Consider the following 115,343-nt stretch of genomic DNA (forward strand, 5'->3'; position numbering starts at 1 on the left):
CTGACAATTGGTAAAAATTTTCGGCGGATTCACATAGTGTACTGTGTCGCCATGTGAACAATATAACGCTTCATCTTATAATAGCTGAGCTTCATTAATTGTCATAGGAATTTTTCCTGTAGAACTGTAAACCACTTTATAAAAATAATTTAATCTCATGAATTAAATTACAAAACCGACCTCTTTATGATTTGTATGGCAGCATTGTTTATCCTTCTTTCTACAACTAAAAAGTGTAGTTAACTCCAAAGCCAGACTCAAACTCTATGTGATTTTTTGACATGGGGCTTTTATACTGATTCTCGGATAAATAATTAACTCTATAAGTTGTATAAATACTCCAATGCTTATTCAGCTCATAATCAACAGCCAAACTCGCATAAGGATACACACTAGAACCCAAACTATAGCTTGCAATCCCACTACGCTTAGCTTCCAAGGAATTTACAGCAAAATAATATTGATTATATTTTAAGCTGTTCCATTGTAAGCCAAACTCAGGATACAAACTCCAAAGTCCTGTTTCCCATGCTGCAATATAAGATACATTCGCAATTGCACCATGGCTTCTAGAAAGAACATCGTGTGCAGCACTCAATTTCAATGCACCATAATCAGAGGTATACATATAACTTCCACCCACCAAAACAGACCATTTACGTTGATCGAGCAGAGCTAAAGGTCCACTCGGACGATACATAGTGCCGTCATAATAAGCATAAAGTCTGAGCAAGTTATTCATATCACGATATAAATTTAACCCTGCTTGATCGCCTGCTGCATAAAAAAACTGACCATCATAAAAAGCCGTTGGTAATATACTACTTTCTATTTCCTTTCCTTTATAACTTTGTAAGTCCAAAGATAAATTAACACCAATACTCGGTTTCACTTCTTCAGTTTCTGCGTAGGTTCGCGCAGTTAAAAAAGTAAAAAATAGTAAAGATGCTTTTAAAGGAAACTTCATTAATCTATTTAAACTCGATTTAAAGATTCAGTCTTTCTTTGAAAATGGCAATAAGCAGTCATTTTACCTGATCCTAACAACATTGCCTTAACAATAGCGCATTAAGCATTCACAACTTACTTAAAATAAAAATCGGCCGTGACACTTAACTTAATACGACTTACTGAGTAGGACACCATTTTTTATACTCTTATTTGTGTTTTAGCAACGCTTAAATAGTATCTTTATCAATAAATTCACATTTATGAAACAAATAGCGTTTTTATACACTCTTCAATAAGCACCCAGACAATAAAAAAGCATCTTGATGCAAGCATGAAAAAGCAAAGAATTGTCTGCCATGTAGTTCAATCTTCAACAAAACATGCTATCCAAAACTATACAATTTACGGATTATTTAGCATGAATTTTAATTTTATTTTAATAAATGTTTCTATACTAGAGTGTCAATTGGTACAATGACGCCCCAAAGTTGCTTTGGACCCAACAATGAATCTCAACGTGTTCTAAAAATACCTATTTTCAATAGAGACAATGCTAGCAGCATATTAAATATTAATTTTGTTTAAATTTAATGCATTTGCTCTATACAGGTTTTATTGTGGTGATATTTTCATGACGTTTTTTCAACAAAATTCCAGTTCAAATATTGATTGGCACGTTATTTGTGACTTTGATGGCACAATCAGCCAAAAAGATACCACTGACACATTGCTTAATCAATTTGCTCATCCTGACTGGGAAAAAATTGAGCAACAATGGGAACAAGGTCTAATTGGTTCAAAGCAATGTATGCAACAACAAATTGCATTACTCAACATGACCAAACAACAACTTTTCGAGTGCTTAGATCAAATTGAAATTGATACTGGCTTTATCAAGCTCGTGCGCCTTTTAGAAAGGCAAAAAGTGAATCTTAGTGTAGTGAGTGATGGTCTTGATCTGGTTATTCAATACATTTTAGAAAAAAACCAGCTTGATCATCTGCCTATTATTGCAAATCATTTAGATCATCTTACTGCCAATCATTGGCAATTAAGTTTTCCTTATAGTGATAATGTCTGCAGCAGTCAAAGTGGCACATGCAAGTGTAAAATTGCGAAATTAAACAGACAAGAGAAAATTATTTTAATCGGCGATGGGCGATCAGATTTTTGTTTAGCTGAGCGTGCTGATTATGTGTTTGCAAAAAAAAGCCTCATTGAGCACTGTACGAGCAAAAAAATTCATCACCACCCCTTTGATGAGTTTTCACAAATAATTGAACCACTTTTTGCCTTATTGAATAGCTCCTCTGAAGCCTTCGAAGCAACTGAACTCTGGGTAAATAGTTAATGAGTGATCATTCATTTTTTCTTCCTGGTCAACGTACCGGTATTTTATTAATTCATGGCTTGACGGGTACACCAAATGAAATGCGCGGTATTGCACGTTCATTTCATCAAGCTGGATATAGCGTATATGGCGTACAACTTGCTGGACACTGTGGTGATATCAATGATCTGATCGCAACGCGTTGGGAAGATTGGTTCGCAACAGTGTATCAAGCTGCAAATCAATTAAAACAACACGTTGATGAAATTTTTGTTGCAGGTTTATCAATGGGTGCTCTACTCGCCCTAGAATATGCAGCGCGTTTTCCTGTTTCAGGCGTTCTTTGCTATAGTCCAACTTTTAAATATGATGGCTGGAGCATACCTCGCTGGTCACAACTAATTGGTCCTTGGGTATTACCTCCGATTTATCATTTTAAGTTATTTTCTCAACGTACTTTTGATGAAGCTGAACCTTTCGGCATTCAAAATGAAGCATTACGAGCGCGTATTGTTCATGCAATGCAAAATGAGGACAGCTCAGAGGCGGGTTTACCGGGTAATCCTTGGCATTCACTTTACCAACTACAACGCCTTTCGCGTCAAGTTAAAAAAGATTTACCCAATATTAGCGCACCATGTCTTTGTCTACATGCTTATGAAGATGATGTCGCAAGTCGCAAAAATAGCCAAATTATCTATGATCGTGTTGCTGGCCCTAAACATTTGGTTTGGTTATATAATAGTTATCATATGATTACTATTGATAATGACCGTAAACAAGTGATTCAAGAAAGCCTAGATTTTGTAGCAAAATATAGCCTCGACAAGCCCCAACTCAGCCAACCTGAAGTACAACATACTCCGTGTGCGACATAAGGACAAAATATGAGCCCTGTAGTATTTTTCGTTTGGTTTTTAACAATCTTAATTGACACAATTGGTCAATTAGCATTTAAAGCCGCCGCAGCACAACACAAAGACAGTGATGGCTTTAATTATTGGCAAATGCTACTTAAACAACCTTGGTTATGGGCAGGTATTTTTTGCTATATTTTTGAATTTGTCATTTGGCTAGCCTTCTTATCATTAGTTCCACTTTCAGAAGGTGTCATGCTTGGTAGTATTAACATTGTTGTTATTATGATTGCGGGTCGATTATTTTTTAATGAGAAACTTACACGCAATCGCCTCATTGGTGTTGTGTTAATTACACTTGGTGTAACCATTGTTGGAATAGGTGGATCATGAGAGCTTTTTATATTATTGGATTTCTGATCCTAACCGCTTTTGACACCTTAACTCAACTTAGCTTTAAGTTTGCCTCTATTCACGCCATGCCTATGACTATGGATGTAGATTGGCTTATTCGTGTCTTTAGCCATCCTTGGATTTATGGTGCTTTTATCGGTTATATTGGTGCTTTTTTTACTTGGATGACATTACTCAAACATGCACCTATTGGACCAGCTTTCGCTGCTGCCCACATGGAACTCATTACCATTAGTATCTTATCAATTTGGATTTTCCATGAACCAATGACTTTAGCCAAAGCATTTGGTGCGATCTTTATTTTACTTGGTGTCATCTTTTTGGCTAAAGATGAATCTGAACAAGATCCAACTCAAGTCGTGAAATCTCCCCACCCTTAACTTAATTTAAATACTAAATCTTTAACTCATTATTTTACTTACAAAAAAAGCCTCTAATTGAGGCTTTTTTCGTGCAATTAAATTATTGCGCAGCAGCTTGAGCAGCAGCAACTTCTTCAGCGAAGCTCATTTCTGCTTTTTTCTCAATACCTTCACCAACTTCGAAACGAACGAAGTCAGCTACAGTTGTACCAGCAGCTTTAAGTGCATCAGCAACTTTCTTCTCGTTGTCAATTACGTACATTTGACGTTCAAGAACAACTTCATTGAGATATTTCTCAACAGAACCAGTAACCATTTTCTCAACGATATTCGCAGGTTTACCTGATTCGATTGCTTTAGCTTCTGCAATTTCTTTCTCTTTTGCGATAAGATCAGCAGGAACTTTTTCAGCAGTAACAGCAATTGGGTTGAACGCAGCAACATGCATTGCAACGCCTTTACCAGTTTCTGCATCACCAGCATAAGCAACAACAACACCAATACGTAAACCGTGTTTGTAGATTGCTAAGTTATCAGCTTCTACAATTTTTGCACGACGTACTTGGATGTTTTCACCGATTTTTTGAACAAGAGCAATACGCGCTTCTTCAACAGTGCTACCGTCTTCTAATTTAAGTTCAGCAATTTTAGCAGCATCAATTTCATTTGCAGCTAATGCAGCAGCAGCAACTTTGTTAGAGAAGTTAGCAAAGTTTTCGTCTTTTGCAACAAAGTCAGTTTGGCAGTTTACTTCAACCAAAATTGCTTTGTTACCGTCTTGAACGATTGTGATTGCACCATCAGCTGCAATGTTACCTGCTTTTTTAGCAGCTTTTGCTTGACCTGATTTACGAAGGTTATCAATCGCAAGTTCAATATCACCACCAGCTTCTGTCAATGCTTTTTTGCATTCCATCATTGCTAGGCCAGTACGATCACGTAATTCTTTTACCATGCTTGCAGTAATTGCAGTCATGTTATTCTCCTAAATACGGTAGAAAATCAATCTGTTCAACAAAAACGGCCCGAAGTGTAACCCTGGGCCGTTTTTGCTCAATCGACGCTCAATTTTATCATTATCATATCGGGTAATAATGACAAAGATACGTCAAAGACGCATTAAGCCTCTGGAGCTTCTTTAGCAGCTTCGTCGCCTTTTGCTTGCGCATTAGCTTGAGTCTGAGCATATTCTTTACCAGCAATAATCGCATCAGCCATAGAAGAAGCATACAAAGTTACTGCACGAATCGCATCGTCATTACCAGGAATAACATAATCTACGTCATCTGGATTCGAGTTAGTATCAACGATACCAATTACAGGAATACCAAGATTTTTCGCTTCTTTAATTGCGATTGCTTCGTGGTCAACGTCGATCACGAATAATGCGTCAGGTAAACCACCCATGTTTTTAACGCCGCCTAAGCCACGCTCAAGTTTTTCCATCTCACGAGTACGTTCTAATGCTTCACGTTTAGTAAGTTTAGCAAAAGTACCGTCAGTAGATTGAGTTTGAAGGTCTTTTAAACGGTTGATAGATTGGCGAAGTGTTTTCCAGTTCGTCAACATACCACCTAACCAGCGGTGATCAACATATGGTTGACCAGCACGTTGAGCTTGTTCACGGATGATGTTAGAAGCAGCGCGTTTAGTACCAACGAATAAAACTTTATTCTTTTTGCTTGCTAAATTGTTTACAAAGTTCAAAGCATCGTTTAACGCAGGAACTGTGTGCTCAAGGTTAATGATATGAATTTTGTTGCGTGCACCAAAAATGTATTGGCGCATTTTTGGGTTCCAGAAGCGTGTTTGGTGACCAAAGTGCGCGCCTGCTTGAAGAAGGTCGCGCATACTTACGTTGTAATCTGCCATTTTCTTTACCTTAAAGTTTGGGTTAGGCCTCCATATGTCCGCATTCTCCACCTTTACAGGCACCCAGAGTAATGTGTCGACATATGTGCGGATTTTTCCAATTTAACGTTTTATCTCAAGAAATTTAATCTTGAAAAGCATTTGATAAATTGGGCGGCTATTTATACCATAGTCACATACAAATTTCCAAAAGTTTTTAAAGATCATGAACAGTACTTATCAAGCTCCCCGTCGTTTAATTAAAACCCAAGATGAAATTGAAAAAATGCGCATCGCGGGACGACTGGCTGCTGAGATTCTGGATATGATCAAACCGCACGTCAAAGCAGGTGTTAGCACACTCGAATTAGATCGCATTTGTCATGATTATATTGTTAATGTACAAAATGCCATTCCTGCTTGCTTAGGCTATGGTGCTGCTCCTGGTCGTCCAGCATTCCAACACACTATTTGTACCTCAGTGAATCATGTGGTTTGTCATGGTATTCCCTCAGAAGCAAAAATTTTAAAAAATGGCGATATTTTAAACATCGATGTCACTGTAATTAAAGATGGTTATCATGGTGACACAAACATGATGTATGTGATTGGTGAGGGCTCTGTGCTCGCTAATCGTTTATGCCATGTTGCACAAGAAGCAATGTACCGCGGTATTGCCACAGTAAAGCCAGGCTCAACGATTGGTGACATTGGCCATGCTATTCAAAAATATGTTGAATCTGAACGGTTTAGTGTAGTGCGTGAATATTGTGGTCATGGGATTGGTACCGTATTTCATGATGAACCTCAAGTTCTACACTACGGCCAATCTAACAGTGGCATGATTTTAGAAGAAGGGATGACCTTTACAATTGAACCGATGGTCAATGCTGGTGTATGGCAAACTCGCCTGATGGGTGATAAATGGACTGTAGTCACTAAAGACCATAAACTTTCTGCCCAGTATGAGCACACGCTTGTAGTTACAGCCACTGGTGTGGAAATTCTGACTGCTCGCCCTGATGAAGATCTATCTCGCTTCAACTAGTCGCACATTATATGTAATAGTGGACAAGTATCTATGCAATATTATGCATAGATACTTGTTACATATAACAACAAGAAAATTATAAAAAAAAAGAATCTTTTCAAATAATCGGTATTTTTCACATATAGAAAAATAAAGATAAGAAACTACACCAAGCTCATATCAATCTATTGCTTAAACTTTCATAAAAAATTGAATAATAATAAAAGAGTTATTGCTATAACATACATTTAAAGTCATCTTAAAGTGTATAAAAACTTCAAATAAGAATAGATATTTTCTAATAAAAACAATCTATTAAATAAAAAAACAAGATAAAAAGGATCACCTTACGATGGATATTAAAATTAGTGTACTTACGCTCTGTATGTTTACATTTCCAATCATCAGCCATGCACAAACATCTACAGCCTCAACTAAAAGTTTTAAACGGTTTTCTGTTTCTGCAGGTTGGCTTCATGCAATGCCTCAAGGATCTGCAAACCCTTTTAATAATCACACAGCAGTAGCTGAAAATACAAAATCCACTGTAGGGAGTGTGAGTAAAGATGCTGTACTTAATGCAGCAGTCAAAGACTCCAACCCTTTGCTTTATAATTTAATCTCATTTTACCCAGGACAAAATCTACCTGCAACTATATCAGGTACTGCAACCATTAATGGATTATCAAGCTGGCAATCTCCTGCCACAGGTCTTGAAGCTGATTCAGTAGATACACTTGGATTAATGATGAATTATTATATAAATGATCATTGGTCTGTAGAACTCAAGGCGGGAATTCCACCTACGGTTGATTTAAAAGGTAAAGGTACTGTTTATGCACCATTACGTGGGAGTAATGAACCTGGTTTATCTCTTTTTTCGACAGACATTCCACTCGGAACAAGCATTGACTTAAATCAGGATATTCACGTATCTGACCTAAGCCAAGGCTCCAAAGCCGCCTCAGTACGCGCTTGGTTACCTGCATTAGAACTTCATTATCAATTTGGTCGATCTGGGGTAAATAAATTTCGCCCTTATATTGGTGCTGGAGTCCTGTTTGGTTATTTTGACAATGTTAAACTCAATCCAGATCTTAATTCAGATTTGGTCCTTGCAGCCCACCGCATACAAAATATATTAGACAATAAAGCAGGTGCCGGATTAGACGGTAAAGTATCCTCTGCTTCGCCACAAGTTAAAGTGAAAGCAACTTATACCTATGCACCTATTGTCACACTAGGAGCAACTTATGATTTTACTGATAAATGGTTTGCAGTTGGTTCCGTTTCTTATGCGCAAATGAATACCCAAGCTAAAATAACAGTAATTGACAACAATACTGGCAACTCACTCATTCGCTCAAACACCAAAGTGGATATTGACCCAATTATTAGCTATGTTGGTATAGGCTACCGTTTCTAAAACAACAAGGTGTTGATAGATATATCAACACCTTTAAATAAAATAATCTTTAGTAAAAGGAAATATGCTTAATATCTAATTGATAAAACGATATTTCCTATCGCCATCAGGTACAGTTCAATCTACAATGATCTAGTTCATCTATCAATGGATTGATTATGTCTACCGCTCGTTCATTCACCCAACCAATGATCTATATGCTGATTGGAAGCGCTTTTATATTAGCGCTTTCCTTAGGCATACGTCATGCTTTCGGGCTATATCTAGTTCCCATGAGCCACGAATTTGGTTGGGGACATCAAGTATTCAGCTTAGCTATTGCCATGCAAAATCTCATTTGGGGAGCAGTTCAGCCCATTACAGGTGCTTTTGCAGACAAATATGGAAGTAAAATTGTTGTTGCTGTAGGTGGTGTACTTTATTGTATTGGTCTAATACTCATGGCCATGAGTTCTACAAGCACCCTACTCAATCTTAGTGCTGGTTTAATCATTGGATTAGCCTTATCAGCAACATCCTTTTCAGTGCTTCTTTCTGCTGTAGGCAGAGCAGTCCCCCCTGAGAAAAGGGGTATGGCAATGGGGATAGCAAGTGCTGCTGGCTCATTTGGTCAGTTTATTATGCTACCCACCACCTTATTATTTTTAAAACATTTTGGCTGGTCAGCATCACTTCTTATTAGTGCCATTTTAGTTGCACTCGTTGTACCTTTAGCTTGGTTATTAAAGGCACCCATATATCAGGCTCCATCCAATCACGTAGCCAATATCGAAACTCTAAGCTTTAAACAAGTTTTACAAAAAGTAAAACAGCATAAACCATTTTGGTTCTTAGCTATGGGATTCTTAGTTTGTGGTTTTCAGGTGGTATTTCTAGGCGTTCATTTGCCAGGTTATCTCATTGATCATGGCTTTTCCGCAACAACAGGCACTGTCTTTCTAGCCCTTATTGGCCTATTTAATATTGTGGGTACTTATACTGCGGGCTGGTTAGGAGATAAATACCCCAAACCAAAATTACTCATGTGGCTGTATGCTATACGTGGCTTTAGTATTATTGCTTTTCTTGCACTTCCACTTAGTTTATTTACGATTTATAGCTTTGGGATTATTATGGGATTACTTTGGTTATCAACAGTTCCCCTCACCAATGGCATAGTCGCCCAAATGTTTGGGGTAAAATACTTAACCATGCTTAGTGGTTTAGTCTTCTTTACTCATCAAATCGGTTCGTTTTTTGGAGGTTGGCTAGGTGGCCTCAATCATGATTTAATGGGTAATTATAACTATATTTGGATCGTCTCTATTGTCTTAAGTTTCTTTGCTGTCTTTATGCATTCATTCGTCACAGAGGAAACCGTTATTCATGATTAATTCTAGTTTGATGTCAAAAATTTTACTCATTCTTGTTATTACTGGATTATTCATACTCGCCCTAAGCCTTTGGCTGACTACACCTGATTTATTTATCTATTTTAATCAAGCTTTTTGTGCTCATTAATTTGAGCACTCCCCCCTTATAAAAAGCCCCCTATATATTCACGTTTTTTAATATACTAAGACCCTGCATCCATATTCGCTTTCTGTAAATAGTTTCATCGATAGTAAACACAAGATATACATAACTAAGAAAAATAACCAACATTACTAATATTACAGTTTATATTTTTTAACTTATTCTTAAACAGTTTTAATATTTTCATCAAAAATCATTTGGACTGCACTTAGAGCATAAACAACATTCACTGCTGTAAGAATTAGGGAATGCAGTCCAATTAAAACAAGCCAAGCAATTTAAATATAAAGCTTACATTATAAATCTGACATGGAGTCACAGAATGAAAAAAATCATTTATGGCCTATTACTATCTATCAATACACTACCGCTACTTGCACATGCTGCATCACCCTATTTTAGTTATAAAGAAGGTGATGGTTTTAAACGTTTTTCAGTTTCAGCTGGTTGGCTACATGCTGCCCCACAAGGAAATGCTAACCCACTAAACAACCGCACAGCAGCTCAGAATGGCACTTACAAGGTAGGAGATGTACAAATAGATGCTGTCACCTCCAGTATTGCCCAAACAGCACAAGGAGATGCAGCAAAAAAGAAATTAATGGATACCGTTAATCTAGGCACGCAGATAGGATTAATTAAAAATAATACCCTAACAGAACAAATGAGTGGTTCAGCAACAATCAATAGTCTAGAAAATTGGACCAGTCCCAATACTGGCCTAGAAGCAGACTCCGTTGATACCTTGGGGCTCTTATTTAATTATTATTTTACAGATCATTGGTCAGTTGAAGTCAAGGCAGGAGTCCCACCTACAGTGGATATAAAAGGTCAGGGACAAGTCTCTGCACCGCTTTCAGGAATTGCACGACCTAAAGGCGAACTCCCTCCTGGCTTCATCAATAACATTGCTAACGAATTAATTAACAATATTGGTGATATTCCCTTAGATACTCAAATACCAATCACCAATTTAGCTCAGGGTAGTACAGCAGCAACGGCAAGAGCATGGTTACCTGCAGCTGAAATTCAATATCAGTTCGGACGATCTGGCATTAATAAATTTCGACCTTATATTGGCGCAGGTCTTATTTATGGGCATTTTGACAAAATAAAATTAAATTCGGGCATAGAAAACGATTTAGTTTCTGCAGGTCATCGCATTCAAAATATTCTGGATAATAAAGCTGGTGCAGCATTGGATGGCAAAATATCTACTGCCGATCCGCGAGTTAAGGTTGAAGCCAGTGACACCTATGCACCCATTGTTACTCTAGGTGCAACCTATGATTTTAATACCAACTGGTATGCAGTAGGTTCAATTTCATATGCCAAAATGAATACGGATATCAAAATTTCTGTTACTGATAATCATACAGGTAAAGATTTAATTAACGCCTCAACTAAGTTAGATATAGATCCAGTCATTACCTACATGGGTATAGGCTATCGGTTTTAAATATCATTTATTATCTAAAATAAAACCATAAGAAAATGGCCTATCATTTAACTCAATACATGTCATGATGTATAGGAAAATGCTAGGCCACTTGAACTAAGACTTAAAACATCTCAGGTATAAATTAGAATAAACGATTCATACCATTTAATGTTGCTACGCGATATGCTTCTGCCATAGTTGGATAGTTAAAAGTTGTCTCAACAAAATACATAATTGAGTTTTTAGGGCTCTTCATCACTGCTTGCCCAATATGAATAATCTCAGCAGCGTTATTACCAAAGCAGTGAATACCTAAAATTTCTAAAGTATCACGGTGGAATAAAATCTTTAACTCACCTACTGTATCACCAGTAATCTGTGCACGAGCCAAATGACGGAAAGAAGATTGCCCAACTTCATAAGGTATTTTTTCTTCAGTCAATTGTTGTTCAGTTTTACCAATGGAGGAAATTTCTGGAATAGTATAAATACCTGTTGGAATATCTGTAACTGGTTTAACATTTTTTTCACCGCTACTCATATTCGTTCCAGCACAACGACCTTGGTCATACGCAGCTGAAGCTAATGAAGGCCAACCAATGACATCCCCCGCAGCATAAATATTCTCAACTTCGGTTTGATACTGTTCATTTACAGTAAGCTGTCCACGGCTGTTAGGCGTAATACCAACGTTATCTAATCCCAAACCATCTGTATTACCAGAACGGCCATTGCACCATAAAATCGCATCAGCTTTAATTTTTTTACCACTTTGCATATACAACACCACATGATCATCACTTGTTTCTAAATGATCTATTTGTTCATTGTGGCGTATTAACACACCTTGTTCACGCAAGTGATAAGACAAAGCATCTGAAATTTCGTCATCCAAATAACTTAATAATTTAGGTTGAGTGTTAATTAAATCAACTTTCATTCCTAAACCAATAAAGATAGAAGCATACTCACATCCAATAACACCAGCACCATAAATAATGACTTTGTGTACAGAATAATCAAGATCTAGAATTTTGTCTGAATCAAATACACGTGGATGTTCAAAATCAAGCCCTTGTGGGTGATATGGACGACTTCCTGTTGCAATCACAATTTGTTTACAAATAATAGATTCTTTCAAGCCATCATCACTGAAGACTAAAACTGTATTTTTATCTTGAATATAAGCACGGCCATGAAATACATCAATATTGTTGCGATCGTAAAAGCGACTATGTGTATCTACTTGCTGTTGGATAACCTTGTGTGCATTACGCAACACCTGCTTCATTGTGAATTGTTTCCATTCACCAACCTTTTGAAACATTGGGTCACGTTGGTAACGAATAATACTCGATACCGTTTGACGTAAGGCTTTACTTGGAATGGTACCAACATGAGTACAGTTACCACCAAGCTGATCACGTTGGTCAATAATCGCAACTCGTTTTCCAGATTTAGCCAGCTTCATTGCCGCGCCTTCACCCGCTGGACCTGAACCAAGTACAACGACGTCATACTTCAGGAAATTCCCAGCAACGATATCTTTTTTACGAGGCATTAAAAGCTCCTTTAAAAACTAAATTTTTTTTACGAAATTGTTAGATATTATGACCTAAACTATTCCGTTTTACTGTATTTCTGTTGCATATATTAAGTGATAACAACATTTAGTAAATGAATAGTTAAACTATCCTATCATATTACAATTTCGTTATAATGACGGGTAGACCCCTCTCACCGTCAAAAACAGTGGAACATATATATGTCTGAAAGCCGTAAACCAGAACAGGGTGTTAAACTTCGAGGTGCTGAAAAAGTTGCACGCATACCTGTAAAAGTGATCCCTACGGTCGAAGCTGCTCGCAAACCTGATTGGATTCGTGTCAAGATGTCTGCCCCAGAAGAAGTGCAGCGCATCAAAACCACTCTACGCGCACAAAAACTACATACGGTGTGTGAAGAGGCTGCTTGTCCAAACCTACCTGAGTGCTTTGGTGGAGGTACAGCCACCTTCATGATCATGGGAGATATTTGTACGCGTCGCTGCCCTTTCTGTGATGTTGCACATGGCCGTCCCAATGCACTCGATGCAGATGAACCGCGCCATATGGCTGAAACAATTGCCAATCTTGGTCTTAAGTATGCGGTAATCACCTCTGTTGACCGAGATGATTTACGTGATGGTGGTGCACAACATTTCGTTGATTGTATCCAAGAAACACGCAAACTCAGCCCTAAAACTTTACTTGAAATCTTAGTTCCAGATTTTCGCGGTCGTATGGACATTGCCTTACGCATCATGACTGAATGCCCACCAGATGTCTTTAATCACAATATTGAAACTGTGCCACGTTTGTACAAAGCAATGCGTCCAGGTTCTGATTATCAGCATTCTTTAACACTCTTGAAAATGTTTAAAGAATATTGCCCTGATATTCCAACCAAATGCGGTTTGATGGTTGGTATTGGTGAAACTGAAGAAGAAGTACTGGCACTACTGGACGATCTAAAAGCGCATGATGTTGACTATGTCACTATTGGTCAATATTTACAGCCATCAAAACAACATGCCCCAATCGATCGCTTTGTTACCCCAGAAGAATTTGAACGTTATACAGCACACGGGCAAAAGCTTGGTTTCAAAAATATCTGGGCAGCACCAATGGTTCGTTCAAGTTATTTTGCAGATCGTCAATACTATGGAGAACCTGTTCCTGATGTCCGTCGTAAAGTCGATCCTGCTAAGAAAATAGCTGTGCAAGTAATTGAAGCCTAAATACCCTCGCTTTAGCTCAAAAGCCTCTGTCCTATCAGGGGCTTTTTTCTTTTATAACTACGGATAAATAATGACATTAGCATTTGGTCACATTGGTATTTTGATTTTCTACTGCTAAATTACAAGTGATCTCTTTTAATCAAGCTCATATTTTACTGATATAAATAAAGCAATTGGAGTAGTACATGTCGCAACAAGATTATGAAAATGGCCTAAAAGTACGTACCGAAGTTATGGGGGCAGAGTTTGTACAACGCGCTCAAAAAAATACTGTTGATTTTACTCAGCCACTACAAGACTGGATCAATGAACATGCTTGGGGATCTACTTGGCAACGTGAAGGCGTACTGCCACGTAAATATCGCTCTCTCATCACACTCGCCTTTCTCACAGCACAGAAAAGTCCAACTGAGTTAAAAGGCCATGTACGTGGTGCACTCAACAATGGTGCTAGTGTTGAGGAAATTCAGGAAGTTCTACTGCATAGTCTCCCATACTGCGGTGCTCCAGCAGCACAAGAAGCTTTTCGTGCTGCATTAGAAGTCATTCAAGAATACCAAGCGCAATAAGTCACTATACAAAACTCTCCCAAGTATAGTGTTTAAACTATACTTGGCCGCCCTCAAACAGATTAAAAAACAAGCAAACAATAATTCTGAATTTTTCTTTAAAAAAGATATATATCCCAAAAAATATTTATCTTTATATAAATTAACTTAAACATTGCTTAAACAATGAACTGACCAGTTTACAATTTTGTCATTTTTTACCCTATTAGAGTATTTACTCCTATTTTTTATATGATATTTTGTAAAAAGAAGTAAATTAAGACTAAAATACTCAACTCAATTTATTTTCATACTCACACGCCGTTTGGCGATTCATTTTATTATTTTAGGGAAGCATTAAAATGAAATTAAAAAAGTTAACAACAGCGATATTGTTATCAACTTTACCTACTGCTGGCGCTTTTGCCGCAGCAATGGATCGCTCAGGCCAATCAATGTCCGCATTTTTCCAGCCGGGTAACTACTTTGAAGCTGGGCTTTCTGTACTCGACCCTACGGTTAAAGGAGTAGAAGCTGGTAAATCTGCTACTCAACGACATATTGGTGATATGGCAGATAGCTACTACTTCCCATCAGCTGCATTAAAATTACAAGTTGCAGATAAGTTTTCTGTAGGTATTCTTTACGATCAACCATTCGGTGCTAAAGCAGAATATAGTGGTAACAATGTTTTTGTTACAACTCCCAAAGATCCAGTCCTAGGTACTCTACCGATTACCTCTGGAGCTCTTGGTGTGAGTGAAGGTAATACCAAAGTTGAAGTTGATACACAAAACCTTTCACTTGTACTTGGCTACCAACCAACAGAAAACTGGAACGTATACGGTGGTGCAGTCTACCAAACTGTAAAAGGTAATGTCAGCCTACGCGGTAGTGCATATAGCTTATATAACGGCTATGATGCCAATATTAAAGAAACTGGCGATATTGGCTGGCTTGCAGGTGTTGCCTATCAGATTCCTGAAATTGCATTAAAGGCTTCCATAACCTACCGTTCTGAAATCGACCATGATGTCAAGATCAAAGAATCTATTGCTATGGCAAATACATTGTCAGCCCTAGATGCGCAAGGTCAATTAAAGCCTTTATTAGATAGCCTAGGACCTCAAGCTTCTGCCATGTACCCGCTTGTTAAAGGTGCACTTGCTGCAAATGCAACCGAAGGCAAAACCACGATTACAACACCTCAGTCTGTTAACCTTGATTTCCAAACCGGTATTATGGCAGATACAGTTGCATTTGCTAACGTACGCTGGGTCAACTGGAAAGACTTTGCCATTCGTCCACACAAATTCGGCAATGTTTCTGAAGTTGTCGGACAAGCTGTAAATCGTCCAAATGGCTTTAACCTCGTTGAATACTCTGACGACCAATGGTCAGTAACTGCTGGTGTAGGCCGCAAATTCACAGAAAAATGGGCAGGTAATGTCTCTGTAGGTTGGGACTCTGGTGCTGGTAACCCTGTGACTACACTTGGTCCAACAGAAGGTTTTTGGAATGTTGGTTTAGGTGCTCAATTTAGCCCAACAAAACAAACCTTTATTGCTGGTGGTGTGAAATACTTCTGGTTAGGTGATGCCAAAGCACAAACAGGTGCTCAAGCAGGTGGTCCAGACTACGTTGCGGACTTTAAAGATAACCATGCTTTAGCTTATGGTTTAAAAATTGGCTATCGCTTCTAAGTTATAGATCAAAAAAACCCATAAAAATAGGCACATTAAGTGCCTATTTTTTATTGCAGTCATTGTTGAAAACAACAACTGCTGTGAATGAATTACTCTGGAATATTACGCACAGAAGCTTCACGAATCGCTTGTTTTAATTGTTCATAACCATGCAGCGCTGGAAATTGTGGGAATTCAGCAATCACATTGTCTGGTGCATCAAATAAGAAACCACGGTCTGCTTCTCCAAGCATGGTGGTATCATTATAAGAATCCCCTGCCGCAATAACACGGAAATTTAAACCATGTAATGCTTTAACAGCTTGGCGTTTTTGATCTGGTTGACGCAGTTTATATGCTGTAATTTTACCTTCAGCATCTGTTTCCAATTTATGACAGAAAATTGTTGGCCATCCGAGTTGCTGCATTAATGGGTGAGCAAACTCATAGAATGTATCTGACAAGATAATTAATTGAAAATGTGTTCTCACCCATTCTACAAACTCTTTTGCCCCAGGAAATGGCCCCATGTCTGCAATTACAGCTTGGATATCATTTAGACCTAAGCCATGTTGCTTTAATATATTTAAACGTTGAGTCATTAATACATCATAGTCTGGAATATCTCGAGTTGTTGCCTCAAGCTCTTTAATGCCAGTTTTCTTAGCAAAATTAATCCAAATTTCTGGCACCAATACGCCTTCTAAATCTAAACAAACAACTTCCATGGTGATCCCCACACTGTGACAAATAAATAATGATCGTAACAATAACTGTTGATCATAAACGTGTCACTTTTTTAAATCAATTTAACTCATAAGCTTTTATAAATTAATGTTAAAACCGAAGCATAGAATCACATAGAATAAACAAATTCAATATTCTTCAATAGCATAATCGCCAACCACAGGGGTCAACATGACTCAAATTCCAACTACCGATTTTATCACTGCACAGGCATTGGAATACCAAGACCAGTCAGCTCAAGACATCATGGCCTTAGCACTCAGTCAGCATCAAGATATTGCTATCTCATTTTCAGGTGCTGAAGATGTGGTTCTCATTGATATTGCATCACAACTAGGTCGTCCTTTTCGTGTCTTTAGTCTAGACACTGGTCGTTTGCATCCTGAAACTTATCAATTTATTGAACAAGTACGTCAACATTATAAAATTGATATTGAAATCTGTTTTCCAGAAGCAGAAGCCGTACAATCTTTCGTACAAGAAAAAGGACTTTTTAGCTTTTTTCAAGATGGCCATCAACAATGCTGTGGTATACGAAAAGTTCAACCGCTCAGAAATAAACTTTCTACTTTAGATGCTTGGATCACAGGACAACGTAAAGATCAAAGCCCAGGTACGCGAAATAGTATTCCTGTCATTCAAACAGATGATGGTTTTTCTACACCAGATAAAACGCTCATCAAATACAATCCACTTGCCAATTGGAGCAGTGCCGATGTATGGAATTACATTCGCATGATGGAAGTACCATACAATAAACTGCATGAACGCGGCTATATCTCTATTGGCTGTGAACCTTGCACCCGCCCCGTACTCCCACAACAACATGAACGTGAAGGGCGCTGGTGGTGGGAAGAAGCTACACATAAAGAATGTGGACTACATGCTGGAAATTTAAAGTAATATACAAATTACTTGACAATATACTACGCAGTTTAAGCTTTCTCACATGATAGTTCTTCACAACGTAGGGTGATTTCTATATCATAGAAAACAATTAGTTGATCTTTCAAGCTAATCATATGAATCACCCTCGATCAATTAACCAACCATCATTCGCCTTAGTTTTAAGGTTAGTGTTATACCTATTTATGTCATCTGATAATACTAAAAAAGACTAACACTCAGACAAGAGCTGTTATAGACATTAAGCAGTGAGGCTACACACAACTATGCGCCCCTTACATCCAATTGATTTTATATTTCTATCTTTAGAAAAACGGCAACAACCAATGCATGTCGGCGTTTTATTCTTATTTAAAATTCCTGAACATGCTCCAGCAACTTTTATTCAAGATTTAGTTTCTGATATACGTAATAGCAAGACATCTCCAGTCGCTCCTTTCAATAACTATCTGAATGGGTTATTTTGGGATGAAGATCAACAGTTTGATATTGATCACCACTTCCGCCATATCGCCCTACCAAAACCGGGTCGTATAAGAGAACTGCTTGTTTATGTTTCACAAGAACATAGTACCCTCATTGACCGGGCTAAACCAATGTGGAGTTGCCAGATCATTGAAGGGCTCGAAGACAATCGTTTTGCCATGTATTTTAAGATTCACCATTCGGTTGTAGATGGTATTGCAGGCATGCGTTTAGTGCAAAAGTCATTTTCTACCAATCCAAATGACCAACACATTTTGCCACCTTGGTGTGTTGAACAAACAGCCTCTTCCAAACAAAAGAAAGGCGCCAATATCAGTCGTATAAAAAAAATAATGGGTGGAATCAAAAGCCAAATAGATGCAACACCAAAAGTGGTCGAAGAACTCTTTCATGCGCTCGCAAAAGAAAGAGGAAAAAATCCAGATTATATTTCAAGCTTTCAAGCACCGTCCTCTATACTCAACCAGCGTGTAAGTTCGTCTAGACGTTTTGCCGCGCAATCTTTTGAATTAAGCCGTTTAAAAGAGATAAGCAAATCATTACAGGTAACGCTCAATGATGTCGTGTTGGCAATTTGTTCTGGTGCGCTGCGTGAATATCTGCTCAGCCAAGATGCTCTTCCGAAAAAACCATTAATTGCAATGGTTCCTGCATCTATACGTGATGATGATTCGGATGTAAGTAACCGTATTACCATGATTTTAGCAAATCTTGGCACACATAAAGACGACCCATTAGAACGCCTAGAAATTATTCAACGCAGTATGCAAAATGCCAAACAGCGTTTCAAACGCATGACTCCACTGCAAATTTTGAATTATAGTGCGCTTGTTTATGGCCCTGCAGGGTTTAACATCCTGACAGGTGCATTACCTAACCGCCAATCCTTTAACATTGTTATTTCAAATGTGCCTGGTCCTAAGGAACCTTTGTATTGGAATGGTGCCCGTTTAGAAGCCCTTTACCCTGCATCAATCGTACTCGATGGCCAAGCACTGAATATTACGATGACCAGTTATCAAGATAAGCTTGAAGTCGGTCTAACAGGTTGTCGTCATGCATTGCCTAAAATGCAAAACCTACTCAATTTCCTTGAAGAAGAAATTCAAAGATTTGAAAAAGTTACACGACAAGAGCATCTTAAAGATCGTACAAGCACATCGGTTGCGAAAGTACTACAAGCACAGAATAAGGTGACGAGTGACAATGAAATAACCCAACGACCTGTAGGTTTACATTAGAATTGAATATTCTTATGACTTGGATTTAATTTATTATTATTTGAAAGAAGATAATAAAAATTCAAACACAATAAATTAAGGGGCGATTTTTAAGCCCCTTAACTTTGAATATTACGGCATTGATTGAGTAGCTCCTGACAGACACTCACTACCATATCCTTCGTAATATTAACCTCTTGACCGTTATCATCTAACATTACACATGTATCTTGCTTTTGCGGCTCAACCATGCAACGACCTTCACGTACAACTACATTTTCAGCTATATTCATTTTGACCTCTCTTGCTAAGACAAATAATCAGATGTGTCTATGGCTATTCACTGAGACTAGTATTGTAAAAACGCCAGTCAATGTAAAATTTCAGTTGTAACAAGGATTAAGCGATAACTCGTTACAATTTCACGAAAGAATGACATCATATTGCTCTTGCGTATAAAGATTTTCTACCTGAAATTTGATAACACGGTCAATAAAATGTTCTAAATCAGCGACTGCAGCAGCTTCCCCTGTAAGTAAGCGATCAATTACCTGTGGGTGAGCAATAACAGTAAAGCCACTCTGAGATTCAAATGCACGAGCATATCTTAATATCTCTCGAAAGATTTCGTAACATACTGTCTCTGCTGTTTTCACATAACCTCGTCCCTGACAAGTTGGACAAGACTCACATAACAAATGCTCTAAGGATTCGCGAGTTCGCTTACGTGTCATTTCAACTAAGCCCAATTCCGAAACCTGCGTAATTTTGGTTTTGGCATGATCACGTTCAAGCATTTTTTCAAATTGAGTTAATACATCATCGCGATGTGAAGCTTCTTGCATGTCAATAAAATCAATAATAATAATGCCACCCAAATTACGCAGTCGTAACTGACGAGCAATAACCTGTGTTGCTTCCATATTCGTTTTAAAAACGGTATCTTCTAGACTACGCCCACCAACATATGACCCCGTGTTTACATCAATCGTGGTCATAGCTTCTGTCTGATCAATCATTAAATAACCGCCAGATTTCAATGCAACACGTGTTTGTAGTGCCTTTTGCACATCTTCTTCTACGTTATATAAATCAAAGATTGGGCGTTCACCAGGATAATGAAATAATCGTGATTCCGCAGTAGGAACAAATTCACGAACAAAATCTTGTAATTTTGCATGAATTTCACGTGAATCTACATAAATTTTAGCTGTCTTTTCACTTACTAAGTCACGAATGACACGCTGTGGTAAAGGAAGTTCTTCAAATATAAGTGAAGGAACAACAATGCTTCGCTGCTTTTTCTGAATGTATTCCCAAAGCTTAGCCAAATAACACATATCTCGAGCAATCGCGGCCTCATCAACCCCTTCTGCAGCAGTGCGTACAATTACACTACCTGGCAATTGATGTTCAAGCTGAATCTTTTCAATAATTCCACGTAGACGCTCACGTTCGGCCTCAGACTCAATACGCTGAGAAACACCAATATAATTACCAAAAGGCATCAGAACCAAATAACGTGACGGAATAGAGAGATCGGTACTGAGACGAGCCCCTTTAGTACCCAACATATCCTTCATCACCTGTACAGTCAGAATTTGTCCTGGCTGCAAAAGCTCATAAACATTGGGTGTGGGTTGATTTCTCGGCCATACCATATCATTAATATGTAAAAATGCTGTGCGAGATAAACCAATATCAACAAAGGCTGCTTGCATACCTGGTAAAACACGAACCACTTTGGCTTTATAAATATTGCCAACCAATCCGCGTTTTACACTACGCTCAACAAACAACTCGTTTACGGTCCCATTTTCAACCAAAGCCACACGACATTCCATCGGAGTGACATTGATCAACAATTCATCAGACATAATAAAACTCAAATAACAAAAAATCTTTTCAAGTATTTGAGAATATCTACAATAACAACATATGCTCAGAACAATGCGGACACATTGCTTCCCTCTTCATCTTGCATTTCTTGCGTTGTTATTCCATCTTTCTCATTCCAACCATCTTACTCATCTTATTTCACCTCCCTTCACCCATTTCCTAAGCAAAGGCTGAGGCCTATGATCTCAATATATTAAATTTTTTCAGCAATTGAACAGTTTCGTGTAGGGGTAAACCGACAACATTACTATAACTTCCAACAATACGAGGAATAAATTGCGCTGCAATCCCTTGAATAGCATAAGCACCGGCCTTACCAACAGGTTCGCCACTATTCCAATAGTATTCCATATCTGCTTGACTCAATACTTGGAACTCAACTTGTGTCTTTACAACGATTGTACTTTGTTCTGCATAAGAAGCGATGGACACACCACTATATATTTCATGTGTTGTACCAGATAGCATCGACCACATGGCAAATGCATGTTCACGATCTAAAGGCTTTCCTAAAATTTGACCTAAAATTGAGACACTTGTATCGGCAGCAATCACAACAGCCTCAGGGTGCTGTGCTAAAACAACCTGAGCTTTTTGTCTAGAAAGCCGTTGTACATAGTCTGCAATAGACTCATTTTCATACAACGACTCATCTATATCTGGACTTAACACCTGAAAGTCTAAGCCCAATTGTTGTAATAATTCACGGCGTCGCGCCGAACCCGACGCTAAAATTAAACTCGCCATCTTTTTAATAAATAATATAAAACTGGCCAAAATAATAAACTACTCAACAAAGGCATCCAATGTCGAGTCATCGAAAAAGGTATTCCACCCATCACTTGGGCAACATGTATAAAAGTAATATGCGCAAAACAGGCGATTGCAACGATAAGCCAAAGATTAAGAAAGGTCAAAATACGTTTTTCACGAATAAAATAACGTGAAATAAAAACGATGAGAACATAGCTCAACGCATTAAGACCTAATGGCGCATCCAAAAGCAAATCGGTATATAGCCCAGTCGCAAAAGCAAACCATACACCACACCATACTGGCTGGCATAAACTCCAAAATAAAACCACCAACAACATAAACAAAGGGCGCCATGCTGCAACAGAATAATTTAGAGGATAGACCACCAAAACTGATGCAAGCACAACACTAAACACAATAATCAAAAAAGGATCTTTGCGCTGTGTATTTGAAGGTAGTTTTTTAGCGATCTGCATAAGGCTGCTCCATCGCCAATGAATCAGAAAATAATACCACTACATGATGTCCACCAGCCAACTGTGCAGCAGGAACGACCTCAATACTCGCAAACTCACCAGAGGTATGCCGTTGGATTTTAGACACAGTTCCAACCAAATATCCTGCAGGAAAATGCTGTCCTAAACCAGAACTAATCACTTTATCCCCCACTTTGATATTGGCGCTTGTTGGTACGTATTCCATTTTCAGTCGACCTAGATCTCCTGTTCCAGAAACAATTGCACGCATACCTGAACGTTCTAGCCGTACAGATAACGAATGCTCTTTGTCTGATAACAACATGACTCGGCTACTATGTGGGAACACATTAATAATTTGCCCCATAATCCCCTGATCATCGAGCACAGTTTGCCCCACTTTCAATTGACTATTTGCACCGCGGTTAATCACAATGATATGCCGTAAAGGATCTGCGTCAGTACCAATGACTTCTGCGATCTCCATACGACCATCAATAATTAATGGCGTATCTAATAATCCGCGTAAACGTGTGTTTTCAGCAGATAATTCGGACAGTTTTTGTAGACGCACTTTCGCTTGAAGCAACTCAGCCTGCATCGCTGTATTTTCACGACGCAATTGTGCTTCAGATTTAGTCTGTTGGTTTAGCCATTCTTTCGATAACACTGGGTAGCTTGCAAGTACATAAATTGGATTATATGCAGCATACAAAACATCCCTTGCTGGTTGAATCACATGAGGCATGCGCCAATTAAAAAATAGCACAACAAAACATGTGATGACCGCAATGATAAAAGAGCGAAAAGATGGCGGTTGTCTTGAAAAAAGATTGGGTTGCACCGCACCGCCTCAGCTGATCTAATTACTAAACTTATCCAACAAATAACATATCGTGGTTTGGATTATCAAAGAACTCTAATACTTTACCACCGCCACGCGTCACACAAGAAAGTGGATCTTCTGCTACAACAACAGGCAAACCGGTTTCTTGAGAAAGTAACTTATCTAGATTACGTAGCAATGCGCCGCCACCAGTTAAGACAATACCACGCTCAGCAATATCAGAAGACAACTCTGGTGGTGTTTGCTCTAATGCTGATTTAACCGCACTCACGATACTTTGTAACGGATCAGTAATTGCTTGTGTGACTTCCTCAGAAGTTACGGTAATTGCGCGAGGTACACCTTCTGCCAAATTACGTCCACGCACTTCAATTTCAAGAACGTTATCGCTATCTGCAATTGCCATACCCACTTCTTTTTTGATGGTTTCAGCAGTTGTTTCACCAATTACGCAACCATGTGCCTTACGTACGTAATAGATGATCTGTTCATCAAATACATCACCACCAATACGCAGTGAATCGGCATAAACACAACCTTGCAAAGAAATAATTGCAATTTCAGTCGTACCACCACCAATATCAACAACCATTGAACCACATGCTTGCTCAACTGGCATACCAGCACCAATTGCAGCGGCCATTGGTTCTTCAATTAAACGTACATCACGTGCGCCAGCATTAAATACGGCTTCACGAATAGCGCGGCGCTCAACCAAGGTCGATTTGCATGGAACGCAAACAACAACACGTGGTGCAGGTGGAAACAATCTTTTTTCATGTACTTTACCAATAAATTGGTTCAGCATTGTTTCAGTCACTTCAAAGTCTGCAATCACACCATCTTTCATAGGACGAATAGCTGAGATATTAGCAGGTGTACGCCCAAGCATTTGCTTAGCGTCTAAACCTACAGCCGCAACTATTTTTTGTGAACCACTATGGCGAATAGCTACCACAGTAGGTTCGTTTAGAATAATGCCCCGTCCTGGTGCATAAATGAGCGTATTAGCAGTACCTAAGTCAATCGCAAGATCTGGCGAAAACAGGCCAATTAGTCGTTTTAGAATCACGGGTCTTTCCCAGTTAAACTTTTATATAGACGCAAGATGGCAACTTTAACTAAATGTGATGCTTTGAACAAGTCAATCGCTTATCATAAGGCATGATATTTTGATTTTTTTTAAAACTGATTAGGTGAGATGTTATGTCAACACCAGATGTACAGCATTCTGCACAATTAAATGCACAAAATGTTTCAAATATTGCCAAGCTTGCTCGGTTAACTTTAGATGATACACAATCTACTGAATATGCACAGAGTTTAAATAAAATCTTGGCAATGATGGAGCATTTAAAAAGTATCGACACTGAAGGTGTAGAACCTTTGAAAAGTCCTTTTGACCATGCCCAACCTTTACGCGAAGATCGGGTAATTGAAACTAACCATCGTGATGAATATCAAGCTGTTGCCCCTGCTGTTCAACAAGGTTTATATCTTGTTCCACGTGTAATTGAATAAAATTAGGCCAACTAACTTATTTTTACATTTAAACCTAAAGAATTTACTCATGACTGATTTTCATCGCTTATCTATACGTGAAATGGCTGAAGGCTTAGCTAATTCACAATTCTCTTCTCGTGAATTAACGCAACATTACTTAAACCGTATTGCACGCATTGATACACAAGTCAAATCCTATGTAACGGTTACCCCTGAACAAGCACTACTTGAAGCTGATGCTGCAGATGCAGCACGCAAAGCAGGTCAAGCAACTCAACTCACAGGTATCCCTCTTGCACACAAAGATATTTTTTGTACCCAAGGTATTCGTACCTCAGCAGGTTCAAAAATGTTGGATAACTTTATCTCCCCTTATGATGCAACTGTGGTCAGTAAAGCAAAACAAGCAGGGCTCGTGACTCTAGGTAAAGTGAACATGGATGAGTTCGCAATGGGCTCAACCTCTGAAAGTTCGTATTATGGTGCAACCCGTAACCCTTGGAACCTTGAACATGTACCTGGTGGCTCTTCAGGTGGCTCTGCTGCTGTAGTTGCTGCTGATCTTGCACCATTTGCAACAGGTACAGATACAGGTGGTTCAATCCGCCAACCCGCTTCTTTTTGTGGTCTTACTGGCTTAAAGCCAACTTACGGTCGTGTTTCTCGTTTTGGGATTGTGGCCTTTGCTTCATCGCTAGATCAAGCAGGACCAATGGCCCGTTCAGCAGAAGATTGTGCATTCCTCATGAACACGATGGCAGGACATGATGAAAAAGACTCAACTTCAATAGATCGTGCAGTAGATGACTATGTTGGGCAGCTCAATGCAACATCTCTCAAAGGTTTACGTATTGGTATTCCAAAGCAATATTTTAATGTTGCTGGTCTAGATGCAGAAGTTAAAGCACGTGTTGAGGCCTCTTTACAACAACTCGAACAACTCGGTGCAATCTTAGTTGAAATCGATCTAAATATGGTAGAAAGTTACGTTCCAACTTACTATCTGATTGCGCCTGCTGAAGCATCTTCAAACCTCTCTCGTTATGATGGTGTACGTTATGGCTACCGCTGTGAAAACCCAAGTAACTTGCTTGATCTATACAACCGTTCACGTTCTGAAGGTTTTGGTGCAGAAGTACAACGCCGTATCCTCATTGGTACATATGCACTTTCTGCAGGTTACTATGATGCATACTACGTTAAAGCTCAAAAAGTACGTCGTTTAATTCAGCAAGATTTTCTCAAAGCATTCGCCGATGTTGATGTTATTGCTGCACCCTCTGCACCAACCACAGCCTACAAAATTGGTGCATCTTTAGACCCAGTTGAAATGTACCTTGGTGATATTTATACCATTGCTGTTAACCTTGCTGGTTTACCTGCAATTAATGCACCTGTTGGTTTTGATCAAAATCAACTTCCAGTCGGCTTACAACTTATTGGTAACTACTGGTCTGAATCACAATTACTATCGATTGTGCATCAATACCAACAACACACTGATTGGCATACACAACGTGCGGCAATTGCTGAGGAGAATGCATAATGGCTGAAGCGCAAAAATCTAAATTGATTGATGGCTGGGAAGTTGTTATTGGTTTAGAAATTCATACTCAACTCATGACAAACACTAAGATTTTTTCAGGTGCTTCAACTGAGTTTGGTCAAGATCCAAACACACAAGCCTGTCTTGTTGACTTGGCTATGCCAGGTGTACTTCCAGTACTCAACAAAGCTGTTGTGGACCTTGCCATTCGTTTTGGTCTTGGTGTAGATGCTTATATTGATAAAGCTTCAGTATTTGCTCGTAAAAACTATTTTTATCCAGATTCACCAAAAGGCTACCAGATCAGCCAAATGGACAATCCTATTGTTGGTTTGGGTCATATTGACATCCAGCTTGATGATGGAAGCAGCAAACGTATTGGTATTACCCGTGCGCACTTAGAAGAAGATGCAGGTAAGTCTTTACATGAAGACTTTGCTGGTATGACAGGTATCGATTTAAACCGTGCAGGAACGCCTTTACTTGAGATCGTTTCTGAACCTGATATGCGTTCTGTCGAAGAAGCTGTTGCCTATGTAAAAGCCATTCATGGCCTTGTGCGCTGGTTAGGCATCTCAGATGGTAACATGGCTGAAGGTTCTTTCCGCTGTGACTGTAACGTATCTTTACGTCGCCCTGGGGATGAATTTGGTACTCGCTGTGAATTGAAAAACATCAACTCATTCCGTTTTATTGAGCGTGCAATCAATGTTGAGATTGAGCGTCAAATGGATATTTTAGAGTCTGGTGGTAGTATCACTCAAGAAACGCGTTTGTTCGACCCGAACAAAATGGAAACACGCTCTATGCGTTCTAAGGAAGAAGCAAATGATTACCGCTACTTCCCAGACCCAGATCTTTTGCCAGTAATTATTTCTGATGAGCAAATTGAACGCATCCGTGCAGAACTTCCAGAACTTCCTGTTGCACGTCGTGCACGTTTTATCAGTGAATATGGCATCTCTGAATATGATGCCCATGTACTAACACTTTCACGTGAAATGGCAGATTTCTACGAGACTGTAGTAGCGACTTCTGGTGGTGCTGCACATGCAAAAATTGCAGCAAACTGGGTTATGGGTGAGTTTTCAGGCGCCCTCAACAAGGCTGGTCTTGAAATTACTGACTCTCCTGTATCTGCAGAACAATTAGGTGGTATGGTTGCCCGTATTATCGACAATACCATTAGCGGTAAAATTGCGAAGCAAGTCTTTGGCTTTATGTGGGAATCTGCAGGTCAATCAGCTGACAGCATTATTGCTGAAAAAGGCTTAAAGCAAGAGACAGATACTGGTGCAATTGAAGCGATTATCAAAGAAGTATTAGCAGCCAATGAAAAAATGGTTGAAGAATACAAATCTGGTAAAGAAAAAGCCTTTAATGGCTTGGTCGGCCAAGTCATGAAAGCCTCTCGTGGTAAGGCAAACCCTGCTCAAGTTAACCAATTGATGAAACAATTGTTAGGCTAAGCGCTAGACTCGCTTACGCATACTTGCAGTATGAAAAAAAGTGAGGGCAATCGCCCTCACTTTTTTGTCTGTCTATCAAATTCCTAACTCAACTACTTAACAACGGTTTCGATTTTATCGAGCTCCCAAGCACCACCAGCAGCAATCATACGACACATACCAGTCCAGCGGTCTAGGGTTTGCACCATGTTCTGTCCATCCCAAATCCACTGATAGCTCACCCAGCAGTCTCCTAGTCCACGCCCTTTTTGTGAACCATAAAGTTCACCTTGATCAAATTCAGATGCTTGATTGGTAATAAACTGCGTTTTTTGTCCTTGCCGATCATCAAGTAGCCATGCTCCAAGTCCCTCGTTATAAGCACCACGCCAACACAACATCAAGGCCAATTGCCGCTTATTGCCCAAAGAATACAGCTCAATATCGCGCTCATTATCTTCTAAATACGCGCCATCACAATACTCACGCTCTTGTGCTGGCATTACGGCCAGTAAGCGTTGTTTGAGTTTAGCAAAGTCTGGATGATCTGCTTTGAGTACCCGAGTGGCTTGCTTGGCCGTGTGTACCTGCTTAACCACAAGCATGGGCTGCGCAGCTAAAACCTTAGACTCATTTTCTGGACCTTTCTTAATCAGTGCCCCTATGGTCCCGACTCTATGTTGAAACTCATCCATTTTGAGTAAAACTGCAGTCATGCCCTTACTTGATACCTGTGCATTAAGATATTGGTTTTTAAATACAATTTGTGCATCTTGCTTACTCTGCTGCAAAATGGCATTCACTTGTGTTTTACTCAATGCTAGTGTCGCACTTTGATTAAAGTCACCTTGAATCAAACCATAAGATCGATCATTGACATATAATTCAATGTTTTTCAACTGATTTGCTTTAAGTTCTCCCTCATAATCACCAATCGCCACTTCACCCCGTACCGCTTGATTCGCACCTGCTTTACGTGTCAATAAAATTGAAACCGGTTGCTCTCCATTGTCCTCTTGATAGCCCGCTGCCTGACAAGTACCGGTATTACTGCACACCATCTCCCAATCATGATGATGAAATTCAATCCCTTGTAAACCTTTTGCTGTAACAACACTTGATAGGAGCAACATACTCAAACCCAGACTGCATGATGCTTTATACTTCATTTCAAATCCTGATATTTTACTCAAGCTATTTGAGTATCCTAATCGAATATGATTTAAAATTACCATCACCATGAAATATTATTCATGCTGTTATATGAGCCCATCCTCAAATCAAATAAACGCTCGATCATGACTTTTTATAGTTTTATAAGTACGCTTCTACCCACTTAAAAAGGCTTTCATCTGCTCATTTCTTAGGGAGAATACCCTCGTTTGATTTTAATTTTTGATTAAATTCAAATCACTACAAAACACACTAAAATAACGTACATCAGTAAACAATAAATTAAGCATTATTTAAGACTACGATGATGAAATTTGTACTATTCTAATCCATCTCAACGGCATCATGAATTCATTCTCTTCTAAGCATCTCATACAGCATGATGCCACCATTTTACTGAGCAGTTTTGCCATTTTGACCTTTTTACTCCCAATTGGAGGCAAAATTGATCAATTCTTAATACGCCCTTGGATCAATTCTGCAGGACAGTTTTATTTAAATGATAATTGGTATTTGAACTATTGGAATCATGATATTTTCAAATATGTTCTCATTGTCATTTATGCCTGTTTCTTATTTTTATGGATCTTATCTTTTTTTATTGAAAAACTAAAATCACAACGTTTTCTTTATGGCTATATGTTTTTAATGAGCTCGTTATCAACAGCCCTTATCGGCTTCATTAAATCTCAATCAAGTCATGCATGCCCAATTCATATGTTAAAAAACAGTTCAACAGGATTTATTTGGGACTTTTCCGCAACAGATGGACAGTGCTTTCCTGGTGGACACGCAAGTACTGGCTTTGCACTTATAAGTGGTTTTTTTGTATATAGATTAAGTCAACATAAACGCGCAAAAATGTTTCTCATGTTTGGACTTGGCATTGGTTTTATTTTAGGTTGGGGACAAATGATGCGCGGCCAACACTTTCTCAGTCATAACTTATGGACTGCTTGGTTTATTTATGCATTCAATAGTGTTGTTTTCGCAGTATTGGCTTATAAGTTTCCAGAAAAACTTAGTAGTACATCAATGAACGATCACCCTCACTTAAATCTTAGTTCAGATCGTTTAGTAAACTTATTTCATCGTTCAAAAAAGCATAATCCCATGCAATAAAACGCTGAAATAATTGATAACTCAGTTATACAGTTAATGTCGAATGAATTTCTCTACAATCGGTGTCATATTGATAGGTAAAATCACTATGACACATAATCCTTTTAATTCTTGACTACGTGTAAACTGAATCGTCCCACCTAACTGTTGAACTGCACGATCCACAATAGACAAGCCTAAACCACTCCCAACCTCTAAATGATGATTTATACGGTAAAAACGCTTTAAAACTTTATCGTATTGCTCAGGCTCTAAACCAGCACCATTGTCTTCAATCATCAGTCTGGCATGTTGCGAATCAAGTTGGTCAATGGAAACATTAATTATGCCTCCTCTTGGACTATATTTGATCGCATTATCTAACAGATTATAAATAATAGAATGTAGTGAATGCTCAATACTGGTAATTTCAATAGGTTTATTAATTAAAAAACCCATATCAATTTCTTTATCCATCGCAAAGTTCATTAACTGCTCAATACAATGTACGGCAACCTCATTTAAACTTAATCGTCTATAGTGCTCTTCTAAATTAGGTGTCGCATCTTGCTTAGCAAGGGCCAATAACTGAACCACCAAATGTTTAATTCGAGCAAGTCCCATACTTAAATTTTTGAGATTACGATCTTCTGGAAATTCACTTAATAAAATTTTAGTCTGTAGATTTAATGCAGTAATGGGTGTACGTAATTCATGTGCTGCATCGGCAATAAACTGTTTTTGCTCTTGCTGTGTACTATAAATACGTTCAAACAATTGATTCATTTCGATAATTGTTGGGGCAAGCTCACTTGGATAATGTTCTACGTTAAAAGGAGAAAGATCATCTGAACTACGCTGTGCCAATTCTGACTTAAAATCCTCTAATGGTTTAAAACCATGGCGAATAATCCAAATTAATACCCATAACGCGAGGGGAAAGACCAATAAATAAGGGAGAAACATACCAAAAGCTAATTCCATAGCAAGCATCTTACGTACTTTTAATTGTTGGCTAATCTGAATTTGGTATTGTGTTGTTGGATAAACATAAACAATCCAGTCACCATATTCATTGGTATGTGGGTAAAAACCTTTGGTTTCTTTAGGTCCAACCAATAAATGTTGATTATGTTTTAAATTTGTCTGATCAGCATAAGGCCAAATGTCCACAAAAAGATCTTCTTCCTGATAATCTTTATGTGGATCAAATACACTTTGTAAAGGATGCGCATTAGTCGCGATACGCCCAGCAATATAGCTCATTTGGGAATCTAAAATTTCATTAATTTCATGCAATGACATACGATAGGCCGCAGCACTCAACACAACAACTAACAATAAATTAAAGATAGCTAAAAAAATGGTTAAGCGTTTTTTAAGAGAGTTATTTTTAATCATCGCCAACCTAAAAGTTTATCTAAATCAGGGTTGGCCTTAACCTAAACGGTAGCCAACACCACGAATAGTACGAATAAAATCTTTACCTAATTTTGATCGTAGATGATGAATATAAACTTCTATGGTATTGCTGTTAATTTCACTCTCTACATCGTAGAGTTTATCTTCCAAATCTGTTTTAGAAAATATTTTTTTAGGATAACTCATTAAAGGAACCAATATTGCCCACTCTCTTTTCGAAAGCTCAACAACCTGACCAGCACGAGTGGCTTGATGTAAGCTGATATCAAGCTCAATCTCACCACTACATAATTTATGTTGAGTTTGCTCATCATGTTCTGCTCGACCTGAGCGACGTAATAATGCATTGATTCTAGCCAATAGCTCTTCAAACTCATATGGCTTGATTAGATAATCATCAGCACCCTGATTTAAACCATTCACCCGATTTTCCAACTGATCACGAGCAGAAATAATCAATACAGGAGTGTTTGACTTTTGCCTAATTTGTTTTAAGACTTGCATACCATCCATTAATGGCAACCCCAAATCTAGCAAAATTAAGTCGAAATCCTGTTGTGCTAAACTCTTTAATCCGTCTATACCATTATTCACCCATTGCACCTCAAACTCATATAAATGCAATAGCGTCATGGTCGACTCTGCGATCATAAAATCATCTTCGATCATCAAAATCTTCATGAGTATCCCCTCATCTTCCCACAAGATGTGCTATGCAGCACATTGATGCAATATATTATAGTTTTCATCAATCGTTTTAGAGTTGACATCTAATAACTTAAGCAAACTTGGAAATAAATTATCATGACTTAGGTTTTGGTTTGTCACACTCTTGAGACAGTTAATTTGTGCTGGTGCAGCATTTTTCCATGCTGGCGAAAACCACATCATCATAGGCACATGTGTCTGTTGACTAGGGGCCATGGCATAAGGTGCGCCATGTAAATACATACCAGACTCACCAGTTGATTCACCATGATCAGACACATACCAAAAACCAGTACGATAATTAGTTTGTTTTTTTAGTAACTCAATCACTTGATTCAATACATGATCGGTATAGACAATTGTGTTGTCATACACATTAATCAACTGCTCTCGACTACAGCCTTGAATTGCATTGGTATCACAGCTTGGTTTAAAGGTTTGATATTGCTCCAATGGTCGTTTGTAATATGCAGGCCCATGACTTCCCATTTGGTGTAAGACGATCAAGCGTGGTTGACGATCATCTTTAGGAATTTGTGCAATATATGCAGCCAATGCATCATTCAAAACACCATCTTTACATTCTCCATCCGCGCACCATTTTTTCTGTATCTCAACAGGAATTTGGTATTGCTCAACTCGGTTACACACCCCTTTACAACCAGAGTTATTATTAATCCAAGTTACTTTATACCCTGCACGCTGTGCGATATCTAATAAACCTTCACGCTGACTTGCTACATTTTCATCATATTGTTTACGCGGCATACCAGAAAACATACAAGGGACTGAAACAGCAGTTGCTGTACCACAAGAACTGACCTGTTTAAAATTAACCAAATCAGGTTGTTTAGATAGCTCTGGATTGGTGTTCTTCGCATACCCATTTAAAGAAAAACTTTCTGCACGTGCAGTTTCACCAACCACTAAAACCATCAATTTAGGTAATTCTGAAGTCGACTTTGGTGCATCCATATGTGCATCTGCACCATATACCATGACTGGCAAATTTTTCTTCGGTGCTTTTTTATGAAAGTAAGAGAAGGTTGAAGCAATAGCATTCTGAGGAGAAATCATGCCCTTAATTGAGCGGTTTTCTCTAAAAATAGCAGCATAATCAACATAGAAAACAAAAAGTAGGCCTGCAATAATAGCCGCAGAAGCAAAAATATTAATGACCTTTTTCAATAATAATGCAGAGGCTTTTTCAGGTTTAATTTTGACCCAACAAAGCAATATTACAGGTAAAGCAACCATCAGTACTGCCCATATAACAATACGTAATGACATTAAATCCGTTGCTTCAGCTACATCGGTTTGCATCATATTTTGCACTTGCTCTGGTGAAATTAATACACCTAATGAACTAACAAAGTAAGCACTAAATCCACCAATGACCAAAAGCAAAACACCAACAACTTTAATTGTCCATTTCCAATTTAAAAATTGGAAAATTAAATGATATAAAGCAATTAATACACAAGCGGTCGCTGCAACAAAAAGACCAGATTTAAACCCTGAATATGGTGTGAGTTCATATATCTTTCTTAAAAAAGCCAGATTAAGAAATACTCCTATCCAAAGTGCAGTCAAAAAACTCAACATAGTGACGGAGAGTTCAATACGATTTAATCTGATTTTTTCAATAATTTTTTGCATTTCCGCTAGCGATCCAATATGACCGATATAATGTATAAACAAAAACTTAAAAAGAACTTAACATTTATGTAATTTATTTTCTCACTCATTAAATAATTATTTTTTTAACATATAAAACAATGAGTTAAGTCTCAATCCACATCACTGTACTTTGGGGTTGCTTTTTTTATCCAAGATATTATCGGCCACAGTAAGACGCCCCCTAGTACAAGCACACAAAATAAATAGTCACTATAACCTAATCGCTCTGCAAACAAGCCGCTCAAACTATATAAAGCACCACTGACAAAGGCCATAACCGAAACCTGAAAACTAAAATCTGTGCCTGCATATTGTTGGCGGCTATACTGCATTACCAGTGTTAACATAATCAAAAGCTGCATCGCAGCAAACATATCTTCTAAAGCATTTGCTAAATAGATCCACCACGTAGTGATTATATATCCCTGCTCATAACAACGCGCAATAAAGGCAAAGACAGCTAAACTAGCCAGCTTTAACAGGGTAAAAAATAATAATGCATATGATCGGCTTAAATACTTTAACAAATAACTTGCGAATGCAGCACCCAATAACGCAGCCATCGCCCCGAGCATAGTGACATAAATACCGATTTGACTGAAACTCAACCCTATATCGACCATTAATGGCTTTAATATAGCTCCAGATAAACCATCTGTGACTTTAATCGTAATCAAAACGACTAACCAAATCCGTAGTTCCTTGTTTTTAGTAAAATACCTAAAATAATTTTTAAATTGCTGTTTCAATGAAGTTGAGTGTGAAAAATCAGATTGTGATTGTTTTACTTTTAAAAATTTTACGCTTGCACCCAGCTGGGTTTTCCAAATGGGCAAACGATTAATCGCAACCAATATCGCCAGTAAAATAAATGTGCCTTGCCAATACAATAAATCCATCAACCATAAAATAACGCCACCACCAACAATAAAGCCTAAACGAGAGCCTACAACTTGAAAAAAATTTCCCCAATGTTGTTGTTTGGGTTTAAGTAAGTTAACGGCTAAGGCATCTGTTGCGATATCTTGAGTTGCACCCAATATATTCATTAAGAGTAAAAAAATGAAAAATATGACCAAATAAACGGGTTGATCTAATACATGAATCGGAAAGAAAGACAGAATAACTAAAACAACCACCGTCAACGCTTGTGTCACAAGTGCCCAATAACGGTAGCTTTCAATATTTTGATGCCCATAGCGATCTAAATAAGGTGCCCAAAATACTTTTAATGCCCAAGGTGCCATTAAAACACCAAAACCACCAATATGAGCAAGTGATACTCCTTGTGACCTTAAAATCACAGGCAAAGCGTGTGTCATAAATCCCACAGGTAGACCTTGCGCCCAATACAGACTAAATAAGAGTAAATAGGTTTGCCTTGCTGGGAGCAACATCAATAATAAATTCCATCACTGGTTATGCTGCCCAATATAACGGATTAAATAGAAATTTTTTTGATGTTTAATCAGGATTTTATTTATCTTTGGTCAATGTTAGGTTTTAATAAAAATGTAAAAGGATAAATTACAGTGAAGTTAAAAAAACAATGCCAAAGTTAAAGTTATTTCCAGATTTACCAGTACTTGTTCCTCAACGTGGTAACCCAGTCAGTCGCCGTTGCTTCCAACAACTTTACTTAAAGCAAGGATGGAGCTTTCAAGGTGAATTTCCCAATTTAGCCAAAGCTGTTGCAATTATTGCCCCTCATACATCAAATTATGATGGCTGGTTTGGTTTTCTCGCCATGTTAGGTCTTGGTTTAAAACTCACTATTTTCGGTAAAGATAGTTTATTTAAGACACCGCTCAAACCCTTATTTGAGTGGATGGGTGTAATTCCAGTTAATCGCGAGGCTTCTCAAGGACTGACGCAACAAATTGTAGAAAAAATTAATCAGCAAGATAAAATTTGGATTGGCCTAGCTCCCGAAGGAACACGCAAACAAGCCAGTAAAATTAAAAGCGGTTTTTACCATATAGCACATGCTGCTCAATTACCCATTGTTTTATTTGCATTTGACTATCAGGCCAAAACCATACGATGTTTGGGTGTTTACACAACGACCGGAGATTATGATCAGGACTTAGAAAAAATTCTGAACATATATCAAGGGCAATTTTCAGCCAAGCATCAGCATAATCTATCTTCACCTTTACAAAAATTGAGTAAATAAAACTAGATAATATTGAATGATTCTGTTGATATATTCGGCACTATTCTTGTGATGTAAACTCAATAATGCAAATGAAACGACTAGGACTGATTGCAATGTTCAGTCTGGCATTAGTTGCCTGTGATAAAACTGTGAAAAAACCAACTCAAACCAGCCAAGTTGCTGCACGAGATCCTGTCATTGCTGTTGCTTTAGGTGGTGGCGGTGCCAAAGGGTTTTCTCACATTGGAGTACTTAAAGTTCTTGAGTCACATGGAATTAAACCCAAAATTGTAACAGGAACAAGTGCAGGAAGTTTTGTGGGTAGTATTTATGCCAGTGGTAAAACTCCCTATCAAATGCAACAACTTGCTATTCAGCTTAAAGAGTCCGACCTACGTGACCTAACTCTAAGCAGTCAGGGCTTTGTTGTAGGTCAAAAACTGCAAGATTATGTGAATCGTAATGTCGGTAATAAACCAATGGAAAAATTTCCAATTCGATTTGCTGCTGTTGCAACACGACTTGATACTGGTAAAAAAACTGAATTCAACCATGGTAATGTAGGCCAAGCAGTACGTGCCTCATGTAGTATTCCTAATGTCTTTGTTCCTGCAACAATTGGCGGCGTACAGTATGTAGATGGAGGTTTAGTTAGCCCAATTCCAGTACAAACTGCACGAAATATGGGGGCTGATATCGTCATTGCCGTTGATATTTCAGCTCGCCCTTCTGGGAAACAAACCACGAGCATGTGGGGACTTCTTGATCAAACCATTAATATTATGGGACAACAAAGTATTCAATCAGAGCTTTCACAAGCTGATATCGCGATTCAACCTAAAGTTGGACATTTGGGCGTGCTCGATCTAAGTTCAAGTAATCAAGCAATTCTTGAAGGAGAAAAAGCAGCGCAATTAAAAATCACTGCGATTCAAGCTAAAATTGCTCAATTCAAGAAATCACCAGCAGCCTTTCAGCCAGCACCCAAAGCTAAACTCTAATAAAATGATGTCGATGAATATCTAAGAACGAATAATATTTGTTATTTGTATCACCATGATAGGCAGGTCGCCAGCGATCTGCTACATTGGATGAGTATCATTACACTTCAGCAAAAATGACAATCGACATCAATCACGAGTAGTTGTATGAACTTTATTTTTGAACCGTGGCATTGGTTCGTATTGGGCGTTGCGCTCATGTTATTAGAACTTATTCTGCCCATGTTTGCCGCACTTTGGTTTGGCCTAGCTGCACTTATTGTTGGCATCATTGTCCTTTTATTTCCTCAAATGAGTTTTGCAGTACAAATTTGGATTTGGATTATTTTATCTATTGGCTGTACCGTACTATGGTTTAAGCTGATTAAACCCCTTTCCGTTGATAAAACTAAGGCTGGTCTACCGCGTGAGGCAACTATTGGTCAAGTGGGCATCGTTATTCAGATTGGCCTAATGCATGATCAGGTACGTGTACGTTTTACACTACCTGTACTTGGTGCAGATGAATGGAATTGCCGTAGTTTACAGTCTGTCCAAGTTGGTGATCGTGTTGTCGTTACCGACATTTCTGGTAATGATCTGGTCATTAAACCATACCAAACTTCATCTGTACTCTAAGCATGACAACTTTAAAACTTTAATATTAGAAATTTAAGAGAGGTATACTTATGAGTTTTGGCTCAATTATTGCGGTTGTATTTTTAGTCTTTGTAGCTACAACCATTTTTAAAGGGGTTCGTATTGTTCCTCAAGGCTATAAATGGATTGTACAACGTTTAGGTAAGTACCATGTCACCTTAAGTCCTGGTCTAAACTTTGTTATTCCCTATATTGATGAGGTTGCTTATAAAGTTACCACTAAAGATATTGTCTTAGACATTCCTTCACAAGAAGTCATTACTCGTGATAATGCTGTACTTTTAATGAATGCTGTCGCATACATCAACTTAACTACGCCTGAAAAAGCGGTATATGGTATTGAGAACTATACTTGGGCCATCCAAAATTTAGTACAAACTTCATTGCGTTCAATTGTCGGTGAAATGGATCTTGATGATGCACTTTCTTCACGAGACCATATTAAAGCAAAACTCAAAGCTGCAATTTCTGATGATATTTCGGATTGGGGAATTACCCTTAAAACAGTTGAAATTCAAGATATTCAACCCTCTAATACCATGCAATCAGCGATGGAAGCACAAGCGGCTGCTGAACGTCAACGCCGTGCAACGGTTACTCGTGCAGATGGTGAAAAACAAGCTGCAATTTTAGAAGCAGATGGTCGTTTAGAAGCATCTCGTCGTGATGCAGAAGCGCAAGTTGTTCTTGCTGAAGCATCACAAAAAGCAATTGAGATGGTGACATCGGCTGTTGGCGATAAAGAAATTCCAGTGGCTTATCTACTCGGTGAACAATATATTAAGTCTATGCAAGAAATGGCGAAATCAAGCAATGCGAAGACCGTTGTCTTACCTGCTGACGTTATGAATACCATTCGTGGTGTGATGGGACGTGGTTCTTAAACACTAAACACTGTTAAGTCAGATAAAAAATTGCCTCATGAGAGGCAATTTTTTATGTCTAAATACCTTACACAATAGCCGCAGTTAACAACTGCTGTGCATTATGTGGTGCTTCATTTTCCTGTGCTTCAATACGTTTCCACACACCATCTGCTTGTAATAACCAAGCCTGCTGATTGTCTTGCAAATATGTATATAAACCTTGCTCATAAATGCGTTTTTTCAATGCAGGATCTTCAATTGGGAAGCACGCTTCCACTCGGCTAAACAAGTTTCGATCCATCCAATCCGCACTCGAACAATAAATACGTGGATTGTTATTATTACTAAAATAATAAACACGAGTATGTTCAAGGAAGCGCCCGACAATGGAACGCACACGAATATTCTCAGATAAATTCGGTAAACCAGGGCGTAAACAACAAATTGAACGAATAATTAAATCAATTTGCACACCCGCCTGAGATGCTTCATACAATTTATTAATTAACTGCACTTCAGTAAGAGCATTCACTTTAATAATAATATGCGCTGGTTTACCTGCTTGAGCATTCGCAATTTCTTCATCGATATAGTTAATTAACTGAGCATGCAAGGTAAAAGGTGCGTGTAGAAGTTTTTTAAGCTTCGCCATTTTACCCATACCAGTGAGCTCTTGAAAAATACGATGTACATCTTCGCAAAGCTCTTTTTCTGTGGTCAATAATCCATAATCGGTGTAAATACGCGCATTACCTGCATGGTAATTACCAGTCCCCAAATGCACATAACGAACTAACTTATTATTCTCACGGCGCACAACCAAGATCATTTTGGCATGTGTTTTATAACCCACAATGCCATATACCACTACCGCACCAGCTTCTTGTAATACATTTGCCACAGCAATATTTGATTCTTCATCAAAACGCGCACGCAACTCAATAACTGCTGTTACTTCTTTACCATTTCGCGCTGCTTCTGCCAAAATCTGTACAATTTCAGAATCAGCACCACTACGATATAGCGTTTGCTTAATTGCAAGCACCTGTGGATCTCGGGCTGCTTCACGTAATAAATTAATTACTGGTGCAAAAGATTCAAACGGATGATGTAACAATATATCTTGTTTTTGCATGGCTGAGAAAATGCTCTCAGACTTTTTCAAAACCTTAGGAATTGCTGGTGTATGTGAATCGTAACGTAAATGAGGACGCTTAAAATCCGAAACCAAACGAGCTAAGTTAACAGGCCCATCCACTTTATAAAGCTGATCATGATTTAAGTGAAACTTATTCAATAAATATTGATAAATATGCTCAGGACAATTTTCAGTCACTTCCAAACGTACAGCTCGACCGAAGCGGCGTGAATTTAACTCACCTTTAAGCGCTTTCGCTAAATCTTCAACATCTTCATCCAAAGCTAAATCGGCATTACGTGTAACACGGAATTGGTAACATCCGGTTGCCGTCATACCAGGAAATAAGTCTGAAACATGCTCATGAATAATTGCTGAAAGCATAACAAAATGCTCTTTGCCTTCAGTCAATTCATCAGGCAAACGAACAACTCGAGGTAATGAGCGTGGTGCTGGTACTACCGCTAAATCAATTTGTCGACCAAAAGCATCTTTTCCTTCCAATGTCACAATAAAGTTCAAACTTTTATTAACTAAACGTGGAAATGGGTGTGCTGGATCTAGGCTGATCGGTGTTAACACAGGTGCTACTTGTTCTTGGAAATATTTTTTTACCCAAGCAGACTGTGCCGGAGATAACTCCCCTCGACGTAAGAAACAAATGTCTTCTTCACGAAGTTTTGGCAAGATTTCATCGTTTAAAATACGATACTGACGTTCAATTGCAGCATGTGCAGTTTGTGAAATAGAATCAAGTACTTGTTTTGGTGTTAAACCATCTGGACTTCGACTTTCATTGCCCAATGAAAGTTGCTCCATTAACCCTGCTACACGAATTTCAAAAAACTCATCCATGTTACGTGAAAAAATAAGCAAAAAATTCATGCGGTCTAACAAAGGATGTAGCGGATCAACCGCTTGCTCTAATACTCGCAGATGAAAGTCTAAAATTGACAACTCACGGTTAATATAACGTTCATTATACGCGTATTCTACGGCTGTATTTGCAACTGCGGAGTTCATGCCACGCACCTTTTCTTTAAAATTTTATCTATCTAGTATGCTTCAATTGCATTACATTTTCATAAAAAAGAGTACAAATATTAAACAATTGTTTAAATTTGTGAGTCACTTTCTTTTGGCAACACACTGTTATTCATATATTTTAATATATGACGCTGCTTAATTAGATATCTTGAATTATGAGGATCTTTTTGAAACGACTTGGGACTTGGCAATAAAGCAATCAAAAAAGCAGCCTGTTCTCGGTTAACTTTACTCGCTGGAATAGAAAAATAATGCTGTGCTGCAGCTTCTACACCATAAAGATGATCACCGAATTCTACAACATTCAGATACACTTCTAAGATACGTTGTTTTGACCACATTCTCTCCATCATAACCGTGGCAATACTTTCTTGCCCCTTACGGATAAAAGAACGGCGTGGATATAAAAATAGATTTTTGGCCAATTGTTGTGAAATTGTTGAACCACCAGAAACAACACGCTCTTGCTGCTGATTACGTTGCATCGCTTGTTCAATACCACTCCAGTCAAAACCATGATGCTGAGTAAAGCGACCATCTTCTGCTGCAATAACTCCGCGTTTCAAATGGATACTGATGTGATCATAATCAACCCACTGATGTTGGATTGGCTGAAAATCAGACCAGTAATTTAAGCGCATAAACATTGTGTTTTCAACAGGATGAGTTCTCCACCAAACCAAACTGCCAAATATCCAAAGCTGTATCATGATCACGATACTCAATAAAACCAACAGCGTTCTGAGTATAAAAGCTTTCATTTATTTAGATTGCTCCGAAACAAGTAATACGCGTTTTCATGTTAAGCTCATCCTATTGACCACATTACTATATTTTGAGTTATGGCAGAAACATACTACGTACAGCCAGTAAAACCACCATTGGCCAAAGTTACATTAACCTTAATGGCCATCAATATTATCCTATTTGTCTGGCAAATATTAACTGGTGTCGATGCCAACTCACCCAGCACAGCAGATGCTATACGTTGGGGCGCTGATTATGCACCTTTAACTTATTTACAGGAACCTTTTCGTTTATTTAGTAGTATGTTTTTTCACTTTGGCTTTCCACACCTCATGTTTAATATGTGGGCGCTCTATGTCTTTGGTAACTTAGCTGAACATACCTTTGGCCGTTTCTATTTTCTTTGTCTGTATTTATTGGCAGGGATTATGGGCAGTTTATTCAGTGGTTATATCGATATCTATAACAGTATTGAAATGTTAAAACATTTTGATCCAGATCTCTTTCCTCGGGTCTCTGCTGGCGCTTCTGGCGCAGTTATGGGTATAGGTGGCGCACTGACTGCTTTGTCTTTCTTTCCTCGTTTAGCTCGACAACAATTAGCACTAGATAAAAAATCCTTATTGTTGATTATGGGCATTAACTTAGCCTTTGGTTTCTTTACTTCAGGGATTAATAATGCAGCGCATATTGGCGGTATGTTGATGGGCGCTATATTAGCGATTGCATGGTATGCCATTGAGCACTTTAAACTCAATAAACTTTTCTTAGTCATACTATTAATCATTGCAGCTGCGATTTGTTATGCGTTCTTCCTATATTCTCTAAGCTTAGTACAAAACATTGCGCCCTTTTGGCATGAACTTATGACAGTCATGCTCAATAAAATTGGTCTTCTTTCATAATGGCTATTATCTAAGGGACAAGCACTTTATCAATCATTGAAGTTCAACTTCCAACACTCTACTTTATTGTGGCCAAATTAAAGTAGAGTGTGCGTATTATCTGGCTGAGCGAATATCTATTTATCTCTATTCATCATCAGTCAAATTCTCTTAAACTCTTTAATGGTGCTAAATCACATAAATAACCCAAACGATAGCGCCCAATTAATCCACTCAACATCGCCATTCCTAGCGGAAGAGCCAACCAAATCATCATATGCCACTGCATTGCCATATTCATCTGTTTAGCTAAAAGTGCTGCGATAATTTCAGCACAAATACATGCAATCACACCAGAAATAGCACCCAACAAGGCAAATTCAATGGTTAACATTCGCTTTAACTGTGCTTTAGCACCACCAAAGCTACGTAATAATGCCACCTCTTTCTTGCGCTGATCTAATAGCAAATTAATACAAGCTAAAAGTACCAAGATACCAGCAATAGCAACTAAAATCGCAAGTACACTTAACACTTGAAGTAGCACATTAATCAACTGCTTAACCTCACTCAAAATCAAACTCATATCAATAAAGACTGCGCTTGGAAATTGCTCAATCACAGTAACCATTTTATGTTGATCTTGTGGAGGGACATAGAAGCTGCCCAAATAACTTCCTGCATTTTCATCAAAGCTATGTTCTGCAAAAATAAAAAAGAAATTTGGACTAAAACTTTGCCACTCAACTTGCCTTAGGTTGACTACTTTCGCGTTAAGTTGACCTTCAGGTAGGCTAAAACTCAATTGATCACCCACTTTGATTCCCAAAGTATTGGCCAACTTCACTTCAACTGAAACCTCTCTAGGATTTTTTAGTACTGCTGCACCCTCAACAACAATGTTGTTTTGAGGATAATGTTTACTCTGAGTAAGATTCAATTCACGGCGTAATGCATTGTTTTTTACCACCAAATCTTGATCAAACAACTGCCCATTTTTTCTAATCAGACGAGCTCGAATGTTCGGATACATTGCAGTAGCTTGCCATTGATTATATTTCAACTGTTGCTCAAAACGGTGTAATTCAAAAGGTGCCAGCCCATAAACAAATTGATTGGGTGTCTTTGCTGGTAACTGCTGTTGCCAACCAAAGCCCAAATCTTGACGAAGTACCAAAAGTACCGCAATTAACCCTAATCCTAAAGATAAGGCTGTAATTTGTACTGCACTTTGCACTGGTGAGCCTAAGTAATATGCAATACGCAGTTTTAAAACTTTAACTGTAGCGACTAAGCCCCAGATCAATAAAAAGATAAATACACATAAGATAATAGATGCCAGTAATACGATGATTGCCAATTGAGGTTGCTGACTAACGATTAAAGTAAAGCCCACCAAACTCAAGCCGCCACTTAAACCTGTCCAAAATAGACGTTTAAGTGAAATACCCTCTGGGCGTAATATTTTAACTGGTGCAGTGTTCACTAACTGCCATAAACTAGGCAAAATAAAACCAAGCAATAGGCTTATACTGGTTAAAATTGCAATTGGTATAGGGCCCGTCCACATTGTAGCCCAAGTCAAACTAAACTGAATTTGTGGAATCAATTGTTGTAATAACTGCAGCAAACTGTAGGCAAAAAGCATTCCAAAGCCAGTACCCAGCACTATAGCCAATGACATAATCAGCAATAGTAAACAGACATAGCCTGTCATGACTTGTAATCGGCTTGCCCCCATACAGCGTAATAAAGCAATATCATCTTGGTTTTGTTGCATATAGCGTTGGCAACTTAATGCAATTGCAATACCACACAGCAACAAAGTCAAAATATTAGCAAGTTGTAAATAACTATTCAGTTGATCAATGGGCTTAACCAAACGAGTATTCGCTTGATCTGCTGTTCTTAAACGAAGTTCTGAAGCTGTTGTAGGGTCTGCATCCTCAGCCAATTCTGTGATTCTTTTAGGACGTAATTTTTTAAATGTTTGCTTAAATTGATCAATATTTTCAGCTTGCCCAGCCAATAACAAACGGGACTCAATGCGGCTACCTACCTGTACTGCCTGAGTCTTGGCTAAATCTTGTTGTGAAATATACACTGTTGGCGAAAATGCCGAAAACCCCATTTCTTGATTACTATCACGTTCAATAATTGCCGTTACTTTAAAGTTGGCATCGACAATCTTGAGTTGCTGGCCCAGTTTAAGCTGAAGCAGATCAGCAACTCGCGAACTCACCCATACTTCACCTGATGCAATTTGTCTTTGCTGAGGCTGTAACTTAAGTACACCACGTAAAGGAAAATTTGTATCAATCGCCTTTACATTGACCATTACAAACTGATCAGAACGATGTGCCATAGCATTAAACACCGTCACTTTGGACTGTTTGAGCTGTAGTTGTTCTGCTAATTGACTCCACTTTTTTTCAATAGGTGCTTGGTCAGTCAACACAATATCTGCTGCTTGCATGGCTGCTGCTTGCAAATGTATCGCATCTCTAATTTGACTATGACTAAACTTCAATGCTGTCGTTGCACTAATCGCCAAACTCAGTGCAAACAAAAGTAAATATGTTGCAGAACTGGCTAAGCTCTGCCGTGCAAGACTGGGCAACAAAGCAAAAAATTTCATTATATCAACCTGCCGAATCAGCTGAATGCATCGTTAGCTCATGCAATTGCCCTTCATGTAATTCAAAATGACGCTGACACTTCGCTGCTAAACTTCGATCATGTGTTACTAAAACCAGAGTGGTACCAAGCTCTCTGTTCAATTCAAATAATAATTGCTCAATTTCAATTGCAGTTTGTTCATCTAGATTGCCAGTAGGCTCATCTGCAAAAACAATTTTAGGCTGACTTATTAAAGCACGCGCAATTGCCACACGTTGCTGCTCGCCACCAGATAAAACTTTTGGCTTCTGTTGTGCTTGTCGATCTAATCCGACTCTAGCCAATAAACTTAAAGCCTGCTGTTCAGCTTGAGCATAATCAAAATCTTTTTGTAGGCGTAAAGGCAGCATGACATTTTCTACTGCACTGAGATGTGACAAAAGTTGAAAGGACTGAAATACAAAACCAATATGCGCCAAACGAAGTTGAGCACGTTGTTCTTCATTACACTCATGCACAGCCTGACCACACACATAGAGCTGTCCAGCACTTGCACGATCTAAAGTTGCTAAAATTCCTAATAAAGTAGATTTACCTGATCCTGAGCGCCCAGTTATAGCCACTTGCTCTGCAGGAAATATTTCTAGATTAAGTTGGTCTAAAATACGCAGTTGACGCTGACCATGATAAACACTGTGACTAATTCCCTGTGCGCTAATAATTGCTTGTGGCATGATATCCTAACCAATTTGGGCAATGACTCATTAAGCTAACGTTAAATGCTATTAGGGGCAATCTCATCATGTTAAAAAAGTATTTTTATTACTCAATGATTTTAATCATGTTAAGTTTTACGGCTCATAGTCAGGCCAAAACAATTATGATTTTAGGTGATAGCATTAGTGCGGGTTTTGGAATTTCACCAGAACAAGGCTGGGTTAACCTATTGCAAAAACGCCTTGATAGTCAAAAACCCCAACAACATAAAGTGATCAATTCCAGTGTAAGTGGTGAAACAACAAGTGGTGCTATAGCTAGATTGCCAAAATTACTGCTCGTTCACAAACCAGATCTTATTGTTATTGAGCTAGGAGGCAATGATGGGTTGCGTGGCCAACCCCCACAAATGATTCAAAATAATTTGGCACAGTTAATACAACTCAGCCAAAAATCCCAAGCTAAAGTGATTTTATTTGGTATGAAATTGCCACCCAATTATGGTACTGCTTATAACAGCGCTTTTGAAAACAACTACAAGGTACTAAGTCTACGTTATAAGGTCACACTCTTGCCTTTCTTTATGCAAAGTATAGCAGGGCGAAATGATTTAATGCAAAGTGACAAGATCCACCCCAATGCCAAAGCACAAACTATCTTATTAAATAATGCATTCCCAACGATCAAAGCTGCTTTATAACCATAAAGACAAAAATCCGCGCTATGTTCAACATAACGCGGATTAATATTAAATGAATTTAACTTTTATCGCTTTGCTCACTGTAGAGGCAAAGTGAGATCAAAAGTCAAAGAAAGTAACCTGTCCAGTTTCAAGAGAATATTCAGCACCAATCACTTGTAACATCTTTTTCTCAATTAAGTTTTCTAATACTGCAGAGCCATGTCGTAACTGATTCACAGATGCAAATACATTTGATCGTACCGCATGTTTAGACAGCTTACACAAATCATTTTTTAATTCAGTCTGCATTAAAATTTCAACAGAAGGACGAACACGGTTCACAATAGACATTAAATTGGCTGATGGTGGACGATCAGGATTCATTAAAGTATCTATTGTTGCTTGAATAGCACCACAGTGACTATGTCCGAGTACAATCACCACAGGACAATCATAACGTTCAGCCGCAAACTCTACACTTCCAACTTGTGAGGGTGCAACAACATTACCAGCCACACGAATAACAAAAAGATCCCCTAGCCCCTGATCAAATACAAGCTCTGCTGGTACACGTGAATCTGAACACCCCAGTACAATCGCGAACGGATGTTGCTCTTCGGCCATTTCTGCACGTTGTTGATGTTCTAACAATGGCCGATGTTTGACTTCCCCACTTACAAAACGCTGATTACCTAATTTTAATCGTTCTAATGCTTCTTGAGCTGTCAGCATGATTTATTCCCGTTGGTTGCATCAGCGAAATATTTTAAAGAGCTGATTTAGGATTGTCACTGATAAAAATTTACTCCATCAATGAAATATTGCTTTAAATTACTTAATCGGCTGTCTTTCGAGCCATTGTCAAAACTTATGCAAAACAAGTACTAATATGAGGTACTAAACCAGTTACAATTCATCGCTTATAGATAAGTGCTTAACCACTAAAGCATAATCGAATTAACATTTTGATTTCGCTCAGCCATTTATACGTTTATAGGGAGATATCGTCCTTGAGTAATCCAAAAACCGAAAAACTGATTGAGGCACATTTGGAGTTTTTAAACCAAAGTTTTGCCCAACCTGACAATATTCAAAGTGAGTTTTTGCATTTTTATCAATGGATCAGAAAACAACAATTGCAAGATGTATGGCAATTTGAGCAAATTTATCAACTCATAGAACAACAAATTTTACAAACACCTGCCAGTGATTTTTTAATTGAACAAATTATTGAACATTGCCGTTTTGCTTTGATTCATCCTGTAAATGCTGAGACACGTATTGAAGATGTTATTTCTGTACATAGCATTGATAAAATCGCATTGTATTTATCAAAGAAAAGCAAACAACGCCAACAACTTATACACAATATCGTCAATCATACAACCTTTACCGCAATGCTAAGTCAACTCATCCAGCATGCAATTCAAGACTATATAGACAATGCGATGATGAGCAAAAAAGTGCCTGGTGTCGGACGCTTTATGAAAATGGGGAAATCTGTTTTAGAAAGTGTGACTGACAGTAATTTAGATGACACACTAAATCACTATTTGCAAAAAAACATGTTAAAAATCATTAAATTGAGTGAAAAAATACTCAACCAGCATATGGATGATAATAAACTCTATCATTTACAAGCCAATATCTGGCATAAAATTAAAGGACTTCCTTTATCCAGTTTACAAAACTATTTGGACCATAGTGATATGGACAATGTAGTTAAACTCAGTAAAGAGGTTTGGGATCATTTTCGGCAAACCGAGTATTTAAAACAACAAGTACATGATGGTGTATATGCTTGGTATGTTCGCAATCAAGAGCGCAGTTTCGACTTACTATTACGCGATCTTAATATTAATGAGGACTTAGTCAGCAATCAATTACAAGCACTTTGCACCCCATTAATTCAACATATGATTTCTCAAGATTATTTGCGTCAACGTGCGCGTTATCATCTTGAAAAATTTTATTATGCTGAGCAAACACAACAAATTTTAGCAGAATGATATTTTCTACCCGATGAAAAAACAAAAAAAGGGCCTTTTCAATGGCCCTTTTCTTCAAATCTAACGATAATTAAAACTTATAGGTCATTCCTAAGTTGTAACGGCGGCCATCTAATACAAAATCATAGGTATCCTGATTAATTTGTTTATCAAGCAAATTGTATACACCAGCAGCTATTTGGACATGATCAGAAACTCGATAATTCATACCTACATCTACCATTGCATAGGCTGGTTTTCCTTTTGACATTGAGGTACGAGATAAATATTCTGATGTTTTACTTCTAAAGTTTAAACGTGACCATGTGGAAATCGTGTCGTTAACTTCCCAATCTACTGTTGTATTGAACATATGTTCTGGCATTTGATTTAAAGGCTTCCCTTTAAACTTACCACTTTTTTGTTCTGTGTCAGTATAAGTATAATTTGCCGTTAAATTGACGGTAGGTAGTGCTTGCCATGTCAATGTTGTCTCGACTCCACGCATATTCGCTTTATCTACGTTTTCACGCAAACTCACAAAATCAAATTGCTCACCTAACCAATCGCAATCTAATCGTCCAGCATCCCCGCTACAATGACGAATCTCTGTAATTTTATCTTTAAAGTCACTATTAAAAACAGTTACTCCAGCTGTAATATTGTCAAGGTTATCCCAATTTATCGAAACCTCATAATTCGTACTTTTTTCTGGTTTTAAATCTGGGTTACCAACAATAACGCCTTTACTTGATCCACCACCAGTCGCTTGCCCCCATTCTGCTACTGTTGCCCGTAAAGCTGGAGTTTTATAACCTGTTGAAACACCGCCTTTCACAGTCCACTGATCATTCACACTCCAAACACCATAAACTTTAGGGCTCCAATGGCTACCAAACTTTTCATCCTTATCTAAGCGTAATGATGTTGTTACATTAAAGCTGTCAACAATACTCCAAGTATCTTCAGCAAAAAGTGCCCAGCTAGAACGATCTAAACTTGATATAGGCTCTTTCCCAGGAATTAATAACTGATTGCCCTTATCATCTAAGTCTTCTTGCAGATACATTCCACCAAAACTAACATTATGTGGACCAAGTTCAATTTGGTTAATAGTATTAAATGTTGTATTTACTGCTTCCATATTACGTGATGGATTTTTAGTTTCTTCACGTTGAAGATAAGATTGTGTTTTTACTCGCCCTAATTCACCACGATGATTAATACTATAATCTGTGCGATAGTAATCACTATATGAATCGGTTGCTGGACCATTTCGGCCCGCCTTATCTTCTATAGTCTTTCCAACTTTACCATTACGGTTCTGAATAGAACGCTGATACTCAAAATCAATTGTGTGTAAATCATTAGGTGTCAAACTTAATGTTGCACCACCTGTGCGCATTTTTTGCTTTTTAAAACCACCTATAATGTCATCTTCTTGACGCTGTGAAAAAGTACCATTAGCCTTTAATGACAACAAATTCTCAATTAATGGTCCAGAAACATAAGCGTTTGCTTGATACAAATTTCCCGAATCTTGGTTTTCTTGTAAAGTTGTATCAAGTTTAATTGTTCCATTCCACTCAGTTGCAGACTTCTTGGTAATAATATTAATTACCCCACCCATAGCATCGGAACCATATAAACCTGACATTGGACCACGAATAACTTCAATTCTATCAATTGCAGCAATACCAGGTAACCAACCTTGTTCAATTCCAGCATTATCACTATTTGGTCGTACAGATCGTGTATTTACTTTTTTCCCATCAACTAAAATAACAGTATAAGCACTTCCCATACCACGAATACTAATATCACTCGAACTACCACCACCAGTAACGACTACACCAGGCACATCTTTTAGTGCATCTGTTACATCTCGATATGCTTTTTTATTAATTTCTTCTTGGCTCAATACTGAAATTGTTGCTGGTGCTTTTTTAATATCTTGTTCAAACCCACTTGCTGTCACCACAATCGTATCTAATACTACACGTTCAGTTTGACCACTGGCAGGATTTACTGTTGATTCAGAAGTATTGGCTTGTGCTTGTGTAATATACATCATCGATAATACAGCCATCGTTAATGCAGATTTCATTCTTTGTTGTGACATAAGTATTCCAAGTAACAATTGTGTACATAAGTAGGATTAATTCTTACTCATTGTAACAAATGAGAATCATTCATCAATGCTAATGAGAATAATTATTATTGTTTTTTTCTATCGTATAAAAAAACCTCCCGAAGGAGGTTGTTTTTCAATATATAAATTTTATTTCATCTTTCCAAAATCGACTTATTTAAAGTAAGCACCTTCACTTTGTGTATGGTCAGTCTCATCAAGCACGCGGCTCAGTTCTGGAATATGTTCTTTAAGTGTTGTCTCTACACCTTGTTTTAAAGTGACATCAATTGCTGAACAACCTTGGCAACCACCACCAAACTTCAATACAGCAGTAAGACCATGTTCTTCATCTTCTACTACATTAACAAGACTACAGTTACCACCATGACCTGCAAGCCCAGGGTTAATCTCAGCTTGTAAAACATAAGTGATACGTTCTTCAATTGAAGCATCTGGGCCAACGCGTGGTACTTTTGAGTTAGGCGCGCGGAAAGTTAACTGCCCACCGAAACGGTCTTTGTTATAATCAATAACCGCATCTCTTAAATATGGAATAGAGGGTGCATCAACATAAGCAGGAAAATCAGCATAATCTTGCTTGTAATCTGTAGGTACAACCTCTTCAGGAGCACTATAAGCCATACAACACTCAGCACGAGGGGTTCCAGCATTTTCTACAAATACACGTACACCAATGCCTGGCGTATTTTGCTTGGCTAATAAATCTTTTAAATACTCCTGTGCATTAGGAGTAATCAATAAATTTGGAATTTCATCCACAACAGCAACACTGTTAGTCTCAGTCGTCATAACTTTTTCCTCACGCTGACCCAGCCATTCTACCCGAAGATCATGCAAATATAAAAATAATCTACTAAAACTGTCGGAATTAATGCAGATACTATATTTATTTAATCTTAGACCGCATAATCAAACACATATTCTATGTTTTGATCTGGTACCTAAGCTATATGTTGCACTCACCTCTTAGTCATACACTGAGCCTTATCATTATCACAGTCATTGTCTCAATTGCTGCTTTTAATATGCCTGCATTAATGAACCGTTTAATTTTTAAACCCACAGCAATGCGCCAAGGCCAGATCGATCGCTTTATCACGCATGGTTTTGTACATGCTGACGCGACTCACTTACTCTTCAATATGATCACCTTATTTTTCTTTGGTAGTATTATTGAAAGTTTTTATCGTCAGTATTTCTATGACTTAGGATTTGTTCTGTTTTATTTAGGTGGTCTGATATTTGCCATACTCCCAAGTTATCTTAAACATAAAAATAATCCTTATTGGGCAAGCCTCGGTGCCTCAGGTGCTGTCTCTGCAGTACTTTTTGCCTATATTTTGTTTGAACCATGGCATTTAATTTTTGTATTTTTCATTCCAGTTCCAGCCATTATTTTTGCATTCTTATATGTTTTCTATAGTCTGTGGGCTGGCCGTCGTTATGGCGACAACATCAACCACAGCGCTCATCTCTGGGGAGCAGCCTACGGGGTAATCGTGACTTTATTGATTGAACCTCGCATTTTAACTCACTTCATTACAAAGCTACTTCAATTACCATTTTAAAATTTAAACGTCCTCATTTAGCTGCAAATTGTTTCTATTGAACAATTTGCAGTACCACGAATGTTGCTTATTTAATTGTATTTTGTCACTTCATGCCAGTTCAAAGTAGAAACTACAGGGTAATAATAAACACATTTTCTACAGAAATTCTTAGCTTTGGATCAGCCTATGTCGCAAATCGTAGAGGGTTTACAATTTACAGCTCACCCAGAAACTCAAAAAAAAAGTAGTTCTCATAGCGCAAAAGAAATCATTTCTGCCGCACTAGCATCTCTCGATCCACATCTAGTACAACAACTTCAAAATGAAAAGAATTGGCGAAAAAACTATCCTATATATTTTAAAGCCTTAGTTGAACATGGCATTCAAAATACAAGCAATCCGATTCAAATTGCAAAAGCAGGTTTAGCACAAGCACAAAAAAGTTTTCAATTTTATCGTGACAATCATGCCTACGCATTACAAGATTTGATGCAAATCCCCAATATTGAAAAACTACATCGCTTTAGCCTTAAAGGTCAGTCCAACCAAGCACCCGAATGGTACATTCCATATCATAATAAACAACTTCGTGGCGCAGATCTTTTAAAACAACTTGATACGTGGTTAGCTCATGGAATTATTGAACAAAGCCATGCCGATGCCCTACGCCTCGTACAGGCTCACCCTGAATGGCTCGACCTTTCTCAACGTTATATGGTGTTATTCGGTGCTGCCTCAGAAGCGGGTCCACTCAAATGGTTGGCAAAATGGAAAGCCAATATTATTGCGATTGACCTACCCAACCCTAAAGTTTGGCAAAAAATTGTTGATACCGTCATACAAGGTAATGCCACACTCATTGCACCTAGCCGAACTATGCTAAGTGCCGACAGCTCAGCAGCACAAGCTATTGAACATTTGGGAGCCAATTTGCTGACACAAACAGCCGAGATTGCAAAATGGTTAAGTGAACAACCTGAACAGTTAGATTTAGCTGCTATTGCATACTTAGATGGCGAAAAGCATGTGCGTGTTTCTATGGCTATGGACAGTATTATGCACTATGTTAGTCAACAAAAACCGAACACTAGCTTAATGTATATGTGTACACCTACAGATATCTATGCCATTCCAGCTGATGTAATCCAATCTACACCAAACCAAATCAAGCACCGTTCAAAACTTGAAAAAATATGTACTAAAGGTATTTCACAATTAAGCTTAAATAGATTTTTTCAAACACGGCCTTCACAAATCTATCCTTCTAACAATCAAAAATCTTACGCAATCGCTGATTGTATAGTGATAGAACAAGGCCCGAACTATGCACTTGCAAAACGCTTACAACAATGGCGTGCAACATTAGCACGTCATCAAGGCCAACAAGTGAGTATTAACATTGCCCCTTCTACTACCACACATTCCGTCACCAAAAATCCACTGCTTAAAGCAGCTTTTTCAGGTGCCAGTTTATTCAATGTAGAAGCATTTGAACCAGATACAACCAACGCCATTATGGCTGCACTTTGGGTGCATGACTTATGTAATCCTCAAGCGCTAGCAAACCCCAATAACCAATTGGCTCATCCCCTTGAACTGATTATGGATGCTGCCAATCATGGTGGTCTATGGCGTATAAACTACTTGGCACGTACAGCCCTGCCTTTTGCAGCACTTTATGGTTTTGCCAAAGACAAACTTGGTTTAAAAAGATAACTTACCCATATAAAAACGCTGCCTCAATTGGGCAGCGTTTTTATATCATGCTTAATTAACTGTAGATTAAGCAAATACTTTTAGGAGTAACCAATACAATATACCAGACAAACAAATTGTGGCTGGAAGAGTAAAAATCCACGCAGACAAAATTGTTTTTACAGTATTAAAGTTAAGTCCAGATTTATTAGCAACCATGGTTCCGGCTACAGCACTGTTCAAAACATGTGTAGTTGAAACCGGCATACCAAAGCCATCTGCAGCAGCAATCGTAGACATTGCAACAAGTTCAGCAGACATACCTTGACCATAAGTCATATGATGCTTACCGATACGCTCACCGACCGTAATAACAATACGCTTCCAACCCACCATCGTACCAAGACCGAGTGCAAGTGCAACAGCTACTTTTACCCATGTCGGAATATACTGAAGGAATGAATCTAAATGTTTACGATATGCCTTCACTGATTGTTGCTGTGTAGCAGTCATTGCAGGAAGCTGTTCAGCTTTTTCTAAACGCTTGAAACTCGTTACACTCAAGTAAATGTCGTTACGAATTGCACTTACTTCATGTTCTGGAATATCTTTCAAATCATTATAATGACCAACACGATCACCTAAATGATCAGTCAAGCTCGCTAATGCAGGAAGAACTTGAGCATTATTTTCTTTAGTTTGCACATATTTAGTTAGAATTTGACGTGCATTTTCATCAGAAATATTGTCATGTTGTTGATAAATTGCTGTAGCAGTTTGATTCGATAACTGTTGAAAGCTTTGTAGATGTTCATGATCTAGACCCTTATTCAAAGAATATGCTAAAGGAACCAAACCAATCAAAATTAACATGATCAATCCCATGCCTTTTTGACCATCATTTGAACCATGAGCAAAACTAACCCCAGTACAAGTAAAGATTAAAATGGCACGAATCAAAGGTGGTGGTGGCTTATTTCCTTCAGGTGGTTGAAAAAGCTCAAGTTGACGCTTGAATACTTTTTTCACCAATAGGAAAACCACTGCAGCAAAAGCAAAACCAATCAATGGTGAAAATAATAACGCTTTACCTACTTTGATCACCTGATCCATATCTACGCCACTCGCGCCTGTTGCCGAATGCAAGATATAGTTCATGATCCCCACACCTAAAATTGAACCAATTAAAGTATGTGAACTTGAAGCTGGAATACCCAGTACCCAAGTACCGAGGTTCCACATGATAGCAGCGATAAGCATTGCAAAAACCATTGCAAAACCAGCACCACTACCAACATTCATAATCAGCTCTACAGGCAATAAAGCAATAATGCCGTAAGCAACAGCACCACTTGCAACCATTACACCGAGGAAATTACAAAAACCTGCCCACATCACAGCAATAGGTGCTGGCAATGCATTGGTATAAATTACAGTTGCAACAGCGTTTGCTGTATCGTGAAAACCATTTACAAACTCAAAACCGAGTGCAATAAATAAAGCAGTACAAAGTAAAATAATTGAATAAACACTTAATGGTGGAACATGAGACAGATCAGCGTTGACCTGAACACCAATATAAATAATTGTAGAAACAATAACCGTCAAAAACACCGGAATAAAAAATTTTGGTGTAGGAACGTGCACATTTGTTGGTTGACTTGCTGGTATAGAAGATACCGAATCGGAAGCAGGTGGATGTTTTGAATTCATGCAGACAGTTAAGCAGATAAAAAAATCCACTTATTGTTTAATTAAATTATGACAATTATATGACAAATCATCATGAATTAAAGCCATTTTTGATCAGTGTAAAGGAAGTTGTCTTTTAAAAAGACTAAAAATCTATATTTTTTACTTATATAACAGCATGTTAAAACAAATAATCAACAAAAAAAGTGACACTTATACATTCATAATTTTGTTGTTACAAAACACGTTTTAAATTAGATTTTTTATGTACCTTTGCATTATCTTCGTCAAATATGACATTTTGATGAAAAAAACATCATTTTTCTCATTTTCAATGTTATGAATAGCTTATTGAATATTTGTGCTAAAGCTTAGATCGAATTGTGACAAAGCCAAGAATTAAAAAATAGTGTGACTTCTGTTAATATTGCCGTTTTAAATCCTGCCAACGTTGGTGCTTAGTATGTCCACGCTCTCCACATTAAAACAGTTACTTCAACAACGTATATTAATTATTGACGGCGCTATGGGAACAATGATCCAGCGTCATAAGTTTGAAGAACAAGATTACCGTGGTGAACGTTTTGCGGACTGGGCACATGATCTGAAAGGAAATAATGACTTATTGGTTTTGACCCAACCACATGTTATCCAAGGGATTCACGAACAATACTTAGCAGCTGGCGCAGATATTATTGAGACCAATAGTTTCAATGCTACACAGGTTTCAATGTCTGACTATCACATGCAAGACTTAGTCACTGAAATTAACATTGAAGCTGCTCGCCTCGCTAAGGCAGCATGTGAAAAATATAGTACATTAGATAAGCCACGTTTCGTTGCTGGTGTATTAGGACCAACTTCACGTACCTGTTCAATCTCACCTAATGTGAATGATCCCGCTTTTCGAAATATTCACTTTGATGAACTAAAAAATAATTATATTCAAGCAGCTCATGGCCTTATCCAAGGTGGTGCGGACATTCTTCTTATTGAAACGGTGTTTGATACTCTAAACTGTAAAGCTGCAATTTTTGCCGTAAAAGAAGTATTTAAGCAAATTGGCTATGAACTCCCTCTCATGATTTCAGGCACAATTACTGATGCTTCTGGTCGCACCCTCACCGGTCAAACCGCAGAAGCCTTTTGGAATTCTGTACGTCATGGTGATTTACTTTCAATTGGTTTTAACTGTGCTCTTGGTGCTGACGCCATGCGTCCTCACGTTAAAACCATTGCTGATACAGCTGATGTGTTTGTTTCAGCCCATCCAAATGCAGGTCTCCCGAATGCTTTTGGTGGTTATGATGAAACCCCAGACCAAACTGCGGCATTCTTAAAAGAGTTTGCCGAAAGCGGACTGATTAATATTACAGGTGGATGCTGTGGTACTACACCTGATCATATTCGTGCGATTGCTGAAGCGGTTCGAGATATTGCTCCACGACAAATTCCAGAAATTAAACCAGCATGTCGCTTAAGTGGTTTAGAGGCTTTCAATATTTACGATGACTCTTTATTTGTAAACGTTGGCGAACGAACTAACGTGACCGGTTCTAAAAAATTCTTACGCCTCATTCGTGAAGAAAATTTTGCCGAAGCGCTTGATGTAGCTCGACAACAAGTTGAGAGTGGTGCCCAAATTATTGATATCAATATGGATGAAGGGATGCTTGATTCTCAAGGTGCAATGGTGCACTTTTTGAATTTGGTTGCTTCTGAACCTGATATTTCTCGCGTACCAATCATGATTGACTCTTCAAAATGGGACATTATTGAGGCAGGTCTCAAATGCGTACAAGGTAAATCCATTGTAAACTCAATTTCCTTAAAAGAAGGTTATGATGAGTTTGTTACCAAAGCACGTCTTTGTCGCCAATATGGTGCAGCAATTATTGTTATGGCCTTTGATGAACAGGGACAAGCCGATACCGCCGCACGTAAACGTGAAATCTGTCAACGTTCATATAATGTACTCGTGAATGATGTAGGTTACCCTGCAGAAGACATTATATTCGATCCAAACGTCTTTGCTGTTGCAACAGGAATTGAAGAACACAATAACTATGCTGTTGACTTTATTGAAGCAACAGGTTGGATCAAACAAAACCTACCTCATGCCATGATATCTGGTGGGGTATCTAACGTTTCCTTCTCTTTCCGTGGTAATGAACCCGTTCGAGAGGCTATTCATGCTGTGTTCCTATATCATGCCATTAAACAAGGCATGACAATGGGTATCGTTAATGCAGGACAATTAGCAATTTACGATGATATTCCAGCGGAACTTAAGGCAGCAGTAGAAGATGTCATTCAAAACCAAAACCAAGGTGAAAATGGTCAACTTGCTACAGAAAAATTATTAGAAGTTGCTGAAAAATTCCGTGGTCAGAGCAGTGGCCAAAAAGTAGAAGAAAACCTAGAGTGGCGCAATGAATCTGTAGAAAAGCGTTTAGAGTATGCGTTGGTTAAAGGAATTACCACCTTCATTAATGAAGATACAGAAGAAGCTCGACTAAAATCATCTCGCCCACTCGACGTAATTGAAGGTCCTTTAATGGATGGGATGAATGTCGTTGGTGACTTGTTTGGTTCAGGGAAAATGTTCCTTCCGCAAGTAGTCAAATCTGCCCGAGTAATGAAACAAGCTGTTGCTTGGCTCAATCCTTTTATTGAAGCTGAAAAAGGTGAAGGCCAATCCAAAGGTAAGGTACTCATGGCAACAGTAAAAGGCGATGTACATGATATTGGTAAAAATATTGTAGGTGTTGTTTTAGGCTGTAATGGTTATGACATTGTTGATCTTGGGGTCATGGTTCCAGCAGAAAAAATATTACAAACTGCTATTGATGAAAAAGTCGATATCATTGGCTTATCTGGACTCATTACACCTTCACTAGATGAAATGGTCTTTGTTGCAAAAGAAATGCAACGTAAAGGATTTCACATTCCGCTCCTGATCGGTGGTGCAACCACATCAAAAGCACATACTGCTGTAAAAATTGATCCACAATATCAAAATGATGCTGTCATTTATGTTGCTGATGCCTCTCGTGCTGTTGGGGTAGCAACCAGCTTGCTTTCAACAGAGCTTAAAGCCCAATTTGTTGCTGAACATCGTGCTGAATATGCTAAAGTCCGTGAACGCATTGCCAACAAACAACCAAAAGCTGCCAAACTCTCTTATGCCGAATCGATTGAATTAGGTTTTCAACGAGATTGGGACAATTACCAAGCACCCATTCCTAATGCTTTAGGAAATCATGTTCTTACACAGTATCCACTTGAAAAACTGGTAGATTACATTGATTGGACACCTTTCTTTATCTCTTGGAGCCTAGCAGGAAAATTTCCTAAAATATTACAAGATGAAATTGTAGGAGAAGCAGCAACAGACCTCTTTAATCAAGCACAGAAAATGCTTAAAGAAATTATTGAAAACAAACGCTTCGATGCGCGTGCCGTATTTACAATACAGCCTGCAGCACGTACTGGACATGACACGGTCAGTGTTTATGCAGATCCAAGCCGAAATCACATCACCCATCACTTTGAACATTTACGTCAACAATCCGATAAAGTAACAGGAAAGCCAAACCTATCCCTAGCTGATTTTATTGCACCTGTAGAGTCTAAAGCGCAAGATTATTTAGGCGGATTTACAGTCTCAATCTTTGGTGCTGAAGAAATGGCGAATGAATTCAAGACTAAAGGTGATGACTACAATGCCATTCTAGTACAATCTCTAGGCGACCGTTTTGCTGAGGCTTTCGCAGAACACTTGCACGAACGTATTCGTAAAGAGTTTTGGGGCTATCAAGCTGATGAACAGCTCAGCAACGAAGAATTAATCAAAGAAAAGTATGTAGGTATTCGCCCTGCACCAGGTTACCCTGCTTGCCCTGAACACTCAGAAAAAGCTGTACTTTTTGATTGGCTAGGTACAACCAGACGAATTGGCACTCAACTCACCAGTAGTTTTGCAATGTGGCCACCTTCAAGTGTAAGTGGTTTCTACTATAGCTTGCCTGAAAGTACATATTTTAATGTTGGAAAAATTGCGCAAGATCAATTAGATGATTATGCACAGCGTAAAGATTGGAGCATGGATGAAGCCAAGCGTTGGTTAGCACCTAATCTTGATGATTCAATTCATTAATGGCTGTTAAATAGATATTTAAATACCCCACCAATGTAGATTGGTGGGGTATTTTAAAAAAAAAGATTAAATTTCAACATTGTTGACAATGAGCAAAACAACCTCAAATCTAGAGAGCAAGCCGTATCAAATGTATTAAGTGAAGCGTGTTTAGATACTTGCCATTGTTAGATGATCTTGTTGCCAACTTTCCCAAGATTTTTCATTTGATAACACCCAATCAATTACATCAAGTACACCTTCTTGATCATTGCTTCCCGTCTGATATCGTGCAATTTGTTTTAACTCGGGTACTGCATTAGCCATAGCAAAGCCATAACCTGCTTGTTTGACCATGGCCATATCATTGTAATTATCACCTATGGTTAACATTTCATGATCTTCAACATGCCATAACTGTTGTAAGAATGACAGACCAAATGCCTTATGTTGATTCGGTAAAATTAAATCGATAAAGCCAAAACCACTAGAGACAAGATCGACTTGTTTTTGTTGCACATAACTTTTTGTCTCCAACAATTTAAGTGCTTGTGGTTCAGTGCTTGGAGTTGTATTTAAGGTCAGTTTACAAACATCTGCCTGTACATCTGAAAGTTGTGCTACACGCTGTAATTTTTTAAAGTAAATATTGAGTTTTGATAAACTAGATTCAGCCAACTCAGCACCAATATAGCCACGATCCTTAGCACATAAAATCATACAATCGGCAAAATCTGTATGTAAATCACTAATAATCTGCTGTAACAAAATAGGATCAAATCTAGAAAAGTTAATTTCCTCTTGTTGATGCATCACATGTGAGCCATTTTCTGCAACAAAGGCAATCTCATGACCAATCTCAGGAAAATACTGTTGTAGTGTATAAAGTGGATTACCACTGGCAACAACAAAGTGAATACCCTGTTGTTTTAGCTCAGCATACTGTTTTAGAAATCTTGGCTTATTATAGCTCTTGTCGGTTTTTAAAAATGTACTGTCCATATCGACTGCAATTAACTTGACTGACATAAGTCTTCCTATTCATCACCAAAATTAATATGTTCTAGAGTAATGCCTATTTCTTCGCATCATGACACAACAAGATCATTCAGACAAACATCAGATATCTAACAAGAAAGAAACGTTCTGCTCATCATACCAACCTATCTGCAAAATATGAGTTTAAGTTCAAATTCATTCACCCAAACTCATTTACAAATAATACGCCTTAACGTTCAATACCAAACCAAATTTTCAATATTTAAAACAATTCACTTAAAAATAGCTGACTCGTTGTTTTTTTAGTACTTGAAACCACTGCCACCAACCAAACATAGCCAATAAAACGAAAATAGCATATAAACCTGCTGTTGGAATAAGCCCTTTATAAGCAAACATTCCAACATAAACAATATCAACCACCACCCATAACATCCACGTTTGAATATGTTTCTGACTGGTCCAATACGTTGCCAGTAAACTAAACATAGCCAACTGTCCATCTAAAATAGGCACAGCAGCATCGGTAAACTGCTGCAGACTTAAGCCAAAAATAAGTCCAAGCACCATTGTCACGACAATTTGGATCCAAGCACGTTTTGTATTTAAATGTTGCAAACGAATACCATGATCTTGCTGTTTAGATTTGCTCCACTGGTAAAAACCATAGATATTCATTGTCATAAAGACGCATTGTAATAAGGTCTCACCGTATAATTTGACCACAAAGAATAAATAAGCGTACATCACCACTGCGATAAAATTTACAATCCAACACCACATACTTCGCTTAATTGTCAGAGTCACACCTAAAATACTGACCAATACTGCTGCAATTTCAAAATTTGACATAAATGAATACTTAAAAGCGAAGTAAGCAGTATAACTTAGTTAAAGCAACCAAACAGTCATCATTGCTTTGATTATTGAGCTTCTATCACTAGGGCAAAAAAATCCACGACATCAAATTGAGGCCGTGGATTTTTCATCCTGATCAGCGTTATTTTTTTAATATAGATTCAAAACTTTTGAGACGTTTATAAATTGAGAGTAATTCAATAATCGTTTTCCATGAATTAACCAAATATTGAAAAGATTCACGAACCTTTTCAAATACATTTCCCACCTGAATAAACAAACCTAAAGTTAGAAGTCCTGCTGAGATTGATGGAAACAAGATCACCAATCCGAATAAAATATCGAGTTGTATATACCAAATACTCACAACATTAAAATAAGCATAATGAAAATAGAGTCTAAAGTAGTTATAGCGAACATGAGAAAACAGGTCTTTAAGTGATAAAGGATGTGCCCGATCTGCATCATCCTCACCATACACCAACTCTTTACGGTAAGCGGCCTCAACTTTTTGGTTATTAAACTCAAGGCCAGGTAATTTGATCCCTACAAACATTAATAAGAATGTACCAAATAAAGCCCATCCTATCGAAGCCCAAACCAATGAATACTCAAGCTCACCAACGATAGGTAAAACTGGTACATGTTTAGACAATACAACCATGACTGGAAAAAATGCAATCAGCGTCAAAACTGCTTTAATAAAACTTACACCCAAAGCCTCTAACGTGGATGCAAAACGCATAATATCTTCTTGGACACGCTGTGATGCACCTTCAACCGCCCGTAATGTACTCCAATGGTCTACATAATAATTATTCATTGCAGTACGCCAACGAAAAATATAATGACTCACAAAAAATAAATTCAACACCGCAATAGTCACATGGATCATTGCTAAATACAGGAAGACTAATGCACCTTGATAAAGTAAAACAATATCTCCCCCCTTAGGTGTAAGCATCGACTGAATCAAATCATAAAAGGGACTATACCAAGCATTCAAAGCAACACTCATTTGAACACCAAACCAAACATTAAAAAGAATAAGCGCAGAACCCCAAACAGACCATTTTTGCCAAGGATGATTCGCTTTTATCTTCCAAAAACCAGCAAACAGACTTACTGAAGTGATAAACCACAAGTAAAACCAAAGAAAACGCGGTGACCAAAAACGACTCACATCAATTGCAAGTTCTGCTTCAGCATAACCTGGTGGAAATCCTATAAACTCCCCCCAACTCTTCCCGCCGCTGTACCACAAGGCAACATTTATACCAAACCAAAATATCAAAGATAAAAAGAACCACTTAGGATTTGGAAAAAAAGATCGAAACATTAAATCATACTACCCTATTTATTATATGCACCTAGCTTAAACACCCACGTTTAGGTGCCTTGGCTGAGTCAACATCGTTGGGTGACAAGATGCACTGATATGCATCCAACTCATATTGCTAATATGTGTTACTTTTATTACAACATGTCAAGTATTTTAAGTGAATATCAATGATATTTCTGCTGTAGATGAAAAAGTTAATTTGATCGCACTGTGATGCTGGTAAAAACAAAAAATTTAAAGTAGCAGAAAAAATAAAGCCCCTTCAATCTAGGGGCATGCCGCAATTATCCGGCAAAATGCTTGAGCTATTTGCATATATAAAAACAAATTGTTTACTTCGTAAAAGCCTCAATAGCACAAGAAAATATAACAAAGCATAGAAATAAACAAATGTTTTAATAACTAATTCAATAATTTAAATCTTGTATCTACATCAAAATATACAACAACTATTTATGGTTATCATCAACTTTTTTATGTTTATAGTGATCAAATTCATAAAATTAAGCTCTGCTTCAGCTTAGTGCTTTTTACTTGAGACAAATTTATAAGTGGAGCAGCTTTATGGATTCTACAACCAAGGATATCCTAATCAAAGTACCTGAAATCACCGCACTCTTCTGGATCACAAAAATATTAGCGACAACATTTGGTGAAACTGCAGGTGATGCACTGTCCATGTCATTAAATCTTGGATACCTGGTTAGTACGCTAATTTTTGCACTGATCTTTATTATATTCTTATATTTACAAATTCGTAGCAAACACTATCAACCATTTTTGTATTGGTCAACCATTATAGCGAGCACCACAGTTGGAACGACTTTAGCTGATTTTGTTGATCGCTCACTTGGTATTGGCTATGTTGGTGGGAGTAGCATTTTACTCAGCTTAGTTCTGCTCTCACTTTACACTTGGTATAAAACAGAACGTAGTATTTCACCCTATAGTGTAAATAGCCCACGTGTGGAGATATTTTATTGGGTTACCATTACTTTTTCCCAAACCCTAGGTACAGCTCTAGGTGATTGGTCTGCAGATACGGCAGGGTTAGGTTATAGTGGTGGAATTATTCTCTACTCCTCACTAATTTTATTTATCCTATTGCTTCATTATCGCAGTAAGATTTCTGACACGTTATTGTTCTGGGCTGCCTTTATTTTAACTCGCCCTCTTGGTGCTGTTGTCGGTGACTTTCTAGATAAACCACTCGATCATGGTGGTCTCAATCTAAGCCGTTTCAGTGCATCTTTTGTATTACTATGTGCAATTTGTATATTTGCCTATTGGTCTAAACGGAAGTCAAATCAACCTAAAAAAATTCAATGATAATAAAAGTAAGCCAGTCAAAATTGTTTTTGGCTGGCTTTAGCAACGAAACTCGATGCAATATTTTAAGAGATTTTCACTAATTCAACGCGACGATTGTCTGCTTTACCTGCCTCTGATGTATTATCAGCAACGGGTTGAGTTGCGCCAAAACCCTGACTACGTAATCGACTTTCCTCTATCCCTTTAGCAATCAAAGCTTGGCGTACTGCTTCAGCTCGTTGTTGTGAGAGTTTTTGGTTATGCTCAGCTTTTCCACTGTCATCGGTATGCCCTTCAATTGAAAGTTTCAACTGAGTATCATGACGTAATAATTGCACAATTTGTTCAATCACAGCCTGACTCGATGACTCAATTTTGGCTTGATCTACAGCAAAATTAATATGTACTACGGCCTTTCCAAGTTCAGTAATATTTTCAGCCATTGCACTAGCTGTATTTACTGCACTTTGTACAGCTTTCATTTTTACTTTAACAGGCTTTAGCTCTATCACAACAATAACAGGACTATTCAATGTAAGCTGAATGAGTACAGGATTTCCTTGTTGGTTTTTAAAACCATATGTATAGGTTTTTTGGCCAATATTAGCTTCTGCATGTTCACTATAATCCTGATGTGCTTCATACAACTTATATGGAATTTCTTGATCATTAAGTTGACTTGCGCCCAGCTCTTGCATATTTTGCACAAAAGACTGCACGATTAACTCGTTTGAAAATGATTTTGCACCCTCAGCTGAAATCGCACTACGGTAAAACTGCCCCTTAACTTCCTGAAGTTGGCCATGAATTGCCACGTAATATTTTTTCAGCTCATTCTGTTCTTCACTTGAAGGCTTATAGCCTTCAGGCAATGAATAATATGGGAATTTCGCTTGTTCTAATGCCACTTGAGGTAACTGATTTAAATCAAATACATCATGTTGTGTTGTAGCAGTCACTGAGGAACTAAGGCTTGTTTCAGTTGCTATAGCTTCTGAAACCTTAACTCCCTCTGCTGGTTCTTTTTTACTACAAGAAATCACACTTAAGCTAATAAATAGCCATACCCCACACATTCGCATCGTTGCCATATAGCTAAAATCCAGTAGAAAATAGGAATAATGAGTGTTGCAGTATGACAAAAATTTTTATTTTTTTCACTTTATATCAGTTTAATTATGCATAACCTTATCTAGATAATAAATGAGTACTCACGCTTAATATAAAGATTAACTACACAATTTAAATGATCAATTTTAGCTAAAACCGAGCTTTTTACTCAAATTTAATTTACATTTTAATTTATTTAAAATGACTTTAATTTGATATAGATAAATTTAAAATAAAAATTCCAAATGTGAATTAAAAATGTAAATATACTAAAAAAACAAATATAACTATTTAGCTAAAATTTATAAAAACAGAAAAAAATAAAAAAAAATAATGGTTTTTAATAAAAAATGTACATGTAGTTAATATAAATTAATAATTTATATTTTACATCATGTTATCTTTTTAGATTAGACTTGTGGGATTATAAGATTTGAAACACTAATCTTATGTTATATGATCTTGCGCAATATTCACATGCTGATGGAGTTTAATGTGAAAGTACTAAATCAAAAATATTGTGTAGCATTAGATGATAAAGATGAGCTACAACATTTGAAAGGTGAGTTCGTTTTACCTAACTCAATTGTTTATCTGGGAGGAAATGCCTTAGGAGCTCGCCCTAAATCATCAAATGCACTCACGCAACAATTCATTGCACATGAATGGGATGAAAAACTCACGCATCATTTAAATACAGATGATCACCATACTGAACTGCCTCGCGATTTAGGGAATAAAATCGCGCAGTTAATAGGTGCAGAAAATGATGAAGTTATGGTTGCTGATTCAACGGCATTAAATCTATTCAAAACACTTACTGCAGCACTGAAAATTCAGGCTAAAGAACATCCAGAAGCAAACGTTATTATTGCTGAACGCGATGCCTTACCAACGGACATTCATATTATCCAAAGTTTTATAGAGTTCCATCAGCAACTTTATACACTTGAGTTTATTGAAGATGAGTACGATCTAGAACAGCATCTCGCTACGGGTAAAGTTGCAGTGGTGATATTATCCCAAGTCCATCATTGCACAGGTCGACTCAAAGAGATCTCTACAATCAACGAACTGATTCATCAACATTCTGCCTTAGTCATTTGGGATTTATGCCAATCTGTTGGTATCTATCCAATTCAGCTCAATCAGAGTCAAGCTGATTTTGCCATTGGCTGTACTTATAAATATCTCAATGGTGGGCCCGGTGCTCCTGCATTTCTTTGGGTCAATGAAAAATACTTAAAGACATTTTGGGATCCACTAAATGCTTGGAACAATCATAAAAACCCATTAGATTTACTTGATTTTTATGAACCATTTACTGGACAAAAACGCTATATGTCAGCACATCAACCCATTATCTCGATGCGTCTAATTGAGTGCGGACTAAACATTTTTGCTAAAACAAATTTAGAGTCGATTCGTCATAAGTCTTTGCAACTTACGGACTTATTTATTGAGCTAATGGAACAAGAGTGCGGAGATTTTGACTTTGAATTGATCACCCCTCGCGAACACCAAGTTCGTGGTGGTCATTTAAGCTATAATCACCCATTTGCCTATGAAATCTGTCAGGCTTTAAGTGTACGAGGTGTAATTGCGGACTATCGTGAAACAGATATTATTCGCTTTGCTTTTTCCCCTCTTTACATCCGATTTATTGATGTTTGGAATACAGTCCAGCAAATCAAATCTGTAATGCAGAATGTTGAATGGCAAATTAAACCCTACCACGTAGCGCATACGGTTCAATACTAAAATCAATGAAATCAATAAGTGAGAATTTGATTCCCATTTATTGATTTCATTGCACGACAGAAGACTGGCTATAAAGGACCATGATTCAGCTTAGATAAAGCTTGATTGGCAATAAAAATCTTTGCCTCTATGTCTTCAATACCAAAGCTTTTTAATCTCAAACAGTGCATAGATAAATAGTCTTTCGCTGTTTGTTCTGTTTCAAACAAATAAATTCCACCAGCACGATTTTCCTCAGGATTTTCTGTCCAAATTTTCCAGATCATTCCTGTTTCTTGATTAATAGACTGAGCGAGTTCTTGCATGGCTAGGGCCATTTCTTCCCCCCACGGTCCCGAAAATGGGAAATCAACTTGTAATATATAACGCATTTTATTGGCCTTTATAAATATCGGACTAAATATATAGATAATCAAATAAATAATGCGCCATGATCACCCATTTAACAATGAGATTTAGTCGGTCTAGCCCAAAATAAACATAAGACCCCAATAAAAGCGATACTGGCAAGTAATAAAAGACCTGCTATATCATTTTGCCAAATCTGATCCATCCAGTTTTTTAAATTTGGGGCAACAAATCCACCTAAATTACCTAATGCACCAATTAAAGCTGCACCTATAGCAGTCGCTTTACCTGACAAATACTGTGTTGGTAAATTCCAAAATATAGGTTGTACAACAATAAAACCTACCGCTGCTAAACTAATAGAAAAAATAAAGCTGAGCACATGCGTAGTCATAGTCGAAAATACAATTCCAACAACAGCACAAAGTAATAATGCTATAGCCATATAATGCCAATTCGATCTACGATCTGAAATTCGTGTTAATAGCGGTAAAAAAACTAACACCACAAACCATGGAATAGCACTATATAATCCAACTTCCAATCCAACAGGTTGGCCTAAAATACTGGACAGTTTAGTTGGCAAATAAAATAACACGCCATAAACACTAATTTGAATACTAAAATAAATCAGTACAAAGCGCCAAACTCGCCAATCATATAACACTGTCATTAATTTTTCTGATACTACGACTGCCTGTTGTTGATCTTGGTGTAAGGCTTGATTAAGTAATTTTTTCTCAGTGGTATTTAGCCACTTTGCATTTTCAGGATGACTCACCAATATAAAATAACCTAGCACACCCACAATAACAGTGATTAGCCCTTGAACTAAAAACATAGACTGCCAATTTTTAAGTCCAAAATTAAATTCTGTTTCTAATAACCATCCTGAAAATGGCCCACCAAACATCAAAGCCAATGGTACACCTAAATAATACCAACCATAAGCTTGCCCACGATAAGCACTCGGAAACCAATATGTTAAAAACAAAATAACACCCGGTGCAAAACCAGCCTCAGCAGCGCCTAATAAAAACCGTAAAATATAAAAACTGGTCGAGTCTCGTACAAACATCATTGCAATACAAATAATCCCCCAACTCACCATAATACGGCTCAGCCAAAAACGCGCTCCCAATCGATGTAACATTAGATTACTTGGGATTTCAAATAATGCGTAACCTATAAAAAAGATGCCTGCACCTAATGCATAAGCTGAATCACTAATTCCTGCATCCACTTCAATATAATGTTTTACAAAACCAATATTTGAACGATCTAACATGGATAATGAATACATTAAAATAATCATAGGGAGTAAATGCCACTTCACACGGCGAATGATCTGATCTAATTGTTGCTTTGTCTCAATAGCACTCATATCAGTGTCCTTTGATATGTAAAAATAAGGTCACCTATTCAATTTATGTTTTTCGAAGTTTAAATAAGTGACGGACTCATTATTTTATTCAATAGGTAAGTATTGATATTTTTCTAAACTTTCCTTTTTCATCTCTATGGAAAACCCTGCTGAATGTGGTGCCATATAAGCAGCATTTTCAACAACACATGGTGTAATAAAATGCTCGTGTAAGTGATCTACATATTCAGCGACTCGATCTTGCTTGCTGCCTGAAAAGCATAAATAATCAATCATTGAGTAATGTTGAACATACTCACATAAACCTACCCCACCTGCATGAGGACAAACTTTAAGTTGATATTTTGCTGCCATGAGTAATACAGCCAATACCTCATTCACACCTCCCAAACGACAAGCATCTAATTGAATAATATCTACTGCTTCTCGCATCATAAATTGTTTAAACATAATCCGATTTTGACACATCTCACCTGTGGCAAGCTCTATCGGTTGTACTGCAAAACGAATGGCTCTATGAGCTTCAATATCATCTGGAGAAGTAGGTTCTTCAATAAACCACGGCTTTGCAAAAGCTAATTGCTGAACCCAATGAATGGCTTGATCACGTTCCCAAACCTGATTTGCGTCAATCATTAATTTACGTTGTTCACCAATGACTTGGCGGGCTATTTTCACACGGCGAATATCGTCATCCACATCACGCCCGACTTTAAGCTTAATATGTGAAAAACCCTGATCAACAGCCTCTTGACATAAACGTGCTAATTTTTCATCGCTATATCCTAACCAGCCTGCCGAAGTTGTATAGCATGGATAACCATTTGCTAATAACTCTTGTTCTCTCTGATTTTTATGTTGTGCACGTTGTGTTAATAAAGCCAAAGCTTCATCTGCAGTAATACAATCGGTCAAATAGCGAAAATCAATACATTGAACCAATTGTTCCGCACTCATATCTGCAATGAGTTTCCATAAAGGTTTATTTTCATACTTTGCCCATAAATCCCAAATGGCATTCACGACCGCTGCAGTGGCTAAATGCATAACACCTTTATCTGGACCAACCCAGCGTAATTGACTGTCCGATGTTAAATGTCTCCACATCTGTGCGGGATTGGCAATTATTTCATCAAGGTTCATACCAATAATTAAATGCTGCATAGCTTGAATGGCAGCACAGCAAAGCTCATTGCCTCGACCAATAGTAAAAGTTAGACCATGACCAGATAATGCTGGGTCCTGTGTTTTTAAAATTACATAGGCTGCTGAATAGTCTGGATTTGGATTCATCGCATCCGATCCATCTAATTGTTCCGACGTTGGAAAACGAAGATCTAAAACCTCAATATCTACAATTTTAATCATTTTAATTCCCTGCATAATCCCATAGTGAACTTGTTGATCAAATTTTGAAAAAACGACTCCACAACGTAATAATGATGCTTAGCACTTACGTTAGTTATTTGATTCAAAAAAGTTTTTTGTTTTAAAGTTTGGCTACAACAACACGTTGTTTTTGCTCACCCAAGCCCTCAATCCCTAAATGCATTATTTGTCCTGCACGTAAATAAACAGGAGGTTTTTGTCCCAAGCCAACACCAGGTGGTGTACCCGTTGAAATAATATCTCCAGCCTGCAGACTCATGAATTGACTTAAATAACTAATGATGGTTGCCACATCAAAAATCATTGTGCTGGTATGTCCATCTTGGTATCGATGCCCATCGACTTCCAACCATAAATGTAATTGACCTGGATCATCAATTTCATCAGCAGTCACCAACCATGGCCCTATTGGCCCAAAGGTATCGCACCCCTTGCCTTTGTCCCATGTGCCTGTTCCCTCTAACTGAAACTGCCGCTCAGAAATATCATTCACCACACAATATCCAGCAACATACTGCATTGCATCATCACGTTCGATATAACGCCCAGATTTACCAATAACAACGCCTAACTCAACCTCCCAGTCTGTTTTGGTTGAAGCTTTGGGAATTTCAATATCATCATTTGGTCCAACCACTGCACTTGTCCATTTTGCAAATACCACGGGCTCAGTAGGAATCTCAGCACCTGATTCTTCCGCATGATCTGCATAATTCAAACCAATACAAATAAACTTCCCGATATCTGCAACACAAGCCCCAATACGAACATCCGCATCAACAATAGCCAATTGTTCAATATCCATAGTAAGAATTTTATCTAGTTCATGTTCAAGTACATGGCCATTAATATCTTCAACTATGCTTGATAAATCACGAATTTGACCCTGAATATCTAAAATAGCGGGCTTTTCTTTACCCTTTTCACCATATCTTAAAAGTTTCATTATTTTTTCCTTAATCCATTAATTGGTCCAACCACCATCGATATAATTAAAAGTCCCTGTGGTAAAAGCGGATTCATCACTAGCCAAATACACAGCTAAGGCAGCAACTTCTTCGGCTCGACCTATGCGCCCCATAGGTTGGCGAGCAACAAATTGTTGATAAATTTCATCACTACTACGATGTTCTAACTGCGCTTGTTGTTCTATGCGCTGCCGTAAAGAAGGAGACTCTATTGTTCCTGGGCAAATTGCATTACAACGCAAACCTTGCGCCATATAATCTGCCGCAATAGATTTTGTCATACCTAACACAGCTGCTTTAGTCGCACTATAGGCAAACCGATCCGTTACACCTTTAATGCTTGAAGCTGCAGATGACATATTAATAATTGAAGAATTAGGACGTAATAAGAGCTGTGGAAGAAATGCGCGAATCATGTAATACATTGAATCTACGTTAATTTTAAAAGCATGTTGCCACTGCTCTTCATGACAAGCCAAAATGTTTCCAGTAGGTACCCATCCAGCACAATTAAACAAGACATCAGTTTGCGGATAATTACGCGCAAGTTCAGTTGATTGTTCGGCTTTGGTTACGTCTAAAAGTTCAATATCAATACGGTCAGAAAATGTTTGTAGTTGCTTTAAACCATCAAGATTAATATCAGTTGCGATCACATGTGCTCCTTCCTGAGCAAATGCTAATGCTGTGGCATAACCAATTCCCTGTGCGGCAGCAGTAATAACGCATGTTTTGTTTGCAAGTCTCATCTTTTTTTCATCCTGATTTGCATTATACTAAATGGTAAATATAAATTGTACAGACCAAAATATAGGTCTAGACAATTTACGATTATTTATTATTTTTGGCAAGACCAAAACTTAAAAAGTTGAGTTTTATGCAACAGACACGCCTCTATCAAACAATAGTCTCGAAAATACAAGATGATATTAAAAATGGGCTCTATACCGTTGGCTCTAAACTTCCACCTGAACGTGACTTAGCACAACAGCTTGGTGTTAGCAGGACTTCCATTCGAGAAGCCATTATTGCTTTAGAGGTTTGTGGTATTGTTGAAGTGAAGTTAGGTAGTGGTGTTTATGTTTTAAAAACACAATCTGATTCAGTTAAAAATACTCATAATGATGTATTAAATATTCATCCTCAATTGGCTCCGTTTTTAACAGACTCACAGCCCATGTCACCTTTTGAGTTATTAGAAGCACGTCTATATATAGAGCCCTATTTGGCTGAGCTCGCAGCAAAATTCCGAACGGAACAACAACTTGCAGAAATCAAACAAGCCTTTTTAATCAATGTCAGTGATAACCTTGAACATTCACATGATCATATTGGTGATCGCTTATTTCATATTCGCATTGCAGAAGCAAGCCAGAACAATGCTTTTGCATTCTTCTTAAAATATTTACTGGGTCAACAATACACAGAAATTTTTAGTCGCTTACTGAGTCTGTATACACCTACAGATATGGCATTACGATCACAGTATGAACATCAAGAGATATTAACAGCGATTCAAAATCAAGAACCTGAACGTGCTCGAAAGGCAATGCATAGCCATATTGATCACGTGATTCAGATTTTTGCGAATCAAGAATAAAACTACATTCATCCATTTGATAAGTTTATGGAACATATATGTTTGTTTTATATATATTTTGTATGGAAACACCACCATCCACTAACATCGCACTGCCTGTAATAAAGCTCGCTTGATTTGAAGCCAGAAATAAAGCCGCTTGCGCAATTTCCTCAGGTTGAGCCATGCGCTTTAAAGCATGAATATTCTTCACATACTGAATAACCTCTTCGCTCTGAGCAAAATCTTTGGCAATAGGTGTGTCAGTCCCCCCTGGCAACAGGGCATTTACTCGCACGCCATATTCTGCATATTCAAGCGCTAAGGTCTTTGTTAATCCAAATATTGCAGCTTTACTCGCAGCATAAGCAGCTTGATACGGAAAACTGACTGTATTCCCCACAAATGAAGACGTAAATCCAATCGCTGTTGATCTCTAGCCGTAACGACCAGTTTTGCACTCTGATCTGCAAATAAATGAGCACTAGCTTTACCAATCCCAGAATTTGCCCCAGTCATGCCTATTTATCCAATTAAAAGAAATATTTTAAAGTGGTAAAAATACAAAACAATCCAGTTCTTGCTCAATTCTATGCAGAATAAAAAACATAACATACTGTAAAATATAAATTTTTAATTAAATAAACCCATTTCTTATGTCATTAATTCCAATTTTAAACTTTACATTCCTTAATGTTGACTTCTACAACATTAAATTATATACATATCAATAACGATACATATCGTATCAATATAAAACAAAAATCATTTGTTAACAGAGGATGTTTAACATGATAGGACTGATTGGAATAATCCTATCCTTAGTATTGCTCATGTATTTGGCATATAAAGGATTTAGCGTCATCATTTTGGCTCCACTACTGGCATTATTTGCTGTGCTTTGGAGTGGTTTAAGTCATGAAGTGTTAGGTGTCTACTCACAAATTTTCATGACTGGGTTAGGTAGTTATGTCATCAAATATTTTCCATTATTTTTATTAGGTGCAATCTTTGGCAAATTGATGGATGACTCAGGTTCAGCAGGAACAATTGCCAACTTCTTTGTCAACAAACTCGGCCATAAACGTGCCATGTTATCCATTGTGCTGTCCTGTGCAATTTTAACTTATGGTGGCGTATCACTTTTTGTAGTTGGTTTTGCAGTCTTCCCAATTGCAGCAGCTTTATTCAAAGAGTTAGGCATTCCAAAACGTTTGATTCCAGCAGCAATTGTTTTAGGTGCACTCACCTTTACCATGACAGCACTGCCTGGTACACCTGCGATTCAAAATGCTATTCCAATGCCATTTTTCAATACTGATCTGTATGCGGCACCTGGCCTCGGAATCATTTCTTCCATTTTTATATTAATTACGGGTATGTATTGGCTTAACTACCGCAGCAAACGTGCTCATGAACAACAAGAAGGATATGGACAACACCATGAACCAGAATTTCAGATCAGCTCTGGGCATCAAGGACCAAGCCTAACCATTGCAATGCTGCCGATTATTGTTGTGATCATTACCAACTTGGTATTAACAAAATGGATTCTGCCAAGTCTAGACACCGCATATTTAGCAACAGATAAATTTGGTCATGCTGCCCTCAGCTCGGTAATTGGTTTATGGGCCATTATTTGTGCCTTAGTCCTCGCTTGTCTGACGATTATTCTGCTCAATTGGCAACGTATTGCCAATATTAAAGACTCACTCCAACAAGGTGTTTCTTCATCATTCTTACCCATATTTAACACGGCATCAGAAGTTGGATATGGCTCTGTTATTGCTTCACTGGCTGGTTTTATTATTCTGCGTGACTTTCTCATTGGCCTTGCACCAAGCAATCCACTCATATCAGAAGCAATCGTAATTAATGTTCTTGCTGGAATCACAGGTTCAGCTTCTGGCGGACTCAGTATTGCACTCAATACGATGGGTGAAACATATATGAACTTGGCTCAACAACATGGAATCTCACCAGAACTCATGCACCGTGTCGCTTCCATGGCTTCAGGCGCACTAGATTCTCTACCCCATAACGGTGCCGTGATTACCATCATCACGCTATGCGGTCTAACCCATAAACAATCTTATTACGATATGTTCATCGTTGCTGTGATCATTCCCTTAATGGCACTCATTGGTGTGATTACACTAGGTACGATGTTCGGATCATTCTAAATCACGGTTCCACTTTTACAACAATTGCAAAGGAATAGATTATGTCACATGCGATTCAACTCCCACGTATGATGGAAATTGGCAAAAATGCACGCGCAAAACTTCCACAAATTTTAACCGCGTTGAATTGCCAAAAGCCTTTAATTATTACCGATAAAATTATGGTGACCTTAGGCTATATTGAGCAAATTCAAAAACTATTACTTGAAGCTGGTATTCAATCAGACTATTTCGATCAAACCATTCCTGAACCAACCTCAGCCTCAATTGCTGCGGGTGTTGCACATATTTGTAATCATCAATATGACGCAATCATTGCTGTGGGAGGTGGTAGCCCAATTGATAGTGCTAAGGCAATGAGTATATTAGCCAAGTTTGGTGGTGAAATTCGCGACTACAAATTTCCACGCCAAGTGAATGAAGCTGGTCTTCCTATTATTGCTATACCAACCACAGCTGGCACAGGCTCAGAATGTACCCGTTTTACCATTATTACCGATGATGTCAGCAGTGAAAAAATGCTCTGTGCTGGCATTGGTTTTTTACCTGTAGCGGCTATTGTTGATTATGAATTAACCATGTCTTTACCAGCCCGTACTACAGCAGATACAGGAATTGATGCACTTACTCATGCAATAGAAGCTTATGTGAGTAGCAAAGCCAGTGCTTATAGTGATGCTCAAGCACTAGCGGCAATGAATCTCATTGGCCCTAATCTGCAAAAAGTTTATCACCAACCAGATAATGAACATGCACGAGAACAAATGATGCTTGGTTCAACTTTAGCAGGTATCGCTTTTTCCAATGCCTCCGTCGCACTTGTCCATGGCATGAGCCGCCCAATTGGAGCATTTTTCCATGTGCCTCATGGCCTATCAAATGCCATGTTATTGCCGAGTATCACGGCTTACTCAATTCCTGCAGCACCAGCACGTTATGCAAACTGTGCTAGAGCAATGGGAGTTGCTCAAAGCCATGACAGCGATGAGATTGCCAATGAAAAACTGGTTCAAGCTTTAACCCAAATCAATCTAGATCTCAACGTACCAACATTGGCTGAATTTGGCGTTGATAAAGCAACATTTGACCAAGTGGTTGAGACCATGGCAGAACAAGCCTTGGCTTCTGGCTCTCCAAATAACAACCCCAAAGTCCCTAGCATTGCAGAAATGAAACAACTCTATCAAGCACTATGGCACTAATTCAGGCATGTCACATTAAACCATCATGCAATTTTTACTTATTTAAATATCGACTTCTCATTTAGAAACAAAGGATCAACATATGCAAATCATCGGACACTTCATTAATGGGCAAGATGAAAATGAACACAGCAGAACCCAAGCTGTTTTTAATCCGTCAACTGGTACACAAGATAAGCAAGTTGCAATCGCCAGTGCTACAACTGTTGAACAAGCCATTGCAGCAGCTGAAGCAGCTTTCCCAGCATGGCGAAATACACCAGTAATCAAACGTGCCCGTGTTATGTTTAAGTTTAAAGAACTGCTTGAACAACATGCCGATAAAATCTGCGAATTAATTGGTCAGGAACACGGCAAAATTGTGCATGATGCAGCGGGTGAACTACAGCGTGGTATTGAAAATGTTGAATATGCTTGTGGTGCTGCAGAATTTTTAAAAGGTGAGTTTAGTAAAAACGTTGGGCCATCCATAGACTCTTGGAGTGAAATGCAACCGCTTGGTGTCGTTGCGGGGATTACGCCTTTTAACTTCCCAGTCATGGTTCCTCTGTGGATGTTCCCTATGGCAATTGTCTGTGGTAACACCTTTGTACTCAAACCATCTGAACGTGATCCATCTGCAACCCTCTATATTGCAAAACTGCTACAGCAAGCAGGTTTACCTGATGGTGTACTCAATGTAGTTAATGGTGACAAAGTTGCAGTAGATACCCTACTACAAGACACACGAGTACAAGCAGTTAGCTTTGTCGGCTCAACACCTATTGCACAGTACATCTATCAAACCGCTACGGCTAATGGTAAACGCTGCCAAGCACTCGGTGGTGCAAAAAACCACGCCATTATTATGCCTGATGCAGATATTGATAACGTCGTAAGCTCATTACTGGGTGCCGCATTTGGTTCATCGGGTGAACGCTGTATGGCACTTTCTGTGGCTGTAGCAGTGGGAGACGATGTTGCAGATGTTATGATTGCAAAACTTACCGAGGCAATGCAGGGTCTGAAATATGGTCCTTACTTTGACAAAAATAATGACTTTGGTGCAGTCATCACGGCGGAACATAAAGCCAAAGTGATTGGTTATATTGACAGTGCTGAACAACAAGGTGCGAAAATTGTTGTTGATGGCCGCCAAGCAGCACCAGAAGGTTATGAAAAGGGCTTCTATGTTGGCGCAACTTTAATAGACCAAGTTCAAGCCAATATGACCAGCTATAAAGAGGAAATTTTTGGCCCTGTTTTACAAGTAATGCGTGTTCAAACCATGCAAGAAGCTATGGACCTGATTGATAATCATGAATATGGCAATGGCACATGTATTTATACACGAGATGGTGAAGCAGCACGTTACTTTAGTGATCATATTAAAGTAGGTATGGTTGGGATTAATATTCCACTCCCTGTACCTGTTGCTTACCATAGCTTTGGTGGCTGGAAACGTTCACTGTTTGGTGATTTACATGCCTATGGTCCAGACGGCGCACGCTTCTATACTCGCCGTAAAACCATCACTCAGCGCTGGCCTACAGCCAATGTTCGAGAAGGTGCACAATTCTCAATGCCTACATTAAACTAAGTTGAATATTTAAAATGAAGCCCCGTGAGATTACATATTCACTATGTCATCTCATAGGGCTTTTCATTTCTATAAATAGTATCCAATCACTTAATCGTTTGCGCTGACCTGACTGTGTTGCTCGATTAAGAGACTTAAAGCTTGGGCTGCTTCACGTAACATTGGCTCAAAAGCAATGAGATCTGCTAACGATTTTCGAATCGTTGGAGCATGAGTATATAAACACGCAATAATTTGTCCGTTATGACAGATTGGAACAGAACAAGCGACCATACCTGCAATAAACTCTTCGTCATCGGTTCCGAGTTTTTGTTCAAAAATTTGCGCTAAATTATCTGCAAATGCATTAGGGTCAACAAGCGTATTTTTAGTCATCGCTTGAATAGGTAATAACTGTATAACTTTTTGTTGTCGTGCTTTTGGCAAATAGCTCAAAAATAGTTTACCGCTTGAAGTACACCATAATGGTACGGTTGACCCCACTGGCAAATACACTTGTAAAGGCCAGTTGGTTTGAATACGGTCGGTATATAACATTTGATTATTATTTAAAATGGCAATTCCGCAAGTCTCACCAATTTGATCAGACAAACGCTGTAGAATTGCTAGACGCTCTACTTTTAAAGATTCTTGCTCCCACGCCCCCATAAGCATTTTAAACGTCCGATCTCCAAGGACATATCCCCCATAACTTTCACACTTCACAAAACCTTCTTGTTCTAAAGTCTGTAGAAGTCGATGAATACTGGGTTTAGGAATATCTAAAGCAACGGCTAAATCTAAGGGTGATGGTGGATGTTTTGCCTGTGAAATAGCATCGATAATATCTAATACGCGGGTAATGGATGAACCTTTCGACATCAAGCACTATTCCTAACAGAAGTGGCAAAGAGATCATTATAATCTAGCGTTCTAGACTTAGATAGTGACGACTCAATACGCCTTTCAATCCTAAGAGCAATTCAAAATACAGATAAAATTTTATGATTTACTACTATTAAATATAAACAAAATCAATTTGCTCTACCATGCCTGTATCATGGTAGAGCGCCGCAATCAAAACTAGGTATCTATACGCACATCGATGTGCTCATCTTTAAAAACTTCCTGAATACAATCCAAAATTTTGGGAATATAACTACTTTGATCCATATTTCGGACTGAAAGTGATATTGGACTATAAGCCTCTAAATCGAGTATCGGAATATAAACTAAATTTTTCATACCAATATCGCTAGCACTTTCGGGAATTAGACAAATCCCCTCACCTGAAGAAACTAAACCCATTGCCATATGAATTTCACGAACTTCTATTAGTTTTTTCGGGACTAAACCTAATTCAGTGAAAATTGACTGTACTGCTGTAGCAAAGTTAGGTTTGGGTGTTGTTGGATAAGAGAAAATCGATTCATCTACAATTTGAGCCAGATAAATACCACTTTGCACATATTGAGCTAAATGGTGTTGTTTATGTACAGCTAACTGCAAACGCTCTTTACGTAACAACATACGTTTAATTGAAGGGTCACTAATACGCAGACGTCCAAAACCTAAATCAATTTTTCCTTGTTTTAAAGCAGCAACTTGTTCACGTGTACCACATTCAATCAATTCAACTTGTATATCAGGATTACGTTGTCTGAATAAATAAATAATTTGTGGCAACAATGCGTATAGCAATGAACTGACATACCCAATTTTAACCGTTTGATCCACCGAACTAATACGCTGCGCCATGCTGGTCGCCTGTGCAGTATGCGTTAAAATTTGGACAGCATGCTGATAAAAGAATCGCCCTGCTTCTGTTGTCCGTACTGGTCGAGTGCCACGTTCAAATAATAAAATACCCAGTTCTTCTTCTAGCTTCTGAATCTGTCTACTCAATGGGGGCTGAGCAATACATAATTTTTCAGCGGCTTTGGTAATGCTCTGCTCTTCGACGACAGTCACAAAATAACGTAGATGTCTTAATTCCATTGTTTATCTTTCCTCCATCCAGACACCCCATAATATACTTGATAAGTATGTAAAAATACCATTTTTCCACTAGTTTAAGATATTACATTATTTTAGGGTATATAAAGAGTTCACTGTTGAAGAATATTAGGATGTATAAATCAGTAGAAACACTGCTTGTTGAAATTCCGACCATCCGTCCACATAAAATGGCGGTGGCAACAATGCAGACTCAAACCCTTGTTTTGGTCAAAGTTACCAGTAATGATGGATTTGTCGGTTGGGGTGAAGCGACCACAATTGGCGGTTTAGGCTATGGAGAGGAAAGTCCTGAAAGCGTCAAAACCAATATTGAAACTTACTTAGCACCGTTGCTAAAAAGTTTGTCTGGGCTAAATTTTGCTCAGACTATGCAACATATTAAAAAGCAAATCAATGGTAACCGCTTTGCCAAATGTGCAATCCAAACAGCTTTACTTGATATTCAAGCTCAACGTTTAAATCTTCCCCTCAGTGAACTACTTGGTGGCCGTCTGCGTGATCGCGTTCCAGTACTCTGGGTACTCGCTTCTGGTAATACTGAAAAAGATATTGCAGAAGCACAAAAGATGGTTGAGTTAAAACGACACAATATCTTTAAACTCAAAATTGGTTCACGTCCATTACAACAAGATGTTGAACATGTGTTAGCGATTAAAAAAGCACTTGGCGCTGACGTTTCTATTCGTGTTGATGTAAACCGTGCATGGTCTGAACGTCAGGCAGTACAGGGAATTCAACTGCTACAAGATGGTGGCGTAGATCTTATTGAACAACCGTGTGCAATTGATAATATTGATGCCATGCAACGTCTCACAGAACGCTTTGATATTGCTATCATGGCTGACGAATCATTAATGGGACCAAATAGTGCTTATCAGCTTGCTCGCCGCAATGCAGCATCTGTCTTTGCTGTAAAAGTTGCTCAATCTGGTGGTTTAGTTGAAGCATGTGAAGTTGCCAAAATAGCAAACTTAGCAGGTATCGACCTATATGGAGGTACTATGCTAGAAGGTCCTGTTGGAACAATGGCCTCTGCACATGTATGCACTACTTTTGAAAATTTAGCTTATGGCACTGAATTATTCGGCCCATTATTATTAACCGAAGAAATTTTAAAAACCCCGCTTCAATACCAACAATTTGAACTCGCTGTACCAACTACCCCGGGTCTAGGTATTGAATTGGATCTCGATAAAATTGACAACCTACGTCGTAAATAACTAAAGGAATACCCCCTATGTTGTTTCAAGTTCGCATGGATGTAAACATCCCACTTGATATGCCAGTTGAACAAGCAAATCAAATTAAAGCTGTTGAAAAAGCTTATTCACAAGATTTACAACGTCAAGGTAAATGGCGTCACATCTGGCGTATTACTGGCCAATACTCCAACATCAGTATTTTTGATGTAGAAAGCAATGAAGAATTGCATAACATCTTGCAAGGTTTACCTCTTTATCCATACATGAATATTGAAGTTATGGCTTTAAATCGCCACCCGTCTTCTATTCGTGAAGATGATCGTTAATCGCAATTTAAATTGCCAATAATACGAATCACCTCAGCTACAAGAAATTTGATATTCCTTGTAGCTTCATCACTTAGGATGGTTATGCACAGCCATGGATTATCCCCCATCAGGAAATCGATGGCTGTGCATAAAAATTCGGACTACTTCGGGGATGCAACATGATTGATAAAAGCACAGGGTCTTTAATCAACGTCTTATCCGCCATTAAAGATGGCGCCACCGTTATGATTGGTGGTTTTGGTACAGCAGGTCAGCCCGCTGAACTTATTGATGGTTTGATTGAACTTGGGGTCAAGGACTTAGTTATTATCAACAATAATGCGGGTAATGGCGATTATGGCCTAGCGAAGCTTTTAAAAGCAGGGGCTGTCCGTAAAATCATCTGTTCTTTCCCACGTCAGTCAGATTCATGGGTATTTGACGAGCTCTATCGAGCTGGAAAAATCGAACTTGAATTAGTGCCACAAGGTAACTTGGCATGCCGTATTCAAGCTGCAGGTATGGGACTTGGCCCAATCTACACACCAACAGGGTTTGGGACTTTGCTAGCTGAAGGCAAACCAACCATGCACTATGAAGGCAAAGATTATGTGCTTGAAAATCCAATTCGAGCTGACTTTGCTTTGATTAAAGCTGAACAAGGTGACCGTTGGGGCAATTTAATTTACCGCAAAGCTGCACGTAATTTTGGCCCAATTATGGCTATGGCTGCAGATTGTACTATTGCTCAAGTCTCTCAAATTGTTGAACTGGGTGCGCTTGATCCTGAACATATTATTACCCCTGGGATTTTTGTCCAACACGTGGTTCAAGTGAACCCAACTCAGGCTTAAGTAGGAGTAACTGTATGAGCTATAGCAAACTAAGCCGTGATCAAATCGCTGAACGTGTTGCACAAGACATTCCTGATGGTGCCTATGTCAACCTTGGGATTGGTTTACCAACAAAAATTTCTAAATATCTTCCAAGCGATAAAGACGTATTTTTACATTCTGAAAATGGTTTATTGGCCTTTGGCCCACCTCCTGAAAAAGGTCAGGAAGATCCTGAACTCATTAATGCAGGCAAAGAATATGTCACCATGCTAACAGGTGGTGCTTTTTTCCATCATGGTGATTCATTTGCCATGATGCGCGGTGGGCATCTTGATATCTGCGTACTTGGTGCATTTCAAATTGCAGCCAATGGTGATTTGGCAAACTGGCACACAGGTGCACCAGATGCTATTCCAGCAGTAGGTGGTGCAATGGATCTCGCTGTCGGTGCAAAGAAAGTCTTTGTTACGACTGATCATGTCACTAAATCTGGGGAACCTAAAATTGTTGCAGAACTTAGCTACCCAGTGACGGGTCAAAAATGTGTAGACCGTATTTATACAGACCTATGTGTTATTGATGTCACTGCCGAAGGCTTAAAAGTTCTTGAAATGGTAGAAGGTCTCAGCTTTGAAGAATTACAAAGCATGACTGGTGCAACGTTGCTCCCAATGGAAAACAAAGTATAAATCTCCCCTTTAGCCCCCTATATAGGGGGCTAAAAGCATCCTTCTGAGTACATTGAAAGAACAGATTTTTGCCAGTTTTTACTAGAAAAAGCTGGAAATCTCTAAAAGATCATGACGAATAAATAAGGAAATATAGATGAAACATGCTTATATCGTCGATGCAATTCGTACCCCATTTGGTCGTTATGCTGGTGGATTAGCTGCTGTACGTGCAGATGACTTAGGTGCTCTTCCCATTAAAGCACTGATGGAAAGAAATCCATCGGTAAAATGGTCACTGGTTGATGATGTAATTTATGGTTGTGCCAATCAAGCAGGTGAAGATAACCGTAACGTAGGACGTATGTCTGCACTATTAGCAGGCTTACCTGTAGAAGTTCCAGCGACAACAGTCAACCGTCTTTGTGGTTCATCATTAGATGCCATTGCAATGGCAGCTCGTGCAATTAAAGCTGGTGAAGCAGATCTCATTATTGCAGGTGGTGTTGAGTCGATGTCTCGCGCACCTTATGTTATGGGGAAATCTGATAGTGCTTTTGGTCGTAGTCAAAAAATAGAAGATACCACTATGGGGTGGCGCTTTGTTAACCCTGCACTAAAAAACTTACATGGTGTCGACACCATGCCACAAACAGCAGAAAATGTTGCCGAACAATTTAACATTTCTCGTGCTGACCAAGATTTATTTGCATATAACAGCCAACAACGCACCGCTGCAGCACAACAAGCTGGGTTCTTCCAACAAGAAATTGTTGCTGTAACAATTCCACAGCGCAAAGGTGAAGCTATTGTCATCAGCGCGGATGAACATCCTCGTGCATCAACCACACTTGAAGGTTTAAACAAATTAAAAGCTGTAGTAAAACCTGAAGGCTCTGTTACTGCTGGCAATGCATCAGGAATTAATGATGGTGCAGCGGCCTTACTCATTGCCTCAGAAGATGCTTTAAAACAACACCAACTCAAACCACGAGCTAAAATCATTGCAGCAACAACTGTTGGCATTGAACCGCGAATTATGGGTTTTGCGCCTGCACCAGCAATTAAAAAACTTTTAGCTCAAGCCAATATGACAATTGATCAAATGGATGTGATTGAGCTCAATGAAGCCTTTGCAGCACAAGCACTTGCTGTTACTCGTGATCTCGGCTTACCAGATGACAGTCCTAAGGTTAATCCTAATGGTGGCGCAATCGCACTCGGCCACCCACTCGGCGCTTCTGGTGCCCGTTTGGTCACAACTGCACTCAACCAACTTGAAGCTACCCAAGGACGCTTTGCGCTATGCTCAATGTGTATTGGTGTAGGTCAAGGAATTGCATTAATTATTGAACGTGTTGAGTCAGTTTAAGCTCAGGAGTTGTATATGCCATCGTTTCAGCAACAAGATGTTCAAATTAACTACCAAACTTTTGGTGACCCAAAACAACCTGCAATTGTGTTTTCTAATTCTTTGGGAACCAATTACAGCATGTGGCAAGCACAGATTGAACATTTTCAAAAACACTATTATGTGATTTGCTATGACACCCGTGGTCATGGCCAATCTTCTGCCCCAGAGGGCCCGTACCGTCTTGAACAATTAGGTCAAGATGTCATTGCACTACTCGATCACTTGGGTGTTCAACGTGCAAACTTCTGTGGTATCTCTATGGGCGGCCTAACGGGTCAATGGCTAGCTGTTCATTACCCTCAACGTTTCCACCACGTGATTATCTGTAATACTGCTGCCAAAATTGGTTTAGAAATGGCTTGGTTAGATCGTGCCAAATTGGTTCGCGAACAAGGCCTCTCTCAAATTGCAGCAACAGCAGCATCACGTTGGTTTACAGAAAGCTTTATCCAAGGCCAAGCCACAACTGTCGAACTTTTAAGTCAACATCTGGCAGCTGGCAGCGCAGAGGGCTATGCAAGTTGTTGCGAGGCTTTGGCTAAGGCTGATTTACGTGAAGATATTAAAAGCATTACTGTGCCAGTATTAATTATTGCAGGTCAATTTGATCCAGTAACAACAGTAGATGATGGTAAACACATGCTTGATGCTATCCCAGGCAGCCAACTGTTTGAAATTGCAGCATCTCATATTTCGAATATTGAATGCCCTACAGCATTTAACAGTGCAGTTGAAAATTTTATTACAGCTTAAGAATATCCCCACAAATAAGGAGTACTTTGGTGCTCCTTTTTTATAGCTGAAAAAAACAGTCATTTGCTGTGAGGTTAATAAAAATACTGCATTAACAACAATAAGAGCAAAGGCAAAGTAATTGCAGATAAGGCTGTTTGTAAACTAATCACCCCAGCCATAAGTGAATAATCACCCTGCAAAATTTTTGTTAATACATAAGCAGAAGATGCTGTGGGAATTGCAAAGAAAATCATCAAAGCCATGGTTTCTGCCTGCCCTAGCCCCATCACATATGTAATTGTAAAGACAACTGCTGGCAATAACAGTAAACGTAACACACTCATATTCAGAGCACGGCCCAAATGCTGTCTAATCTCTTGCAATTGAATCGCAGCACCCACACACAATAAACCCAGCATCAAACTACTACTAGAAAATATATTCAGTACGCTTTCAAAGCCGCTCCAAATCGGAATGTCTAAATAATTAACCGCCATGCCTAATAAACATGAACTGATCAATGGATTTTTAATAAGTGAAATAAGAATATTTTTAAACTTTAAATATTGTCGCGGCGTTAAAGATAAAATTGAAACCACATTAACAACAGGAATTGCAATCGCTAATATATTAATCAGTAAACTTTTAACTTCAGGATGATTCAGTGTTGTAGCAATGGATAGGCCAATATAAGTGTTAAAGCGTACCAAGCTCTGAACATAAACACCAACCCTTGCTGTTGGGGTATGTCGTAATCGTGCGATCAGATATATGGTACTGACAATCAAAAACATTAAGGCAAAAATAATTCCCAATACCACTGACATTTGTGAAATCTGAGTATTGGCTTTTGCTAAAGAAAGAAATAATAACGAAGGAAATAAAATATAATAATTAAGTTTTTCAGCACCATTCCAAAAGTTCAGCTCTAGCACCTTGGTTTTATTTAAATAAAAACCTAAAGCAATCAGTATAATTGATGGGAAAAATATTCCCATAAGCTGAAACATAGAATTGGCCTGTAGCAACCTGACCTCATTCTAGCTCTCATGAAGTTGAACACACTAGAGAATAACGAATTGCGGCCATACATCCTGGAAAAGCATCAATGATCTAAAAATATTGTTGCTGTAATCGAAACTTTAATAGGCAATAAATAGCATGTTTATTGAAAATAATACAACCCAATCTTAGATGATCAGTCACAATCACATAAAATATTCCCAAATAATATAACCAATCCCAAAACCAATAAAGGCATACAGTGTAATAATAAAAAATACAAAACTGGCTTTATTTTTTTTGTTTAACATACTCAGACTTATCCTCTAGACTTTAGATATAGGGTTATTTTGGATCATTATGAATAAAATCATAGACACAGATTTGTTTTAAAAAAATATAACAGATTAGATCTTATCAACCTAACTGTTATAAAAATAGTTCACCAAGTTTATATATGCCCATATTGGTTTATTTGAATAACACTACCCTATTTTTTATTTTTTAATACATGAAAAATAATGAATCGATTACACTCATTTCACCATGATTTGCAAAACTTTAAATGCTCCTGCCATGACTAATGTAAAAATTATAAAATATATCCATCTTATACTTGCTGCCCTTTGGTGTTATCAAGGGCTCATTCCAAAACTTATTTTTACCAGTCCTGATGAGATTGCTGTATGGCAATGGATTGGGTTTTCCACAAATCATGCTGTCTCGTTAGGTCAGTTCAGTGGTGTAATAGAAATGATTTTTGGACTACTTTTTCTGTGTGTATCTCATAAATTTTTGCATTATCTAAGCATGGTTGGATTATTCTTTTTATTAATACTTATTGGTTTTGTCATCCCCGATACTCTCATTCGTGCCTTTAACCCGGTCGTTATGAATATCGCTATGATCAGTTTATCTTGGATCGCTTTGCAATTATGGCCCAAAGTGCCTTAAAGCTAAAATAGGTTGTATCTTTATTATGAGCATGCCAACAATTGCTGCAAAATACTGGACTGGCAGAATAGCACTCGGCTATGGTATTGGGTACTTTTCAGGTATATCGGGTGATAATCAACCTCATCGTCATCATGCTCATCAACTGAGTTTTCCTCAACAAAGTACAGATGTCGTGCGTATTTCTGCTGCTGGACAGACGCAAGAATACCATGGTGTTTATATTGCAGCTAATACTGAACATCAACTTTTAGCTGGACAGTATTGCTCAATTTATATTGATCAAACACATTTTCTGGCCGATTTAATTAATAATTATTTAGCTCCAACCACAAACATTACTGAGCTCACTGCAGAGCTCATTCATTTACTTAGACATTATTTTATAAAACAACACACCATATTACATGCCTTTGAACAGCTTATTATTTTTTTTAACCAACATATGGCTACTCCTGTTCTATCAAGTCGTCAGCAGCACCTAAGACATTATCTTAAAAACAATATACATGCTGACCTAAGTGTACAAGATATGGCGCAAACGCTTAGTCTTTCCACAAGCCGTTTTAGTCACTGGTTCAGTGATGCTTACGGTATTTCCTATCGGAGTTATCGTAAATGGTTACGCTTAATTCAAACCTTACAATCTGTTGATCAGAACTTGAAATTGACTGATATTGCACATCAAGGGCATTTTTCTGATCAGGCACATTTCAGCCGCACCTGCAAACAAATGTTTGGAATTCAACCCTCTCTGCTTAGATTCATTTCTGAAATTGAGCCGCTAGATTTATTACTCCCTCATCCATCATTCATTTAACAATCTAGCGTTTTCGTTCAAGTTTTTAAATCGTGGCATGCACATACTCAATGGCTATATGACGATTGGAGTAATCATGTCTATTCTCTTTAAAACTGCATTACGTTATTTGCTTTATCCACTCTCTATGCTGTTTACACTCTATATAACCCTGCTGATCCTAAATAAATCTATGCCCTATTGGCCTACTGCCATATTATTAATTTTAGCCAGTGGTGCTGTTATTGCTTTAGCTGAACGTTATTTACCATATCAAGTCGATTGGCTTGAATCACACCAAGATACGCTTACGGATATTATTCATGCCATTTTCAATTTAATTTTAATTGTTTCTGTAGCCTATTTCATTGAGTATCTTAATATATTTCGTTTTTTCCCGCGCCTTTGGCCTGATCAATTGGCTTGGTATTGGCAACTGCTCATTGTTGGCTTAGTGATCGATTTTGGTTTATGGCTGATGCATTATATAAGCCACAAATATAAGTTTTTGTGGAAACTCCACGCCATTCACCACCAATCAAGTCGGCTATACTGGCTTAATGCTGAGAAAAGACATCCATTGAGTGCCCTCATTTTGGCGGGCCCAAGCCTGATTGTTTTAACACTCTGTGGTGCTCCAAGCCAATTGATTGCAGGTTGGATGATGCTCATGGCTGTACATCTATTTTTCCAGCACGCTAATGTAGATTATCGTGCTAGCATATTTAAATATATTTTTGCTGTCGCTGAGGTACACCGACTACATCATAAACATGGCTTTGGTCGTAAAAATTTTGGTGAGGTATTTATTTTTTGGGATATTTTATTTAAAACTTTCTATTATGAAACAAATAAAGTTGCAGCCAACAAAGTAGGTGTCCGTAATCCAATTCCCAATCAATATATAGGGCAACTCAAATGGCCTTTTAATCCATAAATCGGCCCTCATATAATCTTCGCAATATTTAAGGAAGTAAGCTTATTACTTCCTTTTTTTTAAATACGTAGTTCCTGACTCCACGTTGAATTTGGTTGTTGGTGGAGATGCCAACACATCCGACTTACTTCTTGCATGAACACAGCGTCGGTAGCACTCCACTTTGTCAAAGCGCAATATACAACATGAATTCCTTTGGGTTGAAATTCTCTTGCCAGTGATTGTGCCATCGCTTGTATACTCGACTGTATACTTTGTTGGATAAAATCATCTTCTGGTCGAACACATTGTCCCCCAGCTAGAAAAACCAATGTCCCTCGTGATTTAAATAACATTTGTCGTATTGTTGCTTGAGCAACAGTAATTGTTGTTAGCGCATACTTTTGCCAATCATACTGTAACTGCTGTATAGGTGAAATTGTAGATTGATCCATCTGCCATGTAGTCTGAAAAATACAGAGATCAATACGGTATCCCAGCTTGCTAAGGTGAGTGAAAAATGTATTCACCAAATGTGTATTATTTAAATTTAAGTGCAACTGCTGCACACCCACTCGATTTGAAATAGTGGGCAGAGTATTCATCGTATCATCTGCGATGATCTGAAAAATTGTGTGTTGTTGCTCGTATGGTTTTTCTTGCAAATATTGACTCAACATTTCAAGATCATTACCAACCAACACTAGACATGCTTGAGTATTTTTCAACCCTGCACGCTCCATTAAACGAGAGATTAACTTTCGCATTAAAACTGCTCCCGATAAGGCCGTAAATCTAATTCATGTGTCCAAAATGCCACTGTTTGTTGATGTAACATCCAATAATTTTCAGCAATGGCCTCAACATTTAGACCACCAGTACCACGTGTTAAACGTAGTAAGCGACCAAGCCCCCAAAGAGCCTTATTTACACGATCTCCATCTACCATTCCGTCAATGACAACATGTGCGATATGGATCTGTGCTGCGCGATATTGCTCTGCTAAATGAAGTACATAATGTCTTAAAGCAAACTTTCCCATACTAAATGCAGTGAAATAGGGTTTAGCACGCATTGAAGCACTCGCTCCAGTAAAAATTAAAGTGCCACTTTGTTGCTGTTTAAATATATCCAGACTGCTTTGTGCTACAACAAAAGCAGATAAAAATGTAGAGCGCCACATTCGATTAAAAAACTCAAGGCGAGTATTTAAAAATAACGAAGGAATATTGCCACCAACATTGTGAATCACTGTGGCCAAATACTCTTGTTGCTGACGAATACGAGTAAATAAAGCCTCAACCTCATCCCTGTTTTCTGCATCAATAATGTGGGCAACTGCATGCCCACCTTGTTGATTAATATGTTGTACAACGCGTTGAACTTTATTTTCAGTGCGTCCCACAACATAAAGCTTATAAGGTGCTTGCGCAAATCGGCGGCAAACAGCAGCACCAATGCCTTGTTCAGCCCCCACACCAAATACAATCACAGACTGAATTTGACCGCTTTGCTGTAACTTCGATTTATTCATAACAATTGAATCCATTGTTGAATATGAGGATAAGCCTGAATTTTTTTAGCCCATTTTTCATTAGTACGCATAACTTCAAATAATTGTGAGCCAACAGCAATATCCGCAACTGTTTGATTCTCACCAACCAACCATCCTGTTGGTGTCAAACACAGCTCAATGCGTGCTAAGTGTCGTTCAAACTCAGCTTCAATATCTTCTTTTGCCATACGTCCAACACCCTGCATTTTAATTTGCATATTCAACGTTGCTTTTAACATGGGCTTCATTAATATTTGCTCATAAGCAGGACGTCCTTTTGCCGCAATTTCAACCACTTGATCAAACCCTTTAGGATCGCTCACTCGAAAATAAATTTCATAAAAATAGAGTAATTCATCTGCCCAATCCTCCCAGAGTTCAACCTGAGCTTTGGCAAATACATCTGTAGGGTATAAAAGAGGTAAATCTGGATAAGCTTGATCCAAATAACGTGCAATTCGTGTACTGTCTTGAATTCGTTGGCCATCAATATCTAATACAGGGACTTTTCCTACTTTACTCAACAAAGGCACCTTACCTGCCAACAAACCATTATAATTTATTGTTTCAAAATCAATCCCTTTAAACCGCAACATCCGACTAACCTTTTGACAAAAAGGTGATATTTCCCACTGATGTAGTACGACTGAACTCATAAATCTACTCTCTTGATTATTTTCTTGAACAGTTTGATATGACAGTAAAGGTTCTTTACTCGATTTAATTTACTTGGCTTTTATTACTGATAAAGTGATCGCGTTAAACCAATTAGTTCTAAAAAGGAACTTTATAAGAAAATAGAGAGATAATGTATTATTGTCAATTCTATCTAAAGCTAAATCATGCATATTGGCCTGATATGACCACTGGCACCCTAAATAGATATAGGTGCAACAACTTTGCCCTTGTGTATAATTTTTAACTTATCCACATTTCACATGGGCATAATTTAAAATGTCCTCAACCACACTGTCAGGTGTAATAACTCGTGAGATTGATCTTTGTTAAATCATAGACATCAATTACACTAAAACTCATTAATACTCACATGATCATCAGTTAAATGAAAAAAGTGTTTAGTGCAATTTGTATTGGCATAGCCATGCTTTCAAGCAACGACATTTGTGCAAAAGTTATTGAAAAACAAATAAGTTTTAATAAAGGATCAACTGGCAGTCAGTTAAATGACAAATTAACGGGTTATGACAGTATTCAATACACACTGTATGCCAAAGCAGATCAACTTTTATCATTTAATATAACAAGTACAAATAATTTAGCAAAAATCAACATCTATAGCCCTGGTGACCGTCCAGGAAGCGCTGAAGCCTTATACCGTGACAGCACCTCTGGTGATATTATTTTGCCCAAAACTGGCGCTTACACTATTCAGATTTATCAAATGAGAAATTCAGCACGACGTGGAGGCACGGTAAAATATAATCTTAACCTCAGTGTCGTTGACTATGATTAAGCTTTCTCATGCAAAGTCGTTTTATTTGTACTCATAACTTTTACTCAGCTCAGAACACTCGTACTCTGAGCTGAGTTTAAATCGCTTAGAATTTGTAAGTAGTTACAAAGTTAACACGTGAAATATCAAAGGATTTACCATCAAATTGTTTACGTTCACCATGATGATATTCTAGTCCAACATCAATATTTTGAAGTGGAGTATAGAAAATATTGGCAGAAATGTCTGATAACTGTTTATTCATCTTTGGATTGTTACGAGCGTAACTTGTTGAATCATCAAAGTCTATGAGGGAAGCAGCAAAATTGGTACGCCATTGATCAGACAACTTATGCGAATAACCCAAGACATAAGTGTTTACCTTATTTTGATCAAGATCATTTTGTTGTTTATTAACACTAAAGTCGCCACCTGAACTATAGCCATTTACCATACTGCCATTTTGCTGAGTATAAGAAACAAATTTCTGATCCCCCTCTACATGATATACATGCGCTTGGACTGAATTGATTGGTGAAAGTTTATATTTAACCCCAAGACCAACACCCCAGCCCCATTTATCAATATCTTTTTCTTGTCCATCAACTTTTAAAGTAGCACGCTTTTCATGTGCAAAACCTTGCGTAACCAATGTTAAATCATCTTTGTTATACACATATTTAGCAGTGACTGCTGGTAACTCAGATGCACGTGTATCAACATATTCAGCAGCAACTTTTACATTATGTGCTGGAGCTAAGTTAAAGTTATAACGAACCTGTGGTAAACGTGTCCATGAATACCCCATAAACAATGTGTAATCTACACTCTCTGTTAAAGTCTCTAAGTTACTCATGTTCGAAACGGTTTGACCAATCAACCAGTTATTAAAATCAATATAAGCATGACGTAAGCGTAATTTACCATTCCCCTCTAAACCATCCCAAAAATCCATTTCAATTTTGGCTTTAACATCGGTCCCTTTTATATTTTTTGCTAAGTCCATCCCCAAACGTGTCGCTGTAATGGTAAATGCTGAACGATTACCCGCGGGGGTAGAATCCACCGATGGAATTTGTCCACTGACAAACTGAGGAGAAGCAGTATCTTTAAAATCCACAGCCCCATCTACACGAACAATACCGTAAAATTTAATATCGGTATCACTATATACACTTGCCTTCTTGGCCTGTTTTTGTGTCGTTTCCTGTAATTGTTGCACTTGCTGAACATCTTCAACACGTTGCTGTTCAAGTTTGTTAAATTTAGCTTCTAATACTTCGAGTCGACTTTCAACCCCTCCAGCAACTACTTGATTTAAAGGTAGAAATGCCATAAAAAATGCAATGTGTTTCATTTTAAAGTTCATGATTGATCCTTTTTTAAACATGAGTTTCCCTATTCGGCTCAAGTAATTGAGTCGAAAATTGAGCTTTAAGCGTGAATGATGATAGAAATTGCTACCTTGCTTGAAGATTACTCGATACTAAAAACGACCCCTCGTTTTTTCAGTACATCAAGATCTTCAAACAAAGTAAGGCAATTACAAACATAAAATAAATCGTGATTTACAACGTGTAGTCATCTATTCCTAGATTAAATCCTTGCTCGAGTTGTCACTCCAAATAACACCCGTTATTTAGTAATCGAACCTTCCTAAAAAAGATTTATTCCCTACACATTGAAGTAAATACAGTTAAGAACACCTCCATTGTTCAAGCTGTAAAATCATGCACGGCAGTGATGATTCTCATCAATTCACTGCCTACTCCATTGTTGGAAAAGCCAACATTAAACAGCATTGATGTGTCGTGAATTTCGATTCATTACATCAATGTAAAGTTGTTACGACATTCAAATTATTGAATGTTCCCTAGGCAGACGTATTTCATCTCTAAATATTCATCCATGCCATATTTAGACCCTTCACGACCAATCCCTGATGCTTTCACCCCACCAAAAGGCGCAGCAGCATTAGAAATTAAGCCAGTATTCACACCGACCATGCCGTACTCTAAGCCACGAGAAACACGAATAAATTGATTGATATCTTGTGTAAATACATACGACGCCAAACCAAATTCCGTGTCATTCGACATTTCGATGACTTGTTCTTCTGTTTCAAACTTAAAAATTGGTGCAAATGGTCCAAAGGTTTCTTCCTTTGCACATAACATTTGTTGCGTCACATCTTTAACTAAAGTTGGTACACACCAATTACCTTCTGTATTTTCTGTTTTCCCAGTGACTAAAACTGCACCTTTACTTAGTGCATCCGCAATATGCTCTTCAACTTTTGCCACAGCCTTACGGTTAATCAGAGGTCCAATGTCAGTGTCTGCATCTAAGCCATTGCCCATCTTCATTTTTTCAACTTGGCTCTTTAACTTATCTACAAAGGCATCGTAAATTTCGCTTTGTACATAAATTCGGTTTGCACAAACACAAGTTTGTCCAGCATTACGAAATTTAGTATCCATAACCCCTTGAACTGCTTGGTCAAGATTGGCTGAATTAAATACCAATACGGGTGCATTTCCACCAAGCTCTAAAGACAGTTTTTTCACTGTTGGCGCACTTTGTGCCATTAATTTGGCACCAATTTCAGTCGAACCAGTAAAACTTAATTTTTTAACAATCGGGCTTTGCGTAAAAATTTGCCCAATTTTAGTTGAGGAGCCCGTAATGACATTAAATACGCCTTTAGGAAAGCCTGCCTGTTCAGCAAGTTTGGCTATAGCCAAGGCTGTTAATGGTGTTTCAGATGCAGGTTTAACCAAAATAGAACAACCTGCTGCCAATGCTGGTGCAACTTTACGGGTAATCATTGCTGCAGGAAAATTCCAAGGCGTAATCGCTGCACATACCCCAATTGCCTCTTTAAAGACAAAAATTTCGCTGTTGGCAGCAGATGGAATAATGTCACCATAAGCACGTTTGGCTTCTTCACTAAACCATTCAATATAACTTGCAGCATAAGCGATTTCACCCTTCGCTTCTTTCAAGGGCTTGCCTTGCTCTACAGTCATAATCGCAGCAAGCTCATCTTGATGCTGCATCAATAAATCAAACCAGCAACGTAATAATCGACTACGTTCATTTGGCGCAATCTCTTTCCACTTTTTCTGTGCAATATTTGCATCGACAATTGCTTGTTCAATGACTTGCTCAGAGAGTACAGGCACAGTAGTAATTACAGACTGATCTAAAGGATTGGTGACTGCCAGCGTTTCTTCAGCACTTAACCATTCACCATTCACTAAACATCTGTTTTCAAAAACTGAAAATTGCGTAATATCCATCATTCTTTCCTAGTTCATCATTTATTGCTTAAAACGAGCAATTTTTTTCACCAAAGTTGATTGCTCAACACCCAGTGCTTTTGCTGTTGCACGTGTCGAACCATATTGCTTTAAAGCTGCTGAAATCAGCTCACACTCAAAGGCTTGGACACGCTCTTTCAAACTCAAGGTCAGCGGTTCGACTTGACGCTGTATTGCCAAGTGCTTAGGTAAATCTTGCAGACCAATTTCATTCGCCTGACTGCTGACTAACATCCGTTCCAACACATTGAGTAATTCACGTATATTTCCCGGCCAATCATATTGGCTCAGTGCCTCAATCACTTCAGGACTAACACTTTTATTTAGTTGGTATTTCTCATTAAATCGATTTTGATATTGATGTACCAAAGGCAAAATTTCACCACGTCTTTGACGAAGTGGTGGAAGCTCCAAATCAATCACATTAATTCGATAGAATAGATCTTCACGGAACTCACCTCTTTCCACCATCTCTTCTAATTTACGGTGAGTGGCAGAAATAATACGAATATCAACCTCTTTAAACTCTGTTGAGCCCACAGGTAAAAAACGGTTTTCTTCGATAACTTTTAGAAGTTTTACTTGCATACTTAAAGGCAAATCTCCAATTTCATCTAGAAATAGTGTGCCCTTATGTGCAATTTCTAATAGTCCTTTTTTCCCTTTACTTGAAGCGCCAGTAAATGCTCCAGACACATAACCAAACAATTCAATTTCAAGTAAATTATCTGGAATCCCAGAGCAGTTTAATTCTAGAAAAGCATGCTCAGACCGAGGACTAATATGATGAATATAGCGCGCTAATTTGGATTTCCCTGTCCCAGTCTCACCACGTAACAAGACCTTGCTATTGAACTTAGCTACATTATTGGCAAGATCAAAAACACGTTGTGTTTCACGTGAAATAATTAAATCATGTGCAAAATGATTAATCTTGTACTGTGCCTGAGTACGAAATAAATTATCTAACTGCTCCTGCGCATGTTTAGCTCGAAGCAATTCAGTAATGTCACGTACACTCGTTACAATACAAATCAACTGATTATTGCGATCAAAAACAGGGCTGCCTGTCACCAAAATTTTCTGGGAACCATGAATTGTCTGAACTAAAGTGACGACTTCTTGTCGTTTAATCACCTCAAGTGAAGCGGAGTTAGATAAATACCCCATCTTCACTAAGTCACCCATATAGCGACCAATTAAAATTTCACGTTTTAATCCAGTGATACGCTCATACGCATCATTCACAGCCACTGTCACAGCATGGGCATCTGTAATATAAATACCATCTTGAATTGCATGAATTAAGGAACGAATTGGCTCCACATCAAAAATTGAACGACCATCTTGAGTGATCAGTTCAAAATAATCATTTTCGCCTTTCATTAATGCAATCACTTGATCCACGGTCATTTTTTACCCCTACGCAGCATAAGCTTCACGATAAATCGCTTCGATATCATCCACGCTAAGCTGCCGAGGGTTATTTTTTAATAAACGCTCCACTTTGATTGCTTCTGCTGCCAATGCAGGTAGATCTTCCTCCTGAATGGAAAAATCACGCAAACTTGCAGGTATATTCAATTGGCGACAAAATTTGTGTAAAAACTCCACCAATTTTTCTGCATTTTCTGTATGTAAATGACTTTGACCAAGCTTCAACACCTTGGCTATATTACTTAAACGCTCAGCACAACCAATCACATTCCACTTTAAGACGTAGGGCAACATGAGTGCATTACTCACACCATGCGCCATTTTATATTTTCCACCAAGTGGATATGCCAAAGCATGCACTGCACCTACACCCGCATTACCAAAAGCCAGCCCAGCCATAAGGCTTGCTGTGGCCATTTTTTCACGTGCAATTAGATTTGAAGGTAAGGCATAAGCTTGAGGTAAATATTCTACGATTAAGGCTATCGCTTGTAGGGCTAAAGCATCGGTAATATCACTATGATTAACTGAAATATATGCTTCAATGGCATGAACTAAGGCATCTACCCCACTTGCCGCAGTCACTGTAGCTGGACAACTAACCGACATCAGTGGAGAAACAATTGCCACATCTGGTAAAAGGAAATCACTAACAATACCTTGTTTCATTTGATTTTTTGTATCAGATAAAATCGCAATATTGGTGACTTCTGACCCCGTACCCGAAGTCGTTGGAATAACAATTAAAGCAATATCACGACCACCAATTTTATCCGTCCCAACAAAGTCACGGACATGACCTGATTGCCCTGCAAGTGCCGCAACACATTTAGCAATGTCGAGTGCGCTTCCTCCGCCAACTGCAATGACAGCATCATTTTGATGCTGATGATAAAACTCAATACAATCTTGGACTTGTTCTAATTCTGGCTCTGGTTTTACAGCATCATAAATTGAATATTCAACATTAAGTAAATTCAACACATGTAAAATTGTTCCAGATTTCACCACCCCTTGATCACTAATAATGAGTGGTTTTTTAATATTAAACTGCGTTATCGCTGGTAATAAATACTCAAGTGCCGTCTGACCAGTAATCAGTTTATTCGCACTTTTAAATGTAGAAAATCCCATAACTAATCCTTTATTTTACCTGAACGTATAAATCAACTTGGTTTACCTGTTGTCTATAATGAACTTCTGTTCATTGTCGTTGGTGAGTGTGTTTAGCCCCTCCCTTTCACGGTTAAGTAAAAGAGATCACATAAACGCATTGTCCCACTAAAATCCTTTTTAACTTCTCTAGGTCTAACGAAAAAAATCATCACATACCTATAGATACAAAATCCATGCCAACCTTTAAAAAACAACATAACAATATGAATTATATAAACTTAATAAAAACACCACATAAGGTGTAATACGGTATTATATGAATTTTTTCCTCATAATTAAAACCACCTATGAATTTATTCATCACCAAATAACTTTCAGGAAAAAATATTTATTTTCTAATCATTAAATGGAATCATTTCGTCTTTATTTTGAGCACTAATTGCGTAAAAAACAGCAAAATAAGTTGTTTAAAAAGTGAGAAATTTGGCCCCATTGTAGAAAAAGAAATCTTTAATAAATTAATTTAAAAATCAGGATAATTTTCATCACATTAAAGATGAATTTTATGTAAAAAAAAGTAAGTGAATCTATAAAATAATTTTGATAATTTAACGACTTAGCAACACTTTAGCGATATATATACCAACAAAATATATCTACCTATATTATAATATTACGATCTTTAATATCCCATGGTTCACCAATGTCTGAAAAGCTTCAAGTTCAACGTCAAGCTGCACCGATTCGGCAGCAAGTTACCACGCTATTAAAGCGAGATATCTTAGATGGTTTCTTTATGCCAGGTGACCGTCTTGTCGAAAGTGCTTTATGTGAACGTTATGGGGTTTCTCGTACAGTCATTCGTGAAGTATTACGCTTATTAGAAAGTGAACACTTGATTAGTGTTGTTCCTCTACAAGGTCCGATTGTGACTAAGCTCACTGAAACAGACATCATCAATTTATATTTAGTTCGTGCCAAAGTTGAAAGCTTTATGATTGAGTTATTCATCAAAAATGCCAATGCTGAGGATAAAAAAGAATTACATGATTTATATCAAAATTTAGATGAGAAATTCCTAAATGGCTCGGTAGATCAACGCTGGGAATATAAAGATAAATTTTACGATATCCTCCTTAAAGGGGCGAAAAATAATGTACTTGAAGAAATGATTCTAAAAATTCAAGCACGTGTTGGCTTGTTTAAACACTTCGCATTTGTTTATGAAGACCGTGTCAAACGTGGTTATGAAGATTTAAAACTTATTTTTGATGCAACATTGGCAGAAGATATAGAACAAGCCTGCGCACATAATGATCAGCACCTATTAGATGCTGGACAAGCGGCAGTAGTCAATTATAAACGTCGTTTAAATCCAAATACGCTCTAAACTAAACAATACTATGCAATAAAAAACGCTCTTTATTGAGCGTTTTTTATGATTGGGAAGTACTGTTTTAAAAACAACTTAACTCGCAATATATAAGCCACCATTTACGTGTAGCGTTTCACCAGTGATAAAGCTTGCAAAATCAGAAGCTAAATAAAGTACTGCATCTGCAACTTCATCGGCACTTCCCAAACGATGCAATGGCGTTTGCTGCAACAATCCATCGCCTTTTTCTTGCATTAACTGGCGAATCATTGGAGTATCAATTAGCCCTGGCGATACATTATTCACACGAATATGAGGTGCCAACTCAAGCGCCAAGGTACGTGTTAAATTTAATACTGCACCTTTCGATGCCGCATAATGTGCGTGATTTAAACTCCCTTTATGTCCAGCCATAGATGCAACATTGACAATTGCAGCGCCAGTACGTAAATGAGGAATAGCAGCACGAATAGTATAAAATACACCATCCAAATTCACTGCTGTCACTTTAGACCATTCTTGATCTGAGATGTCTTTTAATGGGCGCTCTAAATACAAACCAGCACATGGAATTAAAATATCAATACCACCAAAACGCTCCACTGCAGCATTTACAACTGCAACTGCCTGAGCAGAATCAGATACATCTTGTGCTAAAGCCAACACTCGCTCACCGCTAGGATCAAGTTGTGCCGAAAATTTTTGCAATGCTTCAAGATTTAAATCAGACAAAACGAGCTGTGCGCCTGCTGCATATAACTTTTGAATACAACTCACAGCGATACCACCTGAAGCACCGGTAATTAACACTGTTTTTCCTTGAAAATTAAACATTTTTATATCCTATAAACGAATAAGTGCAAGTTCAGGCTCATCTAAAATAAAAGCAGCCAATTGACCAATCTGTGCCATCAGCATGGCCTGACCTGGTACAGTTTTCATGCCTTTACTTTCAGCTTGTAATAACAATTGTGTCTTGGGTGGATTCATAACCACCTCTGCAACACAAGCACCTTGCCCGAGCTGATCAATGCTAAAAGGTAAAACATGTTCTAATGCCCCCAACATACCTGCGGAAGTTGCATTGATACATAAATCAACATCTACGGCATTTTCATCTACAGCAGTAATATCGGCATCTGGTGCATACGCACGTAGTGCTTTAACCAATTCTTCAGCTTTATCTTGAGTACGGTTATGAACGCGTAAGGTTTTCACACCACGTTCCAACAAGGCAAAAGCAATACCTCTTGCCACACCACCAGCACCTGCCATATATACTTTTAAATTTGCATCTACCTGAACATCGTTATGAATTAAACCTTGAACAAAGCCTTTACCATCAAACATTTCACCATGAATCTGACGTTGTTGATCAAAGCGAACCGCATTTACTGCACCAATAATTTGTGCTTGAGATCCTTTCACTTGAGTGAGCTCAGCCATGGTCATTTTATGTGGAACAGTGACTACAGCCCCAGCAATAGTTGGAATTAGCTTTAGACTCTGCACACATTGGCTGAGATCTTCTGCAGCAACCTGAAATGGCACACAAACAGCATCATAATTCGCCTTACGCAACAACATATTCATAATGCGTGGGGTTTCAACATGTGCGATTGGATCAGCCAATATTGGAATGATTTTAGTTTTACCTGTAATAGGTTGTTTAACATCACTCATTTCCACTCTCCTCAAGGTTATATTGTCACGCTTTAAATTAACGCTAAATTTCAAACACTTCTGCTGTATTAATTTCATCTCATCAAGATGTATGGCATTTCATATGTCATTGCTTTGCATTAATAAATTCATAATGATTTAAAGCAAATCGATCTATCAACAATAAAAAAGAGCCTGTTGATATTTCAGTGACGAATGGGTACGTTTGAAATATCAACAGCCTCGGAGGATTGAATCTATCTAAATACCCGAATAGATTCCCCCAACAGAAAGCCCTTCGTTCATCCTTAAACGCAGACTTTCCTTACAGCGCACTTAAACTTTATCTAAATCAATCCCTTTGTTATCTTTCCAAGTCAGTACTACAGCGATTGCCACAATACACACAATCACAGCATAAACATTAAACAGTGACTCTAATTGATTTGCATACAACCAAGTATTTACATATGACGCTGTACCACCAAACACGGCGATTGAAAGCGACATAAAAATACCAAACAATTTAGTACGATAGCGTGTAGGAATTTGCTCAGACATCGCCGCTGGCTTACTTGCCGTCAGGAATCCAACAAAAACCAAACCAACCGCTTGTGCTACAAATAAGGTCCAAGGTTCACTTGATAGCAATCCCCAAAGTGGGAATAAAAACACCATCGAACCACCGAAAGAAATTAATGTACTGGTTTTACGACCAATAATGTCCGACAACCAACCTTGAATAGGTAAACAAATCAAATAAACCACTTGTGCTAAACAGCTCATGACAAAAGCATCATGTGGATCCATTTTAAGATGATTAATTGCATAGATTGCGCAGACAGTTACCCAAATATAATAGGTCAGTGTAGAACCTGCCTCGTAGAAAAATAGTTTAATTCCAGTTTTAAGAAATTTAGATAATGGCCATGCTGGTGTGTCATCTTGTTGCATTTTTTCAACATGCTCACTCTCCATCATATTGCGACGCAAATAAAGCGCAAAGAATGCCAGTACACCGCCCAATAAGAATGGAATACGCCAGCCCCAATCATACATATCCTCTTTAGGAATCACTGAAGTCAAAAGCGCAAGGAACAACGTTGCGGTTAAAGAACCTAAACCTACGGCAAAAAATACAGTACTGGACCAAAGACCACGACGCTTGGGTGGTGCGATTTCAGAAACATAAGCATATGATGTCGTCGTTTCACCACCATGAGCAAAACCTTGCACCAAACGTGCCAAGACCAAAATTAAAGATGCCCAATAGCCAATTTTTTCAAAACTTGGAATCAAGGCGATGACAATACTGGCCCCAGCCATAAGCAGCATGGTGATCATCAATACATTACGTCGACCAATTTTGTCGGCTAATGGTCCAAAAATAAAACCACCAAAAGGGCGTGAAATAAAACCTACAGCAAAAACTGCCAAGGTACTTAATAAAGCAGAAGTAGGATCGGCTTTGTCAAATAATGCAGAGGCAATATATACCGATGCGACAGCATAGATCGTCCAGTCATACCATTCTAAAAGGTTACCTACACCACTGGCCATCAGTGACTTTTTACGTGCCGCATCCATTACAGGCACATCAGCCGTAGATTTACTTACATTCTCTATAGGTTGATTCATATATATCCTTATGCGATTTCTCTTAATTTGTGATCAAATCCATACTCTGGCTTAAACTAGAGCATCCCTGCTCAAGCATTACATTCCGTTCTGTCAGCCATCTAAATTTTAGATTTCAGATTTCCAAAACTATTGATGTAATGCGCGTTGATAAGCCGCCAGTACTGCCTCATGCATTGCTTCCGACATGGTCGGATGCGGTAAAATGGTTTGCATCAATTCCTGTTCAGTGGTTTCAAGTGTCTGAGCGATGGCATAACCATTAATCATTTCAGTCACTTCTTCACCTACCATGTGTGCACCCAGCAATTCACCACTTTGTTCATCAAATACAACTTTGACAAAACCTTCACTACTCTCCATGGCCAATGCTTTACCATTAGCAACGAATGGGAATTTCCCTACGCGGATTTTTTTACCTAAAGCCTGTGCTTGTTTTTCGCTATACCCAACACTTGCAACTTGTGGATGGCTATAGGTACAAGCTGGGACTTTATTGCGGTCTAATGGATGTACATCTAAGCCCATGATTTTTTCGACACACAACACCCCTTCATGGCTAGCCTTATGTGCCAACCATGGTGGGCCTGCAACATCACCAATGGCATAGATGTTCTTTTCACTGGTACGACAATATTCATCAGTCACAATATGACCGCGATTCAGTTCAATTTTGGTCTGCTCTAAACCGAGATTTTCAGTGTTGGCACTAATTCCTACCGCTAACAGCACCACATCAGCGATTAATTGAACGGGTTGCTTAGCTTCAATATTTAAAACAACCTCGCCATTTTTAAGCTGATGGCTTGCCACTTTTGCGTCGGTATAAATTTGAATACCATCTTTTTGCAGTGACTTACTTACCGTGGTAGAAATCTCAGCATCTTCTTGCACCAAGATACGCTCTGCCATTTCCACTACAGTCACTTCTGCTCCCATAGCACGATAGAAACAGGCAAACTCAATACCAATGGCACCTGCTCCGATCACCACCATGCGTTTAGGAATTGCCTTAGGTAACAACGCTTCTCTATAGCTCCAGAAATGTTGCCCATCAACAGGCATATTTTCAATCGCTCGCGCACGTGCGCCAGTAGCTAAAATAATATGCTTTGCTGTTAACGTCTCAGTGCTTTTCGCCTGCACACTCAGTTGACCTTGACCTAATAATTTTGCCTCACCTTGAAAAACAGTAACCTTGTTTTTCTTCAACAACCCAGCAACTCCACGTTGAAGTTTTGCTGAAACATCTCGTGAACGTTGAACTACTTTATCGAGTTTTATTTTTGGTTGCGCAACATCAATACCAAAAACATCGGCATTTTTAACTAAACGCAAAACATCAGCGCTACGCAATAAAGCTTTGGTTGGTAAGCATCCCCAGTTTAGACAAATCCCACCCAATTCAGCACGCTCTACTACTGCAGTTTTCATGCCCAGTTGACTAGCACGAATGGCTGCAACATATCCACCTGGACCACCACCGACAACCACCAAGTCAAATTGTTGTTTACTCATGATCACTACCTCGGATTAGATCAACAATTTCAATGGATCTTCGATATGCTGCTGGAATGCAGCCAACCAAGTCGCAGCAACAGCACCATCAATCACACGATGATCGGCAGACAAACTACAGCGTAATACGGAACCTACTTGAACTTCGTCATTCACTACGATTGGCTGTTTCTTAATGGCACCTACAGCCAAAATACCTGCCTGTGGTGGATTAATGATGGCGTTAAAATCTGACACACCAAACATACCAAGGTTACTAATACTAAATGTACCGCCTTGATACTGCTCTGGTCGTAGTTTTCCTTCACGTGCAAGTTCTGCTAATTCTGCAACTTCACGATGAATCGTAGACAATGATTTATTTTCTACTTGACGAATAACAGGGGTGAATAAACCTTTCTCCGTTGCCACAGCAACACTAATATCAACATGATGATACTGATGAATTGCGGTTTCAGCCCAACATGCATTCATCTCAGGCACTTGAGCAGAAGCTAAAGCAACAGCTTTAATAATCATGTCATTCACTGAGATTTTTTCTTTGGCAACCGCATTGATTTGCTGACGAATATTTAATAAAGCATCGACATGACACTGCACATTTAAGTAAAAATGCGGCACTGTCGATTTACTCTCAGTTAAGCGTCGTGCAATCGTCTTACGCATATTACTTAACGCAACTTCTTCATATTCAACAGCCGTAGCCACTGGAGTTGCTGTCGCTGTAGTACTTGCCTCAGAAGCCGCAACCTGAGCAATAGCTTGTTCTAATGCCAGTTCAATATCACGTTTGACAATACGGCCACGAGGACCACTGCCATTTAATTCGGCCAAGTCCAATTGGTTTTGTTGTGCGAGACGTTTTGCTAAAGGTGACGCGAAAATACGTTCAACTGTCTGACTATGTACTGTTTCGTCTGTTACAGCTTTCTGAGTTGCAACTTGAGCAACAACTGCTGAATCAACAGTCTGCTCAACAGCTGGAGACGGCGTGAGATCGATCTGACCATCACCATTGAGCTGGGCAATTGCTGCACCAACTTCAACTTCTTCACCTTCTTGTGCAATTAACTTACTAATTAAGCCTTCTTCTTCTGCGATCATTTCAACCACAGCTTTATCGGTTTCAACTTCTGCAATACATTGACCGATAACGATTTGATCACCTTCGGCAACCAACCATTTATTAATTGTGGCATGCGTTGTATTTGCCAATACTTCTGGCATATGGAGTAACTTAGACATGGTGCGACCTTTGACTAAAATTTTTAATATCGGATGAGTGAATGGAAGCGATTAAATCGCTTCACCTTTATCACGCATAACACGTTGTAGACCTTCAACTACTTCTTCAGTACGTGCAGCCGCAGCACGTTCAAGTACCTTAGAAATACTTGGTGCACCTTCTGTACCATGTACACGTTGAATTGGTTGATCTAACCAGTCGAAACAACGACGCTGTAATTCATCTGATAACCAACCACCATAAGAAGTTCCCTGATTACCTTGTTCCACAATCAACACATTATTGGTTTTGCGAATACTGGCTTCGATCGTGTTCCAATCCAAACTTGCACGATCAAGGAAACGTAGATCAATCACCTCAGCATCGACACCTGTTTGTTCAACAGCTTCTAAACTATGATTCACCATAGAAAGGTAAGTTAAAATTGTTACTGCCTTACCTTCACGACGAATCGCTGCTTGACCAAATGGTATTTGGTAATCCAAATTACTTTCAGGGATTAGACCGCTTTTACTATATAAATCTACATGTTCAATCACTAGAACAGGATCATTACAAGCCAAAGCAAAGTTCATCAAACCGATATAATCAAAAGGTGTTGATGCCGCAACAATGCGCCAACCTGGGTTTGTCACAAAAATTCCTGCTGGGTCCATTGAGTGTTGTGAACCATACCCTGTACCCATCGCAATTTTCGTTCTTAAAACTAAAGGCACATCACTCTGACCACCAAACATATGACGTGCTTTACCAATTTGGTTAAAGACCTGATCGGCTGCTACCCACATAAAATCTGGATACATAAATTCCACGACAGGTTTAAAACGCCCATCAACAGCAATCCCACCACCAAGGCCCATAAAAGCATTTTCGCTGATTGGTGTACCCAAAGTACGCTCAGGGAAACGCTCTTTTAGTCCCTTTGTCGCCCCATTGGTTCCCCCTTTGAGACGATGAATATCTTCACCCATTACCATGATTGAATCATCGGTTTCCATACGACGATTCATTACATTTGCAACAGCATCAATAAATTTTGCTTTGACCAAAGCTTGAGTAAAGGTCGCTTCCTCTTGTGTTTCAGCACCAGCTATCTCAGAGAGATCACCACGAATACCAACATCAACAAAGTCTTTAGCAGGCCAAAGCTCTGGACGAATACGGCGCTTGCCCTTTTCGGCAGCTTCAGTCAACTCAGCAACAGCTTGTGCCATAACATCTTGACACTGGCGACGTAATGCAGTGACTTGATCGGCATCAATTAAACCACGTTCAATCATTTGATTTTCAAGCATTACAATCGGATCACGCACCTTCCATGCTTGTTCTTCATCTTTACTACGATAACCAAAGGCACTACCAGGATAAGGACCATTTTGATGGAAGAAACGATAAACATCGGCTTCAACGATGGTTGGTCCTTTACCTTCACGCATATGCTGCAATGCTTGCTGCATGGTCAAATGCACAGCCAATGGGTCCATGCCATCAACTTTCCAACTTGGAATATTAAATGCCGCACCACGTGAAGATAAACGTGTTTCAGCAGTTGCTTCTTCAACTGAAGTTGATACTGCATAACGGTTATTTTCAATAAAGAAGCAAATTGGCAACTTCCAAGCTGCAGCCAAATTCATGGTTTCAAGCACAGAACCAATGTTGACCGCACCATCACCAAAATAAGTAATTGCAATCGCATCTGTTTGAGCATGTCGATGTGCCCAAGCAGCACCAGCAGCCATTGGCGCACCGCCACCAACAATCGCATTGGTTCCTAAAGCACCGGCTTCAATCCACTGTAAGTGCATTGAACCGCCACGACCTTTACAAAAACCTTGAGCAAGACCCAAAATTTCTGCCAAAGTACGTTGCAATACATCTTGTACATCTGAACCAAAGGCTTCCACTGCTTTCATCCCGTTAGGACGTAAATAAGTTAAAGCTTTTGCTAAGAACTGGTGATGACCACGATGTGAACCATTCACCTGATCCGCCGCAGTTAAAGAAATAATTGAGCCGACTGCCCCACCTTCTTGACCAATACTTGAGTGTGCTGGGCCATGAACTAAACCTTCACCCGCAAGCTCCAACACAGATTCTTCAAATGCACGAATAATATGCAATTGTGTCAACATACTTTCGAGCAATGCTGGATCTGCTTGGTTCCAATCTTCTTGCGTACTTTGCAATTCAATCCAAGGGCTTTCTGGATGAAGATTAATTTGATTTGACATTCGGTCTATCCTTTGTAATGTAGCTTGATGTTGAGTGCATGCACGGATTTACTGAAATCCATTGGCCTCCCAGCCACCATCAATTAAATAAGTTTGTCCGGTCATAAACTTGGCGGCATCTGAAGCAAGAAATAGTGCTAACTCAGCAATTTCCTCAGGCTCAGCCAAACGACCCAAAGGTGTCCGACGTTCAAGATCGGCCACATCTAAAGTATTTTGTTGCTGTAATTTTTCTACCAATGCTGTACGGGTATAACCTGGCCCAATCGCCAGAACACGAATTCCGAGTGCTCCCCACTCAGCAGCCAAACATTTTGTCATCGACACAACACCTGCTTTGGTTGTGCAATATGCAGTACGTTCAGCTGACGTGCTTAATCCCCAAATTGAAGCGGTGTTAATAATGACGCCGCCCCCTTGTTGCTGCATTTGCTTAGCAGCTTGTTGTGAACATAAAAATAGACTAGTGAGGTTAATATCTACGCAGCGACGCCACTCAGGCATCGTGATATCCAAAGAGGGTTTATTCAGCGAGATACCAGCGTTATTAAATAAGACATCAACAAAACCAAAACTATTTTTACATGCTTCAAAAGCAGCACTCACAGCCTCATCATCAGTCACATTCGCGGCATAACCCTGTACTGTATAATCTTGCAAAGCCTGTAGCGCTTCATTTAAAGCATCTTGGTTAAGGTCAATCATAAACACTTGAGCACCTTGCTCAGCAAAAGCTTTAGAGAGACAAAAGCCAATCCCAGCTGCTGCACCTGTGACAATGACTGTTTTTCCTGCAATACCTGCATATTGAGTTTGGTGTTGATGTTTTTTCATGAGAAATATCCTTAAATATCAGTAAAAATTAGTTTACAGAGTGGCTTTTACATTCCTAATGCAAAGATCTTTCATTGCAGCCTATTCAACTCATCCATATTTAGACCCTTACTCAATCTTGGTACCACAACCTGAGTTGCTAACATTTCTGTGCTGAAATCCATAACACATAACAGCCAATTTTGCAGAGTAGAGCATTCGATTTATAATAATACTACATTACCGTAATACAGTATTACAATAACATTTTTCCAAATTCTATTTCAAAGTTGATTCTTGGTAGAAATTTAACGGTAAACAGAGCAGGTTTTAAAATTGAAAAGTAATAAATAACAATGACTTTAGGGCTAGTCTTTAAACTTAATCATGGAATAAAATATTGTTTATTTTTTTAGAAAATGCGTGATCAAATAGATTTAAAAGACAATTTAAATCGTAAAATTAACTTTAAATTGCCTTTTTATTAAGCTAAATCACCCTTGTGAGTAATCATCAATCCCTCAAAAGCTGCATCAAATGCAGCCTTAAAATCAAAGACTGATTTTCCAGGCTTGATGCTCAACCAACTGCCCCTTTCGTAAATGGAACATTAAATTATAAGCGGCAGCGCCACTGTAATTAAAATGATTAACCAAATAGATATCATCATTTAAATAATAAATTTCAAAGTCAGCTAAATCACTTTTAGTTAAATCTGAAAATTGGGCTTGAAAAAAATACTGCCCCATTTGATTTACAGCCAATGTGGTCTTTTGAGATCGATATGAAATATCAATGCGTTGAAGTTGAGAAAAATTTTTGTTGGGTATCTCACCATCTGTACCTAAGAACGTTTTATTTTTATAGTACCGATAATAACCATTGGCATCTGCTTTAAATAACCGATCATTGGATTCTCTAGGCATAGCATTAATCTGAACGGTCATTTCAGCATTTGAAAAGGTAACTTGATTCGCCTCATATGCTGTAAGTTTTAACCGATGGTAGGCTTTAAAAAAATTAATTCTATTTTTATAGACATAACCATCATCATGGTTAGCAGTAGAAATCAAACAAAAATTGGCATCTTCATTATCTGACAGACAATCAACCAGTTGATTATTTTTAAGCTTCCCCACTACATTTGCTTTTAATGAAGCATAATCCCGAATATTCACCTCACCGTCTTTGTCCTGAATTAAGCCAAAATCTGCATAGATGTGTGGACTAAAAACAACAGTGACAAAGGTGATCATTTTAATTAAATCTTTTTTGTGAAAACCAAACACGTGCTATCTCCACCCATCGAGGTATTATCGATGATAAGTATAAAATGAATCCCCATTTAAACGACAAGCTCAAAAACAATACTAAAGTAATGTTCACATGTAACAATGCCTGATCGTTATGGGGATAGTTCTGCTTAAGCTGTAGTCAGACTATTGGCCAGATGCATAAACTCTGCTCGCGCCTTAAGATCTGTTAATAACACACCACGTACAGCAATGGTCACAGTATGATGACCTTGTTGACACAAACCTCTTGATTCCATACACATATGGCGAGCACGAATTAATACAGCAACACCTTTTGCACCTAAATGAGTTGCTAAAGCATCCGCAATTTGATTGGTCATTCGTTCTTGTACTTGTAAACGACGTGCATACAAATCTGCTAATCTGCTGAGTTTACTCAGCCCCACAACTCGACCATCTGGAATATAAGCAATGGTTGCTGTACCAAAAATATCAGCTAAATGATGTTCACACTTGGAATAAATGGGAATATCTTTAACAATAACCATTTCATCACAGCCTTCCGCGCCATCCTCAAAAACCTTTAAAATTTCCGCAGGATCTTGTTGATACCCTGAAATCCATGTTTTCCAAGCCTTAGCAACACGAAGTGGCGTATCGACCAAGCCTTCACGCTCAGGATCATCAGCAATGACTTCAAGTAAGTTAGAGATTACTGGTGCAACCAACTCAACAAAACTGTCAGACGTAGACTCCCAAGGCAATAAACTGCTCTCTGAAACATCTAATGCAATAACAGGCAATTGATGCAGTTCTGCCAGTTTAATGGTTAAGCCATTTGGTTCAGCTTGATTTTCTTGAAAACTCAAAATTACATCAGCCTGCTCAATGTTTGTAGCAACCACGACTTTGCAATCCATCAGTAGTAACATCTGAATCACAGCTGCTAAACGTGAATGAATAGGATAAATAGCAATAGTTGTACTTGGCCACTTTGCTTTTAAATGCTCAGCTAATGTGGTTAAAATTGAGTGGAATTCACTTTGCTCAATGATTTTTTTCACTGTTAAATACCCACATAACTCGCTGAATTTGCACCATGCTCGCGTACTTCAACTGATTTTAAACAGACTCGTCCATCTGCTAGTTCAGCATGTAAAACATCTTTAGCCATCTCATAAACATAATGCGCAAACATTTCACAACCTACTGCTGGAAGTACCACGACATCTGCAACGCCTAATTGATCAAGTTTTTTTAACTCATCCAGCATTGGGTCATCTTCAGCAACAACCAATTTGTGATCAAAGCACTCTACTACTTTGTCTTTTAATGCCTTAAAACCACCAAAATCCATAACCCAATTGCGCTGATCCAACTGTTCTGCTTCAAAAACAAAGTGAAAACTCAATGCGTAACCATGAATTTTAGAACAATGGCTATGCACAGCTCGCCATTGACGAAAAGCACAACTAATTCCTAAATCATGCCCGAAGGTCTTAGTAGATAAATATTTTTGTTTGATGTCATTACTCATTCAGTGCTCTTCCCTATCGATCTGATACCATTTTAGTAATTTAGCTTTTATTTTCAAAGCAATGATTCCCCACATTAATGAATCTTTAATTTTTTCAATAAGTTAAATTAAAACTATCGTTCAAACTAACATCTAACTTGAAATACAAATAATAATAGTTATCATTAGCAACAATATTTAACATTTCACATACCTATGGATAGCATCTTAAATTCTCATGCCGATCATCTCTCCTCAACCACCAAGAGAAAGAAAGTTAAACAACTGACTACACCTCTGACTTATCGTATTGATGTTGCTTGGCGTTTTCTTTTAGCAGTTGTCGGTGGATATATCATCGCAATGTATAGTGCCATGGTCATTGCCGAACTATTTATGGAGTATCGGACATCCGCTGCAATGAGTGCAACATTAATCGCATTTACCTTGCATGCTTGTACTTTCATTTGGGTATTCATGGTCAATAAAACACTAAAAGCAAGTGTAGGCGTGATTCTCCCTGCACTTATTTTATTTGTCTTAGTTAAAGTTCTGGAAAATTGACATGCGTATAGATGGAAAAGTTGAGGGACCACGCCAGTCGATGTCATGGTTGCATACTTGGTCTAGTCTTATTTTGGGTTGGCTACTTTATGCAATATTTGTCACAGGAACACTGAGTTTTTTTCAATCTGAAATTAGCGTTTGGATGAAGCCTGAGCTCCATCAATCGATCCCCCCAAAAAGCCAACAACAACAAGCTCAAGTTGCAATCAACTATTTACAACAACACCATCCTGATGCGGGTAGTTGGAGAATTCAACTGCCCAATACCAGACAAAATACGACACTGGTAACTGTACGCACAGTAGATGAAGATCCTAATGCTCGACGAGGTGGCACACGTATCACCCTCGATAGCACCACTGGTCAGGTTCTTGAAGCACGTGAAACACGAGGTGGAGGCTTTCTCTACCGTTTCCATTTTGAACTTTATGGTCTAGATCGTATTGCTGCCCGTTGGATTGTTGGTTTAGCCACCATGCTCATGCTGGTTGCAATTATTAGTGGTGTGATTACACATAAGAAGATCTTCAAAGACTTCTTTACATTTCGTCCAGGAAAAGGACAACGCTCATGGTTAGATGCACATAATGCAAGTGCAATCTTAGCCTTACCTTTTCATATTATGATTACTTTTAGTGGCCTATTATTATTACTGTTTACCTTTATGCCGTGGGGAATTAACCAAATCTATGATAACCGCCAAGATTTTTTACAAGAACAACGCCAAAATCTTGTCAACACAACAACAACCAATACTGAAAAAACCTCTAGACCTCCTAAACACTCACAGAATACTCAATATAACAGTGCAACATTAACCGCTCTCCCTCCGCTTGTAACTTATGCACAAAAAGCTTGGGATAACAATCCAGTTGCGAGTATTCAAATTACTGCCCCCAATACAGATCAAGCCAAAATTGAAATACAGGCTTTGCATGCTAAAAGTGTTGCCTACCGCGGTATATACCCGAGTCTCGAATTTAATGGTGTGACAGGAGCTGTCTTTCAAGATTCGATAACATTCAAGACGCCTCCCATTCCGACAGCAATTTATAATACTGTCACGGTATTACATGAAGCACGGGGCTTAGACCTCGCATTTCGTTGGCTATTATTCTTTTCCGGTATTGTTGGCACACTTATGGTCGCTACAGGTTTGATTTTGTGGTGTGTAAAACGTGCTCCCCAACAACTCAAACAAAATAAAAAATCATTCGGGTTTCGTCTTGTTGAGGTCATGAATATTGCTGCTGTTATTGGTTTACCCCTCGCTTGTGCTGCTTATTTTTATGCCAACCGCTTTATTCCTGTCAATGTATCAGACCGAACGCTTTTAGAAATACGCGTTTTCTTTATTTTTTGGCTCATCAGTTTAATTCACGCTGCATTACGTCCACATAAACAGGCATGGTTAGAGCAGCTTCTGTTTGCCTGCATTGCCTTTGCATTATTACCTATTATTAACTTTAGCACTGGAGGCCAAGCACTTTGGAATGCGATTGAAAATGATCAATGGGTTATTGCAAGTTTCGATCTCGCTATGTGGGTATTGGCACTCTTATTTATGTTCTGTTTTTATAAAGTTAAAAATCATCAAGGTTTAAAAGCGAACAAAGTTAAAGTGAATAAAAATATGCAGGAGAAACAAATATGATTTTCTTTCTTCTTATTTGGTCCATTTTAAGCTTAGGCTTTTTAGCATTGGCACTGGCTATGGAAAAACACCAAAAACAACTTCTAAGTCAAGCGCTGCGCCCTTCACTTACTCGACTGGTTCAGTGCGGTGGATACTTATGTCTCGTACTCGCTCTGAGTCTCTGTATTGCACATTACCATATTGCTAATGGCATCAGTTATTGGGTTGGTGCTATGACATTTTCTGCTTTTTTTATTCTAATGATGCTCAGTTATTTTACTCATTTATTTAAAATAACCCTCTGTTTGCTCAGCTTGCTCATCATTACAACGGGTCTTTATTTTATTTTCTAACTCAAAAAATTGACCAGTATCACCGATACTGGTCAATATATAATATAAACATAATTTGGCCATAAGACCTGAGCATTTGCCTTAATTTTAGCCTTTGTGAATGATTCATCGCTGAAATTAAATAGATAAAATATTCGACACTATAATTTACAACTGATTAAATCTAAATTCGTACCTAAAATATTGAATAACTAGCAAGCAAACAAGATCGAAAACAAACTTTTTCAGATACAACTATTCAATATCCCTCATGATCAAACTATGCATAGAATTTAGAAGTTAAAGCCACAGATCTATACAAAATATTAATCAATTATAATCAATATTAATATGCGCAGTGGCCTTTACGATACCAGGTGTAGCAGGCTGGATTGTCGCCTTATATCCAACTTTAATTGGAAATATGATTTGCTTACTTGTGTTCAAAGAACCAAATTGGAACACTTTGGCATTATTGCGACTACTAATGGGCAATGCCTTTCCATCATTCCCTTGTATCACAATACTCACATTTGAACCTCCATTTTCTTTAGCGATATTATTTTTTAATACTCCCTCTTCATTGGCTTGGGCATTAACATCGTTATCGGTCAAAGTTGCATTAAATCCAATACCACTACTCTCATCTGGACAGTTTAAAATAATATTTTTATTTTCTAATTTAGCAACCTGATTTACATTACTCAGCTCTTGCACCACGACAGGTTTTAAATTAATAGCATAATTTTTTTGATCTAAGGTACAGGTCGATTGTTTAATTTGAAAACTCAATGCAGGTGCAATATTGACACTGACTGGTACTGATATGTCTTCCAAAACACCCGTCGAACTATATGTTCGAGTAAAAAATTGACCTATATTTAAGTTGTTAATTTTATAGTTCCCAGGAATCGAGTTTTCATAGGGTATAATATATAAATATACTTTTTCCAGCACTAAGCCAATGCTCGAGGTATTCACGCCATTGCCTTTTAAAATAGGGTATTCCTTGCTCGGATCTGTAATTACAGCAACTGGGCCAGCGTTCTCAGGTTTAGGATCGTATACAGCAAATGAAATATACACTTTAGGCGCAACTGCACCTGCAGGCAGTTCGTTAAATGCAGTTTGATTGACTGCTAAAAATTCTCGGGGGCCACTTGCAGTAGCAAATGTTTGTTTATCTGAAGGGTTTAAACTACTCCCACTCCCCATCACAAAGAAAGAGTTTGTCGTCCTTTTCGAACCAGTGTCACAGCTGGAAAACACTGTAGCATAACGATCAGGCGAAGGACGAGCGTCTTTAGCAATTTGTCGTCCATTGCTACCTGTCATTTTATTAATAATGAGATCGTTTCCACCCAAACCAAAAGCCACATTTGACATGGCTGGTGAACATTTTGCATAACTGAAGCTACTGATTGCAGATAGACTCATGAAACATAAGAGATGGATAAATTTCATTTTATTTACATTCCACAGCTATAATTTGTAGAGAACCACCTTTATTCACTTTAAGTTCTGGCATCTGTATTTGACAAATATTAGATTGATTGGCTTTACCCCAACTCACAGTGAGTTGTTTATCTTTATTGGGATTAAACTGATCCAATAACACTTGATTTGACTGTGCTAGACGTCCAATGAGCTGACGTTGTTCATTGTAAACCTCAGCCCCCATAGGCAACTGCCCGTAATCACTGTGAATACGCAGAACATACATTGAGCTCTCATTCGCAGCAAAGTGAACTAAGGTTGAACTGTATTGTCTTGGTATTACCGTTGCTTGGTTTGATTGTAAAGTCATATTTGCAGGCATCTGATCTGGATCTACCTGAATCACATTTTGGCTATATGGTGAGTTATTACTGTAAATTGCATTACCAAAACGATCTAAACGCACTCCCCAAGCATTGTTTACCCCCGCTGAATGCCCCTGATCCACATGAACAATGGTATAAGTATCACTTAAATTATTGGTTGCTGTAATCCCATAAC

Annotated in this window: 105 protein-coding genes and 1 pseudogene (1 of these 106 running past the window's edge); 47 read left to right on the forward strand and 59 right to left on the reverse strand. The window is 38.3% G+C overall.

Annotated features, from left to right (window positions below; translation table 11 throughout):
* A pseudogene (locus RFH42_RS16905) lies at positions 1-159 on the reverse strand (aspartate aminotransferase family protein); the annotation flags it as partial.
* 67 nt (positions 160-226) lie between these two features.
* Positions 227-967 carry a MipA/OmpV family protein gene (locus RFH42_RS09470; RefSeq protein WP_308975346.1) on the reverse strand — a complete coding sequence of 247 codons (741 nt, stop codon included), beginning with the start codon at positions 965-967 and terminating at the stop codon, positions 227-229.
* 615 nt (positions 968-1,582) lie between these two features.
* Between RFH42_RS09470 and RFH42_RS09475 the strand changes: the two genes are divergently transcribed.
* Genes RFH42_RS09475 through RFH42_RS09490 form a run of 4 tightly spaced genes read left to right on the forward strand, consistent with a single transcriptional unit; the run spans position 1,583 to position 3,932 of the window.
* Positions 1,583-2,302: an MtnX-like HAD-IB family phosphatase gene (locus RFH42_RS09475; protein ID WP_308975347.1), complete on the forward strand. Its 720-nt coding sequence runs from the start codon at positions 1,583-1,585 to the stop codon at positions 2,300-2,302.
* Positions 2,302-3,159 (forward strand): alpha/beta hydrolase, encoded by an 858-nt coding sequence (locus tag RFH42_RS09480; protein WP_308975348.1) that lies wholly within the window; start codon positions 2,302-2,304, stop codon positions 3,157-3,159. The genes RFH42_RS09475 and RFH42_RS09480 overlap by 1 nt, the downstream gene beginning before the upstream one ends.
* A 9-nt stretch (positions 3,160-3,168) precedes the next feature.
* Positions 3,169-3,531, forward strand: coding sequence for an EamA family transporter (locus RFH42_RS09485; protein WP_308975349.1), 363 nt, complete (start codon positions 3,169-3,171; stop codon positions 3,529-3,531).
* Complete coding sequence (locus RFH42_RS09490) at positions 3,528-3,932, forward strand: DMT family transporter (protein WP_308975350.1); 405 nt, start codon at positions 3,528-3,530, stop codon at positions 3,930-3,932. Before RFH42_RS09485 ends, RFH42_RS09490 begins: the two co-directional genes overlap by 4 nt.
* An 82-nt stretch (positions 3,933-4,014) precedes the next feature.
* Here the strand turns inward: RFH42_RS09490 and tsf are convergent, their stop codons facing one another.
* Both tsf and rpsB read right to left on the reverse strand, forming a co-directional pair.
* Positions 4,015-4,890, reverse strand: a complete 876-nt coding sequence (gene tsf, locus RFH42_RS09495) for a translation elongation factor Ts (RefSeq protein ID WP_016657080.1) — start codon at positions 4,888-4,890, stop codon at positions 4,015-4,017.
* A gap of 143 nt (positions 4,891-5,033) precedes the next feature.
* On the reverse strand, positions 5,034-5,786 hold the full coding sequence (gene rpsB, locus RFH42_RS09500; protein WP_308975351.1) for a 30S ribosomal protein S2: 753 nt from the start codon (positions 5,784-5,786) through the stop codon (positions 5,034-5,036).
* Positions 5,787-5,991: 205 nt separating this feature from the next.
* On the opposite strand from rpsB, the gene map reads away from it, so the two are divergent.
* The 4 genes from map to RFH42_RS09520 all read left to right on the forward strand — a co-directional run bounded on the left by map (position 5,992) and on the right by RFH42_RS09520 (position 11,195).
* Complete coding sequence (gene map, locus RFH42_RS09505; RefSeq protein ID WP_308975352.1) at positions 5,992-6,813, forward strand: type I methionyl aminopeptidase; 822 nt, start codon at positions 5,992-5,994, stop codon at positions 6,811-6,813.
* A 334-nt stretch (positions 6,814-7,147) separates the two neighbouring features.
* The gene (locus tag RFH42_RS09510; protein WP_374990827.1) at positions 7,148-8,221 is read left to right on the forward strand and encodes an OmpW/AlkL family protein; all 1,074 of its coding nucleotides are present in this window, start codon (positions 7,148-7,150) and stop codon (positions 8,219-8,221) included.
* A gap of 158 nt (positions 8,222-8,379) precedes the next feature.
* Entirely contained in the window at positions 8,380-9,594 is a 1,215-nt protein-coding gene (locus tag RFH42_RS09515) for an MFS transporter (protein ID WP_308975353.1), read from the forward strand.
* Positions 9,595-10,058: 464 nt separating this feature from the next.
* Positions 10,059-11,195 (forward strand): OmpW/AlkL family protein, encoded by a 1,137-nt coding sequence (locus RFH42_RS09520; protein ID WP_308975354.1) that lies wholly within the window; start codon positions 10,059-10,061, stop codon positions 11,193-11,195.
* A gap of 124 nt (positions 11,196-11,319) precedes the next feature.
* On the opposite strand, the gene sthA is transcribed toward RFH42_RS09520, so the two are convergent.
* Positions 11,320-12,738: a Si-specific NAD(P)(+) transhydrogenase gene (sthA, locus tag RFH42_RS09525; RefSeq protein ID WP_308975355.1), complete on the reverse strand. Its 1,419-nt coding sequence runs from the start codon at positions 12,736-12,738 to the stop codon at positions 11,320-11,322.
* A gap of 204 nt (positions 12,739-12,942) precedes the next feature.
* On the opposite strand from sthA, the gene lipA reads away from it, so the two are divergent.
* From lipA to RFH42_RS09540, 3 genes are all read left to right on the forward strand, one after another.
* On the forward strand, positions 12,943-13,956 hold the full coding sequence (lipA, locus tag RFH42_RS09530; protein WP_308975356.1) for a lipoyl synthase: 1,014 nt from the start codon (positions 12,943-12,945) through the stop codon (positions 13,954-13,956).
* Positions 13,957-14,141: 185 nt separating this feature from the next.
* Positions 14,142-14,525 (forward strand): carboxymuconolactone decarboxylase family protein, encoded by a 384-nt coding sequence (locus tag RFH42_RS09535; RefSeq protein WP_308975357.1) that lies wholly within the window; start codon positions 14,142-14,144, stop codon positions 14,523-14,525.
* A gap of 341 nt (positions 14,526-14,866) precedes the next feature.
* Entirely contained in the window at positions 14,867-16,207 is a 1,341-nt protein-coding gene (locus RFH42_RS09540; protein WP_308975358.1) for an OmpP1/FadL family transporter, read from the forward strand.
* 92 nt (positions 16,208-16,299) lie between these two features.
* Here RFH42_RS09540 and thrH read toward each other — a convergent pair whose 3' ends face one another.
* Entirely contained in the window at positions 16,300-16,917 is a 618-nt protein-coding gene (gene thrH, locus RFH42_RS09545) for a bifunctional phosphoserine phosphatase/homoserine phosphotransferase ThrH (protein ID WP_308975359.1), read from the reverse strand.
* Positions 16,918-17,107: 190 nt separating this feature from the next.
* On the opposite strand from thrH, the gene RFH42_RS09550 reads away from it, so the two are divergent.
* Together RFH42_RS09550 and RFH42_RS09555 are read left to right on the forward strand one after the other, a co-directional pair.
* Positions 17,108-17,839 (forward strand): phosphoadenylyl-sulfate reductase, encoded by a 732-nt coding sequence (locus tag RFH42_RS09550; RefSeq protein ID WP_308975360.1) that lies wholly within the window; start codon positions 17,108-17,110, stop codon positions 17,837-17,839.
* Positions 17,840-18,108: 269 nt separating this feature from the next.
* Positions 18,109-19,569, forward strand: coding sequence for a WS/DGAT/MGAT family O-acyltransferase (locus tag RFH42_RS09555; protein ID WP_308975361.1), 1,461 nt, complete (start codon positions 18,109-18,111; stop codon positions 19,567-19,569).
* Between the two features lie 98 nt (positions 19,570-19,667).
* Here RFH42_RS09555 and RFH42_RS09560 read toward each other — a convergent pair whose 3' ends face one another.
* From RFH42_RS09560 to RFH42_RS09585, 6 genes are all read right to left on the reverse strand, one after another.
* On the reverse strand, positions 19,668-19,841 hold the full coding sequence (locus RFH42_RS09560) for a PA1571 family protein (protein ID WP_308975362.1): 174 nt from the start codon (positions 19,839-19,841) through the stop codon (positions 19,668-19,670).
* Between the two features lie 129 nt (positions 19,842-19,970).
* Positions 19,971-21,425 (reverse strand): ribonuclease G, encoded by a 1,455-nt coding sequence (rng, locus tag RFH42_RS09565; protein ID WP_308975363.1) that lies wholly within the window; start codon positions 21,423-21,425, stop codon positions 19,971-19,973.
* A gap of 199 nt (positions 21,426-21,624) precedes the next feature.
* Positions 21,625-22,194, reverse strand: coding sequence for a Maf family protein (locus RFH42_RS09570; protein WP_308975364.1), 570 nt, complete (start codon positions 22,192-22,194; stop codon positions 21,625-21,627).
* Positions 22,182-22,679 carry a rod shape-determining protein MreD gene (mreD, locus tag RFH42_RS09575; protein WP_308975365.1) on the reverse strand — a complete coding sequence of 166 codons (498 nt, stop codon included), beginning with the start codon at positions 22,677-22,679 and terminating at the stop codon, positions 22,182-22,184. The genes RFH42_RS09570 and mreD overlap by 13 nt, the downstream gene beginning before the upstream one ends.
* Complete coding sequence (gene mreC, locus RFH42_RS09580) at positions 22,666-23,523, reverse strand: rod shape-determining protein MreC (protein ID WP_308975366.1); 858 nt, start codon at positions 23,521-23,523, stop codon at positions 22,666-22,668. The genes mreD and mreC overlap by 14 nt, the downstream gene beginning before the upstream one ends.
* A gap of 31 nt (positions 23,524-23,554) precedes the next feature.
* Positions 23,555-24,598 carry a rod shape-determining protein gene (locus RFH42_RS09585; protein WP_308975367.1) on the reverse strand — a complete coding sequence of 348 codons (1,044 nt, stop codon included), beginning with the start codon at positions 24,596-24,598 and terminating at the stop codon, positions 23,555-23,557.
* Between the two features lie 134 nt (positions 24,599-24,732).
* On the opposite strand from RFH42_RS09585, the gene gatC reads away from it, so the two are divergent.
* From gatC to gatB, 3 genes are read left to right on the forward strand one after another with little or no spacing between them, the layout of a single operon-like run.
* Positions 24,733-25,047 (forward strand): Asp-tRNA(Asn)/Glu-tRNA(Gln) amidotransferase subunit GatC, encoded by a 315-nt coding sequence (gatC, locus tag RFH42_RS09590; RefSeq protein ID WP_308975368.1) that lies wholly within the window; start codon positions 24,733-24,735, stop codon positions 25,045-25,047.
* Positions 25,048-25,096: 49 nt separating this feature from the next.
* Positions 25,097-26,575, forward strand: coding sequence for an Asp-tRNA(Asn)/Glu-tRNA(Gln) amidotransferase subunit GatA (gatA, locus tag RFH42_RS09595; protein WP_308975369.1), 1,479 nt, complete (start codon positions 25,097-25,099; stop codon positions 26,573-26,575).
* A complete protein-coding gene (gene gatB, locus RFH42_RS09600; RefSeq protein ID WP_308975370.1) occupies positions 26,575-28,044 on the forward strand; it encodes an Asp-tRNA(Asn)/Glu-tRNA(Gln) amidotransferase subunit GatB in 1,470 nt (489 codons plus the stop codon). Before gatA ends, gatB begins: the two co-directional genes overlap by 1 nt.
* Positions 28,045-28,136: 92 nt before the next feature.
* Here the strand turns inward: gatB and RFH42_RS09605 are convergent, their stop codons facing one another.
* Positions 28,137-29,192: a DUF1176 domain-containing protein gene (locus RFH42_RS09605; protein WP_308975371.1), complete on the reverse strand. Its 1,056-nt coding sequence runs from the start codon at positions 29,190-29,192 to the stop codon at positions 28,137-28,139.
* 349 nt (positions 29,193-29,541) lie between these two features.
* On the opposite strand from RFH42_RS09605, the gene RFH42_RS09610 reads away from it, so the two are divergent.
* Positions 29,542-30,318, forward strand: coding sequence for a phosphatase PAP2 family protein (locus RFH42_RS09610; protein WP_308975372.1), 777 nt, complete (start codon positions 29,542-29,544; stop codon positions 30,316-30,318).
* 33 nt (positions 30,319-30,351) lie between these two features.
* Here RFH42_RS09610 and RFH42_RS09615 read toward each other — a convergent pair whose 3' ends face one another.
* The 4 genes from RFH42_RS09615 to RFH42_RS09630 form a co-directional block, all read right to left on the reverse strand.
* Complete coding sequence (locus tag RFH42_RS09615) at positions 30,352-31,698, reverse strand: ATP-binding protein (RefSeq protein ID WP_308975373.1); 1,347 nt, start codon at positions 31,696-31,698, stop codon at positions 30,352-30,354.
* 36 nt (positions 31,699-31,734) lie between these two features.
* Positions 31,735-32,400 (reverse strand): response regulator transcription factor, encoded by a 666-nt coding sequence (locus RFH42_RS09620; RefSeq protein ID WP_308975374.1) that lies wholly within the window; start codon positions 32,398-32,400, stop codon positions 31,735-31,737.
* A gap of 30 nt (positions 32,401-32,430) precedes the next feature.
* A complete protein-coding gene (locus tag RFH42_RS09625; RefSeq protein ID WP_308975375.1) occupies positions 32,431-34,086 on the reverse strand; it encodes a phosphoethanolamine transferase in 1,656 nt (551 codons plus the stop codon).
* A 131-nt stretch (positions 34,087-34,217) separates the two neighbouring features.
* Positions 34,218-35,504, reverse strand: coding sequence for an MFS transporter (locus tag RFH42_RS09630; protein ID WP_308975376.1), 1,287 nt, complete (start codon positions 35,502-35,504; stop codon positions 34,218-34,220).
* 152 nt (positions 35,505-35,656) lie between these two features.
* Here RFH42_RS09630 and RFH42_RS09635 point away from each other — a divergent pair, with 152 nt between their 5' ends.
* From RFH42_RS09635 to RFH42_RS09650, 4 genes are all read left to right on the forward strand, one after another.
* Positions 35,657-36,283, forward strand: coding sequence for a lysophospholipid acyltransferase family protein (locus tag RFH42_RS09635; protein WP_308975377.1), 627 nt, complete (start codon positions 35,657-35,659; stop codon positions 36,281-36,283).
* A 65-nt stretch (positions 36,284-36,348) separates the two neighbouring features.
* A complete protein-coding gene (locus RFH42_RS09640; RefSeq protein WP_308975378.1) occupies positions 36,349-37,266 on the forward strand; it encodes a patatin-like phospholipase family protein in 918 nt (305 codons plus the stop codon).
* Between the two features lie 147 nt (positions 37,267-37,413).
* Positions 37,414-37,884, forward strand: coding sequence for an NfeD family protein (locus tag RFH42_RS09645; RefSeq protein WP_308975379.1), 471 nt, complete (start codon positions 37,414-37,416; stop codon positions 37,882-37,884).
* Positions 37,885-37,934: 50 nt separating this feature from the next.
* Positions 37,935-38,789 carry an SPFH domain-containing protein gene (locus RFH42_RS09650; RefSeq protein WP_308975380.1) on the forward strand — a complete coding sequence of 285 codons (855 nt, stop codon included), beginning with the start codon at positions 37,935-37,937 and terminating at the stop codon, positions 38,787-38,789.
* A 67-nt stretch (positions 38,790-38,856) separates the two neighbouring features.
* On the opposite strand, the gene ppk1 is transcribed toward RFH42_RS09650, so the two are convergent.
* Positions 38,857-40,932, reverse strand: a complete 2,076-nt coding sequence (gene ppk1 / locus RFH42_RS09655) for a polyphosphate kinase 1 (RefSeq protein ID WP_308975381.1) — start codon at positions 40,930-40,932, stop codon at positions 38,857-38,859.
* A 92-nt stretch (positions 40,933-41,024) separates the two neighbouring features.
* Complete coding sequence (gene mtgA / locus RFH42_RS09660; protein ID WP_308975382.1) at positions 41,025-41,717, reverse strand: monofunctional biosynthetic peptidoglycan transglycosylase; 693 nt, start codon at positions 41,715-41,717, stop codon at positions 41,025-41,027.
* 81 nt (positions 41,718-41,798) lie between these two features.
* On the opposite strand from mtgA, the gene RFH42_RS09665 reads away from it, so the two are divergent.
* Positions 41,799-42,608, forward strand: a complete 810-nt coding sequence (locus tag RFH42_RS09665) for a rhomboid family intramembrane serine protease (RefSeq protein WP_308975383.1) — start codon at positions 41,799-41,801, stop codon at positions 42,606-42,608.
* A gap of 136 nt (positions 42,609-42,744) precedes the next feature.
* On the opposite strand, the gene RFH42_RS09670 is transcribed toward RFH42_RS09665, so the two are convergent.
* Positions 42,745-45,225: an ABC transporter permease gene (locus tag RFH42_RS09670; protein ID WP_308975384.1), complete on the reverse strand. Its 2,481-nt coding sequence runs from the start codon at positions 45,223-45,225 to the stop codon at positions 42,745-42,747.
* Between the two features lie 4 nt (positions 45,226-45,229).
* On the reverse strand, positions 45,230-45,940 hold the full coding sequence (locus tag RFH42_RS09675) for an ABC transporter ATP-binding protein (RefSeq protein ID WP_308975385.1): 711 nt from the start codon (positions 45,938-45,940) through the stop codon (positions 45,230-45,232).
* A gap of 107 nt (positions 45,941-46,047) precedes the next feature.
* Here RFH42_RS09675 and RFH42_RS09680 point away from each other — a divergent pair, with 107 nt between their 5' ends.
* Positions 46,048-46,623, forward strand: coding sequence for an arylesterase (locus RFH42_RS09680; protein ID WP_308975386.1), 576 nt, complete (start codon positions 46,048-46,050; stop codon positions 46,621-46,623).
* A gap of 99 nt (positions 46,624-46,722) precedes the next feature.
* On the opposite strand, the gene RFH42_RS09685 is transcribed toward RFH42_RS09680, so the two are convergent.
* On the reverse strand, positions 46,723-47,337 hold the full coding sequence (locus tag RFH42_RS09685) for a carbonic anhydrase (protein ID WP_308975387.1): 615 nt from the start codon (positions 47,335-47,337) through the stop codon (positions 46,723-46,725).
* 278 nt (positions 47,338-47,615) lie between these two features.
* Here RFH42_RS09685 and RFH42_RS09690 point away from each other — a divergent pair, with 278 nt between their 5' ends.
* Complete coding sequence (locus RFH42_RS09690; RefSeq protein WP_308975388.1) at positions 47,616-48,614, forward strand: hypothetical protein; 999 nt, start codon at positions 47,616-47,618, stop codon at positions 48,612-48,614.
* Positions 48,615-48,684: 70 nt separating this feature from the next.
* Here RFH42_RS09690 and RFH42_RS09695 read toward each other — a convergent pair whose 3' ends face one another.
* The gene (locus RFH42_RS09695) at positions 48,685-50,715 is read right to left on the reverse strand and encodes a ligand-gated channel protein (protein WP_308975389.1); all 2,031 of its coding nucleotides are present in this window, start codon (positions 50,713-50,715) and stop codon (positions 48,685-48,687) included.
* Positions 50,716-50,898: 183 nt separating this feature from the next.
* Complete coding sequence (gene nfuA / locus RFH42_RS09700) at positions 50,899-51,537, reverse strand: Fe-S biogenesis protein NfuA (RefSeq protein WP_308975390.1); 639 nt, start codon at positions 51,535-51,537, stop codon at positions 50,899-50,901.
* Positions 51,538-51,698: 161 nt separating this feature from the next.
* Between nfuA and RFH42_RS09705 the strand changes: the two genes are divergently transcribed.
* Together RFH42_RS09705 and RFH42_RS09710 are read left to right on the forward strand one after the other, a co-directional pair.
* On the forward strand, positions 51,699-52,316 hold the full coding sequence (locus RFH42_RS09705) for a rhomboid family intramembrane serine protease (protein WP_308975391.1): 618 nt from the start codon (positions 51,699-51,701) through the stop codon (positions 52,314-52,316).
* 168 nt (positions 52,317-52,484) lie between these two features.
* The gene (locus tag RFH42_RS09710) at positions 52,485-54,014 is read left to right on the forward strand and encodes a hypothetical protein (protein WP_308975392.1); all 1,530 of its coding nucleotides are present in this window, start codon (positions 52,485-52,487) and stop codon (positions 54,012-54,014) included.
* 66 nt (positions 54,015-54,080) lie between these two features.
* On the opposite strand, the gene RFH42_RS09715 is transcribed toward RFH42_RS09710, so the two are convergent.
* On the reverse strand, positions 54,081-55,706 hold the full coding sequence (locus RFH42_RS09715; RefSeq protein WP_308975393.1) for an inorganic phosphate transporter: 1,626 nt from the start codon (positions 55,704-55,706) through the stop codon (positions 54,081-54,083).
* 442 nt (positions 55,707-56,148) lie between these two features.
* Between RFH42_RS09715 and metH the strand changes: the two genes are divergently transcribed.
* Positions 56,149-59,844, forward strand: a complete 3,696-nt coding sequence (metH, locus tag RFH42_RS09720) for a methionine synthase (RefSeq protein WP_308975394.1) — start codon at positions 56,149-56,151, stop codon at positions 59,842-59,844.
* Positions 59,845-59,994: 150 nt separating this feature from the next.
* Here metH and RFH42_RS09725 read toward each other — a convergent pair whose 3' ends face one another.
* The 3 genes from RFH42_RS09725 to sbmA form a co-directional block, all read right to left on the reverse strand.
* The gene (locus RFH42_RS09725; protein WP_308975395.1) at positions 59,995-60,852 is read right to left on the reverse strand and encodes a Cof-type HAD-IIB family hydrolase; all 858 of its coding nucleotides are present in this window, start codon (positions 60,850-60,852) and stop codon (positions 59,995-59,997) included.
* 246 nt (positions 60,853-61,098) lie between these two features.
* The gene (pnuC, locus tag RFH42_RS09730) at positions 61,099-61,674 is read right to left on the reverse strand and encodes a nicotinamide riboside transporter PnuC (RefSeq protein ID WP_308975396.1); all 576 of its coding nucleotides are present in this window, start codon (positions 61,672-61,674) and stop codon (positions 61,099-61,101) included.
* 148 nt (positions 61,675-61,822) lie between these two features.
* Entirely contained in the window at positions 61,823-63,019 is a 1,197-nt protein-coding gene (sbmA, locus tag RFH42_RS09735; protein ID WP_308975397.1) for a peptide antibiotic transporter SbmA, read from the reverse strand.
* A gap of 567 nt (positions 63,020-63,586) precedes the next feature.
* Here sbmA and RFH42_RS09740 point away from each other — a divergent pair.
* Positions 63,587-64,351 carry a COG4705 family protein gene (locus RFH42_RS09740; protein ID WP_308975398.1) on the forward strand — a complete coding sequence of 255 codons (765 nt, stop codon included), beginning with the start codon at positions 63,587-63,589 and terminating at the stop codon, positions 64,349-64,351.
* A gap of 65 nt (positions 64,352-64,416) precedes the next feature.
* On the opposite strand, the gene RFH42_RS09745 is transcribed toward RFH42_RS09740, so the two are convergent.
* Positions 64,417-65,424: an OmpA family protein gene (locus tag RFH42_RS09745; protein ID WP_308975399.1), complete on the reverse strand. Its 1,008-nt coding sequence runs from the start codon at positions 65,422-65,424 to the stop codon at positions 64,417-64,419.
* Between the two features lie 496 nt (positions 65,425-65,920).
* Here RFH42_RS09745 and kynU point away from each other — a divergent pair, with 496 nt between their 5' ends.
* Entirely contained in the window at positions 65,921-67,204 is a 1,284-nt protein-coding gene (gene kynU / locus RFH42_RS09750; protein ID WP_308975449.1) for a kynureninase, read from the forward strand.
* Positions 67,205-67,272: 68 nt separating this feature from the next.
* Here the strand turns inward: kynU and RFH42_RS09755 are convergent, their stop codons facing one another.
* The 5 genes from RFH42_RS09755 to RFH42_RS09775 form a co-directional block, all read right to left on the reverse strand.
* On the reverse strand, positions 67,273-67,575 hold the full coding sequence (locus RFH42_RS09755) for a monooxygenase (RefSeq protein ID WP_308975400.1): 303 nt from the start codon (positions 67,573-67,575) through the stop codon (positions 67,273-67,275).
* A gap of 71 nt (positions 67,576-67,646) precedes the next feature.
* Positions 67,647-68,936 carry an MFS transporter gene (locus RFH42_RS09760; RefSeq protein WP_308975401.1) on the reverse strand — a complete coding sequence of 430 codons (1,290 nt, stop codon included), beginning with the start codon at positions 68,934-68,936 and terminating at the stop codon, positions 67,647-67,649.
* Between the two features lie 84 nt (positions 68,937-69,020).
* Positions 69,021-70,304: an L-fuconate dehydratase gene (locus RFH42_RS09765; protein ID WP_308975402.1), complete on the reverse strand. Its 1,284-nt coding sequence runs from the start codon at positions 70,302-70,304 to the stop codon at positions 69,021-69,023.
* Positions 70,305-70,425: 121 nt separating this feature from the next.
* Positions 70,426-71,271: a fumarylacetoacetate hydrolase family protein gene (locus RFH42_RS09770; RefSeq protein WP_308975403.1), complete on the reverse strand. Its 846-nt coding sequence runs from the start codon at positions 71,269-71,271 to the stop codon at positions 70,426-70,428.
* Positions 71,272-71,289: 18 nt separating this feature from the next.
* On the reverse strand, positions 71,290-72,042 hold the full coding sequence (locus tag RFH42_RS09775; RefSeq protein ID WP_308975404.1) for an SDR family oxidoreductase: 753 nt from the start codon (positions 72,040-72,042) through the stop codon (positions 71,290-71,292).
* A 128-nt stretch (positions 72,043-72,170) separates the two neighbouring features.
* On the opposite strand from RFH42_RS09775, the gene RFH42_RS09780 reads away from it, so the two are divergent.
* Positions 72,171-72,893, forward strand: coding sequence for a FadR/GntR family transcriptional regulator (locus RFH42_RS09780; RefSeq protein ID WP_308975405.1), 723 nt, complete (start codon positions 72,171-72,173; stop codon positions 72,891-72,893).
* A gap of 25 nt (positions 72,894-72,918) precedes the next feature.
* On the opposite strand, the gene RFH42_RS09785 is transcribed toward RFH42_RS09780, so the two are convergent.
* Positions 72,919-73,275, reverse strand: coding sequence for an SDR family oxidoreductase (locus tag RFH42_RS09785; RefSeq protein ID WP_308975406.1), 357 nt, complete (start codon positions 73,273-73,275; stop codon positions 72,919-72,921).
* Entirely contained in the window at positions 73,206-73,391 is a 186-nt protein-coding gene (locus tag RFH42_RS09790; RefSeq protein ID WP_308975407.1) for a hypothetical protein, read from the reverse strand. The genes RFH42_RS09785 and RFH42_RS09790 overlap by 70 nt, the downstream gene beginning before the upstream one ends.
* Positions 73,392-73,663: 272 nt before the next feature.
* On the opposite strand from RFH42_RS09790, the gene RFH42_RS09795 reads away from it, so the two are divergent.
* The 3 genes from RFH42_RS09795 to RFH42_RS09805 all read left to right on the forward strand — a co-directional run bounded on the left by RFH42_RS09795 (position 73,664) and on the right by RFH42_RS09805 (position 77,836).
* The gene (locus RFH42_RS09795; RefSeq protein WP_308975408.1) at positions 73,664-75,055 is read left to right on the forward strand and encodes a GntP family permease; all 1,392 of its coding nucleotides are present in this window, start codon (positions 73,664-73,666) and stop codon (positions 75,053-75,055) included.
* Positions 75,056-75,096: 41 nt separating this feature from the next.
* A complete protein-coding gene (locus tag RFH42_RS09800; RefSeq protein WP_308975409.1) occupies positions 75,097-76,257 on the forward strand; it encodes an iron-containing alcohol dehydrogenase in 1,161 nt (386 codons plus the stop codon).
* 82 nt (positions 76,258-76,339) lie between these two features.
* Entirely contained in the window at positions 76,340-77,836 is a 1,497-nt protein-coding gene (locus RFH42_RS09805) for a CoA-acylating methylmalonate-semialdehyde dehydrogenase (RefSeq protein WP_374990828.1), read from the forward strand.
* A 90-nt stretch (positions 77,837-77,926) separates the two neighbouring features.
* On the opposite strand, the gene RFH42_RS09810 is transcribed toward RFH42_RS09805, so the two are convergent.
* Entirely contained in the window at positions 77,927-78,700 is a 774-nt protein-coding gene (locus tag RFH42_RS09810; RefSeq protein WP_308975410.1) for an IclR family transcriptional regulator, read from the reverse strand.
* Between the two features lie 198 nt (positions 78,701-78,898).
* Positions 78,899-79,813, reverse strand: a complete 915-nt coding sequence (gene catM, locus RFH42_RS09815; RefSeq protein WP_308975411.1) for a cis,cis-muconate-binding transcription regulator CatM — start codon at positions 79,811-79,813, stop codon at positions 78,899-78,901.
* Between the two features lie 131 nt (positions 79,814-79,944).
* Between catM and RFH42_RS09820 the strand changes: the two genes are divergently transcribed.
* From RFH42_RS09820 to pcaD, 6 genes are all read left to right on the forward strand, one after another.
* Positions 79,945-81,054, forward strand: coding sequence for a muconate/chloromuconate family cycloisomerase (locus tag RFH42_RS09820; protein ID WP_308975412.1), 1,110 nt, complete (start codon positions 79,945-79,947; stop codon positions 81,052-81,054).
* Positions 81,055-81,071: 17 nt separating this feature from the next.
* Positions 81,072-81,362 (forward strand): muconolactone Delta-isomerase, encoded by a 291-nt coding sequence (catC, locus tag RFH42_RS09825; protein WP_308975413.1) that lies wholly within the window; start codon positions 81,072-81,074, stop codon positions 81,360-81,362.
* Positions 81,363-81,523: 161 nt separating this feature from the next.
* On the forward strand, positions 81,524-82,198 hold the full coding sequence (locus RFH42_RS09830; RefSeq protein ID WP_308975414.1) for a 3-oxoacid CoA-transferase subunit A: 675 nt from the start codon (positions 81,524-81,526) through the stop codon (positions 82,196-82,198).
* Positions 82,199-82,212: 14 nt separating this feature from the next.
* The gene (locus tag RFH42_RS09835) at positions 82,213-82,869 is read left to right on the forward strand and encodes a 3-oxoacid CoA-transferase subunit B (RefSeq protein WP_308975415.1); all 657 of its coding nucleotides are present in this window, start codon (positions 82,213-82,215) and stop codon (positions 82,867-82,869) included.
* A gap of 136 nt (positions 82,870-83,005) precedes the next feature.
* Positions 83,006-84,220 (forward strand): 3-oxoadipyl-CoA thiolase, encoded by a 1,215-nt coding sequence (gene pcaF / locus RFH42_RS09840; RefSeq protein ID WP_308975416.1) that lies wholly within the window; start codon positions 83,006-83,008, stop codon positions 84,218-84,220.
* A 15-nt stretch (positions 84,221-84,235) separates the two neighbouring features.
* Complete coding sequence (pcaD, locus tag RFH42_RS09845; RefSeq protein ID WP_308975417.1) at positions 84,236-85,015, forward strand: 3-oxoadipate enol-lactonase; 780 nt, start codon at positions 84,236-84,238, stop codon at positions 85,013-85,015.
* A 74-nt stretch (positions 85,016-85,089) separates the two neighbouring features.
* Here the strand turns inward: pcaD and RFH42_RS09850 are convergent, their stop codons facing one another.
* Positions 85,090-86,007 carry an AEC family transporter gene (locus RFH42_RS09850; protein WP_308975418.1) on the reverse strand — a complete coding sequence of 306 codons (918 nt, stop codon included), beginning with the start codon at positions 86,005-86,007 and terminating at the stop codon, positions 85,090-85,092.
* A gap of 198 nt (positions 86,008-86,205) precedes the next feature.
* Positions 86,206-86,316 carry a hypothetical protein gene (locus RFH42_RS09855; RefSeq protein ID WP_308975450.1) on the reverse strand — a complete coding sequence of 37 codons (111 nt, stop codon included), beginning with the start codon at positions 86,314-86,316 and terminating at the stop codon, positions 86,206-86,208.
* 259 nt (positions 86,317-86,575) lie between these two features.
* On the opposite strand from RFH42_RS09855, the gene RFH42_RS09860 reads away from it, so the two are divergent.
* The 3 genes from RFH42_RS09860 (at position 86,576) to RFH42_RS09870 (ending at position 88,689) form a co-directional block, all read left to right on the forward strand.
* Positions 86,576-86,953 (forward strand): DoxX-like family protein, encoded by a 378-nt coding sequence (locus RFH42_RS09860; RefSeq protein ID WP_308975419.1) that lies wholly within the window; start codon positions 86,576-86,578, stop codon positions 86,951-86,953.
* Between the two features lie 25 nt (positions 86,954-86,978).
* Positions 86,979-87,773: a helix-turn-helix transcriptional regulator gene (locus RFH42_RS09865; RefSeq protein ID WP_308975420.1), complete on the forward strand. Its 795-nt coding sequence runs from the start codon at positions 86,979-86,981 to the stop codon at positions 87,771-87,773.
* Positions 87,774-87,849: 76 nt separating this feature from the next.
* Positions 87,850-88,689, forward strand: coding sequence for a sterol desaturase family protein (locus tag RFH42_RS09870; protein WP_308975421.1), 840 nt, complete (start codon positions 87,850-87,852; stop codon positions 88,687-88,689).
* 59 nt (positions 88,690-88,748) lie between these two features.
* Here RFH42_RS09870 and RFH42_RS09875 read toward each other — a convergent pair whose 3' ends face one another.
* The 3 genes from RFH42_RS09875 to RFH42_RS09885 are packed head-to-tail and all read right to left on the reverse strand — an operon-like array spanning position 88,749 to position 90,879.
* Positions 88,749-89,435: an oxidoreductase gene (locus RFH42_RS09875; protein WP_308975422.1), complete on the reverse strand. Its 687-nt coding sequence runs from the start codon at positions 89,433-89,435 to the stop codon at positions 88,749-88,751.
* Positions 89,435-90,202 carry an SDR family NAD(P)-dependent oxidoreductase gene (locus tag RFH42_RS09880; protein WP_308975423.1) on the reverse strand — a complete coding sequence of 256 codons (768 nt, stop codon included), beginning with the start codon at positions 90,200-90,202 and terminating at the stop codon, positions 89,435-89,437. The genes RFH42_RS09875 and RFH42_RS09880 overlap by 1 nt, the downstream gene beginning before the upstream one ends.
* Complete coding sequence (locus tag RFH42_RS09885) at positions 90,199-90,879, reverse strand: glutathione S-transferase family protein (RefSeq protein ID WP_308975424.1); 681 nt, start codon at positions 90,877-90,879, stop codon at positions 90,199-90,201. The genes RFH42_RS09880 and RFH42_RS09885 overlap by 4 nt, the downstream gene beginning before the upstream one ends.
* Positions 90,880-91,286: 407 nt before the next feature.
* Here RFH42_RS09885 and RFH42_RS09890 point away from each other — a divergent pair, with 407 nt between their 5' ends.
* Positions 91,287-91,697 (forward strand): DNA breaking-rejoining protein, encoded by a 411-nt coding sequence (locus tag RFH42_RS09890; RefSeq protein WP_308975425.1) that lies wholly within the window; start codon positions 91,287-91,289, stop codon positions 91,695-91,697.
* A gap of 85 nt (positions 91,698-91,782) precedes the next feature.
* On the opposite strand, the gene RFH42_RS09895 is transcribed toward RFH42_RS09890, so the two are convergent.
* From RFH42_RS09895 to RFH42_RS09910, 4 genes are all read right to left on the reverse strand, one after another.
* Entirely contained in the window at positions 91,783-93,045 is a 1,263-nt protein-coding gene (locus tag RFH42_RS09895; protein ID WP_308975426.1) for a DcaP family trimeric outer membrane transporter, read from the reverse strand.
* Between the two features lie 490 nt (positions 93,046-93,535).
* Positions 93,536-94,978: an NAD-dependent succinate-semialdehyde dehydrogenase gene (locus RFH42_RS09900; protein ID WP_308975427.1), complete on the reverse strand. Its 1,443-nt coding sequence runs from the start codon at positions 94,976-94,978 to the stop codon at positions 93,536-93,538.
* Between the two features lie 21 nt (positions 94,979-94,999).
* Complete coding sequence (locus tag RFH42_RS09905) at positions 95,000-96,412, reverse strand: sigma-54 interaction domain-containing protein (RefSeq protein ID WP_308975428.1); 1,413 nt, start codon at positions 96,410-96,412, stop codon at positions 95,000-95,002.
* Positions 96,413-96,421: 9 nt separating this feature from the next.
* Positions 96,422-97,570 (reverse strand): iron-containing alcohol dehydrogenase, encoded by a 1,149-nt coding sequence (locus RFH42_RS09910; protein WP_308975429.1) that lies wholly within the window; start codon positions 97,568-97,570, stop codon positions 96,422-96,424.
* 685 nt (positions 97,571-98,255) lie between these two features.
* Between RFH42_RS09910 and RFH42_RS09915 the strand changes: the two genes are divergently transcribed.
* Complete coding sequence (locus tag RFH42_RS09915) at positions 98,256-98,942, forward strand: GntR family transcriptional regulator (RefSeq protein WP_308975430.1); 687 nt, start codon at positions 98,256-98,258, stop codon at positions 98,940-98,942.
* 78 nt (positions 98,943-99,020) lie between these two features.
* Here RFH42_RS09915 and RFH42_RS09920 read toward each other — a convergent pair whose 3' ends face one another.
* The 10 genes from RFH42_RS09920 to RFH42_RS09965 form a co-directional block, all read right to left on the reverse strand.
* The gene (locus RFH42_RS09920; RefSeq protein ID WP_308975431.1) at positions 99,021-99,761 is read right to left on the reverse strand and encodes an SDR family NAD(P)-dependent oxidoreductase; all 741 of its coding nucleotides are present in this window, start codon (positions 99,759-99,761) and stop codon (positions 99,021-99,023) included.
* A gap of 9 nt (positions 99,762-99,770) precedes the next feature.
* Entirely contained in the window at positions 99,771-100,610 is an 840-nt protein-coding gene (locus tag RFH42_RS09925; protein ID WP_308975432.1) for a shikimate dehydrogenase family protein, read from the reverse strand.
* A 315-nt stretch (positions 100,611-100,925) separates the two neighbouring features.
* Positions 100,926-102,227 (reverse strand): MFS transporter, encoded by a 1,302-nt coding sequence (locus RFH42_RS09930; RefSeq protein WP_308975433.1) that lies wholly within the window; start codon positions 102,225-102,227, stop codon positions 100,926-100,928.
* A 129-nt stretch (positions 102,228-102,356) separates the two neighbouring features.
* Positions 102,357-103,745, reverse strand: coding sequence for a dihydrolipoyl dehydrogenase (gene lpdA, locus RFH42_RS09935; protein WP_308975434.1), 1,389 nt, complete (start codon positions 103,743-103,745; stop codon positions 102,357-102,359).
* A 15-nt stretch (positions 103,746-103,760) separates the two neighbouring features.
* Positions 103,761-104,990, reverse strand: coding sequence for a pyruvate dehydrogenase complex dihydrolipoamide acetyltransferase (locus RFH42_RS09940; protein ID WP_308975435.1), 1,230 nt, complete (start codon positions 104,988-104,990; stop codon positions 103,761-103,763).
* Between the two features lie 51 nt (positions 104,991-105,041).
* Complete coding sequence (locus RFH42_RS09945; protein WP_308975436.1) at positions 105,042-107,225, reverse strand: alpha-ketoacid dehydrogenase subunit alpha/beta; 2,184 nt, start codon at positions 107,223-107,225, stop codon at positions 105,042-105,044.
* Between the two features lie 48 nt (positions 107,226-107,273).
* Positions 107,274-108,059, reverse strand: a complete 786-nt coding sequence (locus RFH42_RS09950; protein WP_308975437.1) for an SDR family NAD(P)-dependent oxidoreductase — start codon at positions 108,057-108,059, stop codon at positions 107,274-107,276.
* A 530-nt stretch (positions 108,060-108,589) separates the two neighbouring features.
* Positions 108,590-109,327 carry an SH3 domain-containing protein gene (locus tag RFH42_RS09955; protein ID WP_308975438.1) on the reverse strand — a complete coding sequence of 246 codons (738 nt, stop codon included), beginning with the start codon at positions 109,325-109,327 and terminating at the stop codon, positions 108,590-108,592.
* 134 nt (positions 109,328-109,461) lie between these two features.
* Positions 109,462-110,358 carry a GTP cyclohydrolase I FolE gene (gene folE / locus RFH42_RS09960; protein ID WP_308975439.1) on the reverse strand — a complete coding sequence of 299 codons (897 nt, stop codon included), beginning with the start codon at positions 110,356-110,358 and terminating at the stop codon, positions 109,462-109,464.
* Positions 110,359-110,360: 2 nt separating this feature from the next.
* Positions 110,361-110,831, reverse strand: coding sequence for a 6-pyruvoyl trahydropterin synthase family protein (locus RFH42_RS09965; RefSeq protein ID WP_308975440.1), 471 nt, complete (start codon positions 110,829-110,831; stop codon positions 110,361-110,363).
* 195 nt (positions 110,832-111,026) lie between these two features.
* Between RFH42_RS09965 and RFH42_RS09970 the strand changes: the two genes are divergently transcribed.
* Genes RFH42_RS09970 through RFH42_RS09980 form a run of 3 tightly spaced genes read left to right on the forward strand, consistent with a single transcriptional unit; the run spans position 111,027 to position 113,366 of the window.
* On the forward strand, positions 111,027-111,374 hold the full coding sequence (locus RFH42_RS09970; protein WP_308975441.1) for a hypothetical protein: 348 nt from the start codon (positions 111,027-111,029) through the stop codon (positions 111,372-111,374).
* A gap of 1 nt (position 111,375) precedes the next feature.
* Complete coding sequence (locus tag RFH42_RS09975) at positions 111,376-113,031, forward strand: PepSY-associated TM helix domain-containing protein (protein WP_308975442.1); 1,656 nt, start codon at positions 111,376-111,378, stop codon at positions 113,029-113,031.
* Positions 113,028-113,366, forward strand: coding sequence for a DUF3325 domain-containing protein (locus tag RFH42_RS09980; protein ID WP_308975443.1), 339 nt, complete (start codon positions 113,028-113,030; stop codon positions 113,364-113,366). The genes RFH42_RS09975 and RFH42_RS09980 overlap by 4 nt, the downstream gene beginning before the upstream one ends.
* 309 nt (positions 113,367-113,675) lie before the next feature.
* Here RFH42_RS09980 and RFH42_RS09985 read toward each other — a convergent pair whose 3' ends face one another.
* Positions 113,676-114,809: a fimbrial protein gene (locus RFH42_RS09985; protein WP_308975444.1), complete on the reverse strand. Its 1,134-nt coding sequence runs from the start codon at positions 114,807-114,809 to the stop codon at positions 113,676-113,678.
* A gap of 1 nt (position 114,810) precedes the next feature.
* A protein-coding gene (locus RFH42_RS09990) for a fimbria/pilus outer membrane usher protein (protein WP_308975445.1) crosses the window boundary here: on the reverse strand, positions 114,811-115,343 show its final stretch. Its footprint extends 2,005 nt past the window's final position; the window shows 533 of its 2,538 coding nt (coding positions 2,006-2,538); the start codon falls outside the window, past its right edge — the gene reads right to left on this strand; its stop codon occupies positions 114,811-114,813.

The organism is Acinetobacter rudis (assembly GCF_031157835.1).
GTDB lineage: Bacteria > Pseudomonadota > Gammaproteobacteria > Pseudomonadales > Moraxellaceae > Acinetobacter > Acinetobacter rudis_A.

Coding starts and splice junctions, on each gene's coding strand:
- RFH42_RS09470 (WP_308975346.1), bottom strand. CDS start 967: ATGAAGTTTCCTTTAAAAGCATCTTTACTATTTTTTACTTTTTTAACT.
- RFH42_RS09475 (WP_308975347.1), top strand. CDS start 1,583: ATGACGTTTTTTCAACAAAATTCCAGTTCAAATATTGATTGGCACGTT.
- RFH42_RS09480 (WP_308975348.1), top strand. CDS start 2,302: ATGAGTGATCATTCATTTTTTCTTCCTGGTCAACGTACCGGTATTTTA.
- RFH42_RS09485 (WP_308975349.1), top strand. CDS start 3,169: ATGAGCCCTGTAGTATTTTTCGTTTGGTTTTTAACAATCTTAATTGAC.
- RFH42_RS09490 (WP_308975350.1), top strand. CDS start 3,528: ATGAGAGCTTTTTATATTATTGGATTTCTGATCCTAACCGCTTTTGAC.
- tsf (WP_016657080.1), bottom strand. CDS start 4,890: ATGACTGCAATTACTGCAAGCATGGTAAAAGAATTACGTGATCGTACT.
- rpsB (WP_308975351.1), bottom strand. CDS start 5,786: ATGGCAGATTACAACGTAAGTATGCGCGACCTTCTTCAAGCAGGCGCG.
- map (WP_308975352.1), top strand. CDS start 5,992: ATGAACAGTACTTATCAAGCTCCCCGTCGTTTAATTAAAACCCAAGAT.
- RFH42_RS09510 (WP_374990827.1), top strand. CDS start 7,148: ATGGATATTAAAATTAGTGTACTTACGCTCTGTATGTTTACATTTCCA.
- RFH42_RS09515 (WP_308975353.1), top strand. CDS start 8,380: ATGTCTACCGCTCGTTCATTCACCCAACCAATGATCTATATGCTGATT.
- RFH42_RS09520 (WP_308975354.1), top strand. CDS start 10,059: ATGAAAAAAATCATTTATGGCCTATTACTATCTATCAATACACTACCG.
- sthA (WP_308975355.1), bottom strand. CDS start 12,738: ATGCCTCGTAAAAAAGATATCGTTGCTGGGAATTTCCTGAAGTATGAC.
- lipA (WP_308975356.1), top strand. CDS start 12,943: ATGTCTGAAAGCCGTAAACCAGAACAGGGTGTTAAACTTCGAGGTGCT.
- RFH42_RS09535 (WP_308975357.1), top strand. CDS start 14,142: ATGTCGCAACAAGATTATGAAAATGGCCTAAAAGTACGTACCGAAGTT.
- RFH42_RS09540 (WP_308975358.1), top strand. CDS start 14,867: ATGAAATTAAAAAAGTTAACAACAGCGATATTGTTATCAACTTTACCT.
- thrH (WP_308975359.1), bottom strand. CDS start 16,917: ATGGAAGTTGTTTGTTTAGATTTAGAAGGCGTATTGGTGCCAGAAATT.
- RFH42_RS09550 (WP_308975360.1), top strand. CDS start 17,108: ATGACTCAAATTCCAACTACCGATTTTATCACTGCACAGGCATTGGAA.
- RFH42_RS09555 (WP_308975361.1), top strand. CDS start 18,109: ATGCGCCCCTTACATCCAATTGATTTTATATTTCTATCTTTAGAAAAA.
- RFH42_RS09560 (WP_308975362.1), bottom strand. CDS start 19,841: ATGAATATAGCTGAAAATGTAGTTGTACGTGAAGGTCGTTGCATGGTT.
- rng (WP_308975363.1), bottom strand. CDS start 21,425: ATGTCTGATGAATTGTTGATCAATGTCACTCCGATGGAATGTCGTGTG.
- RFH42_RS09570 (WP_308975364.1), bottom strand. CDS start 22,194: ATGGCGAGTTTAATTTTAGCGTCGGGTTCGGCGCGACGCCGTGAATTA.
- mreD (WP_308975365.1), bottom strand. CDS start 22,679: ATGCAGATCGCTAAAAAACTACCTTCAAATACACAGCGCAAAGATCCT.
- gatC (WP_308975368.1), top strand. CDS start 24,733: ATGTCAACACCAGATGTACAGCATTCTGCACAATTAAATGCACAAAAT.
- gatA (WP_308975369.1), top strand. CDS start 25,097: ATGACTGATTTTCATCGCTTATCTATACGTGAAATGGCTGAAGGCTTA.
- gatB (WP_308975370.1), top strand. CDS start 26,575: ATGGCTGAAGCGCAAAAATCTAAATTGATTGATGGCTGGGAAGTTGTT.
- RFH42_RS09605 (WP_308975371.1), bottom strand. CDS start 29,192: ATGAAGTATAAAGCATCATGCAGTCTGGGTTTGAGTATGTTGCTCCTA.
- RFH42_RS09610 (WP_308975372.1), top strand. CDS start 29,542: ATGAATTCATTCTCTTCTAAGCATCTCATACAGCATGATGCCACCATT.
- RFH42_RS09615 (WP_308975373.1), bottom strand. CDS start 31,698: ATGATTAAAAATAACTCTCTTAAAAAACGCTTAACCATTTTTTTAGCT.
- RFH42_RS09620 (WP_308975374.1), bottom strand. CDS start 32,400: ATGAAGATTTTGATGATCGAAGATGATTTTATGATCGCAGAGTCGACC.
- RFH42_RS09625 (WP_308975375.1), bottom strand. CDS start 34,086: ATGCAAAAAATTATTGAAAAAATCAGATTAAATCGTATTGAACTCTCC.
- RFH42_RS09630 (WP_308975376.1), bottom strand. CDS start 35,504: ATGTTGCTCCCAGCAAGGCAAACCTATTTACTCTTATTTAGTCTGTAT.
- RFH42_RS09635 (WP_308975377.1), top strand. CDS start 35,657: ATGCCAAAGTTAAAGTTATTTCCAGATTTACCAGTACTTGTTCCTCAA.
- RFH42_RS09640 (WP_308975378.1), top strand. CDS start 36,349: ATGCAAATGAAACGACTAGGACTGATTGCAATGTTCAGTCTGGCATTA.
- RFH42_RS09645 (WP_308975379.1), top strand. CDS start 37,414: ATGAACTTTATTTTTGAACCGTGGCATTGGTTCGTATTGGGCGTTGCG.
- RFH42_RS09650 (WP_308975380.1), top strand. CDS start 37,935: ATGAGTTTTGGCTCAATTATTGCGGTTGTATTTTTAGTCTTTGTAGCT.
- ppk1 (WP_308975381.1), bottom strand. CDS start 40,932: ATGAACTCCGCAGTTGCAAATACAGCCGTAGAATACGCGTATAATGAA.
- mtgA (WP_308975382.1), bottom strand. CDS start 41,717: ATGAAAGCTTTTATACTCAGAACGCTGTTGGTTTTATTGAGTATCGTG.
- RFH42_RS09665 (WP_308975383.1), top strand. CDS start 41,799: ATGGCAGAAACATACTACGTACAGCCAGTAAAACCACCATTGGCCAAA.
- RFH42_RS09670 (WP_308975384.1), bottom strand. CDS start 45,225: ATGAAATTTTTTGCTTTGTTGCCCAGTCTTGCACGGCAGAGCTTAGCC.
- RFH42_RS09675 (WP_308975385.1), bottom strand. CDS start 45,940: ATGCCACAAGCAATTATTAGCGCACAGGGAATTAGTCACAGTGTTTAT.
- RFH42_RS09680 (WP_308975386.1), top strand. CDS start 46,048: ATGTTAAGTTTTACGGCTCATAGTCAGGCCAAAACAATTATGATTTTA.
- RFH42_RS09685 (WP_308975387.1), bottom strand. CDS start 47,337: ATGCTGACAGCTCAAGAAGCATTAGAACGATTAAAATTAGGTAATCAG.
- RFH42_RS09695 (WP_308975389.1), bottom strand. CDS start 50,715: ATGTCACAACAAAGAATGAAATCTGCATTAACGATGGCTGTATTATCG.
- nfuA (WP_308975390.1), bottom strand. CDS start 51,537: ATGACGACTGAGACTAACAGTGTTGCTGTTGTGGATGAAATTCCAAAT.
- RFH42_RS09705 (WP_308975391.1), top strand. CDS start 51,699: ATGTTGCACTCACCTCTTAGTCATACACTGAGCCTTATCATTATCACA.
- RFH42_RS09710 (WP_308975392.1), top strand. CDS start 52,485: ATGTCGCAAATCGTAGAGGGTTTACAATTTACAGCTCACCCAGAAACT.
- RFH42_RS09715 (WP_308975393.1), bottom strand. CDS start 55,706: ATGAATTCAAAACATCCACCTGCTTCCGATTCGGTATCTTCTATACCA.
- metH (WP_308975394.1), top strand. CDS start 56,149: ATGTCCACGCTCTCCACATTAAAACAGTTACTTCAACAACGTATATTA.
- RFH42_RS09725 (WP_308975395.1), bottom strand. CDS start 60,852: ATGTCAGTCAAGTTAATTGCAGTCGATATGGACAGTACATTTTTAAAA.
- pnuC (WP_308975396.1), bottom strand. CDS start 61,674: ATGTCAAATTTTGAAATTGCAGCAGTATTGGTCAGTATTTTAGGTGTG.
- sbmA (WP_308975397.1), bottom strand. CDS start 63,019: ATGTTTCGATCTTTTTTTCCAAATCCTAAGTGGTTCTTTTTATCTTTG.
- RFH42_RS09740 (WP_308975398.1), top strand. CDS start 63,587: ATGGATTCTACAACCAAGGATATCCTAATCAAAGTACCTGAAATCACC.
- RFH42_RS09745 (WP_308975399.1), bottom strand. CDS start 65,424: ATGGCAACGATGCGAATGTGTGGGGTATGGCTATTTATTAGCTTAAGT.
- kynU (WP_308975449.1), top strand. CDS start 65,921: ATGCTGATGGAGTTTAATGTGAAAGTACTAAATCAAAAATATTGTGTA.
- RFH42_RS09755 (WP_308975400.1), bottom strand. CDS start 67,575: ATGCGTTATATATTACAAGTTGATTTCCCATTTTCGGGACCGTGGGGG.
- RFH42_RS09760 (WP_308975401.1), bottom strand. CDS start 68,936: ATGAGTGCTATTGAGACAAAGCAACAATTAGATCAGATCATTCGCCGT.
- RFH42_RS09765 (WP_308975402.1), bottom strand. CDS start 70,304: ATGATTAAAATTGTAGATATTGAGGTTTTAGATCTTCGTTTTCCAACG.
- RFH42_RS09770 (WP_308975403.1), bottom strand. CDS start 71,271: ATGAAACTTTTAAGATATGGTGAAAAGGGTAAAGAAAAGCCCGCTATT.
- RFH42_RS09775 (WP_308975404.1), bottom strand. CDS start 72,042: ATGAGACTTGCAAACAAAACATGCGTTATTACTGCTGCCGCACAGGGA.
- RFH42_RS09780 (WP_308975405.1), top strand. CDS start 72,171: ATGCAACAGACACGCCTCTATCAAACAATAGTCTCGAAAATACAAGAT.
- RFH42_RS09790 (WP_308975407.1), bottom strand. CDS start 73,391: ATGACTGGGGCAAATTCTGGGATTGGTAAAGCTAGTGCTCATTTATTT.
- RFH42_RS09795 (WP_308975408.1), top strand. CDS start 73,664: ATGATAGGACTGATTGGAATAATCCTATCCTTAGTATTGCTCATGTAT.
- RFH42_RS09800 (WP_308975409.1), top strand. CDS start 75,097: ATGTCACATGCGATTCAACTCCCACGTATGATGGAAATTGGCAAAAAT.
- RFH42_RS09805 (WP_374990828.1), top strand. CDS start 76,340: ATGCAAATCATCGGACACTTCATTAATGGGCAAGATGAAAATGAACAC.
- catM (WP_308975411.1), bottom strand. CDS start 79,813: ATGGAATTAAGACATCTACGTTATTTTGTGACTGTCGTCGAAGAGCAG.
- RFH42_RS09820 (WP_308975412.1), top strand. CDS start 79,945: ATGTATAAATCAGTAGAAACACTGCTTGTTGAAATTCCGACCATCCGT.
- catC (WP_308975413.1), top strand. CDS start 81,072: ATGTTGTTTCAAGTTCGCATGGATGTAAACATCCCACTTGATATGCCA.
- RFH42_RS09830 (WP_308975414.1), top strand. CDS start 81,524: ATGATTGATAAAAGCACAGGGTCTTTAATCAACGTCTTATCCGCCATT.
- RFH42_RS09835 (WP_308975415.1), top strand. CDS start 82,213: ATGAGCTATAGCAAACTAAGCCGTGATCAAATCGCTGAACGTGTTGCA.
- pcaF (WP_308975416.1), top strand. CDS start 83,006: ATGAAACATGCTTATATCGTCGATGCAATTCGTACCCCATTTGGTCGT.
- pcaD (WP_308975417.1), top strand. CDS start 84,236: ATGCCATCGTTTCAGCAACAAGATGTTCAAATTAACTACCAAACTTTT.
- RFH42_RS09850 (WP_308975418.1), bottom strand. CDS start 86,007: ATGTTTCAGCTTATGGGAATATTTTTCCCATCAATTATACTGATTGCT.
- RFH42_RS09860 (WP_308975419.1), top strand. CDS start 86,576: ATGACTAATGTAAAAATTATAAAATATATCCATCTTATACTTGCTGCC.
- RFH42_RS09865 (WP_308975420.1), top strand. CDS start 86,979: ATGAGCATGCCAACAATTGCTGCAAAATACTGGACTGGCAGAATAGCA.
- RFH42_RS09870 (WP_308975421.1), top strand. CDS start 87,850: ATGTCTATTCTCTTTAAAACTGCATTACGTTATTTGCTTTATCCACTC.
- RFH42_RS09875 (WP_308975422.1), bottom strand. CDS start 89,435: ATGCGAAAGTTAATCTCTCGTTTAATGGAGCGTGCAGGGTTGAAAAAT.
- RFH42_RS09880 (WP_308975423.1), bottom strand. CDS start 90,202: ATGAATAAATCGAAGTTACAGCAAAGCGGTCAAATTCAGTCTGTGATT.
- RFH42_RS09885 (WP_308975424.1), bottom strand. CDS start 90,879: ATGAGTTCAGTCGTACTACATCAGTGGGAAATATCACCTTTTTGTCAA.
- RFH42_RS09890 (WP_308975425.1), top strand. CDS start 91,287: ATGAAAAAAGTGTTTAGTGCAATTTGTATTGGCATAGCCATGCTTTCA.
- RFH42_RS09895 (WP_308975426.1), bottom strand. CDS start 93,045: ATGAACTTTAAAATGAAACACATTGCATTTTTTATGGCATTTCTACCT.
- RFH42_RS09900 (WP_308975427.1), bottom strand. CDS start 94,978: ATGGATATTACGCAATTTTCAGTTTTTGAAAACAGATGTTTAGTGAAT.
- RFH42_RS09905 (WP_308975428.1), bottom strand. CDS start 96,412: ATGACCGTGGATCAAGTGATTGCATTAATGAAAGGCGAAAATGATTAT.
- RFH42_RS09910 (WP_308975429.1), bottom strand. CDS start 97,570: ATGGGATTTTCTACATTTAAAAGTGCGAATAAACTGATTACTGGTCAG.
- RFH42_RS09915 (WP_308975430.1), top strand. CDS start 98,256: ATGTCTGAAAAGCTTCAAGTTCAACGTCAAGCTGCACCGATTCGGCAG.
- RFH42_RS09920 (WP_308975431.1), bottom strand. CDS start 99,761: ATGTTTAATTTTCAAGGAAAAACAGTGTTAATTACCGGTGCTTCAGGT.
- RFH42_RS09925 (WP_308975432.1), bottom strand. CDS start 100,610: ATGAGTGATGTTAAACAACCTATTACAGGTAAAACTAAAATCATTCCA.
- RFH42_RS09930 (WP_308975433.1), bottom strand. CDS start 102,227: ATGAATCAACCTATAGAGAATGTAAGTAAATCTACGGCTGATGTGCCT.
- lpdA (WP_308975434.1), bottom strand. CDS start 103,745: ATGAGTAAACAACAATTTGACTTGGTGGTTGTCGGTGGTGGTCCAGGT.
- RFH42_RS09940 (WP_308975435.1), bottom strand. CDS start 104,990: ATGTCTAAGTTACTCCATATGCCAGAAGTATTGGCAAATACAACGCAT.
- RFH42_RS09945 (WP_308975436.1), bottom strand. CDS start 107,225: ATGTCAAATCAAATTAATCTTCATCCAGAAAGCCCTTGGATTGAATTG.
- RFH42_RS09950 (WP_308975437.1), bottom strand. CDS start 108,059: ATGAAAAAACATCAACACCAAACTCAATATGCAGGTATTGCAGGAAAA.
- RFH42_RS09965 (WP_308975440.1), bottom strand. CDS start 110,831: ATGAGTAATGACATCAAACAAAAATATTTATCTACTAAGACCTTCGGG.
- RFH42_RS09970 (WP_308975441.1), top strand. CDS start 111,027: ATGGATAGCATCTTAAATTCTCATGCCGATCATCTCTCCTCAACCACC.
- RFH42_RS09975 (WP_308975442.1), top strand. CDS start 111,376: ATGCGTATAGATGGAAAAGTTGAGGGACCACGCCAGTCGATGTCATGG.
- RFH42_RS09980 (WP_308975443.1), top strand. CDS start 113,028: ATGATTTTCTTTCTTCTTATTTGGTCCATTTTAAGCTTAGGCTTTTTA.
- RFH42_RS09985 (WP_308975444.1), bottom strand. CDS start 114,809: ATGAAATTTATCCATCTCTTATGTTTCATGAGTCTATCTGCAATCAGT.